Below are 110,675 nucleotides of genomic sequence, written 5' to 3'. Positions count from 1 at the left end.
GCGCCGTCACGCCCTCGACCAATCCCGGCGCCACGCCGGCCAACAAGATCATCAACGCCCTGAAGGGGCGCAACGCCGTGATCGTCGCGCCCTCTCCCAAGGGCTGGTCGACGGCCGAGCGGCTCATCGAATTCATCCACGCGCAGTTCGACCGCATCGGCGCGCCACGCGACCTGGTTCAACTGCTGCCCTCTCCCGTCACCAAGCAGGCCACGAGCGAGCTGATGCGCCTGTGCGACCTGGTGGTGGCCACCGGCTCCCAGGCCAACGTGCGCGCGGCGTACGCAAGCGGCACGCCGGCTTTCGGCGTGGGCGCCGGCAACGTGGCCAGCATCGTCGACGAGACGGCGGACACCGCGCTGGCGGCCGATCGCATCGTGCTGTCGAAGACCTTCGACAACGCGACCAGCTGCTCGTCCGAGAACAGCCTGATCGTCGTCGATGCCGTGCGCGCGCCCATGATTGCGGCCCTCGAGGCGCGCGGTGCGGTGATGCTCGACGCGGCGCAGAAGAACACGCTGCAATCGCTGATGTGGCCGGAGGGCAAGCTCTCGGCCGCAGTGATCGGCAAGTCGGCACGCGAGATCGCCCAGCGCGCCGCAGCGCAGGACGCGGCGGGCCGCGCCGGCTGGCTCGCCATTGCCGAGCGCCAACCGCGCATCCTCATGGTGGCCGAGGACGGCGTGGGCCACGACCATCCGTACTCGGGCGAGAAGCTGAGCCCCGTGCTCGCCGTCTACGCGGCAAAGGACTTCGACGAGGCCGCTGCCATCGTCGAACGCATCTACGCCTACGAGGGCGCGGGCCACTCGGTGGGGCTGCACAGCGCGGAGCCGGAGCGCGCAATGCGCCTGGGCCTGACGCTGAAGGTGTCGCGCGTGATCGTCGACCAGGCGCATTGCATCGCCACCGGCGGCAGCTTCAACAACGGGCTGCCCTTTTCGTTGTCGATGGGCTGCGGCACGTGGGGCAAGAACAACTTCTCCGACAACATGAACTACCGGCATTTCCTCAACATCACGCGCGTGTCGCGGCCCATCCCCGAGCGCGTGCCGAGCCAGGAGGAAATCTTCGGCGAATTCTTCGCCAGGCACGGTGCCGAGTGACAGCCACGACCGTTCGTGCCCTGATCGAGGCGCAGGCGGCGCGCCGGCCCGAGGCCGTCTATGCGTTGTCGACCGAGGGCGGCTCGCCACTGCACTACGCCGAGCTTGCGCGAGGATGCCGCAAGGTCGCGGCGGTGCTGCGCCAGCATGGCGTGAAGCCGGGCGACACCGTCTCGCTCGTCATGCCCAATGGCCTGCAGACTCTGCGCATGTTGCTGGGTGCGATGCATGCGGGGGTGTGCGTGAATCCGGTCAACCTGCTGTCGCAGCCGGAGCAGATGCGCTACGTGCTCGCCCATTCCGACTGTCGGCTGGTGTGCGTGTCGCCCGAGTGGGAAGAACGTGTGCGCGCCATGCTGCAGGACATCGAGCGGCCGGTGTCGCTGATGGTGGTCGAACCCGAGGCCGCGGCCCTGCCGGGCGAGGCCGAAGCCCCTGCCAGCGGCGACGACCCCGCACCGGCGCCCGAGGACCTGGCCCTGCTGATGTACACCTCGGGCACCACCGGCATGCCCAAGGGCGTGATGCTGAGCCAGCGCAACCTCGCGGCCAATGCGCAGGCCATCAGCGCCGAACATGGGCTGGGCCCGGCCGATCGCGTGCTCGCGGTGCTGCCGCTTTATCACATCAACGCCTTTGCCGTGACCATGCTGGCACCGCTCGCGCATGGCGGCAGCCTGGCGATGCCGCCGAAGTTCTCGGCCGGCCGCTTCTGGGAGCAGGCCGCGCAGGCCGGGTGCAGCTGGATCAACGTGGTGCCGACGATGATCTCCTACCTGCTCGAAGGCGCGCAGCCGCCTGCAACGCAGACTGCAGGCATCCGCTTCTGCCGCTCGGCCTCCGCCGCGCTGCCGCCTGAACACCATCGCGCCTTCGAGCAGATGTTCGGCATCGGCATCGTCGAGACCATGGGCCTGACCGAGACTGCAGCACCCTCCTTTTCCAACCCCATGGAGCCTGCGAAGCGCAAGCTGGGCTCGGTCGGCCGCGCCTCCGGGTGCGAGGCGCGGGTCATCGATCAGCAGCTCGCTGAGGTGCCCGACGGCGCCACCGGCGAACTCGCGATCCGGGGCCCCAACGTGATGCTCGGCTACTACAAGAACGACGAGGCCACGCGCGCCAGCTTCACGCCGGACGGATGGCTGCGCACCGGCGACCTCGGGCACCGCGATGCCGACGGCTTCTTCTTCGTCACGGGGCGCATCAAGGAACTGATCATCAAGGGGGGCGAGAACATCGCGCCGCGCGAGATCGACGAGGCGCTGCTCGCCCATCCTGCCGTGCGCGACGCCGCCGCTGTGGGCGTGCCCGACCGCCACTACGGGCAGGAGATCGGCGCCTGCGTGATCCTGCGCGAGGGCAGCACCTGCACCGAGGAGGATCTGCGCGCGTACTGCGTGGGCGCGCTCGGGCGCTACAAGGCGCCGGGGCACTATCGCTTCGTCGAGGAACTGCCGCGCGGGCCTTCGGGCAAGGTGCAGCGGCTCAAGCTGCTGCCGCTCTTCGACTAGAGCGCGCGGGCAGTTGTATTCCAGTGTGTTCGCCGCCTTGGCGATTACACGTCAGTTCAAAAGTCCGATCCGGTCGACACATCGTCGATACACGCGCGCGCTGCAATAGCGGCACCCGCTTCAAGGGCGGGAATGACGATCCACCGACCGATTCGACATCCATCCAAGCCATTTGAAGGAACTGACATGAACACCTCGAAGATCATCGCCGCAGCCGCTCTCTCGCTTTTCGCCGCCGCAGGCGCACAGGCCGAGACCTACCATGGCGTGCATGCGCCGGTCTCGGCCAGCAGCCGCGCCGACGTGCGCGCCCAGGCCGTGATCGCGGCACGCAGCGAGAACCCCTACGCGGAAGCCGTCTCGTCGCGCGTCATGCCCCTCATGACGGCCTCGATGGAGCGCGGCAGCGTGCGCAGCGAGGCCATCGCCGCCGCACACAGCGCCAACCCCTATGCCGAAGGCTATGGCCACGGCGTGGCGCAGCGGTCGGGCCGCAGCGTCGAGCGCGCCATGGTCCGCGCCGAGGCGCGCAGCGCTGCCCGCGGCGAGCGGTTGCCGCTGTAGGGCTGCTCAGCCCGCCGGATGTGCGGCCAGGAAATCCACCAGCGCCCGCACCGCCGGCAGCATGCCGCGCCTCGACGGGAAGACCGCCTGGACCTCGCTCTCGGCGCAGCCCCATTCAGGCAGCACGCGGACGAGCCGCCCGTCGCCCAGCTCTTCGCGGCACAGGATCTCGGGGAGCAGCACCACCCCCAAGCCCTCGAGCGCTGCACGCTTGAGCGCGAACATGTCGCCGCAGACCAGGCGCGGCGCATGCACCAGCTCGGCCGCTTCGGCATCGCGCCGCAGCAGCCACGCATGGCGCTCGCCTTCGGCCGGAAGCGAGAGCGTCGGCCAGGCCTCGAGTCCGGGCACGTCCGACGGCATGCCCCGCTCCCGCAGCAGCGCGGGGCTGGCCAGCAGCACGTCGTGCGTGCGGCCCAGCGGACGCACCACCAGGCTCGAATCGTCGAAGGGCGGGCGGCGCACGCGCAGCACCACATCCATCGGCTCCTCCAGCGGGTCGACGCGGCGGTTGCTCACCGTGAGCAGGAGCCGCACCCGGGGATGCGCCTTCATGAAGGCGGGCAGCAGAGGCGTCAGCCAGAACTGCGCGAGCGTGAGGGGGCAGCTCACGCGCAGCACGCCCTGTGGCTGCGCCACCGCCTCCTGGATCAATTCATGCGCCGACTCGCTCAGAGCCAGGATCGCCTGGCAGCGTTCGTAGAAGCGCTCGCCCACCGAGGTCAGCACCAGCCGACGTGAACTGCGCTGCAGCAGCCGAACGCCCAGCCGCTCTTCGAGCAGCGTGATGCGCCGGCTCAGGCGCGACTTGGGCACCCCCAGCTGCCGGCTCGCAGCCGAGAAGCCCTGGTGCTCGACCACCTTGGCGAAGAACACCAGGTCATTGAGGTCTTCCATGTCTTCGGTGTCTCCTTGTGCCCGCGATGATCGCCGGCCCCGCGTTCTCCCAGTGGAACGTTGCGTTCACTGCGGCCCGATTGTCTGCGGATCGTTCCATCCACATCATCGAAGCATCGGATTCGATGGAGACAATGAATGAAGCTGGCCACCTTTCGCCATCAGGGCGCGCTGAAGTACGGCGCGGTCGAGGGGGACGATGTCGTCGACCTCTCGGCCCTGCCCGGCGCGCCGGCGGACTTGCGCGAACTGCTGGAGCGGAGCGCCCCAGGCCTCGCCTGGGTTCGACAGGCAGCGCGGCTGGGCCGGCGGCTGCCGCTGGCGGAAGTGCAGCTGTGCGCGCCCGTGCCGGCGCCGCGCAAGTTCCTGGGTCTCGGCGGCAACTACGCCTCGCATCTGGAGGAAGCGGCCCGGCTCGGGCTCACGCGTCCTGCGGGCCAGGTCTGGTTCAACAAGCAGGTCTCGTGCGTCGCCGGTCCGTACGACCCGGTGCACAAGCCCCGGGTCTCCGATCAGCTCGACTACGAAGGCGAGTTGGGGGTCGTGATCGGGCAGCGCTGCCGCCATGTGCGCGCCGAAGAAGCCGACGCGGTGATCGCCGGCTACGTGGTGGTCAACGACCTGAGCGTGCGCGACTGGCAGTTGCGCGCACCCACCCACACGCTGGGCAAGTCCTTCGACACCCACGGCCCCTTCGGCCCCTGGCTGGTGACGCGCGACGAGATCGCCGATCCGCATGCGCTTCGCCTGCGTACCTGGGTCAACGGCGAATTGCGGCAGGACGGCAGCACCGGCGAGATGCTCCACCGCATCGGCGAAATGATCGCAGAGCTCACGACCGCCTTCACGCTGGAACCCGGCGACGTCCTGTCCACCGGCAGTCCGGCTGGCTGCGGCGGACTGATGTCTCCGCCGCGGTACCTGCGCATCGGCGACTTGGTGCGCGTGGAGATCGAATCGATCGGCGCGATCGAGAACCGCGTCATTCCCGAACCTGATGGAGACAAGACATGAATGCACCGAGACGACTGCCCGACGCGCAAGCCGCACCCATTCGCCCCGTGAAGCTGGCCCACGTGGTGCTGCGTGTGTCGCAGCTCGAACGCTCGCGGGCCTGGTACCTGAAGGTGCTGGAAGCCACGCCGGCCTTCGAGAACGAGGGGTTGTGCTTCCTCACCTATGACGACGAGCACCATCGCATCGGGCTGATCGCCCGACCCGAGCTCGGGCATGGCGGGGACGCGCACACGGGGCTGGAGCACGTGGCCTTCACGTACGCCTCACTGGGCGAACTGCTCGCCACCTACCGACGGCTGCGCGCGCACGATATCCAGCCCTACTGGACCATCAACCACGGGCCCACGGTCTCGCTCTATTACAAGGACCCCGACGGCCACCGCCTGGAGCTGCAGTACGACGTGTTCGAGCGCGCCGAGGAACTGGAGGCCTTCTTCGCGGGCGGCGCCTACGCACGGAACTTCATGGGGATCGTGTTCGATCCCGAGGAGATGATTGCCCGCTTCGAGGCCGGTGAGCCCCTGTCCGTGATCACGGCACGGCGCCCGCTGCGCGAGGGCGAGACGCCCTGGACCATGTTCATGCCCTGAGCGATCGAGCACGCGCGCGGCTGCCGATCCGCGACAGCCGGCCCCACGAAAGAGCCCGGCGCCGGCCTACATCTTCGAATCGATGATGTTGAGCTGCTCGCCCAGCGACCGGTAGAGCTGGTAGTGCTTGCGCACGAAGTCGCGCGTCTCCTCCGGCGGGCGAACGAAGGGAATCGAGCCGGTCTGCTCGGTCGCGGCGATCCAGGCCGGGTCCGCGGCGATGGTCTTGAGCGCACCGGCGAGCCGGTCGCGCACATCGGCCGGCAGCTTCGGCGGGCCGTAGACCGCGCTCCATCCCACGATGCCCTCCATCTCGGCATAGCCCAGCTCGCGCGCGGTCGGCACCTCGGGCATGGAGGCCATGCGCTCCGGGCTGGTGACCATCAGCGCCCGCAGCGCGCCGCTCTTGATCAGCGCGATGAAGGACCCCAGGCTGCCGCAGGCGAATTCGGTCTGGCCGGCGACCAGCGACATCGAGGCCTCGCCCGTGCCCTTGTACGGGATCTGGGTCGGCGTCTGATCCGTCAGCTTGAGAATCCTGAACAGCTGCCGCGGCCCCATGTCGTTCGTGGTGAGCACGCCGGCCGTGCCGTAGTTCATGCCCTTGCCCTTGGTGCGCATCGCCCCGACCAGGTCGTCGAAGGTCTTGTAGGGCGACTTGGCGTTGACGATGCAGCCGTAGGGATTGAGCTCCAGCGTGCCGATGAAGGTGTAGTCGTCCCACTTGTACTTGGTCGTCGACGGCATGATGGCCGGCAGGATGGCCTGCGAGCCGGTGCGTGCCAGCAGCAGGGTGTAGCCGTCGGGCGGCGCGGCGATGACCTGGGCCGACCCGATCACGCCGCTGGCGCCGGTCTTGTTCATGACGACCACGGCCTGGCCCAGCGCGCGCTGCGCGGCGGCCGCGAAGTTGCGCGCCGCGAGATCGGCATCGCCGCCTGCGCTGTAGGGCGCGATGACGGTGACTGGGCGGTTCGGATAGGGGTCCTGCGCGAGGGCCTGGCTGCCCCCGAGCAGCAGCGCCGCCGCCGCGGCAGCGGTGCCGGCGCCCTGGATGAGTCGTGAAGTGATGCGCATGCCTGAGTCTCCTTGTCGTTAGAAATCCAATGACGGCCGGTGGCGGGTTCAGCCCCCGGCCTCGCTGCCCGTGCGCTGCTCGCGCAGGACCATCACGCAGTCCACGGCCACGGGTCCGTCGGGGCCGACCAGCACCGGGTTGAGGTCGAGCTCGGCCAGCCGCGGCTGCATCGCCGCGGCCCAGCGCGACAGGCCCGCCAGCATCTGCGCGATGGCGCCGCGGTCGACTGCCTTCTGGCCACGCACGCCGTCGAGCAACGCGCCCATGCGCAGCTCGCCCAGCATCTGCTGCGCCTCGCACGCATCGAAGGGTGCACGGCGGAAGGCGACGTCCTTGAGCACTTCAACCAGCACGCCGCCGGTGCCGACCATCACCACCATGCCGAACACGGGATCGCGCTGCACGCCGACCACCAGCTCGACATGGCCCTGCGCCATGCCCTGCACCACCACGCCGTGCAGCCGCGCGGCCGGCTCGGCCGACGCTGCACGCTGCATCAAGGTGGCGAAGCCGTTGCGCACGGCCGCGTCGTCGTCGAGCTTGAGCAGCACGCCGCCGACCTCGGTCTTGTGGGTGATGTCCGGCGATTCGATCTTCAGCGCCACGGGGCCGCCCGCCGCGCGCCACAGCGCTACAGCCTGCTCCTCGTCATGCGCCAGCGCGACCGGTGCCATGGGCACGCCGGCCGCATGCAGCCATTCGGTGGCCTGCACGGTCGGCTGCACGCCGTCGCGCACGTCCGCGGGCAACGCCGGCATCGCAGCCGGCTGAAGGGCCTGCCTTCGGGCGGCGCGCTGCCGGAAGGCGTTCCAGCGCGCGAGCGCAGCGGCCGCCTCGACCGCGCGTTCGCCGGCGGTATAGACCACGATGCCCAGCGCGCGCAACCGCTGCAGCGCCTCCGTGGGCGCCGCCACCCAGCAGACGAAGAAGGGCTTGTCGGTACGGGCCTGGATCTCGCCGAAGATGCGCACCAGCGTGTCGACGTGGGCGGTCATCAGCTGCAGCCAGACGATGCCGACGTGCACGCCCGGGTCGTCCATCAGCGCCACCACCGATTCGCGCAGCAGCGCCGGGCGGGCCACGAACTGGCCGGTCACGTCGACCGGATTGCCCATCGCGCCGAAGGCCGGCATCACCTCGGCCAGCCGCGACCGCGTCGCCGCAGCGAGCTCGGGGACGGCAAGCCCCATTTCCTCGGCGCGGTCCGCCATCATCACGCCGGCGCCGCCCGATTGGGTAGCAATGCCGAGGCCGTTGCCGGCGGCCATGCGCGGCTGGCTCAGCGCCTCGAGCATGTCGAGCATCTGCTCCTCGTTGCGCGCGCGCAGCACGCCGTACTGGCGGATCACGGCGTCGAACACCGCATCTTCCACTGCCAGCGCGCCGGTGTGCGAAGCGGCGGCGCGCGCGCCAGAGGCCATCCTCCCGACCTTGGTCAGCACCAGCGGCTTGCCCAGCTCATGGCAGCGCTGCGCCAGGCGCACGAGCGAGGCGCCATCCTCCAGGCCCTCGAGGTAGCCGGCGGCGACGCGGATGCGCGGGTCCTCGATGACGCTCGCCATCAGCTCGCTGAAGCCGAGGTCGGCCTCGTTGCCGGTGTTGATGAAGTAGCCCAGCCCCAGGCCGCGCTGGCGCACCAGCGCGGCGATGGCGGTGCCGAAGGCGCCCGACTGGGTGACGAAGGCGATCGGCCCCGGGCCGGTCTCGCCGTCGGCGTACTGGCTGAAGGTGGCGTAGACCTTGTCGAAGGCGTTGATGAAGCCCAGGCAGTTGGGCCCGCACAGCACCACGCCGCATTCGCGCGCGCGCTGCGCCAGCGCCTCTTCCATGGCGCGGCCCTCGGCGCCCATCTCGCCGAAGCCGGAGCTGAAGATCACCGCGGCGCGGATGCCGCGGCGCCCCAGCGCCTCGACGGAGGCGAGCACCTCGGCGGCCGGTACGGCGACGATGGCCAGGTCCGCGGCCTCGGGCAGGCTGTCGATGTCCGCGTAGCAGGGCACGCCCCCGATCTCGCGGTACTTGGGGTTGACGGGCAGGATGCGGCCGGCATAGCCCTTCTCGAGCAGGTGCTTGAGCGGGCGGCCATTGATCTTGCCGAAGTCTGCCGAGGCGCCGATCACGGCGATCGATCGCGGGTTGATCAGGCGTTTCACGACCTCGGCGCGGTCCAGGTTCGAAGGAGTCATGGGCTGAAGGATCGGTCGGTTGGGTTCAGTTGGCGAAGGCCGAGATGCCCGTCTGGGCGCGGCCCAGCACCAGCGCGTGGATGTCGTGGGTGCCCTCGAGCGTGTTGACGGTCTCGAGGTTGAGCACGTGGCGGATCACGTGATATTCGTCGGAAATGCCGTTGCCGCCGTGCACGTCGCGCGCGGCGCGCGCGATGTCCAGCGCCTTGCCCGCGCAATTGCGCTTGAGCAGCGACACCATCTCCGGGCTGGCACGGCCCTGGTCGCGCAGCCGGCTCAGGTGCAGGCAGGCGTGCAGGCCGAGCACGATCTCGGTCTGCATGTCGGCCAGCTTCTTCTGCACCAGCTGGTTGGCCGCCAGCGGCCGGCCGAACTGCTTGCGGTCCAGCGCGTACTGCCGGGCCGCATGCCAGCAGAACTCGGCCGCGCCCAGCGCACCCCAGCAGATGCCGAAGCGGGCGTTGTTCAGGCAGGCGAAGGGCGCGCCGATGCCGGTGGCGCCGGGCAGGCGCTGCGACTCGGGCACGAAGACATCGTCCATCATGATCTGGCCCGTGGGCGAAGCGCGCACCGAGAACTTGCCCTCGATCTTGCTCGTGGCGAGGCCCTTCATGCCGCGCTCGAGGATGAAGCCGCCCACGCGCCCGCTGTCGTCCTTGGCCCAGACGACCATCAGGTCCGCGATCGGCGCATGCGTGATCCACGTCTTGGTGCCCGACAGGAGATAGCCGCCGTCGACCTTGCGCGCCCGGCTGTTCATGCTCCCGGGGTCGGAGCCGTGGTCCGGCTCGGTGAGGCCGAAGCAGCCCAGCTTGTCGGCACGGGCCATGGCCGGCAGGTAGCGCTCGCGCTGCTCCTGGCTGCCGAACAGGTAGATGGGTGTCATGCTGAGCGTGGTCTGCACGCCGAGCGCGGAACGGAAGCAGGTGTCGACCCGCTCGAACTCGCGCGCAATCAGCCCGTAGCCCACGTAGCTGATGCCGGCACAGCCGAAGCCCTCGATGGTCGCGCCGAGGAAGCCGAGCTCGGCCATCTCGCGCATCACGCCGACGTCGAAGGTCTCGTGCCGGTGCGCATCGCGGATGCGCGGCATGAGCTGCCCCTGCGCATAGTCGCGGGCGGCGTCGCGGATCATGATCTCCTCGGGCGTCAGCAGGTCGTCGAGGCGCAGCGCATCCTTCCAGTCGAAGGGCACGTCGCGCATCGCGGCCTTGCGCAAGGTCTGCGCGTCGGGAACGTCGTGCGCCATGTTCAGCGCTCCCCCACCGTGCCTTCGGGCAGCGGCCGGAAGCGCGGGATGCCGGCCTCCTCGCCGATGGCCTGGAAATGCGCCTCGACGCGCATGCCGATGCTCACCTCGCCGGGCGCGCAGTCGGTGAGCTGGCCGTACATGCGGGCGCCGTCGTCCAGGTCGATCAGGCACATCACGACCGGCAGCTCGGCTTCCCAGCCGGGATAGTTCATCGCGACCGAGCGCGACACGGTGTGCGAGTACACGGTGCCGAAAGGCCGCGCCTCGGTCCAGTCCAGCTCGCGGCTGCCGCATTCGATGCACCAGGGCTTGGGATGGAAGTTGAAGGTCGCACAGCGGCGGCACTTCTGCAGCATGAGCCGGCCCTCCTTGGCGCCGGCCCAGAACGGCCGCGTGAGGTCGGTGATGGTCGGCTGCGGCTTGTCCGCGTAGAGGTCTGCCATGTTCAGGGCTCCGTTCCGAGAATGAGGGAAATGCAGCTGCGGCCGGGCCGCCCGTAGGGAATGCCGCCGAAGCCGCAGGCGATGCCGATGTGCGCATCGCGCACCTGCCGGTCGCCGGCCTCGCCGCGCAGCTGCGTGACCGCCTCGACCAGCGGCATGAAGCCGCCGATGGCACCGCCGGGCTGGCCGCCCGAGAGCTGCCCGCCATCGGTGGACATCGGGAAGTCGCCGTCGAAGCGCAGGTCGTGCTCCTCGACGAAGCGGCCGCCCTCGCCCTTCCGGCAGAAACCGTGGTCCTCGATGGTCATCATCGAGATGAAGGGATAGTCGTCGTAGGGCTGGAGGAAGTCGATGTCCTTGTGCGTCACGCCTGCACGCTGCATGGCGAGCGGCGCGGCCACCGCATAGCCGGTGGTGGTGATGTCCGGCAGCGTGCGCGAGCCATGGTAGTAGTTGTTCGCCTCGCCCGCGCCCAGCAGATAGACCGGCCGGTCGGTGAGCGTGCGGGCGGTCTCGGCCGAGGTCACGATGTAGGCCAGGCCGCCGTTGACGATGGGCACGCAGTCCAGCAGGCGAATCGGATCGGACAGCACGCGCGACTTCATGTAGTCGTCGAGCGTGAAGGGCTGGCGATAGATGGCGCCGGGATGCAGCGACGCGTGGAAGCGGTTGTTCACCGCGATCTTGCCGAGCTGCTCTGCCTTCAGCGCGTACTGGTGCTGGTAGCGCGTCTGCACCAGCGCGAACTGCGCACTCGCCCCCATCACGCCGAAGGGCCCCTGGAAGTCCCAGTACACGCCGCGCGTGCGCTCCGGCGACAGCGGAAGGCCCGGTGCCAGCGAGGGAATGTTGAGCGGCGTGTCGGCGCCGACCACCATCACCCGGTCGACGATGCCGGCGCGGATCATCGCGGCCGCGCGGATCAGCAGCGACGCCGCCGACGCACCACCCTGGTCCCCGCGCAGCAGCACCTGCGGGCTGATGCCCAGGTTCTCGGCCACCGCAGCCGACCAGTTGACGGTGTGGGCAACCTCGGCATGCGAGACCCCCAGGCCCTGGCCGTCGAAGTCGTTCTTGGACATGCCGGCCTTCTGAAGGGCGAGGTCGGCCGCCCACGCGATGTATTCGTCCACGGTAAGCACCGGCTCGCCCGGCTTGGCGCGGCTATAGGGCGTTCGCCCATAGCCGACGATGGCAACGTCTGCACGCATGAAGTCTTTTCCTTTGTCGGTCAGTGAAAAACGATGGGGAGCCGCGGCTCAGCGCCCGGCGAACCGCGGCGCGCGCCGCTCTGCGAAAGCCTGCATGCCTTCCTTCTGGTCGCTGCTGTCGAACAGCAGCTCGAAGGCGCGGCGCTCCAGCAGCAGGCCGGTCGAGAGCGGCGCGTCCGCGCCGGCCAGGGCGACCTCCTTGAGCAATCGCAGCGCCATCGGCGGACGCGCGGCGATGAGCGCGGCGAGCTCGAGCGCGCGCGCTTCGAGCGCCTCGTCGTCGACGACTTCGCTGACCATGCCCATGGCCAGCGCCTCGTCGGCACCCACGGCTTCGCCGGTGAGCATGAGCTTCATCGCGCGGTACTTGCCGACTGCCTTCATGAGGCGCTGGGTCGCACCGCCGCCGGGCATGATGCCGACCGTCACCTCGGGCTGGCCGAAGCGGGCGCTGCGGGCGGCCACGATCACGTCGGCATGCAGTGCGAGCTCGCAGCCGCCGCCCAGCGCAGGGCCGGCCACGGCGGCGACCAGCGGCTTGGAGAACTCGGCGATGGGCTTCCAATAACGCGGCACTGCGAGGCGCCAGACCTCGCTCGCACCGAGCGCTGCGATTTCCTTGATGTCTGCACCGGCAGCGAAGCACTGGCTGCCGCCGCACAGCAGCACGCAGCGCACGCTCTCGTCCTGGTCCAGCTCTGTGAAGGCCTCGGCCAGCGCCCGGCGCAGCGCCTGGTTCAACGCGTTGCGTGCCTCGGGGCGGTTCAGTCTCAGGCGCGCCACGCCGTCGAGCGGGCGGTCCATCAGCACGGTGGCTGCGGCCTCTGTCATGCGCTTGTCTCCTTCGGTATGAAGTGCATTGTGCGAAGGGTCAGGTCATTCGGCCACTTTCATTGCCGAATGATGAATATTCATATTTCCAATACCATCGAGTGCATGAACCTGCGTTCGCTGGACCTCAATCTGCTGCTGATCTTCGATGCCGTCTACAAGGAGCGCAGCATCTCCAAGGCGGCACACACCCTGCACCTTTCGCAGCCGACGGTGAGCAACGCGCTGGGCCGGCTGCGCGACCGGCTCGGCGATCCGCTGTTCGAGCGCAGTGGCCAGGGCATGGTGCCGACCTCGCGCGCCAAGATGCTGGCCGAGCCGATCCGCCAGGCGCTGGACGCGCTGGAGCGCGGCCTTCGCGGGGAAGGCGACTTCGACTTTGCGCAGTCGGACCGGGAGTTCGTGGTCGCGGTGGAGGACTACGGCGAAACCATCATCCTGCCGCGCTTCGTGGACTGGCTCGCCAAGGTGGCACCGCGCATCCGCATCAGGATCCGCCCCGAGCCCAGTTCACAGCTCAAGGCCGAGTTGCGCGACGGCGCCGTCGACCTGGCCCTCGACTACTTCGTGCCGCGGGAGCCGGCCTTCCGGAACAAGTGCGTGCTGACGGAGACGCTGCTGACCCTGTCGCGTCGAGACCATCCCGAAATCGGCGACAAGCTCGGCCTCGAGACCTTTCTCGGGCTGCGCCACGTCGTTCTCGCGCCGCGCACCAACGCCATGCCCATGATCGACCTGGCCCTTTCCAAGCGCGGCCTTGCGCGGAAGATCGCGGTGACCGTCCCGCACTTCCTGTCGATGCCGGTGATGGTGCAGACCTCCGACATGATCTGCACGCTGCCGCGACGCATGGCGCACCTGTACGCCGATCACTTCCGGCTCAAGTCGCACACGGTGCCGCTGCGCATGCCCAGCTTTCCCGTCTACCTCATCTGGCACGAGGCGGCCGAGCACGATGCAAGCCACCAGTGGTTCCGCAACCACCTGACGGAATTCTGCGAGCGGCTGTGAGGCTCTGCAGTCCCCAGCCTCAGAGCAGACTCGCCATCCTCGCCGCCGCCGCCTTCAGTGCACTGATCCTCTCGATCGCATCCTCCATCGTCATCCGCGCAGTGGGGGCGTGCACGGCAATGGCGGCGCGCTGCTTTCCCGTGGCATCGAACACCGGCACGGCCACGGCGACCAGCCCGGCGATGAACTCCTCGCGGTCGGTCGAATAACCCTGCCTGGCAATTGCGTTGCACTCGGCGCGCAGCGCGCCGGCATCGGTGATGGTGTTGGCCGTCATCCGCGCCAGCGTGATCTGCCCGATGACTGCGTCGCGCTCCTTCTTCTCCATCTGTGCCAGGAACAGCTTGCCGCTCGCGGTGCAATGCAGAGGCACATGCGAGCCGACGTCCAGCGTGAGGCGCAGCGGCCATTGCGCCTCGACGCGGTCGAGGTAGAGCACCTGCGCGCCATCCAGCGTCGTGAAATTGCAGGTCTCGCCCACTTGCCGCACCAGGTCCGAAAGCACCTCGTGCCGCAGCCCGCGCACGACGCCGTGGTTGAGCGTGTCGAAGGCCAGCTGCCGCAGTGCAGGCCCGACGCTGAACATGCGCTCGTCGACATCGCGCGCCAGGAAACCCGTCGCCAGCAGCTGCGTGCAGATGCGATGCGCGGTGCCCTTGGGCAGCGACAGCTGTGCCGCCAGGTCGGCCAGCGACAACGCGCGGCCTTCGTTGGCCAGCAGCGCCAGCAGACGCAGATTGCGCTCGGCCGATGAGCCCGTCGACGGCTCTTCGACGTGGGGCGCGGGCGCAGCCACGCGCGCCGCGGAGCGCTTCTTCGGAACGACAGCAGGTGCAGCAACAACGCTGCGCGCAGAACGCGTCATGCGGGTAAACCTCTAAAGTGGAACATTGCGTTCCGAAAATTCATAGCCTAGCATCGGCAGCCTGAGCGATTGTTCCACTGCCCGGAAGCCCTGCATGCCCGTTGTGCCCGTTGAAGAAGAGTTCGACTACATCGTCGTGGGTGCCGGTTCGGCCGGCTGCGTGCTGGCCGGGCGGCTCAGCGAAGACCCGGCCACCCGCGTGCTGCTGCTGGAGGCGGGGCCGGCCGACAACTCGCTCTGGATCCACCTCCCCATCGGCTACGGCAAGACGATGTGGAGTCCCACCTACAACTGGCGCTTCGAGACCGACCCCGACCCGAACATGAACGGCCGGCGCATCTACTGGCCGCGCGGCAAGACGCTGGGCGGCTCCAGCGCGATCAACGGCCTGATCTACATCCGGGGCCAGCGCGAGGACTACGACCACTGGGCCGCCCTGGGCAATGCGGGCTGGGGCTATGACGACGTGCTGCCCTACTTCATCAAGTCGGAAGGCAACCAGCGCGGGGCGGATGCCTTCCATGGCGCGGACGGCCCGCTCAAGGTCTCGGACATCGGCGCGAAGCACGAGCTGATCGAGGCCTTCATCGAAGGCGCTCAGCAAATCGGCCCGCTCGCCGTGAAGCGGACCGACGACTTCAACGGCGCCGACCAGGCAGGCGCCGGCTACTACCAGCTCACGACTTACCAGGGCTGGCGCTGCAGCACCGCCAAGGCCTATCTCGGTCCGGCGAAAGGCCGCAGCAACCTGCGCATCGCCACCGAGGCCCTGGCCACCGGCCTGGTGTTCGAGGGCCGCCGCGCGGTCGGCGTGCGCTACACGCAAGGCGGTGCGGCGAAGACCGCGCGGTGCCGCGCCGAGGTGCTGCTGTCCGCCGGCGCCATCCAGTCTCCGCAGCTGCTGCAGCTCTCGGGCATCGGCCCGCGCGCGCTGCTCGAGCAGCGCGGCGTCTCGCCGGTGCACGAGCTGCCGGGCGTGGGCGAGAACCTGCAGGACCATCTGCAGATCCGCCTCGGCTACGAGTGCACCAAGCCCATCACCACCAACGACCAGCTCAACTCCTGGATGGGCCAGGCCAGGATGGGCCTGGAATGGCTGATGCACCGCACCGGGCCGCTGGCCGTAGGCATCAACCAGGGCGGCTGCTTCATGCGCGCGCTGGGCGATGCAAACGGGCAGCCGGTGGCCGATACGCCCGACATCCAGTTCCACGTCGCCACGCTGTCGGCCGACATGGCGGGCGGCAAGGTGCATCCGTGGTCGGGCTTCACGATGTCGGTCTGCCAGCTGCGGCCCGAGTCGCGCGGCCACATCCGCATCCGCTCGCGCGACCCGGCCGAGCCGCCGGAGATGCAGCCCAACTATCTCGCCACCGAGCGCGATCGCGCGACCGCGGTGGCCGGCGTGAGGGCGGCGCGCGCCATCGCCGCCTCGCCGGCCATGCGGCCCTACGTCAAGCGCGAGGTCAAGCCGGGGCCGGACGCCACGAGCGATGCCGACCTGCTCGAGTTCTGCCGCGACAACGGCGCCACCATCTTCCATCCGAGCGGCACCTGCCGCATGGGCGCCGACCGGATGGCCGTGGTCGATGCGCGCCTGCGCGTGCACGGCGTGGGCGGCCTGCGGGTGGTCGACTGCTCGGTCATGCCCACGCTCGTCTCGGGCAACACCAACGCGCCCGCCGTGATGATGGCCGAGAAGGCCGTCGACCTGATCCGCGAGGACGCCACCGCCCTCGCCCGCTGAGTTCCCCTCCCAGCCCTCGAAGAAGGGCTCCACAACGACACTTCACTGGAGACAACACATGAGTGCAACCGACGAGAAGGCGATTCGACGCGTAGTGCTATCGGCGCTGGTGGGCGCCAGCATCGAGTGGTACGACTTCTTCCTCTACGGCGTGGTGGCCGGCATCGTGTTCAACAAGCTCTACTTCCCGGGCAGCGATCCGGTGGTGTCGACGCTGCTGGCCTACACCACTTTCGCCGTGGGCTTCGTGACCCGGCCGCTGGGCGGCGTGATCTTCGGGCATTTCGGCGACAAGATCGGCCGCAAGAGCATGCTGATCCTCACGCTGATGATCATGGGCATCGCCACTTTCCTCATCGGACTGGTGCCCACCTATGCGCAGATCGGCATCGCCGCGCCCATCCTGCTGCTCCTGCTGCGCGTGGCGCAGGGCATCGGGCTCGGCGGTGAATGGGGCGGCGCGGTCCTGATGGCCTACGAGTACGCGCCCAAGGAGAAGCGCGGCTTCTACGCCTCGCTGCCGCAGATCGGACTGGCGATCGGGCTGTGCCTGGCCTCGGGCGTGGTGGCGCTGCTGTCCTTCCTGCTGACCGACGAACAGTTCCTGGCGTGGGGCTGGCGCGTCGCCTTCCTGATCTCGGGCGTGATGGTGGCGGTGGGCCTGTACATCCGTCTGCATGTGCAGGAGACGCCGGAGTTCGCTGCGGTGAAGGCGCGCAATGCCGAGCTGCGCATCCCCTTCATGGACATGATCAGGCGCTATCCGGGCAACGTGCTCAAGGGCATGGGCGCGCGTTACATCGACGGCGTGTTCTTCAACGTCTTCGGCGTGTTCTCGATCAACTACCTGACCAGCACGCTCAAGATCAGCCGCACCGAGGCGTTGCTCGGCGTGATGGCGGCGGCGGTGGTGATGATCTTCACCATTCCCTTCTTCGGGCGCATGTCCGACCGGCTGGGCAGGCCCAAGGTCTACATGTGGGGCTCGCTGATCACCGCCGTCGCTGCGTTTCCGGGGTTCTGGCTGATGACGCACAGCGGCGGCAACGTGCTGCTGATCTGGCTCGCGATCATCGTGCCCTTCGGCATTCTTTATGCCTCGGTGTACGGGCCCGAGGCGGCGCTCTTCTGCGATCTCTTCGATGCGAAGGTGCGGTACACGGGGATCTCCTTCGTCTACCAGTTCTCCGGGATTTTTGCTTCGGGCATCACGCCGATCATTGCGACGGCGCTGCTGAAGTCGGGTGGGGGGGAGCCTTGGCAGATCTGCATGTATGTGCTGTTTGCGGGGGTGGTGTCGGCTGGGTGTGCGTGGCTGATCGGGAGGTCGGCGCCGGCGGGTGAGGCGCGTGTTCGACCGCTGCCGGCGGGTGGGGCGGGGCGCTGAGGTCTTGCTCCCTCTCCCTCTCCTCTCACGTTGGGAGAGGGTCGGAGTGAGGGCATCGTTCGTTGATTCGAAGGTTGCACTTGGGCTGAGGCCGGAGCCGGGGCATCGTCCCGGCAGCCGTGTCACTTTCTTTTGCTTCGCCAAAGGAAAGTAACCAAAGAAAAGGCGACCCCACTGGCCGCGACCCTCCGCTTCGCTACGGGCAACCTGCGGTGCTCGCTTTTCGCGGGGTCCGCGCAAACTCGCTGCGCTCAAACACGCGCGGCCCTGATCCGCGAAAAGCTCCGCTCCTCGGCGCGGCCAGAGGGGACTTGGAATTCAACGCGCCATGGCGCGTACTTGTGTGGTGTGCAGATTGAGGTGAGCTCTTAATCTTCGCTTACGCTGACTCTCGCGCACACGCACACGCACACGCACACGCACACGCACACACGCTGCACATGCACATGCACACGCTGCACATGCTCGTGCCGTGCTCGTGCTCGAAGTTGTGGCCGTGGTCGATGTGGTCGATGTGGTCGATGTGGTCGATGTGGTCGATGTGGTCGATGTGGTCGATGTGGTCGATGTGGTTGAGCACAACCGCGAGCACTTGTTCCAGGCCTTGCGCAGCGAGGCCGTTGGTGGCCGAGCGAAGCGATGGCCCGACCGGTTCCCCATCCCCTCTGCGCGTGCCGAGGAGCGGAGCTTTTCGCGGATCAGGGCCGCGCGTGTTTGAGCGTAGCGAGTTTGCGCGGACCCCGCGAAAAGCGAGCACCGCAGGTTGCCCGTAGCGAAGCGGAGGGACGCGCGCAGTGGGGTCGCCTTTTCTTTGGTTACTTTCTTTTGGCGAAGCAAAAGAAAGTGACACGGCTGCCGGGACGACGCCCCGGCTCCAGCCTCGAACAAAGCGCACCTTACAAACAGAAGGCCGTGTGCCCTCACCCCAGCCCTCTCCCGACGGAGCAAGACGCAGAGGACAGCGAGCAAGTCCGAAGCAAGGGGCAGAATCCATCCTCGCTCCTCTCCAAAGAGAACAAGGAACCCCCCAATGACCGACCTCTCCTCCTTCCCCATCACCAGGAAGTGGCCCGCCGCCCACCCCGACCGCCTGCAGCTCTATTCCCTGCCGACGCCCAACGGCGTCAAGGTCTCGATCATGCTCGAGGAGACCGGCCTTCCCTACGAACCCCACCTGGTCAACTTCGAGACGCACGACCAGATGTCGCCCGAATTCCTCTCGATCAGCCCCAACAACAAGATCCCCGCCATCCTCGACCCCGACGGCCCCGCCGGCAAGCCGCTGCCGCTCTTCGAATCCGGCGCGATCCTGATCTACCTCGCGGACAAGACCGGCCAGCTGTTGCCAGCTGACCCGGCCGCGCGCTACGAAACCATCCAGTGGCTGATGTTCCAGATGGGCGGCATCGGCCCGATGTTCGGCCAGGTCGGCTTCTTCCACAAATTCGCCGGCAAGCACTACGACGACAAGCGCCCGCGCGACCGGTACGTGGCGGAAGCCCGGCGGCTGCTCCACGTGCTGGAGATGCGGCTCGCGGGGCGCGACTGGATCATGGGTGACGACTACACCATCGCCGACATCGCCACCTTCCCCTGGGTGCGCAACCTGGTCGGCTTCTACGAGGCGGGCGAACTGGTCGAGTTCCAGGCCTTCCCGCATGTGAAGCGCGTGCTCGAGGCCTTCGTCGCCCGGCCCGCGGTCGCGCGCGGCCTGGGCATTCCCAGCCGCGCCGCGCCCTGAACGCCCGCTACATGCGTCCCTTCCAGGGGACCAGCCGGCGTTCCAGCCAGCGCATCAGCAGGTCGAACAGGTAGGCCACCACGCCGATCACGATGATCCCCATGATCACGATGTCGGTGCGCAGGAAGTTGGACGCGTTGAGCACCATCTGCCCCAGGCCCATGTTGGCCGCCACCATCTCCGCCGCCACCAGCGTGGTCCAGCCGAAGCCGATCGCGATGCGCATGCCCACCAGGATGTCGGGCAGGGCCGAGGGCAGGATCACGTGGCGGATCACCTGCATGTAGCTGGCGCCCATCGAGTAGGCAGCGTTGATCTGCTCCTGCGAGGCGCTGCGCATGCCCGAGCGCGCGGCCAGGGCCAGCGGCGCGAAGCAGGACAGGAAGATCAGCAGCACCTTGGGCAGCTCGTCGATGCCGAACCAGATGATGATCAGCGGCAGGTACGCCAGCGGCGGCAGCGGCCGGTAGAACTCCAGCGGCGGGTCGAAGATGCCGCGCGCCACCCGGCTCATGCCCATGGCAATGCCGATGGGAATGGCGGTGATGCACGCCAGCAGGAAGGCCGAGAACACGCGGAACATGCTGGCCAGGAAGTGCTGCCACAGCGGCTTGTCGTTGGCCTGGCCGGTCGCGTACTCGTAGAACTGCTGCGCCACCGCCTGCGGCGACGGCAGGAACAGCGGCTTGACCCAGCCCATGTTGGTGATGACGAACCACAGCGCCACCAGCACGGTCACGGTGACCACGCTGATGGTGACGCTGGAGCCCGCGCCGGGCACCTTGAAGGCGCTGGTCTTGAGCTTGGTGCCGGACTTGGCCGGCGCGGCCACGACGGCCGGCTGCGCGGGGCTGTTGGCGGGTGGCGTCATGGCCACCGGCGAAGCGATGATGGCGTCAGGCATGGACGGCCTCCCGATGATGGATGATCGACAGGACCTCTTCTCGCATGCGGATGAACTCCGGTTCCGACTTCACCTTGCGCGAGTCGCCATGCGAGAGGTACTGGCGCGAGAACGGCACCTGGTCGTAGACGTGCGAGATGCGGCCCGGGCTCGGGCTCATCACGATCAGCCGGGTGGCGAGGAACAGCGCCTCCTCCACCGAGTGGGTGATGAAGAACACCATCTTGTTCGACTTCGACCAGGCCTTCAGCAGGATCTCCTGCACCTGCTCGCGCGTGAAGGCGTCGAGCGCGCCCATGGGCTCGTCCATCAGCAGCACGGCCGGGTCGCTGGCCAGCGCGCGCGCGATGCCCACGCGCTGCTGCATGCCGCCGGAGAGCTCATAAACGGCACGGCTGGCGTACTGCTGCAGGCCGACCAGGGCCAGCTTGTCCTCGGCGATCCGGTCGCGCTTGGCCTTGCCGACGCCGGCCAGTCGCAGGCCCAGTGCGACGTTGTCGCGCACGTTGAGCCAGGGCATCAGCGCGTGCTTCTGGAACACCACGCCGCGGTCCGCGCCGGGGCCGGCGACCGGCTTGCCGTCCAGCAGGATCTCGCCGGTGGAGGGCGGCAGGAAGCCGGCGATGCAATTGAGCAGCGTGGTCTTGCCGCAGCCGGAGGCGCCGAGTGCGACGACGAAGTCGCCGTCGTGCATCTGCAGGTTGACCGGGGCGAGCGCCTGCAGCGTCCCGTCCTTGACGGCGTAGTTGACCGTGAGGTCGCGGATGTCGAGCGTGGGCATCGATGCCTCTCCTGCTACTTCGCCGCCGCCATGGCCTTCTCGACATAGGCCGTCGTCACGAAGCCGCCGTAGTCGGCCTTGACCTCCTGCACCCGACCCTGCTCCTTGAGGAACAGGGCCGTGTTGGCCATCGCCTTGGCCGCGCCGCCGCCCAGCCAGGTGGGCGAGACCTGCTCGGCCAGGGTCGGGAAGCTGTAGAGCGCCATCGCCGCCCCCACGTCCTTGGGGTCGGCCTTGGTCCACTTGGCCATGGCCTTGGTCTGCGGCGAGTCGGGCGTCCAGCCCTTGCCGGACGCCTTGTACTCCTCGTTCGCGCGGTTGAGCGCCTTCACGAAGGCGACCATGAAGGGCTCGTTGGCGGCGGCCCACTTGGCGTTCACCACGATGCCCTCGAAGGTGGGCGCGCCACGCTTGCCGATGCTGCCGGACGTGGCAATGGTCTTGCCCGAGGAGCGGATCTTCGAGAGCACCGGGTCCCAGATGAAGGTGGCGTCGATGTCGCCACGCTCCCAGGCCGCGGCGATCTCGGGCGGGCGCATGTTCATCACGTTGACGGTCTTCGGGTCGACGCCGTCCATCTTCATGCCGGCCATCAACTGGTAGTGGGCGGTGGACACGAAGGGCGTCGCGACCTTCTTGCCCTTCAGGTCCTTGAGGCTCGTGATGCCGGATGCGTTGCGCGCAACCAGGGCCTCGGCGTCGGCGATGTCGGCGGAGATCCAGAACAGCTTGATGTCCTGGCCCTGGCTGGCAGCGGCGGTCAGCGGGCTGGAGCCCGTCTCGCCCATCTGCACGTCGCCCGAGGCCATGGCGCGGATCACGTCGCCGCCGCCCGAGAACATGCGCCAGTTGATCTTGTAGCCGGTGGCCTTCTCGACCTCGCCCGACTCCATCACCAGCCGCAGCGGCACCAGCATGTCCTGGTGGGCGAAAGTCAGCTCCTTGGTCTGGGCTTGGGCGGCAACGCCGCCGAGGGCCAATGCGGCGGTCAAGGCCGCGGCTGAAAGGGTGAAGCGCCGGGACATGTTCATTCGTTTCTCCTGGTGGTGAATCGAATCGGACTTTGCACCTATCGGCGCCAAGCCGGAAGTGCCAGCCGCGAAAAGGGCATGGAGCCAGGGGATGGGGACTTACCCTTGTTCTGGTGCGGCGCGCACGAGTGCGGTGCGGAAGCTCGCCATCAGTCGGCGTACTCGCCTGCGTCCTTGATGACCTTCGCCCATCGGTTCTTCTCGGCTTCGACAAACTTCCGATGACCCGCGGGGTCCAGCCTGCCATCCGTCACCACGGCAAGCCCCAACGCCTCTTCCCGCTTGATGAGTTCGGGATCCTTCAGAGCGGCGCGCAAGGCGGCATTCAACTTCGCCAGGACTGCAGCTGGCGTGCCGCGAGGCGCATAGAGACCATGCCAGACCTGCACGTTGAACTCGTCCAGGCCTGCTTCGGCGAGGGTGGGTGTGTCCTTCAGGGCAGGCAGCGCCAGGCGCTCCAGGCTGGTGATGCCGTAAACCTTCACCTTCTTGCCTTCGATCTGCGGCACGGCGTTGGTCGCCTGCTCGCACATCAGATCGACCTGGCCGCCGATGAGGTCGGTCATTGCCGGGGCAGTCCCCTTGTAGGGCACCGGCGTCATGTTGGTCTTCAGCGCGCTTTGGAGCATGAGTCCGCAGAGGTGCGAAGCCGAGCCCAGCCCCGCGTTCGCCAGGTTCACCTTGCCGCCGCTGGACGAGATCCACTGGCGCAACTCCTTGAAGTTCGAGGCCGCCAGCGTGGGCTTCCCGATCACGACCGATGGCGCCTCGTTGATCAGGCCCAGCGTCTCGAAGTCCTCGGGCACCTTGTAAGCCAGCTTGCGGTAGAGCGCCGGGGCGGTCGCCATGCCGATATGGTGCACGAGCAAGGTGTAGCCATCAGGCGCGGCTCGCGCCACTTTGGCTGAACCGATGGTGCCGCCGGCACCTACGGCATTCTCGATGACGACGGTTTGCCCCAGCGGCTTGCGCAGCGCCTCGGCCAGGTCGCGGGCGATCTTGTCGCTGGGTCCGCCGGCGGCAAAGGGAACGACCAGGGTCACGGGCTTTTCCGGGTAGTCCGCCCAGGCCAGCGCAGCAACGCCGGCCAACGCGACTGCGGCAACGACTCTCGCGATTTGGCTCATGTTCATGTCTCCTTCTTTGTTGAAATCAGCGGATCACGCCGACAGCGCCTGCATCTCGCGATACAGGTCGGCCTTGCCCTCGAAGCCGATGCCCGGCAGGTCGGGCAGCGTCACGAAGCTGTTCTCGACCTTCACCCCGTCCGGAAAGCCGCCGAAGGGCTGGAACAGGTCCGGGTACGACTCGTTGCCGCCGAGGCCGAGCCCCGCAGCGATGTTGAGCGACATCTGGTGCCCGCCATGAGGGATGCAGCGGCTCGCCGACCAGCCGTGTTCCTTGAGCATGTCGAGCGTTCGCAGGTATTCGACCAGGCCATAACTGAGCGCGCAATCGAACTGCAGCCAGTCCCGATCCGGGCGCATGCCGCCGTAACGGATGAGGTTGCGCGCATCCTGCATCGAGAACAGGTCCTCGCCCGTGGCCATCGGGTTCTTGTAGAAGTTGCGAAGCGCCGCCTGGAGCTCGAAATCCAGCGGATCGCCCGGCTCCTCGTACCAGAACAGGTCGTATTGCGAGAGCGCCTTGGCATAGGCGATCGCCGTCTCGAGATCGAAGCGGCCATTGGCATCGACGCAGAGCTTCTGGCCGTCCTGCAGCACCTCCATGATCGAGTCGATGCGCCGCAGGTCTTCGTCCAGCGAGGCGCCACCGATCTTCTTCTTGACGACCGTGTAGCCGCGGTCGATATAGCTGCGCATCTCGTCCTTGAGCTTCTCGTGGTCCTGCCCGGGGTAGTAGTAACCCCCCGCCGCGTAGACGAAGATCTTGCGGTTCGGCTTCCCGTCGCCGTAGCGGTCGGCCAGCACCTGGAAGAGCGGCTTGCCTTCGATCTTCGCCACGGCGTCCCAGACGGCCATGTCGATCGTGCCGATTGCCACCGAGCGCTCGCCGTGGCCGCCCGGCTTTTCGTTGGTGAACATCGTGTTCCAGATCTTGTGCGGGTCGAGGTTGCCGCCCGTGGCATCGACAAGGGAGGCCGGTGCGGCTTCCAGGATGCGCGGGATGAAGCGCTCGCGCATCAGCGTGCCCTGGCCGTAGCGGCCGTTCGAGTTGAATCCATAGCCGACCACCGGCTTGCCGTCGCGGATCACGTCGGTGACGACGGCCACGAGGCTCAGGGTCATCTTGCTAAAGTCGATGTAGGCGTTGCGGATGGGCGAGCTGATCGGAATGGTTTTTTCCCGGATTTCGACGATCTTCATACTTTGTTCCAGCGGTGTGTAGAGCGTCATCTTGGCGCGCCTCGGCCGCACGGGCCAATGCTGTTTTCCTTGGCTTTGATGTTCTGAAAGCACTGGCATGAACTTTCTCTGGTTCGAAGATTTCCTGGTGCTCGCAGAAACCGGAAACTTCTCGCGCGCCGCCGAGGAGCGCCATGTCACGCAACCGGCATTCAGCAGGCGGATCCGCGCGCTCGAAGACTGGCTGGGAACGACACTGCTCGATCGCACGTCCCAACCTGCAAGGCTCACGGAGGTGGGGGAATGGTTTCGAGGCGAGGCTGAAGAACTGATGGAGCGCGTCTCGCGCATTCCAGGGGAGGCCCGGAGTGTTGCAGAGGCACATTCCACGACCTTGCGGTTGGCCGCCACGCATGCGTTGTCCTTCACCTTCCTGCCGCGCTGGCTCCGTACATTGGAGACACGCACCACACTCGGCCCGGTGCAATTGATGTCGGATGTTCTTCGGCAATGCGAAGCCCTGATGCACCAGAGCAAGGTCCAGTTCGTCCTGAGCCATACGCACCCGATGACCCAGGGCGCTCTCGAAGCCGACGGGCTCTTGTCTGCGATCGTCGGAAGCGACGTGCTGGTGCCTGTCAGCGCGGCCGATCAACGCGGAGATCCGATGTACTCCCTGGATGTCCCGGGTGCACACCCCATTCCTGTCCTTCAGTACAGCACCGACTCCGGGATCGGAAGAATCACGCGGGCAGTGGTGGGCGGCAGGCTGGCCTCGATGAAGACCCACGCTGTGTTCACGGCGCACCTGGCCTCGGTCCTGAGGACCATGGCGCTCGACGGGAGGGGGATCGCCTGGTTGCCGCGGACGCTCATCGAGGAAGACCTCGCCACCAGGCGCCTCGTCGCAGCAACGGTCGACAGCAACTGGAGTGTTCCGGCGCAGATACGCCTGTTTCGATCGCCGGGTGCCATCGGGAAGGCTGCGGAGGACTTCTGGAACGCTGCCGTGAGCGTCGCGGGAGAGTAGCCGCAGGCTGACGGCCGCGCGCTCACGGCGCGTCAGTGGGTGCGAGGCGCACCGCTCAGGCTCTCCCCACGCGCCTGCGCCAGTTCCTGCACCGCCATCCCCAGCGCCCTGATGCCCGCTGCAATCTGCGACGCCGCGATCGACGACAGCCGCAGCCGGAAGAACGGACACGGATAAGGCGGCTTCGCAAAGAACACATCCCCCGCCTCGATCAACACCCCGTGGCTGCGCGCCATCAGCGCCAGCTCGGCCGAATCGACCCACGACGGCGCCTGCACCCAGATGGAGGCGCCCCCCGAGGGCAGCGTGAACTCGAAGTCCGGCAGATGCTCGCGCAGCGCCTGCGCCGCCAGCGCAAGCCGCTCCTGCATCGCATGGTTGACGCGCCGCGCATGCGACTCGTGATGCCCGAGCGAGAGGAACAACGCATAGGCATGCTGCAGGAACGCACTCGGATGCCGCACCATTGCATGCCGGATCACCCGCAGCTCCTTGATCAGCGCGCGCGGCGCCACGATGAAGCCCAGCCGCAGCGCCGGCGACAGGCTCTTGGACACCGAGCCCACGTAGATCACCCGCCCCGTCTTGTCCAGGCTCTTGAGCGCGGGCATCGGCGTGCCCTCGTACAGGTTTTCCGCCTCGTAGTCGTCCTCGATGATCACGAAGTCCTGCAGCTCGGCCTTGCGCAGCAGCCACTGGCGACGCTCCAGGCTCAGCGTGGCGGTGGTGGGGCTCTGGTGCGAGGGCGTGCAGAACAGGTAGTCGGCGGCCGGCAGCGCATCGACGACCAGGCCCTCTTCATCGACATCGATCTCGACCCACTTCGGGTTGCGCATCGCGAAGCTGTTGCGCGCATGCGGATGGCCGGGCTCCTCCAGGCCGACGCGGGTGTGCTCGTCGAACAGCGCCTCGGCCAGCAGGTAGCAGGCGTGCTGGGCGCCGAGGGTGACGAGGATCTCCTCCTTCAGCGCGAACACGCCGCGCCGGGGCAGCAGGCGCGTGCGGATCTGCTCGATCAGGTCGGGCACGTCGTCGGTCTCGAAGTCCGGCGTCCAGTTCGGCAGCTGAGAGCGCGCCAGGCTGCGCGCGCAGCATTCCCGGAAGTCCTCGGTGGGAAAGAGCTGCGGATCGTAGGTGCCGTAGACAAAGGGGTACGGGTAGTCGCGCCAGCGGTCGGGCTTGGAGAGCGTGGGCCGGTCGACCTGCGAGCGCAGCACCCGCGCCGCCCACTCCGGCGGCTGGCCCGACTGGCCATTGCGGCCCACCAGCGGCTCGGCCAGCGCTGCGGTGAGCGGCCGCGCGTTGTGCGCCACGAAGACACCGCTGCGCGGACGCGCTTCGAGGAAGCCCTCGTCCATCAACTGGAGGTAGGCCGAGGTCACGGTGTTGCGGCTCAGGCCCAGCAGGGCCGCCAGCTCGCGCGAGGAGGGCAACGGTGCACCGGGACTCAGCCGGTCCTCGAGGATGGCCTGCACCACGGCCGCGCGAAGGCGGCCCTGCAGCGGAAGGCCGGGTTGCTCGGGCAGCACGAACAGCTGCGCCCACTGGATCGATCGGGGGTTGGACATGGTGCGCAAAGTTTAGGCCGTCCGCGCCCACTGGCTCGGTCGAATCCCCGCATCTGGCCCTATCGCGCGGCGCGCCGGCTCTCTACGCTTGCGCACATCGACAAGACAGGAGTCCCGCGTGACCGCAGCAGCATCGCCCGCCCCCGTGACCATCGCCACCCTGGAGGCCTTCAGCGAGGCCTGGAACCGCCACGACATCGAGGCCCTGATGAGCTTCATGCATGAAGACTGCGTGTTCCAGACTGCCGCCGGCCCCGACGCCTGCGGCACCCGCCACAGCGGCACGGCGGCAGTGCGCAAGGCCTTTGCCGCGGCCTGGGAGGCGGTGCCCGATGCGCAGTGGCGCAACGGCCGGCATTTCGTGGCCGGCGACTTCGGCACCTCGCTGTGGACGTTCACCGGCACCGCGGCCGACGGCAGCCGCATCGAGACCGACGGCATCGATGTCTTCGGCTTCAAGGACGGCAAGATCGCGCTCAAGAACGTGTTCCGCAAGACGCGGCCGAACCTGCCTGCGGCCAAGTAGTTCCTTGTTCCGGGAAACGCCATGACGATCACCGCAGGCACCGCGCACTTCTCCACGGGCGGCCGGGCAGCGCCCGCGCCCAAGCCCTACGACCCGCGCTACGACCCGCTGGTCGCGCCCGACCCCGGGGCAGGCCGCGCCTACGCGCCCACCTGGTGGGTGGCCAGCGCAGGCACGCCGCCCGAGGACGACGGGCCGGTGCTGCGCGACATCGACGTGGACGTGGCCATCATCGGCTCCGGCGCCACCGGCATGTCCACCGCGCTCTACCTGGCACAGGAGCACGGCATCAAGGCCACGGTGCTGGAAGCCAACCAGGCCTCCTGGGGCTGCTCCAGCCGCAGCGGCGGCCAGGGGCAGAACGCGAGCGGCCGGCTCAAGCGCTCGCAGTGGATCCAGCGCTGGGGCCTGGACACGGCGCGGCGCCTCGACGCCGAGATCCGCGCCGGCTTCGAGAACTTCAGGCACCTCACGACGCAGATCGACTGCGATGCCTACGACGGAGGCCATCTCTACCTGGCCCACAGGCCGGAGAAGCTCGCCGGCCTGGAGGCCGAGGCGCGCCTGATGCGCGAGCAGTTCGGCTACGACACGCGCATGATCAGCGCCGAGGAAGTGCGGCGCGACTTCTGCGACGAGCGCGAGGCCGTGGGCGCGCTCTTCGAATCCGAGGGCGTCGGCATCCATCCGCTCAAGTTCACGTTCGGGCTGATGCGCAAGGCGCGCGCGCTGGGCGTGAAGGTCCACACCTCGAGCCCGGTGCAGGGCTGGCAGACCATCGACGGCGTGCACCACCTGCGCACCCCCGGCGGCATCGTGCGCGCGCGGCGCGTGGCGGTGTGCACCGGCGGCTACACCGGGCAGGCGCTCTCGCCGCTGCTGAAGAACAAGATCATGCCGATCCTGTCGAACTCGGTGGTCACCCGTCCGCTGACGGACGCCGAGCTCCAGGCCACCAACTTCAAGTCGCTCACCTTCCTGACCGACACGCGCACGCTGCGCTTCTACTACCGGCTGCTCAAGGGCAACCGGCTGCAACTGGGCAGCCGCAGTTCGGTGAGCGGCGCCGACGCCGAGGACCCGGTGCACCTGAAGCTGCTCACCGACGCGATCGCGCGCAAGTTCCCGCCGCTGGCCGGCATCCAGATCGACTATTCGTGGTGGGGCTGGGTGGACGTGAGCCACGACATGATGCCGCGCATCACGCAGCCGGAGGCCGACAAGAAGGTCTGGTACGCCGTGGGCTACGGCGGCAACGGCGTCTCGTTCTCGACCTGGGCCGGCAAGCGCCTGGCCGAGCGCGTGGCCGGGCAGGACGCGGGTCGCGACGTGTTCGAGCTGCCGATCTACCGCTCGCCCCTGCCTTTTCCCAACGTGCTGGGGCTGGTGGAGTCGCCGGTGTTCGCGCCCTTCAGGCGGATGGGCCAGCGGGTGCTCTACAAGTGGTACTGGCTGCAGGACGAGAAGTAGCGGCGCCTGTTCAGTACTCGTAGCGCCTGTTGCGCCGCCTGAGCGCAAGCCAGCACAGCCCGATCGTGCCGGCAAGGATCAACACCTTGCGTGCCGCGCCCGCGGGGTTGTGCCGCAGCTCGGCGCGCCCGCCCATCTCGGCATAGAGCCGCGGCACGTGGCCGCGCGACAAGTCGTCGACCAGGCCTTCTCCGACATCGACCCGGTCGGCGAAGAGCAGCAGCAGCCAATGGCGCAAGTCGTTCTCGCTGTGCTTGAAGGCCAGCCGGCGCAAATGGCCGCTCAGGCCCTTCGGCGGCAGCGTGGTGCCGAAGACGGACGTGATGCCCGGCCGCTCGGTCGAATGCAGCACCTCGACATGGCGCTGCTGCTGCTCGGGGTGGTCCCAGTGCACGCCTTCCAGCCGGGGCGGCTTGCGCTCGCGCGGGTAGGCGGGGCGGTTGGCGTGGTCCAGGTCGGCGCCCCATCCCTGGATATGCGCGTACTTTTCGGGCGTTGTCATGTGGGCTCCTTTCTTCGCCGGCTCATTGCGGCGCGCCTGGCGGGATCAGCACCGTCTTGATGCAGCCATCGAGCTTGCTGGAGAAGAGGTGATAGGCATCCGCCACCTCCTCCAGCGGCATTCGGTGGGTGATGATCTTGTGCGGCTGGATGCGGCCTGCCTGGATGTGCTCGATGAGCCGCGGCAGGTGGCGCTTGACGCTCGCCTGGTTCATGCGCAGCGTCAGCCCCTTGTTGACCGCATTGCCGATCGGCACGAAGTTGAAGGTGGGGCCGTACACGCCGACGATCGACACGACGCCGCCCTTGCGCACCGAGTTGATGGCCCAGTGCAGCACGGTGGCCGCGCCGGCCTGGAGCTTCAGCTTCACGCCGGTGAGCCGCTGAAGGAAGTTGCCTGCGGCCTCGCAACCCACGCAATCGATGCAGACGTCCGCGCCCAGCCCATCGGTCATTTTCTTGATGTGGATCGCCATGTCGCCCACACTGAGGAAGTTCAAGGTCTCGCACTGGGCAAAGTTCTTGACGAAGTCCAGCCGATAGTCGAGGCAGTCGACCACGATCACCCGGCCCGCCCCCAGAAGCCATGCGGACTTGGCCGCAAAGATGCCGACCGGCCCCGCACCGAACACGACCACCGTGTCGCCCTCCTCGATCTCGCCCATCTCCGCCGCCTGGTAGCCGGTAGGGAAGGCGTCGGTGAGCATGACGGCGTCCTCCAGCAGCATGTCGTCCGGAATGCGCGTCGGGCCCACGTCGGCCATGGGCACGCGCACGTACTCGGCCTGCCCTCCGTCGTAGCCCCCGGTCGTGTGCGAATAGCCGTAGATGCCGCCGACAGCAGTCGCCTCGGGGTTCGTGTCGTGGCAGTTGCTGTAGAGCTCGCGCTGGCAGAAGTAGCAAGTGCCGCAGAAGATGTTGAAGGGCACGAGCACCCGGTCGCCCACCTTCAGGTTGCGCACCGAACTGCCGACGTCGGCGACAGTGCCGATGAATTCATGTCCGAAGGTGGTGCCCACGCGCGTGTCGGGCACGAGCCCGTGGTAGAGGTGCAGGTCCGAACCGCAGATGCAGGAGCGCGTCACCTGCACGATGGCGTCGTTGGGATGCTCGATCACCGGGTCGGGTTTGTGGACGGCCCGGATGCGGTAGGGGCCTCGGTAGTCCATGGCTAGCATTGCTTTTGTCCTTTCGATCCATGATGTGCTGCAAGGTGGATGAGGGGGCCGCCGCGCTCGCGTTCGAGGCCTGCGGATCGACAGGTTGGCCGCGTCCCGCGCCGGGTGCGTAGGTGATCTGCTGGCTTCGCTGGCGCCGAGCGCCTACAGCGACACGCTTCGGCCCCGGTCGGCGTGCCAGCTTGGGGCGCGTGCCTCCCGCTGGTGCAACCCCGGGCAAACCCGCAAATTCTGGCTCTGCATTTCGCAGCGCCGTGGCTCTTCGCTGCGGGGCTTCATTTGCCTATGGTCGACCCTTGGCCAGCAACGGCCGATCGCACCTTCCCGCCGAACACCACGAGGTCACGCATGCCCCCCTTTCCGTTCACTCGCCGCGCCGTCCTGCTGAGCTCTGCCCTGGCCGCCACCAGCGCCCTCGTCGCGCTGCCTGCCATCGCCGACGAAGCCCCCAAGCGTGGCGGTACGCTGGTGCTGGGCAGCACCCAGATCCCCCGGCACCTGAACGGCGCGGTGCAGTCGGGCATCGCGACCGCCATGCCTTCGACCCAGATCTTCGCCAGCCCGCTGCGCTTCGACGACAAATGGAATCCGCAGCCCTACCTGGCCGAGTCGTGGAAGCTGGCCGAGGACGGCAAGTCGCTCACGCTCAACCTGCGCAAGAATGCGGTGTTCCACGACGGCAAGCCCGTGACTTCGGCCGACGTGGCCTTTTCGGTCATGGCGATCAAGGCCAACCACCCCTTCACCACCATGATGGGCCCGGTGGAAAAGGTGGACACCCCCGACCCGCACACCGCCATCATCCGCATGAGCGCGCCGCACCCGGCGATCGTCCTGGCGATGTCGCCTGCCCTGTGCCCCATCCTGCCCAAGCACATCTACGGCGACGGGCAGGACCTCAAGAGCCACCCACGCAACAGCACCGACGTGGTCGGCTCGGGGCCCTTCAAGCTGGCCGAGTTCAAGACGGGCCAGCGCATCGTAATGGAGCGCTTCGACAAGTTCTTCCTGCCGGGCAAGCCTTACCTCGACAAGGTCATCGTCAACATCACGCCCGACATGTCGAGCCTCATGCTGGGCCTGGAGCGCGGCGACATGCAGATGCTGCCCTTCGCGAGCGTGCCCACCGACCTCAAGCGCCTGGCGAACAACCCGCAGGTCACGCTCACGCCCAAGGGCTACGAGGGCATCGGCGCGCTCAACTGGCTGGCCTTCAACCTCACGAGGAAGCCGCTGTCGGACGTGCAGGTGCGCAAGGCCATTGCCAGCGCCATCGACAAGAACTTCATCACCAAGGCCCTGATGGGCGGCTTCGCGACGCCGGCCGACGGCCCGATCGTGGCAAGCAGCCCCTTCGCCGTGCCGGACCTGGTGCGCTACCCGGTCGACCTGAAGAAGGCCGCCGAGATGCTGGACGCCGCAGGCTACAAGGCCGGCGCCAACGGCGAGCGCTTCAAGCTCACCATCGACTACCTGCCCGGGGCCGACGACCAGCAGAAGACGGTGGCCGAGTACATCCGCGGCCAGCTCAAGAAGATCGGCATCGCGGTCGAGGTGCGCGCCTCGGCCGACTTCCCGGCCTGGGCCAAGCGCATGGCGTCGCACGACTTCGACATGTCGATGGACCTCGTCTTCAACTGGGGCGACCCGATCATCGGCGTGCACCGCACCTATCTCTCGACCAACATCAAGCCGGTGGTCTGGACCAACACGCAGTCCTACAGCAACCCGAAGGTGGACGAGCTGCTCGAAACGGCCGGCGGCATCATCGACCCGACCAAGCGCAAGGCCTACTACGCCACCTTCGAGAAGATCGTGACCGACGAGCTGCCCATCGTCTTCATCAACCAGGTGCCGTATCACACGGTGGCGAGCAAGAAGCTGGGGAACGTGCCGGCCACCATCTGGGGCCCGATGTCGCCCTACGACGAGGTTTACTTCAAGTAGGCGGGAGCGACGACCATGCCGCGCTATATCGCATCGCGCCTGCTGCAGGGCCTCGCCCTGGTGCTGGCGGTCGTGATCCTCAACTTCGTGCTGGTGCACGCAGCGCCCGGCGATCCGGTGGAGACCATCGCCGGCGCCAGCGGCGGCATGTCGCCCGAGATGATGGCGCAGCTGCGCACGCAGTACGGGCTCGATCGCCCGCTGCCGGTGCAGCTGGGCGTCTACCTCGGCAAGGTGCTGCAGGGCGACCTCGGCTATTCCTACTTCTTCAACCTCCCCGTCATCGAGCTGATCGCCGAGCGGGTGCCGGCCACGCTGCTGCTGGTGCTCAGCTCGGTGCTGCTGGCCTTCGTGGTCGGCACGGCGCTGGGCGTGCTCTCTTCGCGCAAGCCCAACGGCGTGCTCTCGCAGTTCATCACCGTGCTGTCGATGGTGGGCTTCGCGGCGCCGGTGTTCTGGGTCGGGATCATGCTGGTGATCCTGTTCGCTTCCATCGTGCCCATCCTGCCGGTGGCGGGCATGCGCTCGGCCGACAGCTCGGGCGGCGGGATCGCCGACGTGCTCGACGTGCTGCATCACCTGGTGCTGCCGACGGTCACGCTCGGCCTGGTCTACCTCGCGCAGTACAGCCGGCTCGCACGCTCCTCGATGTTGGACGTGCTGGGCGCGGACTTCATCCGCACCGCGCGCGCCAAGGGCCTGGCCGAGCGCGTGGTGCTCTACAAGCATGCCCTGCGCAACGCGCTGCTCCCGGTGGTGACGGTGCTGGGCCTGCAGTTCGGCAACGTGCTGGCCGGCGCGATCCTGGTCGAGACGGTGTTCAACTGGCCGGGCCTCGGCCGCCTCGCCTTCGACTCGGTGCTGCGCCGCGACTACCCGACCATCCTTGGCGTGCTGCTGTTCTCTTCGATCGTGGTCATCGTGATGAACCAGCTCACCGACCTGTGCTATCGGCTCATCGATCCGCGGATCAAATCCTCATGAACAAGAGCGCTACCCTGCCTTCTGCAACTGCGGCAATGCCGGTTGCCCGCCCTGCGCCCAAGGTCGAGCATCCCGGTGCCGAGGCGCTGCGCATGTTCCTGCGCAACCCCTCGGCCATCGCCGGCATGGCGATGCTGCTGCTGATCCTGCTGGTCGCGATCGCCGGCCCGTGGATCTACCCCGCCGATCCCTTCGAGATCCGCTCCGCCCCGCTCACCCCGCCCTTCAGCGAAGACGCCTGGCTGGGCAGCGACTACCTCGGCCGCGACGTCCTGACCACGCTGGTCTACGGCGGCCGGGCCACCCTGCTGGTGGGCGCGGTGGCGGCGCTGCTGTCGGTCGCCATCGGCATCACGCTGGGCGCCTTCGCGGGCTACTACGGCGGCAAGGTCGATGCCGCGCTGATGCGGGTGACCGAGTTCTTCCAGGTGCTGCCCGCCCTGCTCTTCGCGATGGTGGTGGTGACGCTGTTCTCGCCTTCGCTGGTCACGGTCACGCTGGCCATCGGCATCGTGAGCTGGACCGGCACTGCGCGGCTCACGCGCGCCGAGTTCCTCAAGTTCCGGAGCCTGGAGTTCGTGCGCGCGGAGCGCGCCATCGGCGCCGGCAACGCCCGCATCATCTGGAAGGTGATCCTGCCCAACGCGCTGCCGCCGCTGGTGGTGTCGGCCACGCTCGCGGTGGGCGCGGCCATCCTGTTCGAGGCCGGGCTGTCCTTCCTGGGCCTGGGCGATCCCAACCAGATGAGCTGGGGCCTGATGATCGGATCGAGCCGGCAGTACGTGCTGTCCTGCTGGTGGGCGGTGGCCTTTCCCGGCGCCGCCATCTTCCTCACCGTGCTCGCCGTCAGCCTGATCGGCGACGGCCTCAACGATGCACTCAACCCCAAGCTGAGAGAGCGTTGACCATGCCTGCGCCTTCTTCCAATCAGCCCCTGCTGCGCGTGCAGGACCTGCACGTCGAGTTCCGGACCCGCCGCGGCCAGGCCCAGGTGCTCAACGGCGTGGACTTCGAGATCCGCGGCGGCGAGACGCTTTGCGTGGTCGGCGAGTCCGGCTGCGGCAAGAGCATGACGGCGCTCGCCCTGCTGCGCCTCATCCCCTCCCCGCCCGGCCGCATCAGCGCTGGACGCGTCCTGTTCCAGGACGAGGACCTGCTCAAGGCCGGCGAGGCGCGCATGCGCGAGGTGCGCGGCAACCGCATCTCGATGATCTTCCAGGAGCCCATGACCTCGCTGAACCCGGTGTTCACCGTGGGCGACCAGATCGCCGAGTCGCTGCAGCTGCATGCCGGAATGAACGCCCAGGCGGCGCGGCTGCGCGCCATCGAGATGCTGCGGCAGGTTGGCATTCCTGCGCCCGAGCGGCGCGTCGACGAGTATCCGCACCAGCTTTCAGGCGGCATGCGCCAGCGCGTGATGATCGCGATGGCCCTGGCCTGCCGGCCCGATATCCTGATCGCCGACGAGCCCACCACCGCGCTCGATGTGACGGTGCAGGCGCAGATCTTCGACCTGCTGCGCGAGCTGCAGCGCGAGAAGGGCACGGCCATCCTGCTCATCACCCACGACATGGGCGCGGTGGCCGAGATGGCTGATCGTGTGATGGTGATGTATGCCGGCCGTGTCATCGAGCAAGGCACCGCTGCGCAGGTGCTCGGCGAGCCGGGCCATCCCTACACCCGCGGCTTGATCGAATGCCTGCCCGAGCTCGGCAGCAGCACCATCGGCGAGGACCGCGAGGCGCTTCCCGAGATCGCCGGCATGGTGCCATCGATCTGGGAGCTCGGGAGCGGATGCGCCTTTCGGGAGCGCTGTCCGCATGCGATGGAACGCTGCGCGACCGAGGTGCCGCCGATGTTCGAGCTGCCGAGCGCGTTCGTTCCGCTGCATGCGGCGATGCCGCATGGCGCGGCGTGCTGGCTGCATGCGGCGCCGCAGCCGCACAAGCTGAGGGAGGCGGCTTGAGGCATCTTGTTTCGTTGTTGCTTTGGGCTTGGGTTGAGGCTGGAGCCGGGACGATGCCCCGGCTCCAGCCTCAACACAACAGCAATGTACGAATCGACCGCCCAGTGCCCTCACCCCAGCCCTCTCCCGGAGGGAGAGGGAGAGGGAGCAAAACAAGCACACCAGTCGCAATGACAAGCGCCAGGGAGACTACCCAATGACCTTCATGGACACCGACACCCTGCTGTCAGTCAACGACCTCAAGGTCCACTTCCCGCGCGGCAAGCCCGCCTGGGGCCGCCCCGCCGAAGTCGTCAAGGCCGTGGACGGCGTGTCCTTCCAGGTCCGCCGCGGCAGCACCCTCGCCGTGGTGGGCGAATCCGGCTCCGGCAAGACCACCACCGCGCTCGCGGTCATGCGGCTCGCCCCGATCACCGGCGGCCATGTGCAGCTGGGCGACACCCAGCTCGGCGCACTCGAGGGCGCAGCGTTGCGCAGGGCACGCTCGCGCATGCAGATCATCTTCCAGGACCCCTTCTCCTCCCTGAATCCACGCGAGCGCGCAGGTGCCGCGGTGCGCGCGCCCCTGGACCTGATGAAGATCGGCACGCCAGCCGAGCGCACGCAGCGCGTCGCCGAGCTCTTCGAGGCGGTGGGCCTGAGGCCCGAGCAGCAGCAGCTCTTCCCGCACCAGTTCTCGGGCGGGCAGCGCCAACGCATCAACATCGCGCGCGCCCTGGCCACCAACCCTGAGTTGGTGGTGTGCGACGAACCGGTGTCGGCGCTCGACATCGCCATCCGCGCGCAGATCCTCAACCTGCTGGCCCGGCTGCAGCGCGAGCTGGGCCTGACCTACCTCTTCATCTCGCACGACATGGCCGTGGTGGAGCACATCTGCGACGACATCGCGGTGATGTACCTGGGCCAGATCGTGGAACGCGCGCCGCGCCGCGCCTTCTTCACGCGTCCGCTGCATCCCTACAGCGTGGCGCTGATGTCGGCGGTGCCGACGGTCAGCGGCGGGCGCCGGCGCGCAGCGCAGCGCATCAAGCTCACCGGCGATCCGCCCAGCCCGATCGACCCGCCAGCGGGCTGCCGCTTCGCCGGCCGCTGCCCGGTGGCGGAGCCGGCCTGCACGGCCGAACTGCCGCCGCTGCGCGAAGTCGCGCCGGACCACTGGGTGCGCTGCCGGCGCGTCGAGATCCTGCAGGGCCAGCCGCAGCCACCGCTTCGAATGCAGCCCGCCTGAACACCGGCATGACACGCTTCTCTTCCCATTTCTCGCCAGGTACTTCTTCATGAGCGCCACCACCGTCTACCCCGCCCGCAAGATCATCACGATGAACCCGATGCAGCCCGTCGCCACGCACGTCGCGGTGCGCGACGGCCGGGTGCTCGCGGTCGGCACGCTCGCGGACATGCAGGCGTGGGGCACATTCACGCTGGACGAACGCTTCGCCGACAAGGTGCTGATGCCCGGCCTGGTCGAGGGCCACTGCCACCTGAAGGAAGGCAGCATGTGGGACTGGACGTACCTCGGCTGGTTCGACCGCCGCGACCCGGAAGGCAAGACCTGGAGCGGCCTGCGCTCGATGGACGCCGTGGTCCAGCGGCTCGCCGAGGTCGAGGCGCAGATGAACGCGGCCGGCCGGCCCGCCACCGAACCGCTGATCGCCTGGGGCTTCGACCCCATCTATTTCGGCGGCGAGCGCATGACGGTCGAACACGTGGACCGCGCGAGCAGCACGCGTCCGATCGTCATCGGCCATGCCAATGGCCATCTGATGAACGTCAACACGGCCATGCTGCGGCTGGCCGAGATCACGCGCGACAACGAGGTCGAAGGCGTGGTCAAGTTCGCGGGCGGCGAAATGGCCGGCGAGCCTACCGGAGAGCTGCAGGAACCCGCAGCGATGTTCCTGGTGCTGCGCAAGATCGGCAACGCCGGCCTGCTGGCGCCGATGACGGCGGAGGGCGTTCGCTCCTTCGCGCGGCTGGCCTGCATGCAGGGCGTGACCACCGCCACCGACCTGGTCAACAAGCTGACCGAGGAAGACTGCGGTGTGCTCGAAGCGGTGACGGGAGACGACGGCTTCGGCGTGCGCATCCTGCCCGCCTTCCAGGCCTTTCACGGCACGCACGGCGCGGCCCTGGGCGCCGAACACGTGAAGGGCCTGGTGCCGCGCAACACCGACCGCCTGCGCTACGGCCTCGTGAAGATGATGCTGGACGGCTCCATCCAGGGCTTCTCGGCGCGGCTGCGCTGGCCCGGCCACTTCAACGGCGCGCCGAATGGCATCTGGGTCACGGCGCCGGCGCAGTACGAGGCCGACTTCGAGGCCTACCATCGCGCCGGCCTCACCATCCACACGCACACCAACGGCGACGAGGCCAGCGAGGTGGCCATCGACGCCATCGAGCGCGTGCTCGCCCGTGCGCAGCGGCCCGATCACCGCCACACGCTGCAGCACGGCCAGATGATCGACGCGCCGCTGTTCCGCCGCATGGCCGCGCTCGGCCTGTGCGCCAACCTCTTCACCAACCACATCTGGTACTGGGGCGACCAGCACTACGAGATGACCATGGGCCCGGATCGCGCCAACCGGCTCGACGCCTGCGGCAGCGCGCTCGCCGCCGGCGTGCCGCTGGCCATCCATTCCGACGCACCGGTGACGCCGCTCGGGCCGCTCTTCACCGCCTGGTGCGCCGTCAACCGCGTCACACCCAAGGGCCGCGTGCTCGGCGAAGCCGAGCGTATCGGCGTGCCGCAGGCGCTGCGCGCCATCACCCTCGGCGCTGCCTGGACGCTGAAGCTCGACGACGAGATCGGCAGCATCGAATGCGGCAAGCGCGCGGACTTCTGCGTGCTGGAAGAAGACCCGCTGGCGGTCGATCCCATGAAGCTCAAGGACGTGCGTGTATGGGGCACGGTGCTGTCGGGCCGCGTGTTCGAGGCACGCCGGAGCTAGTGTGAAGCCGCGCCTGCCGCTCACCGTCATCGGTGGCTTTCTTGGCGCCGGCAAGACGACGCTTGTCAACCGCTGGCTGCGCGAGGCCGAGGGCCAGCGCATCGCGGTGCTGGTCAACGACTTCGGCGCGCTCAACATCGACGCCGCGCTGATCGCCGGCGCGCGCGGAGACACCATCGCGCTCACCAACGGCTGCGTGTGCTGCCAGATCGGGGACGATCTCTCGCGTGCGCTGATCGAGGTGCTTGAATCGGGCACGCGCTTCGATGCAGTGGTGATCGAGGCGAGCGGCGTGTCCGACCCCTGGCGCATTGCGCAGCTGGGGATGGCGGCACCGGAACTCGCGCTGGAGGGCGTGATCGTGCTGGTCGATGCGGCCGCCGCGACGGCGCAGGCGCGCGATCCGCTGCTCGCCGATACGCTGGAACGCCAGCTCAAGGCGGCCGACCTGGTGGTGATCAACAAGGTCGACAGCGTGACGGAAGACGAGCTGGCGCGGGTGCGCGAATGGGTGACGTCCGTCGCCGGCCGCACGCCGCAGTACGAGACTTCGCAGTCGAGTCTTCCGAGGGTGTTGCGCGAAGGCTTGTCGCTACCCGCGACGCGCACGTCCGGAGGTTGCGCGGATGCGAGCTGTCTTGACGAGAATCATGCGGACCACGATCACGCAGCGCACGACCACGGGGAACTATTCGACACCTGGTCCTGCCGGCCGGCGCAGATCTTCGATGCGGATGCGCTGCGCGCCTGGCTGCGCGACACGCCGCCCGGGTTGCTGCGCCTCAAGGGCGTGCTGCGCACCGGCGAGGCCGGGTGGTCGGAGATCCAGTTCGCGGGCCGGCACGGCACGCTGCGCAAGGCCGACGCGCCGTCGGATGGCGCGGCCGTGGTGGCGATCGGCTTGCGGGGGCGCTTGCCGGTTGCGGCGCTCGAGGCGGCTTTTGCCGCAGGGTCAAACTGAGGACCGCAGGCAATCCGAGTTGCAGGGATTCTTGAGCGATCGGCGCGCGTAGTAGCCGAAGGCGACCGAGTTCCGCGTCGGCCGCAGGATCCAGTCATGCGCTTCGGCGCCGAGCGCGGGATCGATGGGCTTGATGCTGCCTGCGGCACTGGCCAGCAGTTGCATGCGCGCGGCGCGCTCGAAGGCGATGGCCAGTACGCAGGCCTGCTCCACGGTCTCGCCAGCGATCAGCAGGCCATGGTGAGAGAGCATGAGCGCGCGCTTGCTCCCCAAGGCTGCGGCAATGAACTCGCCCTCCTCGTTGCCCACCGGAACGCCTGGCCACTGCGCGACGAACGCGACATCGTCGTAGAGCACACAGTTGTCCATGTGCGAGACCTGCAACGGCTGCTCCAGCATTCCCAGCGCCGCGGCATGGACGGCGTGCGTGTGGATGATGCAGGCGACGTCCGGCCGCGCCCGATACACCCATGAATGGAATCGATTGGCGGGATTCGGCATGCCGTCGCCCTCGAGGACGTTCAGATCCTCGTCGACCAGCAGCAGGTTGTCCTCGCTGATCTCGTCGAATCCCAGGCCAAGCCGCTGGGTGAGGAACTGGCCCGGCGTGCCGGTGCGGCCGGTGATCTGTCCGGCCAGGCCCGAGTCATGCCCATTGTCGTAAAGGATCCTGCAGGTCAGCGCGAGCTTCTGCCGCAGCGAGTAGCCGCTGTCCTTGAAATGGCTGTCCATGCGGCTGGTGGACTCGGAGACAAGCGTGGCCTTGTCCAGTTCAAAGGTGTTCTGAGCAGGCTTCATGGGGGCGGGGTGATGTCCGTGGTGCGTGTCGGGATGGCTCGGCGGCAAGGTGAAGGCACGGGCAGCAGGCGCTGCCGGTTCATGCGTGTGACTTGATCGGCAGCGGGGGCACGCCCTGCGTCTGGCGTGTCCAGTAGTCGAAGGTCGCCTTGACGATCGATGGCTTGAGCAGGTAATCATGCGCTTCGGCGGCGAGCGCATCGTCCACAGGCGTCAGCGGTCCGAAGGCCTGGGCGCGTATCTGCATGCGCGCGGCGCGTTCGAGATATACCGAGAGGTACGTCGCCTCTTCGCAGCTCGCCCCTGCCGTCAGGTAGCCGTGGTGCGCGAGGATGATGGCGCGCTTGTTCCCGAGGGCCTTCGAGATGATCACGCCTTCCTGGTCGGCAATGGGCACACCGGGCCAATCGCCCAGGAACGCGCAGTCGTTGTGCAGCGGAGTCATGTCCATTTGGGCAATGACCAGGGGCTGGCGCGCCGCGGCGAGCGCAGAGGCCCAGGGCGAGTGCGTGTGGATGATCGAATGGACGTCAGGCCGGGCGTCGTAGACCCAGAGATGGAAGCGCGTGGCGGGGTTGGCCATGCCTTCGCCCGTCAGGGTGTTGAGGTCGCGGTCGACCTCGATGAAGTCCTCCGGCCTGGCCTCGTCGAATCCCAGGCCGAAACGCAGCGTCCAATAGGCACCGGGCCGCTCCGAGCGCGTGCTGATCTGGCCGGCGAGCCCGGCTTCCTGCTCCGTCATGGCGAGGATGCGACAGGCATGGGCCATGGCTTCTTGCCTGCTTCTGGTGACGGTGTGGAGGTGCTTCGCCATGTCTTGCGTCGCACGCTGGTCGAAGTAGGCCTTCTCCCTGAGAGTGGCGTCCGTGCTGTGGCTCTCCGAGGCATTCTGTGCTGTTGCAGTCGACATCGAGGCGCTCCTGATTGGGATCTGAGAACTCGGCTGATCGGATTCGTCAGCCGCTAGGACACTTTGTGTCATTTAGGAATCAATGATAATGGCGATGTGCACGACATGGCAAGTCCTGCGAAGCGGACTTTCGACAGAGAGGTCCCAGTGCGGCCAGCGGGCGTGCAGCTGGTGCGGGTGGGCATGACAGAATCCAGGCCAGCAGCAACTCTTCGGAAGGTCTCCAGCGGCTGATCAATCGCTTGCGGACCTCGTTCAAAGCCTTGGCACTACACCTCAAGTACCTACGCGTCCAGAGCGGAATGACGTTGGAGGACCTTGCCCGAGATTCCGGGCTCACGCGCAGCTACCTGTCGAAGGTCGAGCGTGGCGTCTCCACCCCGTCAATCGAGTCGGCCCTCAACATCGCGAAGGCGCTCGGCGTGACGGTGGACCGTCTCTTCGGCCAGCAGTCCGACGAAGACCCCATCACCATCGTCCGAGGCAATGGGTCGATGGGGGGAGATGCCACGACGCATCTGTCGCTGGTCGCAGGCCTTCGCAAGGACCGGGTGATGCGCGCTTTCGTGGTCCACCCGGGAAAGACGCAGCGTCGCGGGCGCATCATGAGCCATCACGAGGGAGAGGAACTCCTGTTCGTGCTCACGGGCGATATCGAGATGCACATCGGTGCGCGCAGGGAGCGCTTGAAGCCCGGTGATTGCGTGCAGTTCGACTCGACCATTCCGCACAAGCTGATTGCCATGACCGACAAGCCTGCTTCGGCGCTCGTGGTGATCGCCGCAACCGAGTAGTTGCCCGGTCAGAAGCGCGGTCTCGCGCTTTGGCGAAGCACCAGGGTCGCTTCAACTTGGTATCAACACGCCATCTCTGCCGAAGCGACCGAGATGGGGGGAGGCTTTCAGAGGCGCCTGCGTGCGCTGTTGAACGCTGTCCATGGACGTGTCCTCGAAGAGCGCTTGCACGACGAGTCCTTCGGCCGAGATTTCGAGGATGGCGAGGTTGGTGAACACCTTGGCCACCACGCCCACGGCCGTGAGCGGCAGGGTGCAGCGCTCCACCAGGCGTGCCTGCCCATCGCGCGTCGTGTGCTCCATCATCACCCAGATCTCCCGGGCTCCGACCGCCAGGTCAATGGCTCCGCCGATGGCAGGGGGTGCGCCGTTGAGATCGCCGGTGGTCCAGTTGGCCAGGTCACCGCCTTGGGAAACCTGGAAGGCTCCCAGAACGGCAATGTCCAGGTGACCTCCGCGCATCATCGAAAAAGACAGGCTGGAGTCGAAGTAGGAACCTCCGCGCGCCAGCGTGACCGGCATCTTCCCGGCATTGATCAGGTCCCAGTCTTCGTGACCTTCGTCGGGCTTCGGACCGACGTTGAGAATTCCATTCTCGCTGTGGAGCATCACGTTCGAGTCTTCGGGGAGATGGTCGGCGATGCCGGTCGGCGCCCCGATGCCCAGGTTGACGAACCCCTCCTTGGGAAGCTGGTGTGCGACCAGGCGCGCGAGTTCGACTCTTGTCAGCGAGTTCATGCTTTCCTCGAAACGAATACCCGGTCCACGAAGATGCAGGGCGTCACGATCCCTTCCGGATCGAGCTCGCCGGCCTCGCGAATCTCGTCGACCTCGAACGCCACCACCTTTCCGGCCGTCGCCATCACGACCGAATGGTTTCGCGCGGTCTTGTTGTAGTTGATGTTGCCCAGGACGTCGGCCTGCCGCCCCTTGAGCAGGGAGAAGTCGGCGCTCAGGGGTTTCTCCAGGAGGTACTCGCATCCGTCGACGACGATCTTTTGCTTGCCCTTCTCGAAGACGGTGCCGACGCCGGTCGGGGTGAGGAATCCTCCCAGGCCTGCACCGCCGGCGCGAATGCGCTCCACCAGCGTGCCTTGGGGGACGAGCTCGAGCTCGACGGACCCGGCCCGGTACTGCTCGGCAAACACGTCGGCACTGCGCGGATACGAGCAGACGATCCGGCGAACGATGCGCGCGCTGAACCACAGCGTCAGGTCCTCGCCGCCCGAGCCGGCGTTGTTGGAGATGACGGTCAGGTCGCGAACACCCAGATCCAGCACGGCCCGGATCATGTTGCGCGGCACGCCTGCGCCGCCGAAGCCGCCCACCATCACGGTGTGACCGTCACGCAATCCGGCGATCGCGGCATGCGCGTCGTGGACCACTGCGTTTCTCATGCCGGAGCCTTTCCTTGCTGGATTGGCGCCATTCCATATTCCTTGGCAAGCTCCTTTCCGATGCGCTCGAGCAGCATCTCGCTGGTCCCGTCGCCGAACGCTGCCAAGCGGGTTTCAGCGGACTGCATGGCAAGCCGGTGTGCCGCACTGGCGCCGGTCGCCCCCATGGCGCGAAGGCATTGGTCGATGCCCCACAGTGCGACATCGACCGCGAACTTCTTGGCTTGCGCCGCCAGCGTCAGCGCAGGTGCGCCAGCCTGCACGGCCGTCGCCGCGCGCCAGACGAGCGCGTTCGCAGCCTCGAGCCGAAGGGACACTTCCGCCAGCTCCCAGGCCATGCCCTGATGCCGGATCAGTGGCTTGCCGAACGCATGCCGGCTCTGCGCATGGTCGACGGCCTCTCTCAATGCTGCCCGCGTCGATGCGACACACATCGCCGCGACGTGCACCCGCGCGGCATTGACCGACGCCATGGCGGCCTTGAGGGCCTGCCCGGGCTGATTGAAGAGGCTCCACTCGGGCACGAAGTGATCCTGGAAGATCAGGTGCGACAAGCGGAACGATCGCGCGCCTGGCATGTGGATCTCTTCGCGGCGGAAGGTGGCTTTGTCCTCCAGCGGAACGAGGAAGGATGCGATGTCCTGGCCCCCTACCCCGCCGCCGGCGACGCGCGACAGGACGTTGGCACAGCGGATGATCTGGCCATTCGTGATCCATGATTTGGTGCCGCTGATCAGCCAGCCGCCGTCCACGCGCCGCGCAGATGTCGTCAACGCGCCCAGGTCGCTGCCACCGCCGGGCTCGGACATCGCGGGCGCACACAGGATGTCGCCGCTGAGCATCCCCTGAAGAAGCGCGTCGCGTTGGGGATCGGAGCCCGATCGGGCAACCCGGGTCACCGCTCCCTGGAGGTTGTTGATTGCGAAGGCAGCCGCGAAGCCATGCTCCGCCATGGTCTGTGCGACGCGGATCTTGCACAGGAAGGAGGCGTCATGGCCGCCCAACTCCCGAGGTGCCTGCAGACCCAGGAAGCCTGCCAGGGCCCACTTGTGGATCCAGGCCGCATCGTAGGGCTGGCCCTTGTTGTGCGACGCCAGCAAATGGGCGCTGAACTCACCCTCGCAGAAGTCGCCGGCGACGGCGACGAGGTCCTGCTCCTCACGCGAGAGCATGGCATCGTATGAATCGTAGAAGGCCATGGGCAGACTGTGCTCGTCAGGCGTTCAGCGCGCCAGCGGCGTCTTGAGCGTCTTCGCCCAGTCGTTCCAGAAGTCGATCTCGCGCGCCACCTGCCGGGTGTAGGTTTCTGGCGACGAATCCTTGATGGGCACGGCGCCGAGCGTCTCCAGCTGAGCGAGAAATTCCGGGCTTGCGACCACCTTGTCGAGGGCGGCGGCGATCTTGCGGGTCACCGCGCTCGGGGTGCCGGCGGGTGCGGCAATGCCGAACCAGGGCGAGAGGTCCATGGGCTTGCCGCCGGCCTCCTGAACGGTCGGAAGATTCGGGAATGCCGGCGAGCGCTCCGGTGCGGCCACTGCGAGGGCCTTGATCTTGCCGGCCTTGACGTGCTGCGCGATCGTGGCTTCCGTGAAGAAGCCCACCTGCACCACGCCGGCGATCAGGTCGCTGATGGGCTGCGCGCCGCCCTTGTAGTTCACGAAGGTCAGCTCGGTGCCGTTCAACGAATCGAACAGAGTGCCGCCGATGTGCGAGGTGGCGCCGAAGGTGCCTCCCGAATTCAGCTTGCCGGGGTTGGCCTTGGCGTAGGCGATGAGTTCCTGAATGCTGTTGACGGGGACCTGCGGATTCACCACCACCAGGTTGCGCTGTTTGGCAAGGTTGCGGATGTAAGTGAAGTCCTTGGCCTGGTCGTATGGCAGGGTGGGGTTGAGTGCCTGCCCACGGGTCTGTGAAGACTCGACCGCGACAAGCAGCGTGTACCCATCGGGCTTGGCCTTCGCGACCGCATCGGCGCCGATGATCCCGCCGGCTCCGCCCCGGTTGTCGACGATGACCGAGCCCTTGAGCTCCTTGCCCAGCGACTGGGCGATCACGCGGCCAATGATGTCCGTGGGGCCGCCGGGAGGAAAGCCCACCACGAGCTTGATGGGCTGGGCCGGATAGGCTTCATCGGCCAGTGCGGGGGCGTTGGCCATGCAGGCGATGCCGATGGCAGCGAGCCATCTTTTGATCGTGTCGAGTCTCATAAGGCTTCCTTCGTGGAGGTCGGGGCAAGTTCGGCAAGTATGGAATTTGAGGACACTTTGTGTCAAGAAGGAATCTTATGAGGGTTTTCCATGGATTCCGCGGGAAGGCAGTACTCAAGCGCTTTATCTCTATGAAAGTCGAACGATAGAGGTACATAAAAGAGCTTGATGTTTTGTAGTTGATCGGTCTAGACTCGCCGACATGACAAGCAAACAGAAGGTCGCCGCGTCGCGTGGCCGCGGCTCCTCCCCAGCCTATTCGGCTACGCGAGACGTATTGATCCGGTGTGGCATGGAACTGCTCACCGAACAGGGTTTCAGCGCGACCGGGCTCGATGCAGTGCTGAAGCGGGCGACGGTGCCCAAAGGATCCTTCTATTACTACTTCGAGAGCAAGGACGCGTTCGGCGCCGCCGTCATGGATGCCTATGACGACTACTTCAAGCGCAAGCTGGACAAGTGGTTGCTGGACGAAACGCGGGCGCCGCTGGACCGCCTTGCGGATTTCATCGCAGACGCTTCGAGGGGCATGCGCAAGCACAGCTTCACGCGCGGGTGCCTCGTGGGCAATCTGGGCCAGGAACTGGGCGCGCTGCCGTCCGGATTCCGCGAGCGCCTCGACGGCATTCTTCTGGGTTGGCAGGCGCGCGTCGCGCATTGCCTCGAGGCGGCCCAGGCGGAGGGAAGCATCCCGGCCGCGCTGGACACGCAGCAGATGGCCGAGTTCTTCTGGATCGCCTGGGAAGGCGCGGTCCTCCGCGCCAGGCTGGTTCAGAGCGACCGCCCCCTGGCCACTTTCATCTCCGCATTTCTTGCCGGCCTTGGCGCGGAACCCAGGGCGCTCCCCACGCACGGGCCGGACCGTTAGCAACTTCACATGGAACCAGAGAGCATGTTCAAAGGCATCGTTATCGAGAAGGACGCCGAGGGCTATCGCGCGTCGGTGAGCGAGTTGGATGAGGGCCGTCTTCCTGCGGGTGACGTCACGATCCGGGTCGAGTACAGCACCCTCAACTACAAGGATGGCCTGGCCATCACCGGCAAGGGTCCGGTCGTGCGAAGCTTTCCGATGGTGCCGGGCATCGATTTCGCGGGTGTCGTCGAGCAGAGCGAGCATCCCGAATTCAAGTCTGGCGACCGGGTGGTTCTCAATGGCTGGGGCGTGGGCGAGACCCACTGGGGCGGACTGGCCCAGCGCGCACGCGTGAAGGGCGACTGGCTCATCCCGCTGCCGCAACGCTTCAGTTCGAAAGAAGCCATGGCCATCGGGACGGCCGGTTACACCGCCATGCTCTGCGTGATGTCGCTCGAACGGCATGGCCTGAAACCCGGGCAGGGGCCGGTGCTGGTCACCGGGGCCAATGGCGGCGTGGGCAGCTTCGCCGTCGCGCTCCTGGCCGGCCTCGGTCACCACGTCGTGGCCTCGACCGGCCGGTCCCAGGAATCGGACTACCTGCGCCGCCTCGGAGCGGCCGAGGTGATCGACCGCAAGGAGCTGGGCGAGCCCGGCAAGCCATTGCAAAAGGAGCGCTGGCGTGCGGCCGTGGACGCGGTGGGCAGCCACACCTTGGCAAATGTATGCGCGCAGATCCGCTACGGCGGGGCGGTGGCGGCATGCGGCATGGCGCAGGGACTCGATCTTCCGGCTTCGGTCGCGCCCTTCATCCTGCGTGGCGTGAGCCTGCTCGGCGTCGACAGCGTGATGCGTCCAAAGGCCGATCGACTGGCCGCATGGGATCGCCTGGCCCAGGACCTGGGTGGCCCGATCCTCGAAGACATCGCCGACGAGATCTCGTTGGGCCAGGCCATCCATGCTGCAGGGCGGCTGATGCGTGGAGAAGTCCGCGGCCGATTGATCGTCAATCCCAACGCCTAGCCAGGACGACCGCAATGGGGTATCGAGTTGCCGACGCCGTTGTCGATTGCCTGGTGGCGCACGGCGTGGACCGTGGTTTCAGCGTTCCCGGCGAGAGCTTCCTGGCGCTCCTGGACGCGCTGCACGAGCGGCGTGACTTCGATCTGGTCACCTGCCGCCACGAAGGTTCGGCAGCACTGGCTGCGATCGCCGACGCCAAGCTGACCGGCCGACCCGGGATCGTCATGGCGAGCCGTGGCCCAGGTGCGTTCAACGCCGCGATCGGCGTGCATGTGGCGTCCGAAGAAGCGATCCCTCTCATCCTCCTGATCGGGCAGGTGGATCGTCCGAATCTGGGCAGGGGCGCCGTGCAGGAGATCGACACTTCCAAGGCGTTCTCCGGGTTGCTCAAGTGGTCCGCCCGCATCGATCGGGCCGGGTCGGTGGGCGAGATCATGGGCCGGGCCTTTGTCGCTGCCTCGTCGGGCACGCCAGGTCCGGTGGCCGTCGAGATGCCGGAGGACATCCTGACGGAGGTGATGGAGAAACAGCCCGTGCGGGTGCACGGTCTTGCCGTTCCCGCCGCCAGCCTGGAAGAGGCCGGACGCGTTCATGAGCTGCTCGCCAGTGCGCGCCGACCTATCGTCCTGGTGGGGGGCGAATGCCGCACGCCCGAGTTCCGCCGGGACCTGCAGGAGCTGGTCGGTCTCTGGGACGTGCCGGTGGCGCTGACCAACAAGAACCAGGATCAGTTCTCCAACCTGGATCCTCATTGGATCGGCCAGCTGGGCTTCTTCGCGTCACCGGCCCACGCGGCGCTCTTCAGCGAAGCGGACCTGCTGATCGCCATCGGCAGCCGGCTGGGCGACGTGTCGTCTCTCGGCTTCGCCTTTCCCCGGCAGGATCCGCAGCCTCAGCGGCTGGTCCATGTGTATCCCGACGCCGGGATGATCGGCAGGCATTTCCAGACGGAGCTGCCCATCGTCTCTTCTTCGCATGCGTTCGTGCGCGCGGCACTGCGCCATGGCAAGCCGGCCGCGACGTCGGCGACCTGGATGCATCGTGTCGCCGAAGCGGCGAATCGCTCGAGCGGCTGGCAGCCCGACCACCTGGCCGCCGACGATGTAATGGGGCATGCGGTCACGGCGTTGAGCCGCCTGGCCAAGCGTGACGCCATCCTGACGACGGACTCCGGAAACTTCGCTTCCTGGGTCCATCGCATCTTCAAGATGACGCCGGAGAACCGCCTGCTGGGATCCGCTTGCGGCGCGATGGGCACGGGTGTGCCGTCTGCCGTGGCGGCCGGACTTCGCCACCCGGGGCGGGAGGTCATCGCATTTGTCGGCGATGGAGGCTTCCTCATGAACGGCAACGAGCTGATTACCGCGGTCGACCGAAGACTGAATCTTCGGGTGGTGGTTTCCAACAATGGCTCGTACGGCACGATCCGCACACACCAGCAGCGCCACTTTCCGAACCGGGTCAGTGGCACCGACCTGGCGAACCCTGATTTCTGCCGGCTCGCCGACGCATTCGGAGCCCGCGGCTTCAGGATCGAGCACGCCGAGGACGCTTCCAGCGTGGTCGAGCAGGCCATGTCCGTGAGGGGGCCCGCGGTGATCGAAGTCTGTTGCCATCCCGACGTTTCGGTGGACCGTTCCCTCAAGTGAGATCGAGATCGAGCGCGGCGCGCAGGATCTTTCGAGACTGCACGCTCGCTCGCCGAGCGCCTCTTGTCGCTCAGTTGCCAGCGCCGGAGGAGACCGCCCGCCGGATGACGCGCCCAATCGTCAACCCCTGTACCAGGATGGAGAAAACCACGGTGCAGTAGGTGAAGGCCAGGATCGCCTCCCGTTCCTCGCCGGAAGACAGCGAGAGCGCGAGCGCCACCGAGATCCCCCCGCGCAGGCCGCCCCAGGTCAGCACGCGCCAGGAGCCGGGCGGCAGGCGGAAGAAGCCGCACAGCGCCCTGACTGGCACGCCGACCGTGAGCCAGCGCGCCAGGAGCGTCATCACGATCGCCGTCGCACCGCCAAGGAGCAGGGACGCGGTGAATTCGATCCGGAGCACTTCCATCCCGATCAGCACGAACAGCACCGCGTTCAGGATCTCGTCGATCAGCTCCCAGAACATGTCGATGTAGCGCTGCGTGGTGTCTGACATGGCATACGCCCGCCCCTGGTTGCCGATCATCAGGCCTGCGACCACCATGGCCAGCGGCCCCGAGATGTGGAGATGGGTCGCGAGCGCATAGCCGCCGAGCACTGCTGCCAGCGTCAGCAGGACCTCGACCTGGTACTGGTCCACGCTCTTGAGCAGACGGTAGGTGACGAAGCCCAGCCCCAGGCCGAAGACGATCCCGCCGCCGGCCTCGAGCGCCAGCAGTTGGAGCGCAGCCCCCGCCGTGGGCGTGTTGCCGCTGGCCACCATGCCCAGGACGAGCGCGAACAGCACGACGCCGATGCCGTCATTGAAGAGCGACTCGCCCGCCACCACGAGTTCCAGGTTCTTCGGCGCATCGGCCGACTTGAGGATGCCCATCACCGCAATCGGATCGGTGGGTGAGATCAAAGCGCCGAACAAGAGGCAATGCAGCAGCGGCAACGCAACGCCGATCCAGGGCAGCACCAACCACATGCCGAAGCCCACGACCAGCGTCGACGCGAGCGTGCCCACCAGCGCCAGGGCACCGACCTGCCAGCGGTAGGACTTCAGTTCCCTCAGGTCGACATGGAGCGCGCCCGCGAAGAGCAGCAAGGACAGCATGCCCCGCATCAGCACGTCCGAGAAGTCGATCGAGCGCACGAAGGATTCCTCGTACTGCCGAAGGCCATAGTCGAGCCCCAGTACATCGAGCAGGACGATCGCCAGCGACAGGCCCAGTGCGATCACCATCACGCCGATCGTCGTCGGCAGCCGGACGAAGCGATGGTTCAGGTAGGCAAGGAGCGCAGTGGTGACGAGACAGATGGCCGTGATGTCGAGCATTCCGGGAGGTCCGTTGGTCGTTAGTCGATGGTCGATGGTCGATGGTCGATGGCATTTTCGGCGGTGCACGAAAAAGCGTCGCCAGGAGCTGCCAGCGCGGACCGGGAACGAGACGGGAGCGGACCGGCCCCTTCAGAACAGCAGCCCCGGCAGGAACAAGGCCAAGGGCGCAACGTAGGTAACGAGGACCAGGAAGACCAGCAGGATCACGAGCCAAGGCAGGGCCGCGCGAACGACCTGCATCACGGACATGCCGGTGATGCCGGAAGTGACGAACAGGTTGAGCCCGACAGGGGGGGTCACCATGCCTATCTCCAGGTTCACGACCATGATGATGCCGAGATGCACCGGATCGATACCCAGCGTGGTGGCAATCGGAAACAGGATCGGCGCCAGGATCAGGATGATGCCGGTCGGCTCCATGAAGGCGCCGGCAATCAGCAGCAGCACATTGACGACGATCAGGAACTGCCAGGGCGCCAGGCCCATGCCGACGATCTGCCCGGCAATCGTCTGCGGAATTCTCTCGGTGGTCAGCACATGCGCGAACAGCAACGCGTTGGCGACGATGAACATCAACATCACCGTGACCTTTGCCGCATCGACGAGCACGCGCGGCACGTCCTTGAGGCCGATGTCGCCATAGACGAAGACCGCAACGACGAACGAGTACACCGCCGCCGCAGCAGCGGCTTCGGTCGGCGTGAACACGCCGCCATAGATGCCGCCCAGAATGATGACCAGCAGCATGAGCCCCCAAAGCGACTTGCGACCCGCGGCGAGTACCTCGCGCCAGCTGGCGCGCGGCTGACGCGGCAGGTTGATCATCCGGGCGCGGACATAAATGGCCCCCATCAGCATCAGGCCCAGCACGAGGCCGGGAATCACGCCGGCCATGAAGAGTTTTCCAACCGACGTTTCGGTCGCCGCGCCATAGACGACCATGACGATGGAGGGCGGAATGAGGATTCCCAGCGTGCCGGCGTTGCAGATCACGCCGGCAGCGAAGGGTTGCGAGTAGCCGGCCTTGACCATGCCCGCGATCACGATCGAGCCCACCGCGACCACGGTGGCCGGCGACGAACCGGACACAGCGGCGAACAGCATGCAGGCCAAGACCGAGGCCATCGCCAGTCCACCGCGCAGATGGCCGATGCAGGCGTTCGCGAAGACGATCATGCGCTTCGCCACACCTCCGGTCGTCATGAAGGCGCCGGACAGCAGGAAGAAAGGGATCGCCAGCAAGGTGTAGTGCTCGGAAGTCTCGAACAGTTTCAGCGACAAGGACGCAATCGAATCCTGACCGAACAAGAGAATCGTCAGTGCGGATGACAGTCCCAGCGCCACCGCCACCGGCATGCCGAGCGCCATGAACACGAACAGCATGGCGAAGAGGGAGGCGGTGGTCATTCCTGTTCCGAGCGCGTCGGCGCATCCGCTCGCAGCTTCAGCGCATCCTCGGCTTCGTCGCCGATCAGGCGCACATCCCTGCCCCGGATCGCGCGGTACAACGCCTGGCAGAAGCGCAAGGCCAGGAGCGAGAACCCGAAGGGCAACACCAGCCGTGGCACCCACTGAGGAAGTGGGATGTCCTGCATCTCGATGCCGATCGAGTACATCTTCTGCAGGTAGATAGCGCCACCGACGACGAAGATGACCGCATAGAGCAGACAGAGCACGGCGGCGACACAGGCGACCGCTCGCGCGGCGCGCGGGCCGAGCAACTTGACCGCGGCATCGACGCCGATGTGCGCGCCAACGCGGACGCCATAGGACATGCCCAGGAAGATCAGCCAGGCGAACAGCACCGTCGTGAGCTCGAGTGCCCAGACGAAGCTGTAGTTGAAGAGATACCGTGCGACCACCTGCCCAAAGGTGATCGCCGTCATCGACGCCAGGAGCAGGGCGATCAGGCCCTCCTCCAGCTTCTCGAGCCACGCCATCGTTGAAACGGCCTTGAGGGCGGTGGGCGCGGCTACAGGTTGGACTTCTGCGCTGCCTGAATCAGCTCCTTGCCGATCTCGCCCTCGAACTTCTTCCAGACTGGCTCCATTGCCTTGCGCCATGCGGCGATATCGTCCTTGGACAACACGACGACCTTCGCCTTTCCGGCTTCGATGATCCGCTTGCGATCGCGCTCGTTCAGGTCATTGGCCACATCGTTGCCGAACCTGGTCGCCTCGGCCATCGCCTCCGACAGTCCCTTGCGGACATCGGCCGGCAACCCTTCCCACCACTTCGCGTTGGTGACGACCATGTAGTCGATGACGCCGTGGTTGGTTGCCGCGATCGTCTTCTGCACCTCGTGGTACTTCTGCGAGTAGATGTTGGACCAGGTGTTTTCCTGCCCGTCCACCACGCCGGTCTGCAGCGCCTGGTACACCTCGCTGAACGCCATCTTCTGCGGGTTTGCACCCACGGCCCGGAACTGCGCCTCGAGGACGTCGGACGACTGGATCCTGAACTTCAGCCCCTTCACGTCCTCGGGACGCTGCAGCTTGTCCTTGTTGGTCGACAGCTCCTTCATGCCGTTGTGCCAGTAGGCCAGGCCCAGCAGGCCCTTGCCCTTCATGGTCGCGAGCAGCGACTGGCCTTGCGGGCTGGCCTGGAAGCGATCCACCGCCTCGACATCGTCGAACAGGAAGGGGAGGTCGAAAACCTGGATCTTCTTCGTATATCGGTCGAATTTCGAGAGCGACGGAGCGATCAGTTGCACGTCGCCGAGGAGCAGCGCCTCCAACTCCTTCGCATCACCGAAGAGCTGTGAGCTCGGGAACACCTGGACTTGCACCTTGCCCGGCAGCTTCTTCTCGGCAAGTTCCTTGAACTTGAGGGCCGCTTGTCCCTTGGGGGTGTTCTCGGCAACAACGTGGCTGAACTTGATGACGATGGGCTGCTGCGCGTGCGCCGGGACGAAGGCCGATGCGGCAATGACCATCGACGCAAGAAAAGTCTTCAGCATGATGTCTCCTTCGCTTTCTCGAACAGCTGTTCCGCAGGCGGCCGGAACCGGCAGGGTCGACAGCCCGGCTCGGATGCTTGTACAAGAGCTCCGCACGTGCAAGCCTTTGTACATACATCACATCATGATGAATGGGTGAGACCGCGACGGCAATACCCATTGCTGCTCCACACACCCAGGGCTTTCCCTGCCGTGAAGAGGCGCTGAGCAGCGGGATTGCTGAGCTGGCCCCATCTGCCTGCCCCTTCACAACGGCTTACGAGCAACGTACAGCCATTCCTACGGGCGCGTCCGTACCGTTCCCCAGACTGGTCCGCGCCACCTTCTGTGCGCGGCAGCACATCGCACCACGGAAGGCGGCTCCCGCAGTAGTATTTGTTGGGTCACGTCAAACAAAAATGCAAGCACGGGACGATCCCTCCATCGAAGAGTACGCCGCCATTGGCGATGGCCGCACTCTGGCGCTGGTTTCGCGCTTCGGCTCGATCGACTGGTGTTGTCTGCCCGGCTTCGAGGCAGGCACGAACGCCATCGGCAGCGACGTCGGCCATGACGGAAGCCAGGCGGCCGATTCGAGTTTGCTGCTGACCATCACGGCGGCGCTGGCGCTCAGCGCGGCCCGGACCGCGAGCAGCGATTGAAACCATGGCCGAATCCAGGATCGCCGTCTACGGCGCGATCGCCGCCAACGTCGCCATCGCGGCGACCAAGTTCACGGTCGCAGCCTTCACGGGCAGCTCAGCCATGGTGTCCGAAGGCGTCCACTCGCTGGTGGACTCCGGCAATGGCGGCTTGTTGCTGGTCGGCCTGAGCCGCAGCCAACGCGCGGCCACGGCGCAACATCCGTTCGGGTACGGCAAGGAGCTCTACTTCTGGAGCTTGATCGTCGCGGTGCTGATCTTCGGGCTGGGGGGTGGCGTGTCGATGTACGAGGGCATCCTGCACATGCGCGAGCCGACTGCGCTGCAGGACCCTTTCTGGAACTACGTCGTGCTCGGCTGCGCCGCCGTGTTCGAAGGCATCAGCTTCACCATTGCCTGGCGCCAGTTCTCGCGGCAGCGCGGCGACACGCCGTTCTGGAAGGCGCTGCATGCCAGCAAGGACCCGGCCAACTACACGGTGCTCGCGGAAGACTCGGCCGCGCTGGCCGGCCTGGCCATCGCGGCGGCCGGCATCTTCCTCAGTCACCACCTGCAAATGCCGGCGCTGGACGGCGCCGCGTCGGTCCTGATCGGCCTGCTGCTGGCCGGCGTGGCGGTGCTGCTGATCAGCGAGTCCCGCGGGCTCCTGGTCGGCGAAGGCGTCGCGCCGGAGACCGCCGCCGCGATACGCGCAATCGTGCGCGAGGAAGCCGGCGTCCGCGACACGGGGCCGGTGCGCTCGATGTACATCGGCGCCGACGAAGTGCTGATGACGCTGGATGTGGTGTTCGAACCCGAAACGCCGGCGAGCGATACCGCATCGGCGATAGAGCGCATCGAAAAGAGCATCGGGGAACGCTTCCCGAAGATCCGCCGCATCTATATCGAGGGACGCAGCGCATGAGGCCGAAGCAGGTCTTCAGCCGGCGCGGCGAACTGGCCATCCTGCTGGTCATCCTCGCGCTGTTCATGCTGGTCCCGGCGCTGGTGGGTCTCGGGATCTGGCGCGAGAGCGCCTACCAGCAACTGGGCGAACCGGTGGCCCAGCCCATTCCTTTCAGCCACAAGCACCACGTCGGCGACGACGGCATCGACTGCCGCTACTGCCACACCGCTGTGGAGACCGGCCGTCATGCCGGCTTGCCGTCCACGCAGATCTGCCTGACGTGCCATTCGCAGTTGTACACGCAGGCCGCGGTGCTGGAGCCACTGCGTGAAAGCGCGCGCACCGGAACACCGATCGCCTGGCGCCGCGTGCACGACCTGCCGGACTTCGTCTACTTCGATCACAGCGTTCACCTGGCCAAGGGGGTCGGCTGCGTCGAATGCCATGGCCGGGTCGACCAGATGCCGCTGACCTGGCGGGCCCAGCCGTTGCAGATGCAGTGGTGCGTGGCCTGCCATCGCGATCCGGCGCCGCACTTGCGCCCGCGCGAGCAGGTGTTCGACATGAGCGCGCCGCGCCTGGACGGCGAAGACGCGACAACCCTGGCCCGCATGATGCAGCTGGAAGACCGGCGGCGCATGACCGACTGCTCGACCTGCCACCGATGAGCGCAATGACACACGATCACGGCGAACCGCTCACCTTCCATCCGACCGCCCCGGCGCTCGACCGCCGCCGCGTGCTGGCGTTGATGGCTGCTTCGCTGGCGCTCGCCAGCGGTGCCTGCAGCCGGCCGCCGCGCGAACGCATCCACCCCTGGGTGCAGATGCCCGAGGCGCGTGGCGATGGGCAGCCGCTTTACTACGCGAGCGCCATGGTGCGCGACGGTCATGCGCAGGGCGTGCTGATCGGCACCCAGGAAGGGCGGCCGATCAAGATCGAGGGCAATCCGCTGCACCCGTCCAGCGTGGGCGCCACCGACGTGTTCGCGCAGGCCTCGGTGCTGCAGCTGTGGGACCCCGACCGTTCGGCGGCCGTGATGCAACGCCTGGGCGCATCCGCCGCGCAGGATCGCACCGGGCCGCTTGCCGCTTCGAGCTGGAGCGCATTCGAGTCGGCATGGCGCGCCGCCGCCGGGCCGTTGCAGGCGCGGCAGGGCGACGGCTTGCGCATCCTGAGCGGGCCGGTGAGTTCGCCGACCTTGCGCGGGCAGATGGACGCGCTGCTCCAGCGCTTTCCCAAGGCGCGCTGGCACCAGCACATGCCGCCGGCAGACACGGCGGCGCAGGCGGGCGCGCTCGCCGCGTTCGGCCGACCCGTGCAATGCGTGCTGAAGCTGGAGCACGCGCAGTGCGTGGTGTCGCTCGCCGCCGACCCGTTCAGCGACGGCCCCGGCGCGGTACGCCAGGCGGCCGACTGGGCGGCACGGCGCCGGAAGGACGAGCCCTGCGCCACGTTTGCGGCGGAGGTGACGTCGGGCCTGTTCGGCGCGCGGGCCGACCGGCGCATCGCGCTGGCGCCAACCGCGATCGATTCGCTGCTGCTGCGCGTCGCGACGCGGCTCCTCGACCCGGCGGCGGAAGTCCGTGCGAATCCGGCGACGGCCGATTTCGAGTCGCGGCTGCTCGCGGCCGTGCAGGCCGCCGGTCCGGGCGCCCTGATCGTTCCCGGCCCTTCCCTCTCGTCGGCCAGTCATGCGCTGGTGCACGCGCTGCATCAGAAGCTCGGCGCCGTCGGCCGCACCATCGACCTGATCGCGCCACCTGCCGCCGCGCCCGAGGCCGGGACACTGGCTGAACTGGTGCGCGACATGAACACAGGCGCGGTCGACACGCTCCTGGTCCTCGATGCCAATCCGGTCTATGAATCGAGCGGCGCGCTTGGCTTCGCCGCCGCCCTGGGCAAGGTCCGCTTCAGCGTGCACAGCGGGCTGTACAGCGACGAAACGGGGCAGGCCTGCACCTGGCACCTGCCCCTGTCGCACACGTACGAGCAATGGAGCGACGCGCTGGCGCACGACGGCACCGCAACCCTGATCCAGCCGGCAATCGCGCCGCTGTACGACAGCCGCTCCCTGCACGAACTGCTGGCGATGATTTCCGCTGACACCGAACGCGACGGCCATGCGCTGGTGCAGCGGCAATGGCGCGGTCGGGCCGGCGCGGATTTCGACGCGTTCTGGCGCGACAGCCTGCGACGCGGCGTGGTGCCCGGCAGCGCTCCCGCCCCGCTGAAGCTGAGCGCGGCGCCGCCCGACCTGCGAGCACCGCCTTCTCCACCGGCACCGGCACTTGTCGCGGTGTTCGCGCCGGATCCTTCGACCCACGACGGCCGCTTCGCCAACAACGGCTGGCTGCAGGAGCTGCCGCGGCCTTTCACCAAGCTCACCTGGGACAACGCCCTGCTGATCGGCCCCGGCACGGCCCGCTCCATCGGCATCCGCACCGGCGACCTGGTACGCGTGACGGCGGACCAGCGCCATGTCGATGCGCCGGCCTGGGTGCTGGCTGCGCACGCCGAGGACGCGGTGGTCCTGCCGCTCGGCTACGGCCGTGCACAGGCGGGCCGCGTCGGCAACGGCGTCGGCTTCGATGCCTATCGCCTGATGCCGAGCGACGGCACCACGCTGGCCGTGCAGTTGCAGGTGCTGGGCCGGCAGCATTCGTTCGCCGTGACGCAGCACACGCTCGACCCATCGGACCGCGAGCCGGCGCGCACGATCGCCACCGGCGAACGGATCGCGCAGGAAGCGCCGCGGCCCACGCTCTACCCCGAACACCGCAGCCCCGGGCACGCCTGGGCGATGGCCATCGACCTGGACAGCTGCATCGGCTGCAACGCCTGCACCATCGCCTGCCAGGCGGAGAACAACATCCCGGTGGTGGGCAAGGAGGAAGTGGCCAACGGCCGCGAGATGCACTGGATCCGCGTGGACCGCTACGACAGCGCCGAGCTGGAAGGCAGCATTTTCCAGCCCGTTCCCTGCATGCATTGCGAGAACGCGCCATGCGAGCTGGTTTGCCCGGTGGGCGCCACCGTGCACGACAGCGAGGGCCTGAACGTGCAGGTCTACAACCGCTGCATCGGCACGCGCTTTTGCTCCAACAACTGCCCCTACAAGGTACGGCGCTTCAACTTCCGCCAGTACAGCGACGAGGAAACCGAGTCGCTCAAGGGCCAGCGCAACCCGAACGTCACGGTGCGCCAGCGCGGGGTGATGGAGAAATGCACCTACTGCCTGCAGCGCGTGGCGCGGGCCCGCCAGCATTCCGAGCGCACCGGCGTTGCGCTGGCCGACGGCGACGTGGTGACCGCCTGCCAGTCGGTGTGCCCGACCAGTGCGATTCAGTTCGGTGACCTGAATGATCCCGCGAGCGCAGTGGTGCGGCTGCGCGGCTCGCCGCGGCACTACGCGCTGCTGGGCCATCTCAACACCCGGCCGCGCACGACTTACCTGGCGCGGGTGCGGCCGAAGGACGAGCCATGACGCCCCCTGCCCTTCGCACGCAGCCGCCCGTGTCGCGCGACATCGGGGTGCTGGGCGCCGGCTGGGGCTACGCCAGCATCGGCGACAAGATCGCCGACCTGGTGCTGACGCGGCCGGTGCGCTGGCCCTGGCTGCTCGGGTTCTTCGGCACGTTGGCCGGCACGGTCGCCTTCCTGGCGGCCATGGCCTACCTGTTCACCGAAGGCGTGGGCATCTGGGGCGTCAACATCCCGGTGGCCTGGGGCTTCGCCATCGCCAATTGCGTGTGGTGGATCGGCATCGGCCACGCCGGAACCTTCATCTCGGCCGTGCTGCTGCTGTTGCGCCAGCGCTGGCGCACTTCGATCAACCGCTTTGCCGAGGCGATGACGCTGTTCGCCGCGGGCATGGCCGGGCTGTTTCCCATCCTGCACCTCGGCCGGCCGTGGTTCTTCTACTGGATCACCCCCTATCCCGACCGCATGAACCTGTGGCCGCAATGGCGCAGCCCGCTGGTCTGGGACTTCTTCGCGATCGCGACCTACCTGGCGGTGTCCTTCCTGTTCTGGTACCTGGGGTTGATCCCGGACCTGGCCACGCTGCGCGACCGCGCCCACAGCCGCTTCAAGCAGCTCACGTTCGGGCTGCTCGCTCTCGGCTGGCGCGGCGAGGCACGGCACTGGGCGCGGCACCAGACCGCCTACCTGCTGCTGGCCGGCCTGGCGACGCCGCTCGTGGTGTCGGTGCACTCGGTGGTGTCGCTGGATTTCGCCATCGGCAACACGCCCGGCTATCACTCCACCATCTTCCCGCCCTACTTCGTGGCGGGTGCACTGTTCTCCGGCTTCGCCATGGTGCTCACGCTGGCGATCCCGCTGCGCCGCGCCTTCGGCCTGCACGATTTCATCACCGACGTGCATCTGGACCACGCCGCCAAGGTGCTGCTGGCTACCGGGGCGCTCTTGGCATACGGCTATGCCAGCGAAACCTTCATCGCGTTCTACAGCGGCGACGAATACGAGATTGCGATGACCATCGACCGCTGGACCGGTGCCTACGCCCCGGTGTACTGGGCCATGCTCGCCTGCAATGTGCTGGCGCCGCAGATCCTGTGGTGGCGACGGGCGCGGCGGCATGCGCTGTTGCTGTTCGGCCTGAGCCTGGTGATCAATGCAGGCATGTGGATGGAGCGCGTGCTGATCGTCGTGCAAAGCCTGCACCAGGACTTCCTCCCCTCTTCCTGGGGCCTGTTCGTGCCGACGTTCTGGGACTGGGTGTTCCTGCTCGGCTCGATCAGCACCTTCGCCTGGCTGTTCCTGGTGTTCATCCGGCTGCTGCCTGCGATCTCGATTTCCGAGATGCGCCTGCTGGCGCGCGAGAGCGCGAACGAGGCTTCGAAAGGAGCCGGGACGTGAGCGAAGCCGTGCCCTGGGGACTGATGGCCGAATTCGCCACCGCCGACGAGCTGCTCGCCGCCGCCCGGCGCGCGCGCGAAGCGGGCTACCGCCATGCCGAGGCGTATTCGCCGTTTCCGATCGACGGCCTGGCCGAAGCCCTGGGCTTCGAGCGCAGCCGCGTGCCCTTCTTCACCTTCATCGGCGCACTGGCCGGCGCAGCAGCGGGCTATTTCATGCAATGGTATTCGGCAGTGATCGACTACCCGCTGAACATAGGCGGGCGGCCCTTGCACAGTTGGCCCATGTTCGTCCCGGTCGCGTTCGAGCTGGCGGTGCTCGGCGGCGCGCTGGCCGCGGTGCTGGCGATGCTGCTGGGCAGCGGCCTGCCGCGGCTGCGGCATCCGGTGTTCGCCGCACCCGATTTCGACCTGGCCTCGCGCAACCGCTTCTTCCTGTTGCTGCGCAGGGACGAGGCCGTGTTCGACGCGCAGGAGGCGGCCGAGCTGCTCGATTCGCTGAAGCCGCTGCGGCGGGTGGAGGTGCCAGGATGAAGTGCTTCGCGCTGGCACTGGCGGCCGTTCTGCTGGGCGGCGTGGCCGGCTGCGAGCGCCAGATGCGCGGCATGTACCAGCAGCCGCGCTATGACCCTGGCGAAGGCAGTTCGCTCTTTCCGGACGGCAAGGCCGCGCGGCCTCCGGCGCCCGGCAGCGTGCCAGCGGCGGCCGGCCAGCTGGCTGCGACCAGCAGCGGCCGCCGCGGCCGCGAAGTGCCCGCGCAATGGCAGGCCGCCGATGCCGCCGGCTCCCCTGCGCCCATCACCCGCGCGCTGCTGTTGCACGGGCGGGAGCGCTACGAGATCTTCTGCATGCCTTGTCATAGCCCGGTCGGAGACGGCGACGGGCCGGTGGTGCGGCGCGGCTTCCCGCGCCCGCCCACGTACCATCAGCAGCGTCTTCGGGAAGCGCCGGACCGCCATTTCTTCGATGTGATGACGCACGGGCACGGCATCATGTACTCGTATGCGGACCGCATCACTCCCGAGGACCGCTGGGCGATCGTGGCGTATATCCGCGCGCTGCAACTGAGCCAGCATGTGCAGCTCTCCGCGTTGCCGCCCGCCTTGCGCGAGAGCCTGCCGGCCTCGCCGGCGGTCCCCGCTTCGGGTTCGGCAGGAGCAGCGCGATGAGCCGGCTCGAGATGGCCGGCGCGGTCCTGCTGGCGCTGTCGCTGGCCGGCCTCTGGATCGAGCCGCGGATGTTCCTTGCGTCCTGGCTGGCGGCCTGGTGGTGGTGTCTCGGACTGGTGCTGGGCTGTTTCATCAATGCCTGGATGCATGCCTTGACCGGGGGCGCATGGGGCCATCCGATTCGCGCCGCCGCAGTGCTGCTGGCCCGGCGCATGCCTTGGCTGCTGCTGGGGCTGGTGCCGGTGGCCGCCGGCCTGGCCGTGCTCTATCCCTGGGCGGCCGATCCCCGGGGTGCCTGGCTCGATGAAATCTCGAGGCCGGCATTCCTGAAGGCCTGGCTCTCGGCGCCTTTCTTTCTGGCTCGGCTCGTCGTCTACGCGCTGGTGTGGTGGTGTTTGGCGCGTGCGGGCTCGCTGGCGAGCAAGGGTCGTGCGGCCGCCGCCCTGGTGGCCTATGCACTGGTGACTTCGCTCGCAGCGGTGGATCTGCTGATGTCGCTGCAGCCGCGCTGGTACAGCACGGCATTCGGATTGATTGCGTTGACCGCGCAGGCGTTGTCCGGTGCCGCCCTGGCGGTGCTGCTGACGGCACTGGGCGCGCCCGGTCGATGGCCATCGCGTGCCGCGGCCGGCGTCCCGCTCTGGCGCGACCTGGGCAATCTGCTGCTGATGTGGGTCATGACCTGGGCCTATGTGGCCTTCATGCAGTTCCTCATCATCTGGGCCGAGAACCTGCCGCGGGAGATCGCCTGGTATGTGCCGAGACTGCAGACCGGCTGGGTCTGCGTTGCCGTGGCGCTCGTGCTGCTGCAACTGGTGCTGCCGTTCCTGGTGCTGCTGTTCCGTTCCATCAAGGACCGGCCGCGGCGGCTGGCCGGCGTTGCCGCGTTGATGCTCGCCGCTTCGGCGCTCGATGCAGCGTGGACCGTGCTGCCTTCGGTCGATGCCCACAGCCTGCACGGCTGGTGGCTGGCACCCCTCGCGTTCGCGGGCATGAGCCTGCTGCTGTTCGCGGGCATGCCGGAACGCTTGCGCCGCGGCGCTCCCGAAGCCGACTCACCAAGGATGGAGCATGCCGGCCCCTGAAGTCAGCGCCCGCCCGATCGCCTGGACCGGCGCCGCCATCGCGCTGACGGTTCTCGCCGTCGTCGCCGCGGTGTTCCTGCTGCTGCGCCACTGGGACCTGCCGTTCGATGCCGAACGGGCCCGGCTGAGCTATGACGTGTCGATCGGCGGGGCCACGCTGCAGAGCGCGCCGCAACTGGACCTGGCCCGATACCGTGCCGAGAAACGCAAACTGCTGGAAACCAGCGGCTGGGTCGATGCGTCACGCGGCATCGTGCGCATCCCGATCGACAGTGCCATCGACATCCTGGCGGACCCGGCCCCCCAGCCCATGCCCAGCGAAACGCGGGAGCAGCGATGAGGCCGCCGCGACTGCTCTGCGCCGCCCTGATGGCCATGGCGTGGTTCGCCGCCTCGGCGCAACCGCTGGCCATTCCTGCGCCACCGGCCGCGGCCCTGGAGCAGAAGCCCGGTGCCCAGCTGCCGTTGCAGATGGACCTGTGGGACGAGCAGGGCAGGCCGGTGCGGCTGGGCGACTATTTCGAGGACGGCCGCCCGGTGCTGCTGGTGCTGGGCTACTACCGTTGTCCGCAGCTGTGCGGGTTGCTGATGCACCGCCTGCTGGAGGGATTGCGCGACAGCGGCCTTTCACGGCATGGCTGGCGGATCGTGGGCGTCAGCATCGATCCGGAAGACACGCCGGAAACGGCGCGGCAGCGGCGAGAACAGGACATCGCGTATGCCGAGTTCCTGATGGACGCGCCCACGCCGGCCGGCACGCTGGACCTGCACTTGCTCGTGGCGACACCCGCTCGATTGCAGCGCCTGGCGCGCGACATCGGTTTCGGCTACACGCAAACACCGGGCACGGATGCCCGCTTTGCGCATCCTGCGGCGGTGATGGTCGCCACGACGCGGGGCAAGATCTCGCGCTACTTGACGGGCATGCAGTTCGACGCTGCCGAGCTGCGCGTGGCGCTGGCCGAAGCGAAAGGCGAACGCATCGGCATCCTCAGCCAAGGCATCGCCTTGCTGTGCGCCCACTTCGATCCCCGCGTGGGCGCGCACAGCACCGCCGTGATGAATGCGACGCGCGTGCTGGGCCTGCTGATGGTGGCCGCACTGGCCGCCTGGTGCTGGCGCCGGCGCAGAACGGAGACACGGCAATGAACGGCGACACCGACGCACGCCTGGCCTCCAACTTCCGCCTGCTCGCGCAAAGTGCTTCGACCGTTGCCGAGCGCACCGACCTGCTGTTCACGGCGATGCTGATCCTCTGCGGCGTGATCGCTGCGGGCGTGTGCATCGCGATCCTCGTCTTCGCGGTGCGCTATCGGCACGGCGCCGACGTCGTTCGCGGCACGGTGGGGGGACGGCGCGGCCTGGAGCTGGCCTGGACCCTCGTCCCGCTGCTGTTGTTCCTCGCCCTGTTCACCTGGGCCGCGCACGACTTCTCGCGCCTGTATCGCACGCCGGCCGATGCCTTGCCCGTCTACGTGGTCGCCAAGCAATGGATGTGGAAGCTGCAGCACCGCAACGGCCGCCGCGAGATCAACGAGCTGCATGTGCCGCTGGGCCAGCCGGTGCGGCTTCTCATGACCTCGCAGGACGCGATCCACAGCTTCTATGTCCCGGCCTTTCGCCTCAAGCAGGATGTCGTGCCCGGACGCTATACCGGCCTCTGGTTCACGGCAACGCAGCTGGGCGAATTCCACCTGTTCTGCGCCGAGTACTGCGGCTCCGAGCATTCGCAGATGACAGGCCGCATCGTGGTGATGCAGCCGGCCGACTACGCGCAATGGCTGGGCAGCGGGACCGAGGAACCCAGCCTCGCGCAGTATGGCTTCGCGCGTTTTCGCGAACTGGGTTGCAGCGGCTGCCACGCAGCGGGCTCCACCGTGCACGCCCCGTCGCTGCGCGGCCTGCTCGGGCGCACCGTGCACCTGCAGGATGGCCGCAGCCTGACGGCCGACGAGAACTATGTGCGCGATTCCATCCTGCTGCCCAGGAAGGACGTGGTCGCGGGCTTCGCCCCCGTGATGCCCTCGTTCGCCGGCCAGGTGAGCGAAGAAGATATCCAGGCGCTGATCGCGTTCCTGCGGTCGGCAGACGTGCCATGAGCTATCTCGAAGACGGCATGACCCTGCGCTCGTGGCTGGCCACGACCGACCACAAGCGCATCGCGATCCTCTATGCGATCGCCATCACCGCCTTCTTCTTCGTCGGCGGGGCGGCGGCGACGCTGATCCGGCTCGAGCTCGCCACACCCGCCGGCGACCTGGTTTCGCACGACACCTACAACAAGCTGTTCACCGCGCATGGCGTGATCATGGTGTGGCTGTTCCTGATTCCGTCGATCCCGTCGGTGTTCGGCAACTTCCTCGTCCCGCTGATGATCGGCGCGCGCGACCTGGCCTTCCCCCGGCTCAACCTTCTCAGCTGGTACGTCTATATCGCCGGCGGCCTCATCATCCTCGCGTCGCTGTTCCTGGGCGGCGTGGACACCGGCTGGACCTTCTACACGCCCTACTCCACGATGTTCTCCAACACGTGGGTCGCGGTGACGCTGATGGGCGTGTTCGTGACCGGCTTCTCGTCGATCCTGACCGGGTTGAACCTCATCGTCACGGTCCACACCCAGCGCACGCCCGGCATGGGGTGGTTCAAGCTGCCTCTGTTCGTGTGGGCCAATTACGCCACCAGCATCATCCTGGTGCTGGCGACGCCGGTCCTCGCCATCACCGCCTTGCTGGTGGTGGCCGAGCGGATATGGCAGATCGGTGTGTTCGACCCTGCACACGGTGGCGATCCGCTGCTGTTCCAGCACCTGTTCTGGTTCTATTCGCACCCGGCGGTGTACATCATGATCCTGCCGGCCATGGGCGTGGTGAGCGAAATCATCCCGTGCTTCGCGCGCCAGCGGATCTTCGGCTATCGCTTCATGGCCTATGCGATCCTGGGCATTGCGACCATCGGCTTCCTGGTGTGGGGCCACCACATGTTCGTCAGCGGCCAGTCGCTTGCGGCCAGCATGGTGTTCTCGCTGCTCAGCTTCCTGGTGGCGATCCCGTCGGCGATCAAGGTCTTCAACTGGACCGCGACGCTGTACAAGGGCTCGATCAGATTCGACGCGCCCATGCTCTACGCGCTGGGCTTCGTCGGCCTGTTCACCATCGGCGGCCTCACAGGCCTGTTCCTGGCCTCACTGTCGCTGGACGTGCACCTGACCGACACGTACTTCGTGGTTTCCCATTTCCACTACATCATGGTCGGCGGCTCGGTGATGGCCTACTTCGGCGCCCTGCACTTCTGGTGGCCCAAGGCGACGGGGCGCATGTATTCGGATACCTGGGCCCGGATCGCCGCAGTCCTGATCTTCCTGGGCTTCAACTTCACGTTCTTTCCGCAGTACATCCTCGGCGTGCAGGGGATGCCGCGCCGCTATCACGCGTATCCACCCGAGTTCCAGGTGCTGCACCTCTTGTCATCAGCCGGGGCGGTGGTGCTGGCGCTGGGCTACCTGCTGCCGCTGGTCTATCTCGCCTGGTCGTTGCGCGCCGGCCGCCCCGCCGGAAGCAACCCGTTCGATGCCACGGGGCTGGAATGGCAGACATCTTCGCCACCCCCCACGCACAACTTCGAGCATCCGCCGCCGCCGCCGGAGACGGTCTACGGCTATGACCCGAACGCTCCGGTGAGGCCCACATGAGCATCGGTGCCTGGCCCGCACAACACCCGCACGAAGCAGAGCGGGAAGCGGCACCGCCACGCGAGATCGGCGTGCTGGGCATGTGGGTTTTTCTTGCGACCGAACTGCTGTTCTTCGGCGTGCTGTTCGTCGCGTACCTGTACGGCCGCACGCACTGGCCGCAAGGCTTCGGCGCCGCCAGTCGCCACACCGACGTGCTGCTCGGAACCCTCAACACCGGCCTGCTGCTGACCAGCAGCGCGGCAGTCGCGCTGGCCGTCGCCTGCGCCGACAACCAGGCGCACCGGCGCTTGACGGCGCGCCTGCTCTGGGCCACCGCCGGCCTCGGCGCGGCCTTCCTGCTGATCAAGGGCATCGAGTACCGCCACGAAGGGCAGGAGGGGCTGTTTCCCGGTGCGCGCTTCCACCTGCAAGTGGCCGGCGCCCAGCTGTTCTTCATGCTGTATTTCCTCACCACCGGCCTGCATGCGGTTCACCTGGTCATCGGCATCGCGGGCATCGCCGCATTGGCCTGGGGCAGCGCACGAGGTCGGCCGTGGGCCGCAGCCCGCCACGTGGACGCGATGGCGCTGTACTGGCACTTCGTCGACGTGGTGTGGATTTTCTTGTACCCGATTCTCTATCTGGTGGAGCGGCACTCATGAACGACACGCAATTCAGGCGGCATGCACTCAAGCTGCTGCTGGCATGGCTGGCGCTCCTGGCGCTCATGTTCGCCAGTCTCGGCAGTGCATACCTGTCGCTGGGCGTCGGCAACCCCATCGCGGCGCTTGCGATCGCGCTGCTCAAGTCGGCGATCGTGGTGCTGCTGTTCATGGGCCTGGCGAGCGCCGGCGTGACGGTGCGCATCGTCGCAGCCACCGCGCTTTGCACCTTGCTGCTGCTGGCCGCCTTGAGCGGCGTGGACTACGCGACCCGGCCCGACGAGCCGGCCGCCTACCAGGCACCGGGGCAGCTCGAAGCGCCCGCATCCCACAGGTGAGCCCATGAGACGCCGGCACTCTCGCGCGTCCGCTGCATGTCGTGGTGCATCTGGTCGCCGTGGGCCATGCCGATGGGGCTTCGAGCCGGATCGAATGTTCACCTGAATTTGCACAGCGGCCGAACAACTCCGGCGAGGCTGCGATGGAGCGAGAATTGCGAATGGCTACTGCAAGGTCCTTCGAGACCGCCGACTACAAGCTCTTCCCTTCGCCACGCAACGTGCACCGGGTCGTGTTCGAACACCAGGTGTTCGTGCCGCAGCCCTACGCGCTGATCGACCTCCCGAGCTATGACCTGAAGGGCCGCTACAGCCTCTTCGCCGCCTGCCGGCTCTCCGACGGCAAGATGGGCCAACTCGTGACGCTGGAACAGCTGGACGACGTTGCGAAGTTCAAGTCCAGATTCGTTCCGGACTAGCCCTCGCTGCGGCGGCGGAAGGCCGTCAGGACGGGTGTCCGGGCTCTTGAACCGGGATCTCTTCCAACGTCACCGCCCTGAGCGCACGCAAACGCTCATTCGCAGGTTCGGCAGTCAGTCCGAAGCGAGCATTGCGCGCAAAGGGCGCATCTTGTTCCCGTTCTCTCCACTTCGTCAGCCATGCCAGCACGGTCGTGACGACCGCGCCGGCGAACGACGCCAGGGCAACGAACAGCGCGACGACCAGGAGCAGCCGCTGGAATTCCCCGCTCGGAGATGATGAGAAAGGTGCCCCGGGCACGGTTGGAAACATGAGATCCATGCCGAGCAACCCGAGCGCCAGAATCGATGAGATTGCGGCGACCTTGCCTAACAGCCGTGGCTGCCTGGCGCGTCTTCTTGAGTTCATTCGTGCCCTCGTCGTTTCTGCCGGACTGGGTCGGTCCATGGCCCAGCGCATGGTCGGGTTCGGCCCGGACGCGAGGATTCTCCCGCGGTGCACTACTTCGGGTTACATCCAGGCTTCAAGGCGTGTGAAATTTTCCCATACCGAGCACTTTTGCTCTATAGTGCCTGTCTGACACAACCGTAGGACATGGAGCAACAAGCGTGCAGGTGATGATCCCCAGCCAAGTCACAGTCCCGGGCGGCCTTCCGCCGGAGCCCCTCAGAACCCAAGCTCCCGCCGCCTCCTTTCGAGAACGCCTGGTTGAAGCCGTATCCATCGGCGCCGTGGCCCTCGTGATGGCGCTCGTCGTCTCTTCCGTCCGATTCTGAGTCGGAAGCGGACATGGGCGGCTACGTCACACCCGCCGGGGCGCGGCGCGATGCGCTCACGCGCGGGCAATGGATCGATCATCTGCAGCGACTCGCACAAGCCGAACAGCGTGCCTGCCCGGTTCCCGAACTGAAGCTCGAGCCAACCACCCCGGACTACTTGATGGAAGTCCGTCGGGTTGTCAGGCTCCTCTCGGAGTAAGAGTCGAGCTGTGGGCCATGGCGTTGCACGCCAGCGTACTCAGCATTTGCACGCGCCGACAGTCCATGCAAATAGTTAAAAAGTACACATCCATCACGCCTTTTTGCCAAATCAAGTACTACTAATTGATACAATTTGCGACATTGGCAACTTTTCGCAGGTTTGAAGGCATGGCAAACAAGATCAGCAATCACAACCGCTTCGAGGCAGAACTCGACACCAGTCCGTCGCAGCTTCAGGAAGCGCTCTGGGACGCACGTCAACAGGAGCGCGAGAGGATTGCCGCGGGCTGGCGTCGAAACCTGACATTCATCGCCTTGGCCGTTGTCGCCGCCGTTCTGGCCGTGCTGGTGATGAGATGAGATGAGATGAGGATCGCCATCCTCCGCATCGCACAATCTTGAGGCGGCATCGGCGCAGCGCGCCGGGTACGACTGCTGCGCGATGGCCTCTGCGCTAGTATTTACTGCCAACGGCATGCCCTCGGGATCGTCCGAGAGCCTGGTCCGCATATCCCTCGAGAAGGCAGCAAATGAATGCATGGCGCGGTCCGCGCGGACACCGGATTGTGGTTCTATTCAGCGAAGCCAGCCGCGCCGCGTACGCGCGTGAAGCCGCGGAGCGCAACCAAACCTACCGCTTCGACAGCGCCTTTGGCGAGGAGCGCACCTGGCTCAAGGGCGAGTACGCTTACCTCGCTCCCAACGCAGCGGGCCTGTTGCTGGCGCGCTGCAACCTCAAGCACGACCTGGTGGAAGAAGCCTCGCTTGAGGAATCCGTGTTGGCGGATTGCCGGGCACTGCTGATCCCCAATGCGGCGCATCTGGCAGACACCACCATCGCGCGCATCACCCAATGGCTGAGCCGCACGCAGGGCCGCCTGATCGTCTCGGGCAAGACCAACCTGCCGCCGGCGCTGCTTGGGCTTCACTCCATCGAGTCGGTCCAGGCCGAGGGCTACACCGGCTGGCAATGGCTCGAGGGCTCGCCTTTTTCGGGTCCGGCCTGGGAGCCGCTCTACGTGAGCGGCTATGCAGGCCATCGCGTGCAGCGCGTCGCGCCGTCCCCCGGCAGCCGGGTGCTGGCGGACCTGATGGCGTTCGCGGGCGACCTGAGCAATGCGGAGACCGTCGTTTCGCGCCGGATCGGCCCCGGCATCGTGACCACCGACCGGACGGTCTTCATCGCCAACCAGGTGTTCGAACTGATCGGCGGAATGATGCAGGCTCACCTCAACGTCGAGCCGGTTCGGCACTGGGCCAATCCGACGCATTGGGGCGACACGCTGCTCTTCTTCATCCGCCGCTTGCTACGCGACGTCGGGTTGGCCGACCTCTGGTCGACGCGACTGCGCGCCTTCGGGACCTACGACGGCGTGCTCTCGTTCCGGCACGACGTCCACGGCATGCGCGACTACACGATGCTCGACTACCAGCTGCAGAACCTGATCCCGGGCAGCTACGACATCGAGGACCCGGGCTTCTCGACCAACATCACCGAGCCCATGGCGAAGGATTGGGTCGCCCGCACGACCCGCAACAACTTCATCGAGCCGGCGCTGCACAACGACAGCTCGATTGGCGACCCCCCCACGGCCATCCACGGGACCGGTCTCTTCACGCACCTGATCAACGCCGAGAAAAGCCTCGGCTTCACGGTCTGCACCTGCGGGCGCCATGCCGGCGGCCACATGCATCCGGAAACGCTCGACGCGATGGACTACCTGTACGCGAACCACGAGAGCGTGCTGGGCATGTGCACCTTCTGCTACTACCACATGATCGAGTACGGGGTGCGCGACCCCAATGCGATGGTCGAAGGCGCGATCGGCGGCAAGGAGCTGACCTACATCACCGACCTGCGGCGCACCATCGCCACGCCGGGCATCTGGTACCCCTTCCACCCCGTGGTTACCACGGATGCCGAATGGCGACCGCTGCGCGGGTGGGACCGCACGCACGAGTACGACGCCGCGTACGAGCTCGTCGAGACCATCTTCGGCGGCCACAGCGCGCGACAGCGCGGCGTCGAGGACGTGCTGGAGAACGGCGTCTACAGCTTCCAGTACCACCCTGAGCTGGCGCGCGACCCGTCGGTCAACGACGGCAAGGGCTCGCTCGACTACGTGCGCTACTGCATCAACCTGGCCGAGCGCAGCAACTACTGGATCGCCACGCAACGGGACCTCTACCAACGCATGGCCGACTACGAGGACCTCGTCGTGCTCACGAGCGAGGACGGCATGTCGGTGACGGTGCGCAACCCCTCCGCGCGACGCATCGCCGGCATGGTGCTGGAGCAGAAGCGGCCCTTCGCGAGCGTGTGGCAGGACGAGGACGAGCTCGTGCACGTGGCCGCTGGCGGATTCGTCACGCTGCCGCCACTGGCGCCGGGTGCCGAGGTGTCGCTGAAGTTCAGCGACCGGGACCAGGACGAGCCGTTGCTGCGCCAGCCGAGCAACAAGGGCATCGTGGTCCTCGATGCCCGGCGCATCGCGGCCGAGGGCGAGACCCGGATCACCGTCAGCGTGTGCCGTGCGCAACCGCTGTGCGTCGAGGGCGTGGACCCGCTGGGCGCCTACCGGGTGCAGGTCGACGACGAGCCCGCGCGCTACTTCGCGCCACGCATCGTGCGCACCATCCAGGCCCAGCTGAGCAACAGCAAGACCCGCAAGGATGCCGAGAAGGCGACGCTGCGCACCAAGCTCGAGGGCATCACGACCTTCCTCGACCTGATGATCCAGGGCGACGAGAACGACTTTGTCGAGCGCACCATCCGTATCACGCGGCTGCCCGCCGAGCGCGCAGAAAAGGCGCGGGTCGCGATGCTGGCGGCGACACCGAAGAAGACCGGCCGGGTGACGCCGACCATCGAGTCGGTGCCGGCCGAGGACTGAAAAGCGGGGGCAGGCGGCTCAGGCCGCCGAGCCGCCCAGATAGGCCACCTTGATGCGCGGGTCCGAGATCACCTCGGCCGCGCTCTTCATCAGGAAGAGCCGCCCCAGCTCCATGACGATGCCGGTGTCGGAAATCTGCAGCGCGCCATGCGCGTTCTGCTCCACGACCAACACCGTGAGGCCCTTGCTGCGCAGGGTGGCAATGGAATCGAAGATCTGGTCCTGGTTGCCCGGGGACAGGCCGAGCGAGGGCTCGTCCAGCAGCAGCAGACGGGGTTGCGCCTCCAGCACCATCGCGGTTTCGAGCATCTGCTGCTCGCCGCCGCTGAGATTGCCGGCCAGCACCTTGAGCTTGGCACCGAGCATCGGAAACTGTTCGATCACACGCTCCATCGCCTGGGCGACGGCGGCTCCCTTCAGCGTGTAGGCGCCAAGCTCCAGGTTTTCACGCACCGTCATGAGCGGGAAGTTGCAGCGCCCCTGCGGCACGAAGCCGATGCCGCGCCGGAGCCGCTCTTGCGGCGACAGCTGCTCGATGGCTTCGCCTGCGAAGCGCAGGCTTCCGCCGAAGTGGCGGTTGAGCCCGTACACCGCCTTGAGCAAGGTCGACTTGCCGGCACCGTTGGGGCCGATGATGGTCGTGATGCTGCCGGTGTCGATGCGGGCGCTGAAGTCACGCACGATCGGGTTGTCTCCGTATCCGGCGGAGAGCGCATCGAATTCGAGCAGGGGCTCGCGCACCTGCGGCTCAGACATGAGCGGCCTCGACTTCGGCAGCTTGCTTGCCGAGATAGGCGGCGAGTACGCGCGGGTCGCTGCGGATGAGGCCCGGCGCCCCGTCCGCGATCTTGCGGCCGGATTCGAGGACGACGACGCGCTGGCAGAGATTCATGATGAAGTCGACGTTGTGTTCCACGATCACCAGCGTCACGCCCTCGGCGTTGAGTTTTCGCACCACGGTTTCGATATGCCGCACCATGGTCGGGTTGACGCCGGCCACGGGCTCGTCGAGCACCACCAGGCGCGGCCGGGCCATCATGCTGGCGGCGATCGCGAGCAGCTTGCGTTGGCCATACGAGAGGATCGCGGCGGGCGCGTCCGCATAGGCCAGCAGGCCCACGGTGTCCAGCAACTCGCGGCCCCGTCGGGCGGCGGCGGCCTCCTTGTCGCGCACCGCGCGGCTGCGGCGCAGCGAAGCGAGCCACCCGGAGCCATCGCTCTCCTGCGCGGCAACGCGCAGGTTGTCGAGCAGGCTCATGTCGTCGTAGGCCCGGACTGTCTGGAAGGTGCGCGTGAGCCCCGCACGCGCAATCCTGTGCGGCAACAGGCCGGCGAGCGGCTCGCCGTCGAGGAACCACGCGCCTTCGTCGGCACGCTGGAATCCGCTGATGCAGTCGATGCTGGTGCTCTTGCCCGATCCGTTGGGACCGATGAGGCCCACGATGGTGCCGGCCTCGACCTGGTAGTCGAGCTGGTCGACCGCCGTCAGGCCGAGGTAGCGCTTGGTGAGGCCGCGCACTTCCAGCAGCGGTGCATGGGTGCTCATTGCCCCGCCTCCGTGAGGTTCTTGGCCACGCCCGTCCGGTCGGCTGGATCACCGTAGGGCCGGTTGCGCCAGCGTGCGATGCGCCGCCGCTCGAACCAACCGCCGATGCCGCCTGGAAACACCAGCATCGCCACAATGAGGATCAAGCCATAGAGCACCATGCGCAGGTCGGTCGTGAAGCGCAGCAGGTCGGGCAATGCCGACAGCACGGCCGTGGCGAAGAGCACGCCCCAGAAGCTGCCCGGCCCGCCGAGGATGACCATGATCAGCATGGTTTCGGTGTAGTAGAAGTCGAACAGCGACGGGTCGGCGATGGTCAGGTAGAAGACGAAGAAGGCCCCGAGCACACCGGCCAGGAAGGCAGACAGCGTCACCGCCAGCAGCTTGTAGCCGAGCGGATTGATGCCCTGCGATTGCGCCAGCGGTTCGTTGAGCTTGACCGCGCGCAGCGCACGGCCCAGCCGCGAGCTCACGACCAGGTAGATCAGCGCATGGCTCAGCACTGCGAAGCCCATCAGCAGATAGTAGAAATCCGAGGGCTTGTTCAGCCGCCAGTGGATGCCGCCGGGCAGCTCGAGCGAAGGCACGGGAAGCCCGGGAATGCCCATGGCGCCGCGCGTGAGCGAGACCCAGTCGCGAGAGACGATCATGCACAGCAGCGCGAAGCTCAACGTCACGATCGCGAACGCATGGCGCGACAGCCGCAGCGACGAATAGCCGATGCCCAGGCCCACCGCCGCCGCCAGCGCGCCGCCTGCCAGCGCGCCCCACCAGAGCGACCAGCCGAGCTCCGTGACCGTCAGCGCCGCCGTGTAGGCACCGAGGCCGAAGAAGCCCACCTGCGCGAAGGAAAGCAGGCCGGTGTAGCCATACACCAGGTTGAGCCCGCCCGAGAGCACCGAGAAGGCGGCGAAGCTGACGCCGAGCGCCAGCAGGTATTCATTGGCGGTGAAGGAAGGCAGGGCGAAAAGCGCCACCAGCCCGGCCACGACGGCCAGCCATGCAAGCGGCCGCGTCATACGCGCACCCCGCGGCCGAAGAGTCCCTCGGGCTTGATCAGCAGGATGAGGATCATCGCGCCGAAGGCGAAGCCGTCGACCATCACCTGCGGCAGGAAGCCACCGATCAGGCTTTCGAGAACGCCGAGCGAAACGGCCGCGATGGCTGCACCCGAGACGTTCCCGAGTCCACCGATGATGATGATCGCGAACGCCTTGAACACGAATGCGAAGCCCATCAGCGGATGCACCGCGTAGATCGGCGCGAGCGCCGCACCGGCCAGCCCCGACAGCCCGATCCCGATGGCGACGGCCAGCCGCGAGACGGCGCGTGCGTCGATGCCGACCATGGTCGCAGCTTCGCGGTTCTGGGCCACGCCGCGCATCGCCTTGCCGACCTGCGTGCGGTGAAGAATCAGGTAGAGCATCACGAAGGCCGCGAGCCCCAGCCCCAGCGCGAAAAGCCGCAGCACCGGCACCCGGACATCGCCGAGCACGACGTTGGCGTAGGTGTAGCTGCTCTGCAGCATCCTGGGCGTGGTGGTGAAGAGATAGACGGCCCCGTTCTGCAGCACCATCGACAGGCCGAGGGTCAGCAGGATGCTGCGCTCGAAGCTCTGGCCACTGACGGAGCGAAGCAGCGCTTCGTACAGCACGTAACCCACGCAGAAGGCCGCCAGCACCACGGCGATGATGGTGGGCCAGTAGCCGATACCGAGCTGGCCTGCCAGGAAGTAGGCGAGCATCGCTCCCAGCATGTAGAACTCGCCGTGCGCGAAGTTCACGATTTCCAGCACACCGAAGATGAGCGACAGGCCCATGGCGATCAGCGCGTAGATCACGCCGATGACCAAACCGTTGACGAGCAGTTGAATGAGAAAGCTGAGTTCCACGCGTTGCCTGTTCGCCTCGCGGCGCCCCGATCAATCCAGCTTCAGGTCTTGCTGTATCCGAGCACCACGACCTTGCCGCCCTGGATGCCAAGGATCACGGCGTTGTTGTGCACCAGGTTGTTGGCGTCGAACTCGAGCGTCGCGCCAAGGATCGACGGGTACTTGGTCTTCGTCAGCGCCTCGCGCACGGCCGCCGGCTCGGTGCTGCCCGCCCGCTTGATCGCATCGATCAAGATCCGCGTCGTCTCATAGGACTCGAAGCCCACCAGGATGGGCGGCTCGCCATTCTTCTTGCGGTAGGCCTCGACGAAGGCCTTGTTGGCCGGCAGGTCCACGTTCAGGTCGTAGGGCTGCACGGCCACGGTGCCGTCGAGCGCGCCGGTGGCCAGGATTTCCTTCGGCACCTGGTCGACCAGCACGCGGCCCGTGAGCGGGATGCCGGCGCCCATGGCGTACCACTGGCGCATCACGTTCTGGAAGTCCGCATCGATGGCGTACATCGCGACCATGGCCGGCTTCTTCGACTTGATCTTGGCGAGCAGCGTGCTGAAGTCGGCCGTGCCCTTCTGGAAGAAGTCGACGCTCGCCAGCTTGAGGTTGTGCTTCTTCAGCGCACCTTCGAGACCCGACGAGCCGGCGCGGCCGAAGTCGGTGTCCTCGCCCATGAAGGCGATGTTGCCGGCCTTGCCGTCCTTCGCGAGCCAGGCCACCAGTGCATCGAGCATGCTGGCGTCGGTGGGGTTGACCTTGAAGGTCCACTTGTTGCCGCCCACCCCTGACTTCTCCGCGATGGACGTCGCCGACGCGTTGGCCACCACGAACGGGATCTCCGCCCGTTCGACCAGCGGCATGATGGCGAGCGCCACCGAGCTGCACAGCCCGTCGAGGATCGCGACGTACTTCTTGTCGGAGATCATCTTGGTGACGCTCTTGACGGCCTCCGCAGGGTTGCAGCGGTTGTCTTGAAAGTCGATCTCGATCTTGCGGCCGAGCACGCCGCCCGCCGCATTGGCCTCGGCGATGGCGAGCTCGGAGCCCCATCGCGAATGCTGCCCGAAGGTGGAGACCCCACCGGTGAGCGGTATGGAGGAACCGATGACGATGGGTGCGCTGTCGGTCTGGGCTGCGACGCCGAAAGACACGGCTGCGACGAGCGATGCGATGAGGCGATGAAAGGGTCTCAAAGGTTCCACCAATAGTTTGGGCAAGGCAAGTATGCAAGCAAGTTGCGAGCCTGTGCCTGGGGTTGCAAAACGGACGCCGTTCTCGTCACATGATAGTTAAGAACTCACTCCACGCAACGAGGGATAGCGCTCGTGGCCATGCCCCGGTCCCCCGGTTCATTCCGCCTGCACCCCCGCGTTGGAAGACACAGATCCCCAGTGGACTTCCGTCCCACGGCAGCGGAGCAGGACGGATTCATCCGTCGATGACGATCTTTCTCTGCGCGACGAGCTGCTTCCACATGGCCAGTTCGTTGGCGATGGTCCGCCCGACGTCCGCCTGGCCGGTGACCACGGTCTGCCCGAGCTCCTGCATGCGCGTGACCACCGCGGGAGTCGCCAGCACCTCGGCCAGCGCCTTGCGGATCGTCGCGGTCACTGCCGGCGGCAGGCCCGCGGGCCCCATGAGCGCGAACCAGCCCGGCGCATCGAAGTTGGGAACACCGCTCTCCGCAACGGTCGGCACATCCGGCATGGCAGGCAGCCGCTGCAGCGAGCTGACACCGATGGCCCGCAGTCTGCCGCTCGCGATGAAGGACGAGGTGCCCGTGTAGGTCAGGAAGGCGAACTGCACGTCGCCTGCAATCAACGCGGTGATCGCGGGCACGGCGCCCCGGTACGGCACATGCAGGGCGAAGGTGCCCGTGCGCAGCTTGAGCAGCTCGCCGGCAAGGTGGCTGACGCTGCCGGCACCGCCCGACCCATAGCTCAGCTTGCCGGGCTCCTTGCGCATCGCCTCGATCAACTCGCGCGTGCTGCGAATGCCGCCGGCCGCCGGCACGACGAGCACCTGCGGCAACTGGCTCGCCATCGCGAGCGGTGTGAAGCCGGCGACCGGGTCGTAGCCCGGGTTGCGCAGCGACGGCACGATGGTCAGGGGCGCGTTGTCGAGCAACCCGAGCGTGTAGCCGTCGGGCGCAGACCGCGCGACCTCCGACGCGGCGATGGTCCCGCTCGCGCCGGGCTTGTAGTCGACCACCACCGGCTGGCCCAGCAGCTTTGTCAGCGGCACCGAGAGCTCGCGCGCCAGGATGTCGGAAGAACCGCCCGGGGTGTAGCCGAGCAGCAGGCGCACGGGCTTGCTCGGCCAGGCTTGGGCCTGCGCGCGCCCACCCAGCATGGCCAGCGCGAGCGCGGCTGCACCGCCGGCAAGCGCCGAGCGGCGCCTCGGATCGAAGAGCGCTGCGTGCATGGCGGCCACCTACTGGACGTTCTTCAACGCGAACTCGTCGAGGTGCCCGGAAGGCAGCGCATCGACGCCCGGGTCAGCCGGCAGATCGACGTCGAACCAGCGCTTGAGAACGCCCGAGATCAGTTCATAGCAGGCGCCGATGCGGATCACCTCCATGGTCTCGAAGTTGATCAGCGTTCCGGCGCGGCGATAGATGTGATAGCGGCGCAGGCCGTAGTCGACGGTGATGTCGGCGATCTGCTTGAGTTCATCGGGGATGTCCTCGACGCTGAACCGAGTGCCGGTCCCCGACAGGTTGGCCGACGAGCCGAACAGCGGCACCACCTCCTCGCGGCTCAGGCGGCAGAGCTCCGCGTGGAACACGCCCGCGTTGACCAGCGTGCCGATCGTGCCGGCCGCCGTGCTCGCCTTGATGGCGTCGTCGTCCAGCTTGCGGATCAACGGGTGGTCGTGCCGGAAGGTGCCGACCACGCCCAGCGGCAGGTCGTGATCGACGACGAGCGCCTCCACCATCTGCTGCGCGCGGGGCGGCAGCGTATGCAGTTCGCGCTGCGTCTCGAGGTCGGCCGCCATGGCGTTTCGCTTGTGGCTGCCGCGGCGCTTGGTGTCGTAGATCTTCTTCAGCGGGTCCATCGAGGAGCCGCAACAGGCGTAGCCCGTGTCGTTGGGCACGATGGCGATGCCGCCGTCCCTGATCACGTCGATGGTGCGCCGGGCATCGCCGGCAATGTCGAGTCTGCTCATGATTTCTCCTTCGGTGGGTGCGGTGGATTCGATCGGGATTTCATTCGAGGGGAAAGCGCTTCGCCAGTGCGTCGGCACGGTCCCGCTCGCGCTGGACCATTGCCGCGAACTCGGCCGGCGTATTGCCCAGCGGCTCGGCGCCGATGGTCGCGAAGGACTTGCGCACTGCCTCGCTCTTCGCTGTCTCGCGCAACGCGGTCGCGATGCCCTGCTGGATGTCGGACGGCGTTCCCTTCGGCACGAAGATGCCGTACCAGGTGGTCGCATCGAAGCTGGCAAAGCCCTGCTCGATGGCCGTCGGCACGTCCGGCAAGATCGACGAGCGCTTGCTGCCCATGGTCATGATGACCTTGAGCGCGCCGGAGCGTACATGGGGCAGCACCGCCGTGCTCCCGGAAATGGCGAACGAGACGTTGTTGGCGACCAGGTCGGTGATGAGCTGCCCGCCGCCCTTGTAGTTGACGACGATGAGGTTGGGCAGCGCGCTTTCCTCGCCCAGCATGCGCGTCTGCAGCCGCGCCATGTTCTCGGTCGTGCCGAGCGAGCACGGGGGAGCGGCCGTCTTGCAGTACCGCACCATCTCGGTCATGGTAGCGACCGGCAGCGAGGCATTGGCAGCCACCACGCCGGGCAGTGTCGAGAACGCCGACACCGGCACCAGTTGCGACACGGGATCGGTGCCCTTGAAGGCCGGCAGGTGGCGGATCAGCGTGATGGAGGGCAGCTGCACCAGCAGCGTGAGGCCATTGGGCTTGGCGTCGATCACGCGCCGGGTGCCGATCAGGCCGTCCGCGCCTCCGAGGTTCTCGACCACCACGGGCTGGCCCCAGATTTGCGACAGCTCCTTCGCCACGACCCGCGCTTGTGCATCGGTCCCACCGCCGGCTGCGTAGGGCACCACCATCGTCACCGGGTGCTCCGGCTTCCAATCGGCCGCCGCGGCGGCGAGCGGCAGAGCGGCGGCCGCTACGGCGGCTGCGGCCAGCGCCGCGGCGCAAGGGCGCAGGCGCCGCACGGCGCGCTCGAGGAGCCTCCAAGCCTGTTGAAACACACACGTCATCATCTTCATGTCTCCTTCGTTTTGTGATGGCAAGGCGCCGGCGCCCTGCGCGTCGCGGCGGGCTTGCTGCGAAAGGCCTCAATCCCACCTGAATGCCGCGGTCGACCACCGCCCTGCCCCACTTCGTCGGCTCGGCCTTCAGGAAGCGGCCGAACTCGGCGGGGCTCGTGATCTCCAGTTCGCCGCCGCCACCGGGGCCGGTGGCCAGGCCCACGGCCGCTGCACACGGTCGGCCTGCTGCCAGGCGCGGATCAGGGCATCGTCGCGCAGCGTGAGGCCGATGTCGTCCAGGCCATGGAGCAGCGCTTCGCGGCGCAGCGGATCGATGGTGAACGGGGTATGCGCGCCCGAGGGCGCTATCAGGATGCGCTGTTCGAGGTCGACCGTGAGCGGGGCTCCGTCGGCACAGGCCGCGGCCAATGCCTCGACCTTGGTTGCTGGCTGGCGGATCGGCAGCACGCCGTTCTGGAAGCAGTTGCTGTAGAAGATGTCGCCGAAGCTCGGCGCGACGACGCAGCGCACGCCGATGCCCTGCAACGCCCACACAGCGCCCTCGCGCGAGGAGCCGCAGCCGAAGTTGTCGCCGGCCAGCAGGATCGGAGCGCCTCGGAACACTGGCCGGTTCAGGATGAAACCGGGGTCGTCACTGCCGTCGGCGCGGTAACGCAAAGCCTCCATTGCGTAGGGGCCGAGTTGGTCCTTGGGCAGCGAGGTCAGGCGCTCGATGCGGATGATGACGTCGGTGTCGATGTTGGCGCGCGGCAGGTATGGGGCGGCGCCGCTGACGATAGTGAATGGGGGGATGCTCATGCGATGCTCCCGACATCGGCGATGCAGCCGGCAATGGCCGCTGCAGCCGCCATGGCTGGGCTCGCGAGGTGCGTGCGGGCACCCGGCCCCTGCCGGCCCACGAAGTTGCGGTTGGAGGTCGACACCGACCGCTTCCGCGGCGGCACCTGCTCCCCGTTGGCCGCCACGCACATGCTGCAGCCGGGCTCGCGCCAGGCAAAGCCGGCGGCCTCGAACACCTCGCGCAGGCCCTCTGCTTCCGCGGCACGCTTGACGTTCTCGGACCCCGGTACCACCCACGCCGTGACACCCGGCGCCACATGCCTGCCGCGCGCCACGTCGGCGGCAGCGCGCAAATCGGAAATGCGCGAATTGGCGCACGACCCGATGAACACCCAGTCGACCGGCGTGCCGGCGATGGCCTGCCCCGCCGCCAAGCCCATGTAGTCGAGGGCGGCGGCCAGCGTGTCGCGCTGCGCGGCATCGGCGACGGCTTGCGGATCGGGCACGCGGCCGTCGATGGCAATAACGTGCTCGGGACTCGTGCCCCAGGTGATGGTGGGGCGGATGAGCGCGACATCAATGAACTCCTCCCGATCGAAGACCGCATCGGCATCGCTCGCCAACACTCGCCATTGCGCCACCGCCGCGTCGAAGGCCTCGCCCCGCGGCGCGAAGAGACGCCCGCGCAAATAGTCGAAGGTGCGCTCGTCCGGCGCCACCATGCCGCAGCGCGCGCCGAGCTCCACCGTCAGGTTGCACAGCGTGAGCCGGGCCTCGACCTCCATCGACTCGATGGCGCTGCCCGCGTACTCGATCGCATGGCCGACGCCGGCCGCAGCACCGAGCTTGCCGATGATGTGCAGCGCGAGGTCCTTGGCGGTGACGCCCGCCCGCAAGACGCCATCGCAACGAATGCGCATGCGCCGGGGCTTCTGCTGGCGCAGCGTTTGGGTGGCCAGGACATGCGTGCTCTCCGACGAGCCGATGCCGAAGGCCATCGCACCCAATGCGCCGTTGGTGCAGGTGTGGCTGTCGCCGCAAACCACGGTGAGGCCCGGCAGCACGATGCCCAGCTCGGGCCCCATGACATGCACGATGCCCTGCCCCGGCTCGCCCAGGTCGAACAGGCGCACGCCGGCAGCACGGGTGCGGTCGCGCAGCGCCGTCCACAGCTTGCCGCCCGGCGGGTAGGTCAGCCCGTTGCGCCCGGGCTGGCTCGACATCGCGTGGTCGGGCGTGGCGAACACCAGCGCCGGGTCATGCAGCGGCAGGCCGCGCGCCGTGACCTCGGCGAGCGCAGGCGGCCCGGAGAGGTCGTGCAGCAGGTGACGATCGATGTGCAGCAGCGCCCAGCCGTCGCCCAGGTCGCGCACGACGTGGGCGTCCCAGATCTTGTCGAAGAGCGTTCGGCCGGCCATCACTTGGCTTCCATCACGGCGCCGGCATTGAAGCGCTGGCGCAGTGCATCCCATTCGTCGGCGCCGAAGCGGCGGAAGGTCTGCGCCACGTTCTGCGTGACCTCGGGCGCCTTGTGCGTGGCCTTCAGCTGGGCCAGCGCCGCATCGCCGGCCTGGATTGCGGCGGCAAGCATCAGGCCGGGCAAGATCGCCAGCTTGTAGCCCATGGCCTCCGCTTCGCGAAGGTCGAAGATCGGCGTCCGGCCGCCGGCGACCACGTTGAGCAGGCACGGCCCCTTCACTGCCTTGGGCACCGCCGCCACTTCTTCCATCGACTGCGTGGCCTCGACGAAGACCAGGTCGGCACCGGCGTCGAGCGCCGCGTTGCCGCGCCAGATGGCCTCGTCCAGGCTCAGCATGGCGCGCGCATCGGTGCGCGCGATGATCACGAACTCTTTCGTGCGGCGCGCCTCGACCGCGGCGCGAATCTTCGAGACGAACTCGGCGCGCGAGACCACTTCCTTGCCATCCAGGTGGCCGCAGCGCTTGGGCGAGACCTGGTCCTCGATGTGGATCGCGGCGACGCCGCGCGACTCGTACTCGCGCACCGTTCGCGTCACGTTCAGTTCATTGCCGTAACCCGTATCGGCATCCGCGATCAACGGCACGCTGATGGCGCGCGCCATCGTGGCCGCGTTGGCCACCATCTCGCCCATGTCGAGCAGGCCGAAGTCGGGATAGCCGCGCGCCGCCGACGTGCCGGCCCCGGTCATGTACACGGCGCTGAAGCCCGCCTGCTCGATCAGCCGCGCGCCGATGCCGTCATAAGCGCCAGGGGCGATGAGCATGCCGGGCGCGGCGAGCAGCTCGCGAAGGGAGGTGTGGGTGGTCATTGGGCGGCGGTCTTTCAGCGCAGTTGATCGTTGCTTGCCTGTCTCTGTTGTCCTAAGACTATCACAACATAACAACAAGTCAACAAGTTATGCTCCCGCCATGAACCTGTCGACTGGAACCACGCCGATGAACGGCGCACGCGGCACCGCCTTGCACCGGCAGATCTACCTGGTGCTGCGCGACGAGATTTCGCGGGGCTTGTTCCCGGGCGGCGCGTTGCCGAACGAGGAAGCGCTCTGCGAGCGATTCGGCGTCTCGCGCATCACCGTGCGACGCGCCCTGGCCGACCTGGCGGCGCAGGGTCTCGTCGAGCGCCGGCACGGCCGCGGCACCTTCGTGCGCGGCGAGCCCGGGCAGATGCGGCCCATGCCCAGCCTCAGCGTGATCGACAGCCTGCGCAAGACGGCCATCGAGACGATCGTCCGCGTCCTCGAGGTCGAGCAGACCGCGCCCCCGGCCGACGTGGCGAGGCTGCTGCAGATTCCGTCCGGCGAGAAGGCCGTGCACGCGCTGCGCATCCGGTCCAACCGCAACGGCCAGCCGGCGATGCTGACCGACGCGTGGGTGCCCGCCGCCGTTGGCCGGCGCGTGACGGCGGCTGCACTCAAGAAGAAGGCGCTCTACGAGATCCTGATGATGCAGGGCGTGAAGTTCGGCCGCGTCGTGCAGGAGTTCAGCGCGACGGTGAGCGATCCGCAACGGGCCGGCCTGATCCAGACGGAGGTGGGTGCGCCGCTATTGAAGCTGGTGCGGCTGATGCATGACATGAAGGAGCGCCCGGTGCTGCACCTCACCGCCTACATGGCCGCCGACCGTGCGAGCGTGATGATGGAGATCGCCGGAGCGACGGTGAACACGCTGACGGCGGGGCAGATCGTGCTGGATGCGCCGGTCGATGGCGATCCTTTGTCCGGCGAGTGATTGCGAAAGGCCATGGAAGCGTCGCAGGTCATCGGCGGTCTTGCCGCCCATGAATCGAGGGCCGCGTTGCGCACGAAGTGCATCGCCGGTGTCCATTCACTGGACCTTGCCATTGCCGCTGAAGCGCGTAGCATCCCAACCGCTCTCCCAGTGAAGTCATGTTGCCGCCTCCGGGCGAGGTACGCACTTCCTTTGCGGTTTTCACCTCGCCGACGACTCGCAGACCATTTCACTGCCAGTGCGCTCGAATCGGCGTTTGGCGGCTGCGGCGGTTCGAGGCAGATGGCATCGGCCGTCTATGTCGAACCGAGGAGATGACATGATCACCTACGTTGGCTTGATGAGCTTTACCGACAAGGGTTTGCAATCGATCAAGGACACGACCAAGCGCGCAGCAGCCGCGAAAGAAGCGGCGAAGAAGGTCGGGGTCAATATGCGGGAAATTTTATGGACCCAGGGCGAGTACGACCTTGTTTCCATCGTCGAGGGCGAAGATGAGAAGGCCATGGCGGCGTTCACACTCGCCATCGCCATGCAGGGCAATATTCGATTTCAATCGCTTCGCGCCTATTCGAGCGGCGAGATGGACGAGATCCTCGCCAAGCTCCCATAGTTGCGTTCCGGTCCGGATCGCCAGGCTTTGGTGGCGATCCATGCAGGACCACTACGCAGCCCGGGCAGACGACGGGAACTTTCGCGGTTGGGGGGTTACGCACTGGCGCTTCCCTCCTCCCCGAATCCCGATGTACTGCCGCACCCTCAAATACCGCGATGGCCTTGGCGGCTTCTCCATGCTGGTGGAGGAAAGGCCGGACGGCTCCCTCGAGCTTTGGGAGCTGGACGTGCCGGGCAACAGCCTGCGACGGCGGGTCGTGATCGAGAAGATGGCGGACAGCCTGGCGCGGGAGGGCAGGAAACTGCACGTGGTCTGGGGCGCTGCGCGGGTCGAGCGGAAGCGGGCTGATGATTGGCCGCGGTGGTGAGCGGCTGGGGGGAGTGGGCTGGCGAGGCTTCACGTGAGAGCGCGAGCGCAGCGCCAAGCTCGAGGTCAGACGGCTCCAAGGCGGATGCGCGCCCAGGACGATCGGAACTTGAAGGCGAGCCTATCCGATGGTCGGGGTCAGCCAAGGGGGTCAAACTCGGCAAAGGCGCGAAGGTGGTTGCCGTACTGACCACCGCTGACAAGAAGACCATCACACTGCGCTTCGCCCTCAAGTGATGAGCCCAAGCCGCCTGAACCATCTTCCAGCGCTTCGCGGCGGTCTCCTGGCCTTGCTGGCGGCTGTGCTGTTCGGGGTGAGCACCCCTCTCGTGCAGCGCTTCGGTACCGGGCTGGGTGCCTTCACGACGGCCGCCCTCCTGTACGCGGGGGCAGCTGCCGTCGGAGCGCTGTTGCGCCAGCGCGTGGAGCGCGAGGCGCGAATGGTGCGGGGCGACTTGCCTCGTCTCATGTCCATGGCGGCGTTCGGTGCCGTCATCGGACCCGTTGCAATGGCGTGGGGCCTCCAGCACACCAGCGGCACCAGCGCATCGCTGATGCTGACGCTCGAGGCATTGTTCACCGCTCTGTTGGCACGCTACCTCTATCAGGAGACGATGGACCGCCGGGTCTGGGCGGCGATGCTTCTGCTCTTGATTGGCGGGGTGACGCTGGTGCTCGACCAGGGCCGCAGTGGCGGCACCCAGCTATGGGGTTTGCTGGCTGTGCTGCTGGCCACCGCCGCCTGGGGTGCGGACAACACGCTCTCCCGCGGGCTTGCCGAGCGTGATCCCGGCCAGGTGGTCTTGGGGAAGGCGGTGATGGGCGCGGCGGCGACGACTGTGCTCGCGTTTGTCTTCGGCGACCCGCTGCCGACCTTTGGTGCCGCGGTCGCCTTGTTCTTGGTCGGCGCCAGCGGATACGGACTGAGTTTGCGCTTTTATCTGCTTGCGCAGCGCGCGTTCGGCGCTGCGCGGACAGGATCCGTTTTTGCGTTCGCCCCTTTCATCGGCGCGGCGCTTGCAATCGCGCTCGGGGACCGAAGCGGGACATGGGTGATGGCGGCCGGCGGCGTGTTCATGATGCTTGGCGTCGTCATTCACCTGGCCGAATCGCACGGGCACGAACACCATCATGAGCCGCTGGTTCACGAACATGCCCACTCGCACGACGATGGGCACCATACGCATGTCCACGACGTGATGCCCGCGGGACAGCACAGCCATCAGCATACGCACGAACCGGTGAATCACAGCCACGCGCATGTGCCGGATGCGCACCATCGGCACGAGCACTGACCCCGGGCACACCGCGCGCGAGGGTTCAAGGCAATTCTTTGATCCGCAGCCGGGTGAACTGCACACGTGAATTCGGGTTGTGGTTCTGCAAGCCGATGAAGCCTTTCGGCGAGCGGCTCGCGTTCTGCAGTTGGCTCACCTGCTGGCCATTCAGGCGGACCGTGATCGTTGATCCACTCGCCTCGATCTCGAAGCTGTGCCACTGACCGATTGCCGGCGCCGCCGTCGACCCGGCGAGCTGGTAGATGGCGCCTGTGTTGTGCAGTGGATCTCCAAAGGCCGGTGGGGTCGCGTCGGGGTTCATGCCGGCGTTGTCGATCTGGATCTCGTAGCCTTGTGTCACCGGGATCGTCCAGTCGTTTCCGGGGTCGGGAAAGCGGATGAAGACCCCGGAGTTGTCCGCCTGCGCGAAGGCACGCCAGTCGACACGAAGAACGAAATTCTGGAACTGCTTGCCCGTGAACCAAAGCAGGCCCGTCCCGCCTGCAGATTCGATGATGTTGCCGCCCAATTCGACAAACCCGCCCAGGCCCGCCATCTTCCAGCCATCGATGCCGCCCATGCCGAGCGGCGCAAACCCTGGCTCAGTCCGCAGACTTTCCCGCGCGATGGCTTCAGCACAGCGGCGCGCGAGCGCAATTCCCGTGAGCGCAGGGTTGGCTGAGCCGAGCGAAGGGAAGAGCGCGGGACCCGCCACGTAGGCGTTGGCGACGTGATGAAAGCGGCCATCGAGATTCGTCACCGAATCGCTCGCGCTCGCTCCCATCCAGAGAGTCCCTGCCTCATGGTGCGTCGTCCCGAGCCCGTCGCGTGTGTGCGAGACGATTTTTATTTTCGTCGGGTCGTTGTTGGCCAGGGCCTTGGCGAGATCCAGGGCGGCCTTGTCCATGGTGTCCCACAGCGCATCGTCCGCCTGCGTCGTGACCAGATTGACCCATGCCCGGGGCGTGCCGAACGTGTCCGTCTGATCGCTCAGGTCCATCCAGCTGGGCGGCTGGCCGGTCAGTTTGTTGGCGTTGGGGTCGCGGTCGCCCGCGATCTCGCCGATGCCGCGCAAGGTGATGACGATCCAGTCTTCCTTTTGCGCGGCAAGCGTCCGATCGAGCAAGTCGATGTCCGGAATCATGCGCCACATCACGTCCTCCGACCCGCCCGGGCCCGCCGCTGCGGTCACCTGCAGGTGATAGCGGCCAGCTGGCGTCGAGCCACGCACCAGCAGCGCAGCCGCTTCCAAGCGCTGCGGCAAGGCCGGATCGAGTGCCGAGCGGTGGACGCGCACGACCGTGTTCGTGCGCAGGTGGGACGTGAGATTTCGCCCCATGAGCGGGGTGGGAAAGGAGTTGAGTGCCAGCCGCGTGGCCTCGATGGTGCTCGAGGCGAGCACCACCGCGCAGCTAGGCTGGATCGCCAGAACTTTTTGCTCTCCATTCACGCGAGCCTCGATCCCTGTCACCGCGCCGTTACTCGTCTGCAGCCGGGTGACCTGTGCCCTCGGTACGATGAAAAGGCGCCGCTGCCAATCGGGCCGGCCGGCGGCTTCGCGCACCGCGTCGGTCAGTATCGGCATGCTGCTCCACTTGTCGAAGCTGAACAGGCCAGAGGCCGGCGGGGCGGCTTGCACCGCGAGCGGCGCCTCTTCGACGGCATCCACGCTGGGCACAGTACCGACCAGGCTTCCGAACTTCTGAAATAGCTCGTCAAACAGCGGACCGGAGATGTAGTCGGTCGTGTCGAACACCCCGATCTCCTTCTCGACGCGCTCATAGGCATCACCGGCTTGCGTAGGACTCTGAAGCCACGAGGCGATGGGCTGCGGCCACTGGCTCAGATCCGCGTCGGTCAGTCGCGGCGACCACCCGCCCCAATAAAGGGACCGGCCACCCAGGCAATAGGCCAGGCCGGCGATGGGGACCATGCTGCGCATCGGGATGCCCCAGACGCGCTCGCGCGTGCCGGGGTCGTCGGCGTTCAGGATGACGGGGACGTCGAACGTCTTGGTCGGATCCTTCTTCGGACCGGCGGCGTTCAAGCCGATTCGGGAGAGGTTCTGAACGTGCTCCGTCACCAGCAGGCTGCCCGCGTCAAGCACGAGCACACGAAGGTTGGGCCCGGCGCGATAGATCTTCTCCGCGCAATAGCCTCCGAACATGCCCGCCCCGATCACCACCGCGTCAAAGGCGACGCCGCCATTCGCCGTTGCCTCGTCCCAAGTGCTGCAGATGTATCGCCCGAGGACGTCGATCGCGAACGTGGTCTCCTGAACATCTGCAGGCTGAGTCGCTTCCACCAGACGGTTGATCATGATGAGTCCCTCTCAATGGCCGCGACGACCGATGGACGCTGCAAGCGCAGCTTGCCCGCCGTGGTCCGCGCAGGGTTGCGCGAAGAGAGTTTGAGCCTGCTGCTGCCCCCCGCACATCCCCAGGACGGCGTAGTTCGTCCGGAATGCCTTGCAGCGCGTTCCTTCCTCCTGCCGCTCTCTCGTTATAGGGCGCCACTTCCGAAAAGGCCGGCGCTTCTCATGGCGCGGGCCCTGGCAACGCCTCCACCCCGGACGCCACCGCGTCCCAGCAGGCAAGGTCCGTTGGCCATGTCCCCATTCCCTTACTCATGGGCGCGCGGTGCCATATGCAAAATCATCGAAGGCGGTCACGCTGTCGGCCTTGGTCCACACACCCACCGCGCCCGCGCCGCCGATGTGGTTGTCGTCGAATTCGATGTAGCGCTTGCCGTCCAGGGACACGGCGATTCGCGTGCCCGCAAATTCGACCCTGAGCGTGTGCCAGATGCCGGCCTTGAGCGGGGCACTGGTGTACTTCAACGTCTGCCGACTGCCCCGCTCGGTGTAGTACAGCGAGACGTTGTTCTCCAGTGCATTGGCCCGCGCGACATAGTAGTGGTCGCCATCCTTCCATCGCCATACCAATCCACCTGCCTGGTCTTCACGGCCGGAGATGGGCTTGAACTTCACTTCGGCGAAGCCGTCGGCAAGCGCTGTCCCGCTCTTCACGCACCAGGGGAAGGCGCCGCTGCCGCTTTGCATCAGCACGTTCGGCTTGCTGGGCGCGGTGGCATCCGCCGCCACCGCCCAGCGCGGGCTTCCGCTGCCGGTAACGCCACAGCGCCATCCTGCCGGTGTTGTCCCCACCGGGTCGGAGTCGAAGTTGATGGCCTGCGCGCCGGCCAGGGAGGACGCGAGCGAGGCCAAGAGGACCATCGATCTGTGCTTCATCTTGATTGCTCCTTTCGGACGTCACGCATGGGCCAACCACGGATGCACTGCGAGCCCGATCAGCGCCGCGGCGATCACGACGACAGGTTCCGGCAGCTTCTTGAAGCGCCCGATCTCTACATAATTTGGCCATGCTGCCGGATGAACAATGAATACCGACCCTTTGCCTGGCCCGCGTCTCGGTCTATTGCGCCTGCTGCCATCGGGCGTCGATCCCAGCGCGTTGCCCATGCTCGCCGCCCGGGCCCTGCGTGCTTTCGGCGACGGCTACATGGCGGTGTTGCTGCCGGCCTACCTTCTATCGATGGGGCTTGGCACGCTGGAGGTCGGCATCGTGAGCACGGCAACGATGCTGGGATCGGCGCTGGCCACCTTGGCGGTCGGAGCATGGGGTTATCGCTTCGCGAGTGGGCGGCTGCTGCGCGGCGCCGCCTTGCTGATGGCCGCGACGGGCTTGGGCTTCGCGGGCCTGTCGTCGTTCTGGCCTTTGCTGATCGTGGCGCTCGTCGGCACGCTCAATCCCAGCTCGGGCGACGTCAGCGTCTTTCTGCCGCTGGAACACGAGCGCCTTGCCGCCGCCGCTCGGGGCCACGCGCGAACCGCCCTGTTTGCGCGCTACAGCCTGATGGGCGCGCTGTGCGCCGCTCTCGGGGCGCTTGCGGCGGCCGTGCCGGACTGGCTGGTACGCCACACCGCTTTGGCGCACGTCGACGCGCTACGCGGCATGTTCCTGGTGTACGCCGCCATCGGACTGGCGGTGTTCTGGCTCTATCGAAATGTGCAGGCACCAGTCGGCGTTGAAGCGGTAAGCGAGCGTGTCGCGCCGACGCCGCTGGGGCCTTCGCGTAGCGTTGTGGTTCGATTGGCGGCGCTCTTCAGCGTCGACGCCTTCGCCGGCGGGCTGACTGTCAATGCGCTGATGTCGCTGTGGCTGCTCGAGCGCTTCGGTCTCTCGCTGACGCAGGCCGGTGTGTTTTTCTTCTGGACCGGGTTGCTCAGTGCTGCATCCCAGCTTGCAGCACCGCTGGTCGCGCAGCGCATCGGGCTGCTCAACACCATGGTCTTCACGCACCTGCCCGCAAACGTCTGCCTGGTGCTGGCCGCACTGGCACACAACCTCCCAGTCGCGCTGGCTTTGCTCATGGTTCGCAGCGCCTTATCCTCAATGGATGTCCCGACGCGCAACGCCTACGTGATGACCGTCGTCACCCCTGCGGAACGCAGTGCCGCAGCAAGTTTCACGGCCGTGCCACGAAGCTTGGCGGCGGCGCTCAGTCCGACCCTGAGCGGCGCTCTATTCGCTGCGGGATGGATCTCGATGCCGCTCATCGCGTGCGGCTTGCTCAAGATCAGCTACGACTTGGCATTGTGGCGTGCGATGCGAGGTACGCACCACGACGAAAAGGCGCGCAATGCCTCCTGAGCAAAAGGAGGTCACCGTCATTCGAAGCGACGAAACCGTTGCAAACGGGGGAGAGCCGAAGGACTGCTCATGGCCGGATGCCGCCTCAATCTGAGCGCCTCACTCGCCCGGCCGACCGCGCTACTTCCCATTCGAGCCCACCCGCTGCTGGACAGCCTGAAAGACAGGTCCTCGCGCAAGCTTGAGGGCCTGGCCGCGCTGCGCGCTGTCCGGCGACAGGGTGGAAGTCGCCGCGACCACCAGGCCCAGCGGGGCATGGACCCAGATGAGCTGGCCCGAGTAGCCGCTGGCGAAGTAGGTTGAACGGGAAGGAGCCCACCAGAAAAGCCCATAGGGCAAGCCAACGGGCGGCCCACCAGCACTTTGAGGCTTGACCATTTCCGCCGCGAATCCAGGCGGGAGCATCTCCTTGCCTTCCCACCGGCCATCCCGAAGCAGCAGATAGCCCAACTTCGCCATGTCCACCGTTCTCATCGACGCGATGCCTCCGCGAGAGTACGAAGGCTCTCGCATGGCAAGAGGCGTCACGAGTTGGTCGCGCACCAGTTCCGCGATGGGGCGCCCGGTGACTCGTTCAAGAATGGCTTGCACCATCGGGGGTCCGCTGTTGTCGTAGGCGAAGCGCCGCCCCGGTTCCGCTTGAATCGCCCTGGCCCAAGCTGCCGCAGGCGCAAGGGATACGGCAGTTCCAGTGCTGTCGTCTACCTCAAAGCCAGTGGTCATGGCCAGCAGGTGCTTGAGGGTGATGGTCCGCGCACGGGGGTCCAGATTGAGCGTTCGCCATTCAGGCATGAGTTCGACGACCGGCACCTCGAGCGTGGCAAGTTGGCCTTGCTTCAATACAGTACCCACCAGGAGAGCCAGGCCACTCTTGGTGACCGACTGGATGTTTCGCAATGCGTTGACGTCGCCATCGCGGTAGTACTCGTACGCCACTCGACCTTGGAGGACAACGACAACACTTTGGACATCGCCTAGCGCCTGCACAATGCGGTCGACCTCCGTGAAAGCGGCGATGTCGAGCTGCTGCTCCTCAGAGACGGGCCTTCGCCAGGGCGGCGCCTCCTGCGCAAAGGCGGTGGCCGCAACCGTCAAGCAAAGCCAGGCGAAGACTTTCCGCATCCTGAGTTCCCCATCCTATTTGGCTCCCTGTCAGCATCGCCGGAAGCGCCACGGTCAAGTATGCGCCGGATGCCGACAGCCTGAATCGGAGGGCCTGGGCGAATTTCCGCTGACGCATGGCTTGGCCAACAGCCGCAGTCGCAGGCTTCATGACCAACGCGAACAAGATTGCATCAGCGACGTTCACCGCGAGGTACGGTCGCGCGCGGCGCCTCGGTATGCGCTGGTCCAACGGCCGACTGCGGTCGGGCCAAGATCGGACATACCGTGTTTCTTCCAATTCATGAAACATTGGCTGTTTGTCGGGGCCACAGCTCTCGCCATGGCAGTGCCTTGACGGCACAGACGTGGGCGACGGCGACTGCGAAGCCCGCCCGACCAGGACGTCGAAGTCGTGAAGCAGCCAACCATGGTCAAGGTGCTGGCAGCAGGGTTCTTGGCTGAACCGCTTTTCAGCGCGCAGAAACTGATGGGCGTGTAGCCTCTGCTCAGTTCGGCGTTGGGTCGTCAACAGCGACAGCCGGCCAGGAGCGGACGTTCGTCACGGTCGTCCGGTATCCTTGATACCGCAACATTGAACGCCATCCCCGTGCAGCTATATTCGGCCCGAACGCCTACTTGGCTCCTGGCCGAGCCCAATCAATTCGAACAGGAAGCGGTGCGCGTGCTGCCAAAGATAGCAAGGTTCGCAATTGCTACGTCCATCGCGACGGGCATGGCCGGGTGTGACCAGACGAACTGCGAGCCGTGCAGTAATGTGAGCGGAAGGGCCAATCGATAAACGTGTTGCAGGAAACCACCTCCACGCCCCCGCACATTCTTGGCAATTTCCCTCGCGCCGAACTTGTCTTTGAGTGTGTCGCCAAGGCTGCGCCGCTTTTGAACCCTCAATCAGAGGACGTCAGGTTCACGAAGCTGAGCAACTTGAAGAAGCTCCTCGATAGCGGAACACTGACGCAAGCCGAGTTCGGGCAAGAAAAGATAAAGGTGCTGAGCCAGCCGTGATGAGCAAAATACGTACTTTCTTCATTGTCCTTCTGAGCGCTCTAGTTCTGACAGCCGCTTGGTTCACCCCGGCGACCGCACGCGCCAACGGCACCGACAGCTACGGCGCCGTGCTCGGCCAGCGCGTGGTCGACCTGCGCCAGGTCTTCGGAAGCCGCGCCGCCGACCTGAAGGCCTTGTGTGGATGAAGCCGGGCGATATGATCGAGGTCGAAGTCGATGCCATAGGCATCCTGCGCAACGGCATCAGGGCCGAATGAACGCATGACTGCCGCAGCGGCCAGCGCATAAGCGTTCGAGCTGTATTCGTCGAGCTACTTCGCCACGCCAGCCGACCTCGCTTCAATCAATAGCTCTCACAAACATCTCGAAAACCCGCCGCGAGACCCCCAACGGATCCTTGCGAAGCACGTAGCGCGGGGTGTTTTGCGGGTTGATGAGAACGGTCGCGAGTCCCTGGCACACGGTCCAAGCAGCGAGCGTCGCGTCGCGACTGCTCTCCATCGAGCCCTGGCTCTCGAGAAGATAGTCCGCGACTGCGGATTCGAGCAGGCTGTACGAGCGTGTCGCAGCGTCGTTGAGTTCCGGGAACAGCGTCTTGTCAGGGATCTCCGGGCCATGCATCAGTTGATACAGCGCTGGATGCGCCAGTGCGAATTCCACGTAGGCCATCAACACTGCCATCAACCGCTCACCAGGCGAGCGCTTGTCCTTCAGCGCTGCGATGCGGTGATCGAAAAGCATTCGAAAGCCCTGGGCAGCGATTGCTGCCAAGAGCGCTGCCTTGGTCTCGAAATGGTGAAGCGGCGCAGTCTGTGTCACCCCCACGCGTTTCGCGAGCTCGCGCATGGTGAGGCTGCCAAGTCCGTCCCGCTCGACGATCGCCAAGCCCTGAGCCAGCAATTCCTCGCGAAGATTGCCGTGGTGGTATGCACTTTTTTGGGCTTTGGCGGTCATTGTGGCGGTATGTTACCGGCGCGGGCACCACGTACCTCCCTCTGCAATAGTGGGCCGTGACAGTCGATTCGGGAGTGAAGGCAGGCACTTCCGAATAGGCTGTTACGGCCCACCAACCCCCGCGACCTCGAACAAGCCCGCGGCGCCCATGCCGCCGCCGATGCACATCGTGACCACGACGTACTTCACCCCTCTGCGCCGCCCCTCCTGGAGCGCGTGGCCGGTCATGCGCGCGCCCGACATGCCGAAAGGATGCCCGATCGTGATGGCACCGCCGTTGACATTCAAGCGATCCTGTGGAATTCCGAGCCGATCCGCGCAATAGAGCACCTGCACCGCGAAGGCCTCATTGAGTTCCCAGAGGCCGATGTCGTCCACCGTCAGTCCCGCCTGCCGAAGCAGCTTCGGCACAGCGAAGACGGGACCGATGCCCATTTCGTCGGGCGCGCAGCCGGCGACCGCGAAGCCGCGGAACCAGCCCAGCGTCGGCAGGCCGCGCCGGGCGGCCAGGTCCGCGTCCATCACCACGCAGGCGGCCGCGCCGTCCGACAGCTGGCTTGCATTGCCCGCCGTCACCGTCCCACCTTCGAGCACCGACTTCAGTCCCGCCAGCGTCGCGGCGCTCGTGCCGGCACGCGGACCTTCGTCCCTCCCGAGTTCGGCGACTTCATCCCGCGTGCTGCCATCGCGATCCTGGCGGCGCGCGGTCGTCACGACAGGCACGATCTCTTCGTTGAAGTAGCCGTTCGCTTGCGCCTGGGCATAGCGCAGCTGACTCAAGGCGGCGTATTCGTCCTGACGCTCGCGCGAGATTCCATAGCGTCGTTGCACGACTTCTGCCGTGTCGAGCATCGGCATGTAGACCTGCGGCGCATGGGCCGTGAGCCATGGCTCCTCACGCATGAATTTGTTGGTGTGTTCGCGCACGCAACTGACAGATTCGGTCCCGCCGGCCACCGCCAGTTGCAGCCCGCCGGCGCGAACGGCCTGGGCCGCAATTGCGATGCTCTGAAGCCCCGACGAGCAGTAGCGGTTGACGGTCATGCCCGGGACACTTTCCGGCAGCCCGGCCGCGAGCGCAGCGATGCGGCCGATGTTGAAGCCGTTGGCACCCTCCGGAAAGGCGCATCCGAGAATCACATCCTCGATCTCGTCCGGCGCCACGCCGGCGCGCGCGACGGCGTGGCGCACCACGTGCGCGCCGAGTGTTCCACCGTGCGTGAGATTGAGGGTTCCCCGGAAGGCTTTGCCGATGGGGGTACGGGCATAGGAAACAATGGCTGCATCACGCATGGGTCGGCTCCTCCATCGGGTCAACTGAACGTGAGGCTGGAGAGGTGCTCGACGGGGCAGTGGAGAGCGCTCGAGGCACCGAGCCGACACAGTGTGCGGCGAAGCCCCGGAGTGCTTGCATAGCCTGCGCCTCTCCGGTGAAGACGGCAAAGCCGCCCAGCGCGAAGGCTTCGCGCACATGGGCATGCGGGCTGTAGACAATCACCGGCTTGGCGGTGGCTTCCATCGCGGTCCGGCACTCGCGCACGAAGCGTGGCACGTCGTAGCTGGGCCCACCCACCGCCAGCAGGCCCAATGCGGCAGCGTCCACCGCCTCGTCGCGCAGCACGACCTGCATCACGTCACCCAGCAGCGCCGGGCTGGTCAGAAGCATGGCCGTCAGGTCAACGGGATTCCGGTTCAGCGAGAAGTCCGGCAACAACTCATCCAACTGCCGTTCGGATTCGGCCGACAGACGTGCGAGCGGCAGGTCGCTCGCCTCCGCCTCATCGGCTGCGAGCACGCAGGAGGCGCCCGAATTGCTGACAAGTGCCAGCCGAGGTGCACGGCCTGCAGAAGCACGGCAGGGCATCGGTGCAAGATAGAGCGGAACGCTCGCCACCAATTCCACCAAGCCGGGAAATGCGCGGCAGCCATGCGCGTCGAACAGTGCATCGAGCTCAGCGCCGCCCGCCCCGAACGAACCGGTGTGGAGATCTGCAGAGCGGCTTCCGTGATCGGAACGCCCCGAACGCACCGCGAGCATCGCCACGCCACGCTGCCGGGCGGCGTCGAGCGCCGCGGCCATGCGCGCGCGATCCGGCACGTTCTCCAGATAAAGCAGAATCAGGCGCAGCCCCGCCCGCTGCACCAGCGCCTCGATCAGATCCGCCGTGTCGACATCGGCCTCGTTGCCGGTGGCCGCCACGCAGCGCACGCCACAGCCGGCTTCGCGCAGCAAGGCATACGCGGCCACACCGAAAGCCCCGCTTTGGGAGACGATCGCCACCGGACCATCCTGCGGGACGTGGTCGGTGTAGATCGAGGCAAAAGACAGCACCGCGCCGGTGTCGAAACTGGCGACACCGATGCTGTTGGGCCCTACCAAGCGGAGGCCGCCAGCGCGGCAGATCTCGGCCAGACGCTCCTGACGTACCCGGCCCTCGGCGCCGACCTCGGCATACCCCGATGCGAACAGCAGCGCATGGCGCACGCCCAGGCGCACGCATTCATTCAACTGTTGTTCCGCCTGCTCGGCACCGATGCACAGGATCACCGCGTCCGGCACCTGCGGCAGCCGATCGAGCGCCGCATAGGCGGGCAGGCCCTGCACCCTGTCGGCGCGGGGATTGACCGGATAGATCCGACCGGCGAAGCCCTGCTCCTTCAGGTACTTGATCGGTCGGCCGCCAACCTTGTTCGGGTTGTCGGACGCGCCCACGACCGCGACCGAACGGGGTGCCAACAGACCGTCGAGCGATGGTCGCGCTCGCGCCGGCGCTTCGTTGGCCAGTGCTTTCAGCTTCGCTTTCAGAAGCTTGCCGGTACCGGTGGCCGGCAGCTGCGCCATCGTGTGCACCTCGGCCGGCACCTTGTAGGGCGCGAGCCTTTCGCGCAGGAATGCGCGCAGTCGCGCCAGGTCGACGATGTGGCCCTGCTCCGGCTCAACGTAGGCGACGATTTCTTCATCGCCCGGTACGCTGCGCCCGACAACCGCGCACTGCGCCACGTGGGGAAATCCGGCGATCGCCTTCTCGACCTCGGCCGGGTACACATTGAAGCCGCCGCGGATGATCATCTCCTTGCTGCGGCCCACGATGGAGAGATCGCCCTCGGACCCGAAGAGACCCACGTCGCCCGTGTGCAGCCAGCCCTCGGCATCGATCGCGGCGCGCGTCTGCTCGGGATCCCGGAAATAGCCTCGCATCACGTTGGGGCCTCGGATGCAGACTTCGCCGCGCTCGCCATCGGCGACAGGCGTTCCATCCGCGTCCATCAGTACCACCTCGACGCCGGGGATCGGCCAGCCCGCCGTGATGTCCTTCGGTGGCGGGTGGCCGAACGTGCGCGTCGCGGAGGGAGCCGATTCTGTGAGGCCGTAGCCATGGTGCAGGCGCAGTCCGAGCAAGGCCTCAGACTGAGCCTTCCGAGAAGCATCGATCAGGGAACCGCCGATGTAAGCCATCCGCATCCGGTTCGGCGTGAGCGTCCTGCCATTGTGCTGGGCCCACTCGTGCAGCCGTGCGTACATCGCCGGCACGCCCGGGAACACTGTGACGGTGCCGTCGGCAATGGCATTGCCCAACTTCTCGGCCGAAAAGCGATCGACCAGGCGCAACGTAGCGCCCGCGCGCAGGCCGCACAGCAGCACGGTGATCAGGCCGAAGGAGTGCGAGATCGGCAGGGCGTGAAAGACGACGTCGCCGGGCATCAGCACTTCCTGCTGCCTGGCCACGCGCGTCACGAAGTCGAGGTTGGCATGCGTCAGCATGACCCCCTTGGGCATGCCGGTGCTGCCCGAGGTGTAGATCATGAGGGCGACATCGTCCGGATCACCGTCACCGCTGGCCTCGGCTGCCGTGCCCGCACCCTCGAACGTCTGCAGGCGGCCGCCGGGAAGGGCCTCCCGCGTGCCCTGCGCCCCCCGCCGCTCGGCGTGAGCGCGCGCATCGGCCGAGGCCTCCGCCGCGAAGTAGACCAGGCGCGGCTCGCAGTGCGCGCAGATCGCGTCTACTTCCCCGGCCGACATGCGGGCGTTGAGCGGTACCGCCCACGCGCCGGCACGGATCGCTGCCATCAGGGCCACGACCATGTCCTCACTGTTCTCGCCTAGCAGCACCATTCGCTGGCCAGGCGCCAAGCCGGCGCCGGTCAATTCTTGGGCCGCGGCGCCAATGCGCCCCGCCAGCTCGGCATAAGAAAGCGTGCGCCCATCCTCCAGCGCCAGGGCCGCCTCGGCCCCCCGCCCAAGCGCAACCACCTCCTCCACGATGCGATCGATTTTCATGAGTTCCTACTCGATGTGAATGTTCTTGGCCTTGATCAGAGGGGGGCCCCACAGTGCGCGCTCGCGGCCGATGAAGGCATCGAACTCCGCCGGCTTGAGCGGCGGGGCCATCACCAGTCGGTGCCAGAAAAAGGTGCGGCGTCGGGCGCGGCGCGCAGCGACCTGTCGCGCTGGTCCTGGCTGCGGATCGCCTCGCGCATCTCGCGCCAGGCGTTGTCGTCGAGCTCGGCCAACTCGGTGAAGGAGGCACCGTTCTGGCGATGGCCGGCACCGTCGATCGCGATGGTCTCGCCATTGATCCACTCGACGCCATCGGCCATGAGGAAAACTGCCAGGTTCTGCAGCTCGGACATGCGTCCCAGCCGATTCATCGGATTCCGCACGACGCCGTCCTCCCAGGCCGCCTTCGGGCTGAGGCGGCTGTTGGCGCCTTCAGTCGGAAAGATGCCAGGCGCGATGGCATTCAGCCGGATACCGTAGCGGCCCCACTCGATCGCTAGCGATCTCGTCATCACTTCGACGCCGGCCTTGCTCATGGCCGAGGGCACGACGAAAGGCGCGCCCGTACGCACCCAAGTCACGACGATGGAGACAATCGAGCCCCTATGGCCGCCAGCGATCCAGCGCCGCCCCACGTGGTGAGTGACGTAGTAGGTGCCGTGGAGCACGGTATTGGCTACCGCGTCAAAACCACGCGGCGATACGTCCTGCGTGCGACTCACAAAGTTGCCCGCGGCGTTGTTGACCAGGCCGTCAAGCGGGCCGTGTTCGGCCCAGATGCGCTCGATCATCGCGTCGACCGAATCGGCTTCCCGGATGTCGACCGCGTGAGAGCGCACCAGCCCGCCATGGCGCGCCGTCAGTTCCGCGGCGGCCGTATCAATGATCGACTGGCGGCGCCCGCAGATATGGACCTCTGCGCCAAGCTGAAGGTAGCGTTCGGCGATTTCGCGGCCCAGGCCGGAGCCTCCGCCGGTGACAAGGATGCGTTTGCCGCGCAAGAGATTGGCTTCGAACATTCGATGACTTCCAGTGTGGATGGGGAAAGGGCTATTCGAGGACGATGTTCTTGGCTCGGATCAGAGGCGCCCAGCGCTCGCGCTCCTTGCCGATGTATCGAACGAACTCGGCCTGTGTCATGGCCGGAGGCACGACCAGACCAAGCGCCTCGAATTGCTGACGGAAGCTCGGGTCGGCAATTGCACGCGCCGCCGAGACGTTGAGCCGGTTCGCTACATCAGCGGGTGCGTTTCGCGGCAGCATCAGCCCGAACCAGGTCGTGACTTCGACGTTCGGATAGCCGCTTTCAGCCACGGTCGGAACCTCGGGCAAGGCCGGAAGGCGCTCGCGGCTGGTCACTGCCAGGGCACGCAGCCTGCCGCCCTGCACCAGCGCCATCGAACTGCCCGCCGCATCGGCGAAGAACTGCACGTCCCCACCCATCAGCGCCGACTGCGCGGGCGCGCTGCCGTTGAAAGGCACGTGCACGAGGGAAATACCAGTCTCGCTCTGCAGCAGCTCAACTGCCAGGTGCAGCGAGCTGCCGGTGCCCGTGGATGCGTAGTTGAACTTTCCGGGATTGGCCTTGGCATCGACGACAAACTCCCGCAGGGCACGGTACGTCGAGTTGGGGCCCACCACCATGACCATTGGCGTGATCGCTACACGCGCCACGGGGAGCAGTTCCTTATCGGGGTTGTAGGAAAGCTTGGGATAGAGCAGCGGGTTCAGCACAGCGGTAGCGCCGGTCGCGAAGAGCACGGTGTACCCGTCGGGCGCGGCGGAAGCGACGGCGCGCGCACCCAGCGCAGTATTGCCCCCCGGCTTGTTCTCGACGATGACCGGCTGCTGCAAGTCCTGTCGCATCAATTCGGCCAGGCGGCGTGCGAGGCTGTCGGTGATGCCGCCGGGGTTGTACGGGACGATCAGCCTGATCGGCTTGTCCGGGAATGCGGTCGCCCCCACGGAGCCGGAAGCACCCAGCACAAGCGGCAAGGCAATGCCGGCGGCCAGGGCCTTGAACCAGCGCCTTCGAGTGCACGCCGGGCCGAACTTCAAGCGCTTTCTTGCGAACATTCTGTCTCCTGTCAAAGAGGTACCTAAGAGCAAAGCTTCTGACGTTCTAATCTTAACGGCACTTAGTTCGAGAGATCAAATTCAGGTTTTCCCTACGTTTCTATCGATTGAAAACCCGCAGACATCCATGTGACAATCTAAACATCAATTAGATTATCAGGTCGCGCCCCTCTCCACCGACCTCATCCCGAGCGACGTGGCCGAGCACGTCCCCGGAATGCCGCGCTCGTGCTGAGCAGAACCCCCTTCCACTCGATCCAGGACACAGAAATGACAAATGCGACAGGCAGCAACATGGTGCAAGACAAGGTGGTGCTGGTCACCGGAGCCGGTGCCGGCATCGGGCGGGATCTCGCGCTCGGACTGGCACGTGAAGGCGCTCGGGTGATGGTCAACGACACGGGCGACGCGGCGCACGGCGTCGTCGAGGAGATCCGCAACGAAGGGGGAGAGGCGCTGGCAAGCCTCGGCAGCGTGGCCGATCCGGCCGAGGCCCAGCGCATCGTCGACGGCGCGGTCGAGCACTTCGGCCGCCTCGACGGCGTGATCAACAACGCGGGCATCCTGCGGGACCGCTTCTTCCACAAGATGGGTGCCGACGAGTGGGATGCCGTCATCAGGGTGCATCTCTACGGCACCTACTACGTCAGCCGTGCGGCAGCCAACCATTTCAAGGAACAGGGCAGCGGCGCGTTCGTGCACATGACCTCGACCTCCGGCCTGATCGGCAACCTCGGCCAGGCCAACTACAACGCGGCGAAGATGGGGATCACCGCCCTCTCGAAGAGCATTGCGCTCGACATGCAGAAGTTCCACGTGCGTTCCAACTGCATTGCGCCGTTCGCCTGGACGGCCATGACGAGTTCGATCCCCACGGATACCCCCGACCAGGTTGCCCGCGTGGAGAAGTTCAAGCAGATGACTCCCGCCAAGATCGCCCCGTTGACTGTCTATCTGCTCAGCGACGCCGCCGCCGAAGTGAATGCCCAGGTCTTTACCGTTCGCAACAACGAGGTGTTCCTCATGAGCCAGCCGCGCCCGCTACGATCCGTCCACCGCCAGGAAGGCTGGACGGCCAAGACCTTGGCCGAGCACGGTATTCCGGCACTGCGATCGGCGTTCGTGTCGATGGATCGTTCGGCAGACGTCTTCACATGGGATCCGATCTGACCCAAGGCGTCGCGCGACCGGGCGCGGCGCCATCGCTCCCGGCCGCCGCAACGCTAGACCTTGCCCGGTGGATTCGCGCCGGCGACACCCTGATGTGGGGCCAGGCCAGCGCCGAGCCGGCAACTCTGGTGCGGGCCTACGCGGAGCAGCGCCACGACTTTGCGCGCACCCGGGCGTTTCTTGGCATCGGGCTGACGGGCCTGCTCGACGCGCAGCACGCCGATGCGATCGATTTCATCGGCTACTGTGGCAGCGGCACCAACCGGCGTATCGCCGACGCCGGAGTGCTCGAGATCCTGCCCTGCCACTATTCCGACCTGCCGGCGTTCATCCGCAGCGGCGCGCTGCGCATCGACGTCCTCCTGCTGCAGGTGCCGCCCGCCGACGAACAGGGCCGCCACAGCCTCGGCCTGGCGCACGAGTACCTGCTCGCCGCATTGGACATCGCCCGCGTCGTGATCGCCGAAGTCAATGCGCAGATGCCGTGGACCTGCGGCGATCGCCTGCTGCAGCCTGAAGAAATCGATTTGCGGGTCGAGGCGTCGTATCCGCCGTCGCCCGTGCCCGCGACCCAGGTCGGTGACCGGGAACGGGCCATCGCTGCCCACGTCGCGGCGCTGGTGGAGGATGGCGCGACGCTGCAATGCGGACTTGGAGCGATTCCCGAAGCAGTGCTCGGCGCGCTGCGGGGCCGGCGCGATTTGGGCATCCACTCCGGCGCGGTGGGCGACGCCGTCGTCGAATTGATCGAAGCCGGCGCGGTGACCAACGCGCGCAAGGGACGTGACACCGGGACCAGCATCGCCGGCGTTCTGCTGGGCGGCACACGGCTGCATCGATATGCGCACAACAACCCTGCACTGCAGTTGCGCGGCACCGAGTACACGCATCACCCCGAGGTGCTGGCGTCTCTCTCCCGGCTCGCTGCGATCAACTCCGCGGTCGAGGTCGACCTGACGGGTCAGGTCAACTCGGAGGTCGCCGCCGGCTCCTACGTGGGCGCCGTTGGAGGTGCAGTGGATTTCCTGCGGGGCGCGCAGCGCAGTCGCGGGGGCGTACCCGTGGTGGCATTGCCTTCGACCGCCGGTGCTCACAGTCGCATCGTCGCCCGGCTTTCGGGGCCGGTGAGCACGCCTCGCTGCGACGCAGGCGTCTTCGTCACCGAGTACGGCGTTGCCGACCTGCGCGGCGCCCCGCTGGCTGCACGCATGCGACGAATGATCGACATCGCGCACCCCTCGCACCGCGCGCGCCTAGAGCAAGAAGGCCATCAAGCCGCGCGAAGCCTCGGCTGGCGCTGAGCGCGTCCAGCTTTCGCTCTTCTTTGGACAGGACAAGGACCATGAGACAAGCCTTTATCGTCAATCCCTTGCGTACCCCCGTCGGCACCTTCGGCGGCAGCCTGCGCACGGTTCCGGTGGAAGAACTCGCCGCCACCGTGGTGCGCGAGGTGATCGGGCGCAGCGGCGTCGATCCGCAGCGCATCGACGACGCCGTATTCGCCCAGTCCTACGCCAACAGCGAGACCCCCTGCGTCGGGCGTTGGGTGGCGCTGCAAGCCGGTCTTCCGCTCGAGGTGCCCGGCATGCAGCTCGATCGCCGTTGCGGCGGGGGCCTGCAGGCGATCGCCACCGCCGCGATGATGATCCAGAGTGGCGCGGCGGATGTGGTTTTGGCCGGCGGCGTGGAGAGCATGAGCAACATCGAGTACTACACCACCGACATGCGGTGGGGAGCACGCGCGGGCTCGGTGCGCATGCACGACCGGCTCGAGCGTGGCAGGGAACGCTCGCAACCGGCCGAGAGATTCGGTGTGATCCCGGGAATGATCGACACCGCGGAAAATCTCGCTCGCGACTATGACATCACGCGGGAGCGCGCCGATGCCTATGCCGTACAGAGCCATCAGCGTGCAGCAGCTGCTTGGGAAGCGGGCCGTTTCGCCGACGAAATCGTTCCAGTGTCGGTGCCGCAGCGCAAAGGCGATCCCGTCACCTTCGCACGCGACGAGGGCTTTCGGGCCGACACCTCGATGGAAATCCTGGCCAGGCTCAGGCCGCTGATCAAGGGCGGTACGGTCACCGCAGGCAATGCCAGCCAACAGAACGACGCGGCTTGTGCGTGCCTGGTGGTCGGCGAGGATCAGCTCGCCCGCTTGGGGCTCGCGCCGATCGGCCGCCTGGTGGGATGGGCCGCCGCTGGCTGCGAGCCCTCACGCATGGGCATCGGTCCCGTCCCGGCGGTGAATCGGCTGATGGAGCGGCTCGGGATGTCGCTCGATGACATGGACCTGGTCGAACTGAACGAAGCCTTCGCGTGTCAGGTGCTCGCCGTGCTCAAGGGCTGGCACTGGGACGACCAGGCACGGCTCAACGTGAATGGCTCAGGCATCTCGCTCGGCCATCCGATCGGCGCCACCGGCGTTCGCATGATGTGCACGCTGCTGCACGAGTTGCGCCGACGCGGCGGGCGCTACGGCCTTGAAACCATGTGCATCGGCGGCGGTCAGGGGATCGCAGCGGTGTTCGAGCGCGCATGAGCGTAAGTGCCGCAACATCGATGTGCTGGCTTGGGTCAGCGCGAAGTAATCCCGACGTTGGCCCTTGAGGGCTGGTCGTACTTTTTCTTGCGAATCGGTGGGCCAGCACAGGCAGCATCTTCAGTGACATCCTTCATCGCTGCTTGCCCACGAGACGTGGAAGCGGAATGGGAACTGGCCCAGAACCTCACGCGCGATGCCGGCGCCCGCGCTGCCGGCCGCCGTGGAAGATCTTCCCGACGCCGGTCAGGGGCATGGTCGCGACCAGCCTGATCGCCTTCGGCATCGCTGCGCGCTCGGTGATCTGCTCCCTGGCGAAGGACAGAAGTTCGTCCTCCGTCGCGTGAACGCCGGGCCGGAGTTGCACATAGGCGACCGGCAGTTCGACAGCATGCGGCCACAACCGGCCGTTCGTCGCTCCGCCCAATCTTGGGGTGTTGAACTGGATTTCGGACAACATGGGCGTGTGTGCACTAACCAAGGTGCAGCCTCGCGGCGCCGAAGACGCGCACGGCTCACGCCAGCGCAGCTTCGGTGCCAGGCCGGGCTCGCGTGGCTCGAAAAGTTCGGATCGGCAAGATACGCGATTTGAAGAGCGTGCGCAGCACTTTGAAAGCAGCTCAGGCCGAATCCGGCGCGACGACAACGCAGCATCGCTGACCACTACGGACGCCGCAAGGCGCCATCGAAAGGAAGCGGCGGCGCCTGGACATGATCATTTTCAAAGGCAGCTACGCAGCCCCAGCGCGGCCATGGCCAGCACCACCGCTGCGAGGGCGGCCAGGACGGTGCTCATCCCACTACCATGCTCGCCGCCTATACATGCTCGTGGGGCAGAAAACTAGCACCTTAGCGTGGTTGTCCTTCGGCAGGCTCTTGCGATCGACGAACGGTCGGGGGATGGAATCATGTCGTCTTCGCGGGCGCAGAACCGCAGGCGCAGTGCCTAAATGGCAACCTGTGCGCCAAGCTCCACCACCCGATTTGGTGGCAGGCTCAAGAACTCTGCCGCATTGCTCGAGTTGCGATGCAGATTTGCGAAAAGCTTCTCCCGCCAAGGAGCCATTCCCCCGCCGATCGTCGGCACCACGATGTCACGCGACAGGAAGTAGCTGGTGCGGGCTTCCTCGAGTTCGATGCCACGGCTCTTCAACTGCTCAAGTGCCTCCGGTACGTCCGGATCGTTCTTGAACCCAAAATTGATCAGGATTTTCCAGCAATTGCGACCGAGAGGCTCCACTTCCACGCTCTTTTCGACTGGGACCCATGGCACCTCATGATGCTGGACCGTCACAAAAAGATTCTGCTCGTGCAGCACCATGTTGTGCTTGAGGTTGTGCAAGAGCGCGGTGGGTGTCACGTTCGGTTCGGCTGTCAGGAACACGGCAGTTCCGGGCACTCGGCTGGGCGGGCTCACGAACACGCTATCGAGAAAACTGTGCAAGTCGATGCTGGTCTTGCGAAGCTGCTCCGACAACAGGTTGCGCCCCTGCTTCCAGGTCAGCATCAGCGTGAAGACTGCGCCAGCGATGAGCAGCGTGAACCAGCCGCCGGACAGCACCTTGACCGCGTTGGACGCGAAGAACACCAGCTCAATGATGAGAAAGAATCCGGTTGCAGCGAGGGCGAGCGCGAGCGGATAGCGCCAGCCGAAGCGCAGGACGACAAAAGTCATCAGTGTCGTCAGCACCATCGTGGCCGTGACTGCAATCCCGTAGGCCGTCGCCAGCGCGCTCGAAGATCCGAACATCGTCACCGCCAGAACGACGGCGCCGTACTGGATCCAGTTGACCGAGGGGATATAGATCTGGCCCGTCTCGCGCACCGAGGTATGCAGGATGCGCAGCCGCGGCAAGTACCCGAGCTGGATGGCTTGCTTCGTGACCGAGAACGTCCCGGAGATCGTCGCCTGCGACGCGATCACCGTGGCCGCGGTCGCAAGTGCCACCATGGGGTAAAGCAGCGCATCGGACACCATCATGAAGAACGGGTTCTGGATCGCCTTCGGATCGAGAAGGATCAGCGCGCCTTGCCCGAAGTAGTTGATCGACAGCGCTGGCCACACGAGGCTGAACCAGGCAATCCGGATGGGCGACTTGCCGAAGTGTCCCATGTCCGCATAAAGTGCCTCGGCGCCGGTGACGGCGAGGAACACGGCGCCGAGGACCGCCAGAGCGATCCAGCCTTCGACCAGCAGGAAGCGCAGCGCGTAAAAGGGGTTCAAGGCCAGCAAAACCTCGGGGTTGCGCGCGATCCACCACACCCCAGTGGCCGCGATGCTTGCGAACCACAGAAGAGTGATGGGGCCGAACCACTTACCCATGGTCCCCGTGCCATGGCGCTGCACCAGATACAAAGCCGTCAGAACCGCCAGCGTGATTGGCACGACGTACGGCTTGAATGCCGGCGTCGCGACCTCGAGGCCCTCAACCGCTGACAGCACGGAGATCGACGGCGTGATGATGCCGTCGCCATAGAAGAGCGCGGCGCCCAGGATGCCCATGATGATCAGCGCGCGGTGTACCCGCGGCTTGTCGTGCGTCGACGTGCTGGCCAGCGCCATCAGCGCCATCGTGCCGCCTTCGCCATTGTTGTTGGCCCGCAGCACCAGCGCGACGTATTTGAGCGATACAACGATCGCCAGGCTCCAAAAAATGAGCGACAGGACACCCAACACGTTGTCGCGCGTCGGATCGACGTGGCCGGCGTGGAATACCTCCCGCACAGCGTAGAGAGGGCTGGTGCCGATATCACCGTAGACGACGCCAAGGGCGCCGAGGGTGAGTCCTGCAAGGACTGCAGGGCTGCGGGTCGGGTTGGTCATATTCTTGGACTTGGGCAGGACTCGCGCAGGCGGCCCTAAGCTGCCTGTGCTCAGCAAGGGAGAGGGTGTAACACGCCGCGTATAAAGAAAGCATAAAGATCCTGCTGCCCGTGCAGAGGAAGGAGCGGCGAGGCGCGGCTCGATTCGGGGGCCGGAGTGGCCATTCTTTACGCCATATTGATACCTAATCGGGTGCAATGACGCTCTGCTGCCTCAAACTTTGGAATTCCTCCACGCGCTCCACCTCGACGGCATCGTCCGCAAGGCGGGCACCGCCATCCTCGTGTGGCCCTTCGGCGAGGTCGACGCGAATGCCTTCATTCGCTTCCTGCTTCTTGTCCGGGGGCTACCGGAACAAGTCCTGCTCGTCAGATCACATGTGGAGTACGTGCCACACCTTCCTCTCTCAAAACAAGCGGAAGTGACGGCGTTGGGCAACGGCATGCACCTGGTCGACATCCGCTATGGATTCGCCGACGATCCCGACATCCCTCAGGCGCTGCGCTGCATCGATCGCCTCGATCTGGACCCATCGAAGCTCCGCTACTACGTCATCGACGACCGCGCCGCGGCACGATCGGTCAGGGGCATGCCAATGTGGCAACGATGGCTCTTCGCGATGTTGTCGGCCATGTGCGTTTCGCTGGCGGAATACTTCCGTCTCCCTGAAGAATGCACGACCGAAATTCAGGTCAATGCACGCGATGAGAGGTCCTATGGCACGAAGCGATAGCCGATTCCCGTCTCGGTCACCAAATGACGCGGTTGAGCGGGGTCGTGTTCGATCTTCTTGCGCAGTTGCCCCATATAGACGCGCAAGTAGTGCGTGTCTTGCGAGTGACTCGGCCCCCAGACCGCTTGCAGCAACTGCCGATGGCTGAGGACGCATTGCGGGTGAGCCGCCAGATGAATCAGCAGCCGATACTCGACCATCGCGAGCGCGTCGGCCATCCCCACCATCGCCGACAGTGGCGTGCGCAGGTCATGCGAGATAGCCGCCAGCACCGTGCGCTATCTCGGGATTGAAGTTGAAGACGCTCTGGAAATAGCCGAACAGACGGAAGCCTGACCTGCCCTGGCGCCTCAAATTGGCGGGCGCCAGAGAAGGGCAAAATGCGGCCAGCACCCGCCATTCGCCGGCGTCGCTCAATTCGCCCGACAGCCGACCTTCGCGGCGCGCGCCCAACAACCTTTGCGGGTTAAAGAGTTGCCCTTCGACGCCATGCCGTGAAACGGCGGGCTCCGGTCGCTGCCCAACAGGAGCTTTGGATGTGCGGTATTCTGCGGGCGGCACCATCGTTCGGAATAATGATGTCAAGCGAATGGAAGCGCCGCGTCAGGTTGTTTGTCCAGCGCTTCTGGCAGCCGACGAGCGCGTGCATGACTTGTATGCCGGGTAGCTGGGGTAATCTGCTGAGCCTTGTCCACTGGACGGTTGCACTACAGACAGGTCTGGCTACTGGGATTTTGGCCGTGCTCTTGACATTCACGCCGGCGGCCAAGCTCTACACGAATCGATACGGCAATTCGCTGGTCGTGGGTTGCCTGACAATGTTGGGCGACGCCTATTCGCACCCGAATCACTACGACTTCCCCTTTGCCGAGGCCATCGTGACGGGTGTGATTTCCGGTCTACTGACGCTGGCTGGCTCATACCTCTTCGAAGACCGCGCCCGACGCCTTCGGGCGATTTGGGCAAGGATTTCCGGATAGCCAATGGCGGCGTCCGGCCACAACCAGTCGTTCCAGCCGCAGGACAATTGCGGCATGATGCCGCGTCATCGTCAACTTCAACTTCAACGGAGAATTGAAATGGCCGATTCCTCACCCATCAAGGTTGGTCAGCTGTCCGTTCGCTATCTTGTGGACGGGTCTCAGACAGGCAGCGTCGGTATGTTCGAACTCAAGGTTCCGCCGAGCTCCAACGTGCCGCCCCCGCATAGTCATACGAAGAACGACGAATGCGTCTACGTTCTGGAAGGAACCCTGCGGTATTCCGTCAACGCTGAAGTTCGAGACCTCACTGCTGGAGAGAGCATGTTGAGTCCCCGGGGGAGCGTCCACCAGTTCTCGAACCCGTTCGACGCAGAAGTCCGAGCCCTCATCGTTCAATCGCCGGATATTGGTGCCCAATACTTTCGAGACGTGGGCGCGGTCGTGAACGCTGGCGGAGGACCTCCGGACAAAGCGGCTTTGATATCCGTCATGACGCGCTATGGCCTGGTCCCGGCCACTCCAGCCGGAGCCTAGGGGCTCGGAACCGCCGCCTTCGGCCAGGACCAGACATTCAGCACGGACGTCCAACGAGGCACATGAAGACCTTCGCGATAGCTGCCATTCACGGATACCAGCGGTTCATCTCACCCTATAAGGGCTTCAGCTGCGCACATCGAGTGCGGACGGGCGGAGCTTCATGTTCGTGGTTCGCAAAGCGAGCGATTGCTCGCCTGGGCATGGTGGCCGGCGTCTTGGTTACCATCCGCCGCTTTGAAGCATGCGCCGCCTCGGCACGGGTCCTCTCCACCGCGGAAGGCCAAGCCGCCGGGGCGCCGCCCGAAGCTCCCGCTGAGGCTTGCCCGCTTTGGTCGCGCTGGGACGCGAGGAGACTGTCAGCCAAGCTGTTTGGCTCTTCGTCATCCTCTGCATTGGCTCCCTTGCCGGGGCGGGCTACACCCTCATTCCTTGACCCAGCGGCCCCGACCGGGCAACCCTGGCGTTCACCTGCGCCGTCCACTTGGCGCCGAGGGGCGCTGAGCTTGCGAAGGTCCCGGGCTATCCAGAGCCGGCGGCTCAATCGCGGTCAACGAACACACCTGCGCAGAGTGCCACGCCCACGACGTACAGCAACCAGGTCTGCGGAATCGCGTAGGGATAGAGCATCAGGGCGACGCCGAGCCACTTGCTTCGCGGACGACCGGCGCGCTTGCCGTAGCGGTAGACCGCGATTCCGATGAGGCCGAATAGAACGGCGCCAATGATGTAGGCCGGGCTCGGGAGCGAAATCCCGAGCGACTGCAGTGTCTGCAAGCTGTCCATGGAAGGTTGGCCAAGAATAGAGGGGTGCTCCTTTGAACGCGAGCAGCCTATAGGAGTTCAAAATCGGGAGCTGGTGCTTGCTCGGACCGTCGCAGCATATGGCCGCCGGCGGCTACAGTCGGCCAGGACCGGGCCTACAGGACCGCAGCAGAATTTGACCGCAGCAATGCGAGCTAGGTTGGAACGATATGCTCACGGCGACCGCCATGGCAGGTACGACCAACGACGAGCTGTGCGCGAAGGAGACGAATGTGGATGTTGAGATTTCCCTTGGCGACACCATCGACGAAGAAGAGGTCCTCGAGCTCTATCGAGCAAACGAGTGGTCATCCGCTGAAAAGCCTGCTCAGCTTCTGGCGGCGCTGAGGGGTTCGCACGCCCTTGTCACGGCGCGTGTCGCAGGCGAGCTAGTTGATCTCGGCAATGCAATTTCCGATGGCCACCTCGTTGCCTACTTTCCCCACATGTTGGTCCTTCCTCGTCTTCACGGACATGGCATCGGCAGAAGGATGATGCAGGCCTTCCTTGGGAAGTACGCGAGCTTCCATCAGCTGATGCTGACCGCCGACGGGCGTGCTGTTGAGTTCCACAAGGAACTCGGCTTCGAGCGAGCGGGCCACACTGAGCCGATGTGGATATATGCAGGCAAGGAGCACTGAAGGTCAGCGAGAGCTGACGACCAGATGCAGACCTTCCACGCGTTCGCGGACCGGTACGCTCCGAATCCACTTCGTCCCTCCAGAAAACACGAGCACGAGCCCTCTGGCCTCCGCAAACATGGGTGCCAGAGTGCAAGAGCTATGCGCACTGTTTTCGCATGTCCGTCGCACCGAGCGCAACTTCCTATCGGTTCGTGGCGTCTCCTGGCTCTACAACCGCGATGCGTACAGGCGGCTGTTCCCGCGCTCCTATGCGATGTCGATTCGACCCGTAGCGGCCCCGCTGCATCTGAACGGCAGCTCCACCTGGGGACAGGTGTTGAACTGGCGTCAGGAGGTAAAGCCGGACATGCGTGACGCGCTCGTGGACCGCCTGGATACGATGAAGGCGGAAGCACCTTGGGAAACCTTTCCGCTCCAAGCGCTGACTGCAACAGGTGATATCGGCAAGTTCTTTGAGGTCTTCACCTGACGCGGACCGGATGGCTGACGCGGTAGCACGTGGGGCAGAATTCGGCCAGAACGGGACATTGGAGCCACAAGTGACACTCGAATGGAAACACTCCGCAGAAGGAATCGACTGGGAAGAACTTTCTGCCCTGTATCGGGCGGCCCCGCTTGGCGAGAAGAGGCCGCTTCATCTGCAGAGAGTCTTCTCAAACAGCATGTTTAAGTGCTTCGTCTACGAGAACACGAAGCTCGTGGCGGCCGGGCGTGCGCTCGCTGATGGTGGGGAATGCTCGTACATCTGCGACATTGCGGTCTTGCCGAGCCATCAAGGCACAGGCCTTGGCAAACAGGTTGTCAGCGACTTGGTGGAGATGTCACGCGGTCACAAGAAAATCATCTTGTATGCTGTCCCGGGCAAAGAGCCTTTCTACAGAAAGTTCGGCTTCATGCGAATGAAGACTGCTATGGCCATCTTTGAGAATCAGCAGCAGCAAGTGGAGAGGGGCTACCTCAGTGAAACCTGACCCCTTCAATCGAGAGAACAAACAGCGGCAAACCCGTGACCGCCTCAAGCCGTTCGCTTCCCCGGAAGCCGAATGGCTGCAACGGGCCTGAAGCGCCTGGTAGCCGACGGGCTACAGCTGGCCAACAGCGAACCTTCATGCCAGCCTTCCAACTTGCCAAGAACTGACCGACGGGCGTGCCCCATACCCGCCGTTTGGAGCCGCGCCCAACGAAACCTTTTGGAGGGCGCTCGTAGAATTCGCCGCTTTGCCGAGACAAACATGACCACTGCCAAGAAGCAAACGGCGTTCACGCGCCCCCTGACACCCAGCGTCGAGCTCGCTGCTGTCATAGGTTCCGCACCCCAGCCTCGAACCGAGGTCACCAAA

109 protein-coding genes and 2 pseudogenes (2 of these 111 only partly in view) are annotated in these 110,675 nt (G+C 66.5%); 60 read left to right on the top strand and 51 right to left on the bottom strand.

Translation table 11 applies throughout. The features are described 5' to 3' along the window. The 3 genes from sauS to G3W89_RS08535 all read left to right on the top strand — a co-directional run. Window positions 1–1,106 carry the 3' portion of an acylating sulfoacetaldehyde dehydrogenase gene (sauS, locus tag G3W89_RS08545; protein WP_162573673.1) on the top strand. 340 nt of this gene lie to the left of the window's left edge, so the window shows 1,106 of its 1,446 coding nt (coding positions 341–1,446); the start codon falls outside the window, past its left edge; its stop codon occupies window positions 1,104–1,106. Continuing rightward, complete coding sequence (locus G3W89_RS08540; RefSeq protein ID WP_162573672.1) at window positions 1,103–2,617, top strand: AMP-binding protein; 1,515 nt, start codon at window positions 1,103–1,105, stop codon at window positions 2,615–2,617. The genes sauS and G3W89_RS08540 overlap by 4 nt, the downstream gene beginning before the upstream one ends. A gap of 186 nt (window positions 2,618–2,803) precedes the next feature. Then, window positions 2,804–3,181: a helicase SNF2 gene (locus G3W89_RS08535; protein WP_162573671.1), complete on the top strand. Its 378-nt coding sequence runs from the start codon at window positions 2,804–2,806 to the stop codon at window positions 3,179–3,181. Between the two features lie 6 nt (window positions 3,182–3,187). Here the strand turns inward: G3W89_RS08535 and G3W89_RS08530 are convergent, their stop codons facing one another. Then, window positions 3,188–4,078: a LysR substrate-binding domain-containing protein gene (locus tag G3W89_RS08530; RefSeq protein WP_162573670.1), complete on the bottom strand. Its 891-nt coding sequence runs from the start codon at window positions 4,076–4,078 to the stop codon at window positions 3,188–3,190. 138 nt (window positions 4,079–4,216) lie between these two features. Here G3W89_RS08530 and G3W89_RS08525 point away from each other — a divergent pair, with 138 nt between their 5' ends. Next, a complete protein-coding gene (locus G3W89_RS08525) occupies window positions 4,217–5,092 on the top strand; it encodes a fumarylacetoacetate hydrolase family protein (RefSeq protein WP_162573669.1) in 876 nt (291 codons plus the stop codon). Then, a complete protein-coding gene (locus G3W89_RS08520) occupies window positions 5,089–5,685 on the top strand; it encodes a VOC family protein (protein ID WP_162573668.1) in 597 nt (198 codons plus the stop codon). The genes G3W89_RS08525 and G3W89_RS08520 overlap by 4 nt, the downstream gene beginning before the upstream one ends. Before the next feature lie 66 nt (window positions 5,686–5,751). On the opposite strand, the gene G3W89_RS08515 is transcribed toward G3W89_RS08520, so the two are convergent. Genes G3W89_RS08515 through G3W89_RS08490 form a run of 6 tightly spaced genes read right to left on the bottom strand, consistent with a single transcriptional unit; the run spans window position 5,752 to window position 12,686 of the window. Then, window positions 5,752–6,762 (bottom strand): Bug family tripartite tricarboxylate transporter substrate binding protein, encoded by a 1,011-nt coding sequence (locus G3W89_RS08515; RefSeq protein WP_162573667.1) that lies wholly within the window; start codon window positions 6,760–6,762, stop codon window positions 5,752–5,754. 48 nt (window positions 6,763–6,810) lie between these two features. After that, window positions 6,811–8,949: an acetate--CoA ligase family protein gene (locus G3W89_RS08510; protein WP_162573666.1), complete on the bottom strand. Its 2,139-nt coding sequence runs from the start codon at window positions 8,947–8,949 to the stop codon at window positions 6,811–6,813. A gap of 25 nt (window positions 8,950–8,974) precedes the next feature. Then, entirely contained in the window at window positions 8,975–10,153 is a 1,179-nt protein-coding gene (locus G3W89_RS08505) for an acyl-CoA dehydrogenase (RefSeq protein ID WP_162577394.1), read from the bottom strand. Window positions 10,154–10,200: 47 nt separating this feature from the next. Continuing rightward, the gene (locus G3W89_RS08500) at window positions 10,201–10,644 is read right to left on the bottom strand and encodes a Zn-ribbon domain-containing OB-fold protein (protein ID WP_162573665.1); all 444 of its coding nucleotides are present in this window, start codon (window positions 10,642–10,644) and stop codon (window positions 10,201–10,203) included. A gap of 2 nt (window positions 10,645–10,646) precedes the next feature. Beyond that, the gene (locus G3W89_RS08495) at window positions 10,647–11,855 is read right to left on the bottom strand and encodes a thiolase family protein (RefSeq protein ID WP_162573664.1); all 1,209 of its coding nucleotides are present in this window, start codon (window positions 11,853–11,855) and stop codon (window positions 10,647–10,649) included. Window positions 11,856–11,903: 48 nt separating this feature from the next. After that, window positions 11,904–12,686, bottom strand: a complete 783-nt coding sequence (locus tag G3W89_RS08490; protein WP_162573663.1) for an enoyl-CoA hydratase-related protein — start codon at window positions 12,684–12,686, stop codon at window positions 11,904–11,906. A 105-nt stretch (window positions 12,687–12,791) separates the two neighbouring features. Between G3W89_RS08490 and G3W89_RS08485 the strand changes: the two genes are divergently transcribed. Then, window positions 12,792–13,697, top strand: coding sequence for a LysR family transcriptional regulator (locus G3W89_RS08485; protein WP_162573662.1), 906 nt, complete (start codon window positions 12,792–12,794; stop codon window positions 13,695–13,697). Window positions 13,698–13,716: 19 nt separating this feature from the next. Here G3W89_RS08485 and G3W89_RS08480 read toward each other — a convergent pair whose 3' ends face one another. Then, entirely contained in the window at window positions 13,717–14,562 is an 846-nt protein-coding gene (locus G3W89_RS08480) for an IclR family transcriptional regulator (RefSeq protein WP_162573661.1), read from the bottom strand. A gap of 94 nt (window positions 14,563–14,656) precedes the next feature. On the opposite strand from G3W89_RS08480, the gene G3W89_RS08475 reads away from it, so the two are divergent. From G3W89_RS08475 to G3W89_RS08460, 4 genes are all read left to right on the top strand, one after another. Further along, window positions 14,657–16,309, top strand: a complete 1,653-nt coding sequence (locus G3W89_RS08475; protein ID WP_162573660.1) for a GMC family oxidoreductase — start codon at window positions 14,657–14,659, stop codon at window positions 16,307–16,309. A 58-nt stretch (window positions 16,310–16,367) separates the two neighbouring features. Then, window positions 16,368–17,696 (top strand): MFS transporter, encoded by a 1,329-nt coding sequence (locus tag G3W89_RS08470; RefSeq protein WP_162573659.1) that lies wholly within the window; start codon window positions 16,368–16,370, stop codon window positions 17,694–17,696. A gap of 472 nt (window positions 17,697–18,168) precedes the next feature. Beyond that, on the top strand, window positions 18,169–18,414 hold the full coding sequence (locus G3W89_RS08465) for a hypothetical protein (RefSeq protein ID WP_162573658.1): 246 nt from the start codon (window positions 18,169–18,171) through the stop codon (window positions 18,412–18,414). A gap of 312 nt (window positions 18,415–18,726) precedes the next feature. Beyond that, complete coding sequence (locus G3W89_RS08460; RefSeq protein ID WP_162573657.1) at window positions 18,727–19,437, top strand: glutathione binding-like protein; 711 nt, start codon at window positions 18,727–18,729, stop codon at window positions 19,435–19,437. Between the two features lie 7 nt (window positions 19,438–19,444). On the opposite strand, the gene G3W89_RS08455 is transcribed toward G3W89_RS08460, so the two are convergent. From G3W89_RS08455 to G3W89_RS08435, 5 genes are all read right to left on the bottom strand, one after another. Beyond that, a complete protein-coding gene (locus G3W89_RS08455; protein WP_162573656.1) occupies window positions 19,445–20,341 on the bottom strand; it encodes an ABC transporter permease subunit in 897 nt (298 codons plus the stop codon). Beyond that, window positions 20,334–21,122, bottom strand: coding sequence for a taurine ABC transporter ATP-binding protein (locus G3W89_RS08450; RefSeq protein ID WP_162573655.1), 789 nt, complete (start codon window positions 21,120–21,122; stop codon window positions 20,334–20,336). Before G3W89_RS08450 ends, G3W89_RS08455 begins: the two co-directional genes overlap by 8 nt. 14 nt (window positions 21,123–21,136) lie before the next feature. Continuing rightward, the gene (gene tauA / locus G3W89_RS08445) at window positions 21,137–22,153 is read right to left on the bottom strand and encodes a taurine ABC transporter substrate-binding protein (RefSeq protein WP_162573654.1); all 1,017 of its coding nucleotides are present in this window, start codon (window positions 22,151–22,153) and stop codon (window positions 21,137–21,139) included. A gap of 149 nt (window positions 22,154–22,302) precedes the next feature. Continuing rightward, a complete protein-coding gene (locus G3W89_RS08440) occupies window positions 22,303–23,280 on the bottom strand; it encodes a tripartite tricarboxylate transporter substrate-binding protein (protein WP_162577393.1) in 978 nt (325 codons plus the stop codon). A 33-nt stretch (window positions 23,281–23,313) separates the two neighbouring features. Beyond that, complete coding sequence (locus tag G3W89_RS08435) at window positions 23,314–24,480, bottom strand: mandelate racemase/muconate lactonizing enzyme family protein (RefSeq protein ID WP_162573653.1); 1,167 nt, start codon at window positions 24,478–24,480, stop codon at window positions 23,314–23,316. Window positions 24,481–24,577: 97 nt separating this feature from the next. On the opposite strand from G3W89_RS08435, the gene G3W89_RS08430 reads away from it, so the two are divergent. Then, window positions 24,578–25,489, top strand: a complete 912-nt coding sequence (locus tag G3W89_RS08430; protein WP_162573652.1) for a LysR family transcriptional regulator — start codon at window positions 24,578–24,580, stop codon at window positions 25,487–25,489. A gap of 32 nt (window positions 25,490–25,521) precedes the next feature. Here the strand turns inward: G3W89_RS08430 and pdxR are convergent, their stop codons facing one another. Then, on the bottom strand, window positions 25,522–27,057 hold the full coding sequence (gene pdxR, locus G3W89_RS08425; RefSeq protein WP_162573651.1) for a MocR-like pyridoxine biosynthesis transcription factor PdxR: 1,536 nt from the start codon (window positions 27,055–27,057) through the stop codon (window positions 25,522–25,524). A gap of 118 nt (window positions 27,058–27,175) precedes the next feature. Here pdxR and G3W89_RS08420 point away from each other — a divergent pair, with 118 nt between their 5' ends. Both G3W89_RS08420 and G3W89_RS08415 read left to right on the top strand, forming a co-directional pair. Next, window positions 27,176–27,583 carry a nuclear transport factor 2 family protein gene (locus G3W89_RS08420; protein ID WP_162573650.1) on the top strand — a complete coding sequence of 136 codons (408 nt, stop codon included), beginning with the start codon at window positions 27,176–27,178 and terminating at the stop codon, window positions 27,581–27,583. Between the two features lie 21 nt (window positions 27,584–27,604). After that, complete coding sequence (locus G3W89_RS08415) at window positions 27,605–29,053, top strand: NAD(P)/FAD-dependent oxidoreductase (RefSeq protein ID WP_162573649.1); 1,449 nt, start codon at window positions 27,605–27,607, stop codon at window positions 29,051–29,053. A 10-nt stretch (window positions 29,054–29,063) separates the two neighbouring features. Here G3W89_RS08415 and G3W89_RS08410 read toward each other — a convergent pair whose 3' ends face one another. Together G3W89_RS08410 and G3W89_RS08405 are read right to left on the bottom strand one after the other, a co-directional pair. Next, on the bottom strand, window positions 29,064–29,555 hold the full coding sequence (locus G3W89_RS08410; RefSeq protein ID WP_162573648.1) for a hypothetical protein: 492 nt from the start codon (window positions 29,553–29,555) through the stop codon (window positions 29,064–29,066). 22 nt (window positions 29,556–29,577) lie between these two features. Then, entirely contained in the window at window positions 29,578–30,732 is a 1,155-nt protein-coding gene (locus G3W89_RS08405) for a zinc-dependent alcohol dehydrogenase (RefSeq protein WP_162573647.1), read from the bottom strand. Between the two features lie 348 nt (window positions 30,733–31,080). On the opposite strand from G3W89_RS08405, the gene G3W89_RS08400 reads away from it, so the two are divergent. The 7 genes from G3W89_RS08400 (at window position 31,081) to G3W89_RS08370 (ending at window position 39,538) form a co-directional block, all read left to right on the top strand. Then, a complete protein-coding gene (locus tag G3W89_RS08400; RefSeq protein WP_162573646.1) occupies window positions 31,081–32,679 on the top strand; it encodes an ABC transporter substrate-binding protein in 1,599 nt (532 codons plus the stop codon). Window positions 32,680–32,694: 15 nt separating this feature from the next. Further along, complete coding sequence (locus tag G3W89_RS08395; protein WP_162573645.1) at window positions 32,695–33,663, top strand: ABC transporter permease; 969 nt, start codon at window positions 32,695–32,697, stop codon at window positions 33,661–33,663. A 35-nt stretch (window positions 33,664–33,698) separates the two neighbouring features. After that, a complete protein-coding gene (locus tag G3W89_RS08390; RefSeq protein ID WP_232076798.1) occupies window positions 33,699–34,568 on the top strand; it encodes an ABC transporter permease in 870 nt (289 codons plus the stop codon). A 2-nt stretch (window positions 34,569–34,570) separates the two neighbouring features. Continuing rightward, window positions 34,571–35,629: an ABC transporter ATP-binding protein gene (locus tag G3W89_RS08385; RefSeq protein WP_162573643.1), complete on the top strand. Its 1,059-nt coding sequence runs from the start codon at window positions 34,571–34,573 to the stop codon at window positions 35,627–35,629. A 196-nt stretch (window positions 35,630–35,825) separates the two neighbouring features. Next, window positions 35,826–36,857 carry an ABC transporter ATP-binding protein gene (locus G3W89_RS08380; RefSeq protein ID WP_162573642.1) on the top strand — a complete coding sequence of 344 codons (1,032 nt, stop codon included), beginning with the start codon at window positions 35,826–35,828 and terminating at the stop codon, window positions 36,855–36,857. 49 nt (window positions 36,858–36,906) lie between these two features. Next, entirely contained in the window at window positions 36,907–38,577 is a 1,671-nt protein-coding gene (locus G3W89_RS08375) for an amidohydrolase (protein ID WP_162573641.1), read from the top strand. Between the two features lies 1 nt (window position 38,578). Next, on the top strand, window positions 38,579–39,538 hold the full coding sequence (locus tag G3W89_RS08370; protein ID WP_162573640.1) for a CobW family GTP-binding protein: 960 nt from the start codon (window positions 38,579–38,581) through the stop codon (window positions 39,536–39,538). On the opposite strand, the gene G3W89_RS08365 is transcribed toward G3W89_RS08370, so the two are convergent. Continuing rightward, window positions 39,530–40,336 carry an aldolase gene (locus G3W89_RS08365; RefSeq protein WP_162573639.1) on the bottom strand — a complete coding sequence of 269 codons (807 nt, stop codon included), beginning with the start codon at window positions 40,334–40,336 and terminating at the stop codon, window positions 39,530–39,532. The genes G3W89_RS08370 and G3W89_RS08365 overlap by 9 nt on opposite strands. A 79-nt stretch (window positions 40,337–40,415) precedes the next feature. After that, window positions 40,416–41,246, bottom strand: a complete 831-nt coding sequence (locus G3W89_RS08360) for an aldolase (RefSeq protein ID WP_162573638.1) — start codon at window positions 41,244–41,246, stop codon at window positions 40,416–40,418. Between the two features lie 242 nt (window positions 41,247–41,488). Here G3W89_RS08360 and G3W89_RS08355 point away from each other — a divergent pair, with 242 nt between their 5' ends. Further along, the gene (locus G3W89_RS08355) at window positions 41,489–42,040 is read left to right on the top strand and encodes a helix-turn-helix domain-containing protein (RefSeq protein ID WP_332107435.1); all 552 of its coding nucleotides are present in this window, start codon (window positions 41,489–41,491) and stop codon (window positions 42,038–42,040) included. A gap of 51 nt (window positions 42,041–42,091) precedes the next feature. Here the strand turns inward: G3W89_RS08355 and G3W89_RS08350 are convergent, their stop codons facing one another. Genes G3W89_RS08350 through G3W89_RS08335 form a run of 4 tightly spaced genes read right to left on the bottom strand, consistent with a single transcriptional unit; the run spans window position 42,092 to window position 45,644 of the window. After that, on the bottom strand, window positions 42,092–42,778 hold the full coding sequence (locus G3W89_RS08350; protein ID WP_162573636.1) for a 3-oxoacid CoA-transferase subunit B: 687 nt from the start codon (window positions 42,776–42,778) through the stop codon (window positions 42,092–42,094). Then, window positions 42,775–43,437, bottom strand: coding sequence for a 3-oxoacid CoA-transferase subunit A (locus G3W89_RS08345; RefSeq protein ID WP_162573635.1), 663 nt, complete (start codon window positions 43,435–43,437; stop codon window positions 42,775–42,777). The genes G3W89_RS08350 and G3W89_RS08345 overlap by 4 nt, the downstream gene beginning before the upstream one ends. Further along, window positions 43,434–44,636: an acyl-CoA dehydrogenase family protein gene (locus G3W89_RS08340; protein ID WP_162573634.1), complete on the bottom strand. Its 1,203-nt coding sequence runs from the start codon at window positions 44,634–44,636 to the stop codon at window positions 43,434–43,436. The genes G3W89_RS08345 and G3W89_RS08340 overlap by 4 nt, the downstream gene beginning before the upstream one ends. 24 nt (window positions 44,637–44,660) lie before the next feature. Next, window positions 44,661–45,644, bottom strand: coding sequence for a Bug family tripartite tricarboxylate transporter substrate binding protein (locus G3W89_RS08335; protein WP_162573633.1), 984 nt, complete (start codon window positions 45,642–45,644; stop codon window positions 44,661–44,663). A 202-nt stretch (window positions 45,645–45,846) separates the two neighbouring features. On the opposite strand from G3W89_RS08335, the gene acuR reads away from it, so the two are divergent. The 3 genes from acuR to G3W89_RS08320 are packed head-to-tail and all read left to right on the top strand — an operon-like array spanning window position 45,847 to window position 49,169. Then, on the top strand, window positions 45,847–46,512 hold the full coding sequence (gene acuR / locus G3W89_RS08330) for an acrylate utilization transcriptional regulator AcuR (protein ID WP_162573632.1): 666 nt from the start codon (window positions 45,847–45,849) through the stop codon (window positions 46,510–46,512). Between the two features lie 24 nt (window positions 46,513–46,536). Then, window positions 46,537–47,520: an acrylyl-CoA reductase (NADPH) gene (gene acuI / locus G3W89_RS08325; RefSeq protein WP_162573631.1), complete on the top strand. Its 984-nt coding sequence runs from the start codon at window positions 46,537–46,539 to the stop codon at window positions 47,518–47,520. Window positions 47,521–47,534: 14 nt separating this feature from the next. Further along, entirely contained in the window at window positions 47,535–49,169 is a 1,635-nt protein-coding gene (locus tag G3W89_RS08320; protein ID WP_162573630.1) for a thiamine pyrophosphate-dependent enzyme, read from the top strand. Window positions 49,170–49,239: 70 nt separating this feature from the next. On the opposite strand, the gene G3W89_RS08315 is transcribed toward G3W89_RS08320, so the two are convergent. The 4 genes from G3W89_RS08315 to G3W89_RS08300 all read right to left on the bottom strand — a co-directional run bounded on the left by G3W89_RS08315 (window position 49,240) and on the right by G3W89_RS08300 (window position 53,449). Further along, a complete protein-coding gene (locus G3W89_RS08315) occupies window positions 49,240–50,487 on the bottom strand; it encodes a cation:proton antiporter (protein WP_162573629.1) in 1,248 nt (415 codons plus the stop codon). A gap of 132 nt (window positions 50,488–50,619) precedes the next feature. Further along, window positions 50,620–51,897 carry a TRAP transporter large permease gene (locus G3W89_RS08310; RefSeq protein ID WP_162573628.1) on the bottom strand — a complete coding sequence of 426 codons (1,278 nt, stop codon included), beginning with the start codon at window positions 51,895–51,897 and terminating at the stop codon, window positions 50,620–50,622. Further along, the gene (locus G3W89_RS08305) at window positions 51,894–52,430 is read right to left on the bottom strand and encodes a TRAP transporter small permease (RefSeq protein WP_162573627.1); all 537 of its coding nucleotides are present in this window, start codon (window positions 52,428–52,430) and stop codon (window positions 51,894–51,896) included. The genes G3W89_RS08310 and G3W89_RS08305 overlap by 4 nt, the downstream gene beginning before the upstream one ends. A gap of 32 nt (window positions 52,431–52,462) precedes the next feature. Beyond that, window positions 52,463–53,449 (bottom strand): TRAP transporter substrate-binding protein, encoded by a 987-nt coding sequence (locus G3W89_RS08300; protein WP_162573626.1) that lies wholly within the window; start codon window positions 53,447–53,449, stop codon window positions 52,463–52,465. Between the two features lie 398 nt (window positions 53,450–53,847). Here G3W89_RS08300 and G3W89_RS08295 point away from each other — a divergent pair, with 398 nt between their 5' ends. The 15 genes from G3W89_RS08295 (at window position 53,848) to G3W89_RS08225 (ending at window position 67,199) form a co-directional block, all read left to right on the top strand. Further along, window positions 53,848–54,090, top strand: coding sequence for a hypothetical protein (locus tag G3W89_RS08295; RefSeq protein ID WP_162572175.1), 243 nt, complete (start codon window positions 53,848–53,850; stop codon window positions 54,088–54,090). 4 nt (window positions 54,091–54,094) lie between these two features. Beyond that, window positions 54,095–54,994 carry a cation diffusion facilitator family transporter gene (locus tag G3W89_RS08290; RefSeq protein WP_162573625.1) on the top strand — a complete coding sequence of 300 codons (900 nt, stop codon included), beginning with the start codon at window positions 54,095–54,097 and terminating at the stop codon, window positions 54,992–54,994. Continuing rightward, complete coding sequence (locus tag G3W89_RS08285; RefSeq protein ID WP_162573624.1) at window positions 54,991–55,644, top strand: cytochrome c3 family protein; 654 nt, start codon at window positions 54,991–54,993, stop codon at window positions 55,642–55,644. Before G3W89_RS08290 ends, G3W89_RS08285 begins: the two co-directional genes overlap by 4 nt. Before the next feature lie 5 nt (window positions 55,645–55,649). Then, on the top strand, window positions 55,650–58,463 hold the full coding sequence (locus G3W89_RS08280; RefSeq protein WP_232076415.1) for a 4Fe-4S dicluster domain-containing protein: 2,814 nt from the start codon (window positions 55,650–55,652) through the stop codon (window positions 58,461–58,463). Further along, window positions 58,460–59,857 (top strand): NrfD/PsrC family molybdoenzyme membrane anchor subunit, encoded by a 1,398-nt coding sequence (gene nrfD, locus G3W89_RS08275; RefSeq protein WP_162573622.1) that lies wholly within the window; start codon window positions 58,460–58,462, stop codon window positions 59,855–59,857. The genes G3W89_RS08280 and nrfD overlap by 4 nt, the downstream gene beginning before the upstream one ends. Continuing rightward, window positions 59,854–60,390, top strand: coding sequence for a DUF3341 domain-containing protein (locus G3W89_RS08270; RefSeq protein WP_232076413.1), 537 nt, complete (start codon window positions 59,854–59,856; stop codon window positions 60,388–60,390). Before nrfD ends, G3W89_RS08270 begins: the two co-directional genes overlap by 4 nt. Beyond that, entirely contained in the window at window positions 60,387–61,025 is a 639-nt protein-coding gene (locus G3W89_RS08265; protein WP_162573621.1) for a c-type cytochrome, read from the top strand. The genes G3W89_RS08270 and G3W89_RS08265 overlap by 4 nt, the downstream gene beginning before the upstream one ends. Continuing rightward, a complete protein-coding gene (locus G3W89_RS08260; protein WP_197893538.1) occupies window positions 61,022–62,110 on the top strand; it encodes a hypothetical protein in 1,089 nt (362 codons plus the stop codon). Before G3W89_RS08265 ends, G3W89_RS08260 begins: the two co-directional genes overlap by 4 nt. Further along, window positions 62,097–62,450, top strand: coding sequence for a hypothetical protein (locus tag G3W89_RS08255; RefSeq protein ID WP_162573620.1), 354 nt, complete (start codon window positions 62,097–62,099; stop codon window positions 62,448–62,450). The genes G3W89_RS08260 and G3W89_RS08255 overlap by 14 nt, the downstream gene beginning before the upstream one ends. After that, on the top strand, window positions 62,447–63,259 hold the full coding sequence (locus tag G3W89_RS08250) for an SCO family protein (RefSeq protein WP_162573619.1): 813 nt from the start codon (window positions 62,447–62,449) through the stop codon (window positions 63,257–63,259). The genes G3W89_RS08255 and G3W89_RS08250 overlap by 4 nt, the downstream gene beginning before the upstream one ends. Continuing rightward, the gene (gene coxB, locus G3W89_RS08245) at window positions 63,256–64,209 is read left to right on the top strand and encodes a cytochrome c oxidase subunit II (protein WP_174258244.1); all 954 of its coding nucleotides are present in this window, start codon (window positions 63,256–63,258) and stop codon (window positions 64,207–64,209) included. The genes G3W89_RS08250 and coxB overlap by 4 nt, the downstream gene beginning before the upstream one ends. Further along, a complete protein-coding gene (gene ctaD / locus G3W89_RS08240) occupies window positions 64,206–65,798 on the top strand; it encodes a cytochrome c oxidase subunit I (protein ID WP_162573618.1) in 1,593 nt (530 codons plus the stop codon). Before coxB ends, ctaD begins: the two co-directional genes overlap by 4 nt. Next, window positions 65,795–66,442 (top strand): cytochrome c oxidase subunit 3, encoded by a 648-nt coding sequence (locus tag G3W89_RS08235; RefSeq protein WP_162573617.1) that lies wholly within the window; start codon window positions 65,795–65,797, stop codon window positions 66,440–66,442. Before ctaD ends, G3W89_RS08235 begins: the two co-directional genes overlap by 4 nt. Next, window positions 66,439–66,780 carry an oxidase gene (locus G3W89_RS08230; protein WP_162573616.1) on the top strand — a complete coding sequence of 114 codons (342 nt, stop codon included), beginning with the start codon at window positions 66,439–66,441 and terminating at the stop codon, window positions 66,778–66,780. The genes G3W89_RS08235 and G3W89_RS08230 overlap by 4 nt, the downstream gene beginning before the upstream one ends. Before the next feature lie 161 nt (window positions 66,781–66,941). Next, a complete protein-coding gene (locus G3W89_RS08225; RefSeq protein ID WP_162573615.1) occupies window positions 66,942–67,199 on the top strand; it encodes a hypothetical protein in 258 nt (85 codons plus the stop codon). A 25-nt stretch (window positions 67,200–67,224) separates the two neighbouring features. Here G3W89_RS08225 and G3W89_RS08220 read toward each other — a convergent pair whose 3' ends face one another. Next, window positions 67,225–67,608 carry a hypothetical protein gene (locus G3W89_RS08220; RefSeq protein WP_162573614.1) on the bottom strand — a complete coding sequence of 128 codons (384 nt, stop codon included), beginning with the start codon at window positions 67,606–67,608 and terminating at the stop codon, window positions 67,225–67,227. 381 nt (window positions 67,609–67,989) lie between these two features. Here G3W89_RS08220 and G3W89_RS08215 point away from each other — a divergent pair, with 381 nt between their 5' ends. The 3 genes from G3W89_RS08215 to G3W89_RS08205 all read left to right on the top strand — a co-directional run bounded on the left by G3W89_RS08215 (window position 67,990) and on the right by G3W89_RS08205 (window position 71,074). Then, window positions 67,990–68,178: a hypothetical protein gene (locus G3W89_RS08215; protein WP_162573613.1), complete on the top strand. Its 189-nt coding sequence runs from the start codon at window positions 67,990–67,992 to the stop codon at window positions 68,176–68,178. Window positions 68,179–68,348: 170 nt separating this feature from the next. Then, window positions 68,349–68,540 carry a hypothetical protein gene (locus G3W89_RS08210; protein ID WP_162573612.1) on the top strand — a complete coding sequence of 64 codons (192 nt, stop codon included), beginning with the start codon at window positions 68,349–68,351 and terminating at the stop codon, window positions 68,538–68,540. A 170-nt stretch (window positions 68,541–68,710) separates the two neighbouring features. Continuing rightward, the gene (locus tag G3W89_RS08205) at window positions 68,711–71,074 is read left to right on the top strand and encodes a hypothetical protein (protein ID WP_162573611.1); all 2,364 of its coding nucleotides are present in this window, start codon (window positions 68,711–68,713) and stop codon (window positions 71,072–71,074) included. Window positions 71,075–71,092: 18 nt separating this feature from the next. Here G3W89_RS08205 and G3W89_RS08200 read toward each other — a convergent pair whose 3' ends face one another. From G3W89_RS08200 to G3W89_RS08150, 11 genes are all read right to left on the bottom strand, one after another. Beyond that, entirely contained in the window at window positions 71,093–71,830 is a 738-nt protein-coding gene (locus tag G3W89_RS08200) for an ABC transporter ATP-binding protein (RefSeq protein WP_162573610.1), read from the bottom strand. Next, complete coding sequence (locus G3W89_RS08195; protein ID WP_162573609.1) at window positions 71,823–72,620, bottom strand: ABC transporter ATP-binding protein; 798 nt, start codon at window positions 72,618–72,620, stop codon at window positions 71,823–71,825. Before G3W89_RS08195 ends, G3W89_RS08200 begins: the two co-directional genes overlap by 8 nt. After that, window positions 72,617–73,639: a branched-chain amino acid ABC transporter permease gene (locus tag G3W89_RS08190; protein ID WP_162573608.1), complete on the bottom strand. Its 1,023-nt coding sequence runs from the start codon at window positions 73,637–73,639 to the stop codon at window positions 72,617–72,619. Before G3W89_RS08190 ends, G3W89_RS08195 begins: the two co-directional genes overlap by 4 nt. After that, a complete protein-coding gene (locus G3W89_RS08185) occupies window positions 73,636–74,511 on the bottom strand; it encodes a branched-chain amino acid ABC transporter permease (protein ID WP_232076411.1) in 876 nt (291 codons plus the stop codon). The genes G3W89_RS08190 and G3W89_RS08185 overlap by 4 nt, the downstream gene beginning before the upstream one ends. A gap of 41 nt (window positions 74,512–74,552) precedes the next feature. After that, complete coding sequence (locus tag G3W89_RS08180; protein ID WP_162573607.1) at window positions 74,553–75,695, bottom strand: ABC transporter substrate-binding protein; 1,143 nt, start codon at window positions 75,693–75,695, stop codon at window positions 74,553–74,555. 235 nt (window positions 75,696–75,930) lie between these two features. Next, window positions 75,931–76,926 carry a Bug family tripartite tricarboxylate transporter substrate binding protein gene (locus G3W89_RS08175; protein ID WP_162573606.1) on the bottom strand — a complete coding sequence of 332 codons (996 nt, stop codon included), beginning with the start codon at window positions 76,924–76,926 and terminating at the stop codon, window positions 75,931–75,933. A gap of 9 nt (window positions 76,927–76,935) precedes the next feature. Continuing rightward, on the bottom strand, window positions 76,936–77,670 hold the full coding sequence (locus G3W89_RS08170; RefSeq protein ID WP_162573605.1) for a Sua5/YciO/YrdC/YwlC family protein: 735 nt from the start codon (window positions 77,668–77,670) through the stop codon (window positions 76,936–76,938). A gap of 40 nt (window positions 77,671–77,710) precedes the next feature. Then, a complete protein-coding gene (locus G3W89_RS08165; RefSeq protein WP_232076409.1) occupies window positions 77,711–78,739 on the bottom strand; it encodes a tripartite tricarboxylate transporter substrate binding protein in 1,029 nt (342 codons plus the stop codon). A 129-nt stretch (window positions 78,740–78,868) separates the two neighbouring features. Further along, window positions 78,869–79,534: a 3-isopropylmalate dehydratase small subunit gene (gene leuD, locus G3W89_RS08160; protein ID WP_162577388.1), complete on the bottom strand. Its 666-nt coding sequence runs from the start codon at window positions 79,532–79,534 to the stop codon at window positions 78,869–78,871. 2 nt (window positions 79,535–79,536) lie between these two features. Further along, a complete protein-coding gene (gene leuC / locus G3W89_RS08155) occupies window positions 79,537–80,940 on the bottom strand; it encodes a 3-isopropylmalate dehydratase large subunit (RefSeq protein WP_162573604.1) in 1,404 nt (467 codons plus the stop codon). After that, on the bottom strand, window positions 80,940–81,812 hold the full coding sequence (locus G3W89_RS08150; protein ID WP_162573603.1) for an isocitrate lyase/PEP mutase family protein: 873 nt from the start codon (window positions 81,810–81,812) through the stop codon (window positions 80,940–80,942). The genes leuC and G3W89_RS08150 overlap by 1 nt, the downstream gene beginning before the upstream one ends. A gap of 100 nt (window positions 81,813–81,912) precedes the next feature. Between G3W89_RS08150 and G3W89_RS08145 the strand changes: the two genes are divergently transcribed. The 4 genes from G3W89_RS08145 (at window position 81,913) to G3W89_RS08130 (ending at window position 85,011) form a co-directional block, all read left to right on the top strand. Then, window positions 81,913–82,734: a GntR family transcriptional regulator gene (locus tag G3W89_RS08145; RefSeq protein WP_174258242.1), complete on the top strand. Its 822-nt coding sequence runs from the start codon at window positions 81,913–81,915 to the stop codon at window positions 82,732–82,734. A gap of 319 nt (window positions 82,735–83,053) precedes the next feature. Beyond that, entirely contained in the window at window positions 83,054–83,347 is a 294-nt protein-coding gene (locus G3W89_RS08140) for a GYD domain-containing protein (RefSeq protein ID WP_162573602.1), read from the top strand. A gap of 130 nt (window positions 83,348–83,477) precedes the next feature. After that, window positions 83,478–83,717, top strand: coding sequence for a hypothetical protein (locus G3W89_RS08135; protein ID WP_162573601.1), 240 nt, complete (start codon window positions 83,478–83,480; stop codon window positions 83,715–83,717). A gap of 235 nt (window positions 83,718–83,952) precedes the next feature. Beyond that, window positions 83,953–85,011, top strand: a complete 1,059-nt coding sequence (locus G3W89_RS08130) for a DMT family transporter (RefSeq protein ID WP_162573600.1) — start codon at window positions 83,953–83,955, stop codon at window positions 85,009–85,011. A 25-nt stretch (window positions 85,012–85,036) separates the two neighbouring features. Here the strand turns inward: G3W89_RS08130 and G3W89_RS08125 are convergent, their stop codons facing one another. Further along, window positions 85,037–87,313 carry a family 16 glycoside hydrolase gene (locus G3W89_RS08125; protein ID WP_162573599.1) on the bottom strand — a complete coding sequence of 759 codons (2,277 nt, stop codon included), beginning with the start codon at window positions 87,311–87,313 and terminating at the stop codon, window positions 85,037–85,039. 306 nt (window positions 87,314–87,619) lie between these two features. Then, complete coding sequence (locus tag G3W89_RS08120) at window positions 87,620–88,243, bottom strand: hypothetical protein (RefSeq protein WP_162573598.1); 624 nt, start codon at window positions 88,241–88,243, stop codon at window positions 87,620–87,622. A 148-nt stretch (window positions 88,244–88,391) separates the two neighbouring features. Between G3W89_RS08120 and G3W89_RS08115 the strand changes: the two genes are divergently transcribed. Beyond that, complete coding sequence (locus tag G3W89_RS08115; RefSeq protein ID WP_162573597.1) at window positions 88,392–89,666, top strand: MFS transporter; 1,275 nt, start codon at window positions 88,392–88,394, stop codon at window positions 89,664–89,666. Between the two features lie 120 nt (window positions 89,667–89,786). On the opposite strand, the gene G3W89_RS08110 is transcribed toward G3W89_RS08115, so the two are convergent. Then, on the bottom strand, window positions 89,787–90,788 hold the full coding sequence (locus tag G3W89_RS08110; RefSeq protein WP_162573596.1) for a serine hydrolase domain-containing protein: 1,002 nt from the start codon (window positions 90,786–90,788) through the stop codon (window positions 89,787–89,789). Between the two features lie 786 nt (window positions 90,789–91,574). Here G3W89_RS08110 and G3W89_RS08105 point away from each other — a divergent pair. Continuing rightward, a complete protein-coding gene (locus G3W89_RS08105) occupies window positions 91,575–91,793 on the top strand; it encodes an SHOCT domain-containing protein (RefSeq protein WP_162573595.1) in 219 nt (72 codons plus the stop codon). After that, the gene (locus tag G3W89_RS08100) at window positions 91,793–91,981 is read left to right on the top strand and encodes a hypothetical protein (RefSeq protein ID WP_162573594.1); all 189 of its coding nucleotides are present in this window, start codon (window positions 91,793–91,795) and stop codon (window positions 91,979–91,981) included. The genes G3W89_RS08105 and G3W89_RS08100 overlap by 1 nt, the downstream gene beginning before the upstream one ends. Window positions 91,982–92,134: 153 nt before the next feature. On the opposite strand, the gene G3W89_RS08095 is transcribed toward G3W89_RS08100, so the two are convergent. The 5 genes from G3W89_RS08095 to G3W89_RS08075 form a co-directional block, all read right to left on the bottom strand. Further along, window positions 92,135–92,749 carry a TetR/AcrR family transcriptional regulator gene (locus tag G3W89_RS08095; RefSeq protein WP_162573593.1) on the bottom strand — a complete coding sequence of 205 codons (615 nt, stop codon included), beginning with the start codon at window positions 92,747–92,749 and terminating at the stop codon, window positions 92,135–92,137. Window positions 92,750–92,851: 102 nt separating this feature from the next. Next, window positions 92,852–94,042 carry an acetyl-CoA C-acyltransferase gene (locus tag G3W89_RS08090; protein ID WP_162573592.1) on the bottom strand — a complete coding sequence of 397 codons (1,191 nt, stop codon included), beginning with the start codon at window positions 94,040–94,042 and terminating at the stop codon, window positions 92,852–92,854. Beyond that, a complete protein-coding gene (locus tag G3W89_RS08085; protein WP_162573591.1) occupies window positions 94,035–97,028 on the bottom strand; it encodes an AMP-binding protein in 2,994 nt (997 codons plus the stop codon). The genes G3W89_RS08090 and G3W89_RS08085 overlap by 8 nt, the downstream gene beginning before the upstream one ends. Window positions 97,029–97,138: 110 nt before the next feature. After that, window positions 97,139–98,047, bottom strand: a complete 909-nt coding sequence (locus G3W89_RS08080) for an SDR family oxidoreductase (RefSeq protein WP_162573590.1) — start codon at window positions 98,045–98,047, stop codon at window positions 97,139–97,141. Between the two features lie 31 nt (window positions 98,048–98,078). Then, window positions 98,079–99,104 carry a Bug family tripartite tricarboxylate transporter substrate binding protein gene (locus G3W89_RS08075; RefSeq protein WP_162573589.1) on the bottom strand — a complete coding sequence of 342 codons (1,026 nt, stop codon included), beginning with the start codon at window positions 99,102–99,104 and terminating at the stop codon, window positions 98,079–98,081. A gap of 294 nt (window positions 99,105–99,398) precedes the next feature. Between G3W89_RS08075 and G3W89_RS08070 the strand changes: the two genes are divergently transcribed. From G3W89_RS08070 to G3W89_RS08060, 3 genes are read left to right on the top strand one after another with little or no spacing between them, the layout of a single operon-like run. Continuing rightward, window positions 99,399–100,274, top strand: coding sequence for an SDR family NAD(P)-dependent oxidoreductase (locus G3W89_RS08070; RefSeq protein WP_162577386.1), 876 nt, complete (start codon window positions 99,399–99,401; stop codon window positions 100,272–100,274). Then, entirely contained in the window at window positions 100,259–101,575 is a 1,317-nt protein-coding gene (locus G3W89_RS08065; RefSeq protein WP_162573588.1) for an acetyl-CoA hydrolase/transferase family protein, read from the top strand. The genes G3W89_RS08070 and G3W89_RS08065 overlap by 16 nt, the downstream gene beginning before the upstream one ends. 41 nt (window positions 101,576–101,616) lie before the next feature. Then, window positions 101,617–102,813, top strand: a complete 1,197-nt coding sequence (locus G3W89_RS08060; protein ID WP_162573587.1) for an acetyl-CoA C-acetyltransferase — start codon at window positions 101,617–101,619, stop codon at window positions 102,811–102,813. A 226-nt stretch (window positions 102,814–103,039) separates the two neighbouring features. Here the strand turns inward: G3W89_RS08060 and G3W89_RS33560 are convergent. Both G3W89_RS33560 and G3W89_RS08050 read right to left on the bottom strand, forming a co-directional pair. After that, a pseudogene (locus G3W89_RS33560) lies at window positions 103,040–103,231 on the bottom strand (AMP-binding enzyme); the annotation flags it as partial. Between the two features lie 528 nt (window positions 103,232–103,759). Beyond that, a complete protein-coding gene (locus tag G3W89_RS08050) occupies window positions 103,760–105,637 on the bottom strand; it encodes a potassium transporter Kup (protein ID WP_162573585.1) in 1,878 nt (625 codons plus the stop codon). Window positions 105,638–105,857: 220 nt separating this feature from the next. On the opposite strand from G3W89_RS08050, the gene G3W89_RS08045 reads away from it, so the two are divergent. Then, window positions 105,858–106,370 (top strand): KUP/HAK/KT family potassium transporter, encoded by a 513-nt coding sequence (locus G3W89_RS08045; protein ID WP_162573584.1) that lies wholly within the window; start codon window positions 105,858–105,860, stop codon window positions 106,368–106,370. Here the strand turns inward: G3W89_RS08045 and G3W89_RS33235 are convergent. Together G3W89_RS33235 and G3W89_RS08035 are read right to left on the bottom strand one after the other, a co-directional pair. Continuing rightward, window positions 106,352–106,642, bottom strand: a complete 291-nt coding sequence (locus G3W89_RS33235; protein ID WP_197893537.1) for a winged helix-turn-helix domain-containing protein — start codon at window positions 106,640–106,642, stop codon at window positions 106,352–106,354. The genes G3W89_RS08045 and G3W89_RS33235 overlap by 19 nt on opposite strands. After that, window positions 106,620–106,823 carry a hypothetical protein gene (locus G3W89_RS08035; protein ID WP_162572174.1) on the bottom strand — a complete coding sequence of 68 codons (204 nt, stop codon included), beginning with the start codon at window positions 106,821–106,823 and terminating at the stop codon, window positions 106,620–106,622. Before G3W89_RS08035 ends, G3W89_RS33235 begins: the two co-directional genes overlap by 23 nt. 125 nt (window positions 106,824–106,948) lie before the next feature. On the opposite strand from G3W89_RS08035, the gene G3W89_RS08030 reads away from it, so the two are divergent. The 3 genes and pseudogenes from G3W89_RS08030 to yidD form a co-directional block, all read left to right on the top strand. Beyond that, the gene (locus G3W89_RS08030) at window positions 106,949–107,350 is read left to right on the top strand and encodes a hypothetical protein (RefSeq protein ID WP_162577385.1); all 402 of its coding nucleotides are present in this window, start codon (window positions 106,949–106,951) and stop codon (window positions 107,348–107,350) included. Between the two features lie 3 nt (window positions 107,351–107,353). Further along, window positions 107,354–107,887 (top strand): cupin domain-containing protein, encoded by a 534-nt coding sequence (locus tag G3W89_RS08025; protein ID WP_232076407.1) that lies wholly within the window; start codon window positions 107,354–107,356, stop codon window positions 107,885–107,887. A gap of 62 nt (window positions 107,888–107,949) precedes the next feature. Beyond that, window positions 107,950–108,135: pseudogene (gene yidD / locus G3W89_RS33645) on the top strand (membrane protein insertion efficiency factor YidD); the annotation flags it as partial. A 292-nt stretch (window positions 108,136–108,427) separates the two neighbouring features. On the opposite strand, the gene G3W89_RS08015 reads toward yidD, so the two are convergent. Beyond that, window positions 108,428–108,673, bottom strand: coding sequence for a hypothetical protein (locus G3W89_RS08015; protein ID WP_162573582.1), 246 nt, complete (start codon window positions 108,671–108,673; stop codon window positions 108,428–108,430). Between the two features lie 206 nt (window positions 108,674–108,879). Here G3W89_RS08015 and G3W89_RS08010 point away from each other — a divergent pair, with 206 nt between their 5' ends. From G3W89_RS08010 to G3W89_RS07995, 4 genes are all read left to right on the top strand, one after another. Then, window positions 108,880–109,332 carry a GNAT family N-acetyltransferase gene (locus G3W89_RS08010; RefSeq protein ID WP_197893536.1) on the top strand — a complete coding sequence of 151 codons (453 nt, stop codon included), beginning with the start codon at window positions 108,880–108,882 and terminating at the stop codon, window positions 109,330–109,332. Window positions 109,333–109,450: 118 nt separating this feature from the next. Further along, window positions 109,451–109,804 (top strand): hypothetical protein, encoded by a 354-nt coding sequence (locus G3W89_RS08005; protein WP_162573581.1) that lies wholly within the window; start codon window positions 109,451–109,453, stop codon window positions 109,802–109,804. A 70-nt stretch (window positions 109,805–109,874) separates the two neighbouring features. After that, window positions 109,875–110,306, top strand: coding sequence for a GNAT family N-acetyltransferase (locus G3W89_RS08000; protein WP_162573580.1), 432 nt, complete (start codon window positions 109,875–109,877; stop codon window positions 110,304–110,306). Between the two features lie 261 nt (window positions 110,307–110,567). Next, a protein-coding gene (locus tag G3W89_RS07995) for an SWIB/MDM2 domain-containing protein (protein ID WP_162573579.1) crosses the window boundary here: on the top strand, window positions 110,568–110,675 show its beginning. 150 nt of this gene lie beyond the right edge of the window; only the first 108 of its 258 coding nucleotides appear in the window; it begins with the start codon at window positions 110,568–110,570; its stop codon lies beyond the right edge, outside the window.

The sequence above is a fragment of the Variovorax sp. PBL-H6 genome (genome assembly GCF_901827155.1).
Taxonomy (GTDB): domain Bacteria; phylum Pseudomonadota; class Gammaproteobacteria; order Burkholderiales; family Burkholderiaceae_C; genus Variovorax.
The sequence above is the reverse complement of the archived record's forward strand: the minus strand, read 5'-3'. Positions and strand labels throughout refer to the sequence as shown.

Excerpts from the sequence above, each read along its gene's own strand:
- G3W89_RS08285 (WP_162573624.1), top strand. The coding sequence starts at position 54,991 with ATGAGGCCGAAGCAGGTCTTCAGCCGGCGCGGCGAACTGGCCATCCTG.
- G3W89_RS08515 (WP_162573667.1), bottom strand. The coding sequence starts at position 6,762 with ATGCGCATCACTTCACGACTCATCCAGGGCGCCGGCACCGCTGCCGCG.
- G3W89_RS08215 (WP_162573613.1), top strand. The coding sequence starts at position 67,990 with ATGGGCGGCTACGTCACACCCGCCGGGGCGCGGCGCGATGCGCTCACG.
- G3W89_RS08400 (WP_162573646.1), top strand. The coding sequence starts at position 31,081 with ATGCCCCCCTTTCCGTTCACTCGCCGCGCCGTCCTGCTGAGCTCTGCC.
- G3W89_RS08120 (WP_162573598.1), bottom strand. The coding sequence starts at position 88,243 with ATGAAGCACAGATCGATGGTCCTCTTGGCCTCGCTCGCGTCCTCCCTG.
- G3W89_RS08235 (WP_162573617.1), top strand. The coding sequence starts at position 65,795 with ATGAGCATCGGTGCCTGGCCCGCACAACACCCGCACGAAGCAGAGCGG.
- nrfD (WP_162573622.1), top strand. The coding sequence starts at position 58,460 with ATGACGCCCCCTGCCCTTCGCACGCAGCCGCCCGTGTCGCGCGACATC.
- G3W89_RS08340 (WP_162573634.1), bottom strand. The coding sequence starts at position 44,636 with ATGGCCTTCTACGATTCATACGATGCCATGCTCTCGCGTGAGGAGCAG.
- G3W89_RS08415 (WP_162573649.1), top strand. The coding sequence starts at position 27,605 with ATGACGATCACCGCAGGCACCGCGCACTTCTCCACGGGCGGCCGGGCA.
- G3W89_RS08300 (WP_162573626.1), bottom strand. The coding sequence starts at position 53,449 with ATGCTGAAGACTTTTCTTGCGTCGATGGTCATTGCCGCATCGGCCTTC.
- G3W89_RS08010 (WP_197893536.1), top strand. The coding sequence starts at position 108,880 with ATGGCAGGTACGACCAACGACGAGCTGTGCGCGAAGGAGACGAATGTG.
- G3W89_RS08095 (WP_162573593.1), bottom strand. The coding sequence starts at position 92,749 with ATGACCGCCAAAGCCCAAAAAAGTGCATACCACCACGGCAATCTTCGC.
- G3W89_RS08265 (WP_162573621.1), top strand. The coding sequence starts at position 60,387 with ATGAAGTGCTTCGCGCTGGCACTGGCGGCCGTTCTGCTGGGCGGCGTG.
- G3W89_RS08500 (WP_162573665.1), bottom strand. The coding sequence starts at position 10,644 with ATGGCAGACCTCTACGCGGACAAGCCGCAGCCGACCATCACCGACCTC.
- G3W89_RS08535 (WP_162573671.1), top strand. The coding sequence starts at position 2,804 with ATGAACACCTCGAAGATCATCGCCGCAGCCGCTCTCTCGCTTTTCGCC.
- G3W89_RS08145 (WP_174258242.1), top strand. The coding sequence starts at position 81,913 with ATGAACCTGTCGACTGGAACCACGCCGATGAACGGCGCACGCGGCACC.
- G3W89_RS08380 (WP_162573642.1), top strand. The coding sequence starts at position 35,826 with ATGACCTTCATGGACACCGACACCCTGCTGTCAGTCAACGACCTCAAG.
- G3W89_RS08520 (WP_162573668.1), top strand. The coding sequence starts at position 5,089 with ATGAATGCACCGAGACGACTGCCCGACGCGCAAGCCGCACCCATTCGC.
- G3W89_RS08220 (WP_162573614.1), bottom strand. The coding sequence starts at position 67,608 with ATGAACTCAAGAAGACGCGCCAGGCAGCCACGGCTGTTAGGCAAGGTC.
- G3W89_RS08490 (WP_162573663.1), bottom strand. The coding sequence starts at position 12,686 with ATGACAGAGGCCGCAGCCACCGTGCTGATGGACCGCCCGCTCGACGGC.
- G3W89_RS08170 (WP_162573605.1), bottom strand. The coding sequence starts at position 77,670 with ATGAGCAGACTCGACATTGCCGGCGATGCCCGGCGCACCATCGACGTG.
- acuI (WP_162573631.1), top strand. The coding sequence starts at position 46,537 with ATGTTCAAAGGCATCGTTATCGAGAAGGACGCCGAGGGCTATCGCGCG.
- G3W89_RS08350 (WP_162573636.1), bottom strand. The coding sequence starts at position 42,778 with ATGAACTCGCTGACAAGAGTCGAACTCGCGCGCCTGGTCGCACACCAG.
- G3W89_RS08015 (WP_162573582.1), bottom strand. The coding sequence starts at position 108,673 with ATGGACAGCTTGCAGACACTGCAGTCGCTCGGGATTTCGCTCCCGAGC.
- G3W89_RS08005 (WP_162573581.1), top strand. The coding sequence starts at position 109,451 with ATGGGTGCCAGAGTGCAAGAGCTATGCGCACTGTTTTCGCATGTCCGT.
- G3W89_RS08125 (WP_162573599.1), bottom strand. The coding sequence starts at position 87,313 with ATGATCAACCGTCTGGTGGAAGCGACTCAGCCTGCAGATGTTCAGGAG.
- G3W89_RS08305 (WP_162573627.1), bottom strand. The coding sequence starts at position 52,430 with ATGGCGTGGCTCGAGAAGCTGGAGGAGGGCCTGATCGCCCTGCTCCTG.
- G3W89_RS08485 (WP_162573662.1), top strand. The coding sequence starts at position 12,792 with ATGAACCTGCGTTCGCTGGACCTCAATCTGCTGCTGATCTTCGATGCC.
- G3W89_RS08100 (WP_162573594.1), top strand. The coding sequence starts at position 91,793 with ATGAGCAAAATACGTACTTTCTTCATTGTCCTTCTGAGCGCTCTAGTT.
- G3W89_RS08190 (WP_162573608.1), bottom strand. The coding sequence starts at position 73,639 with ATGACGCGGCCGCTTGCATGGCTGGCCGTCGTGGCCGGGCTGGTGGCG.
- G3W89_RS08250 (WP_162573619.1), top strand. The coding sequence starts at position 62,447 with ATGAGGCCGCCGCGACTGCTCTGCGCCGCCCTGATGGCCATGGCGTGG.
- G3W89_RS08260 (WP_197893538.1), top strand. The coding sequence starts at position 61,022 with ATGAGCCGGCTCGAGATGGCCGGCGCGGTCCTGCTGGCGCTGTCGCTG.
- G3W89_RS08255 (WP_162573620.1), top strand. The coding sequence starts at position 62,097 with ATGCCGGCCCCTGAAGTCAGCGCCCGCCCGATCGCCTGGACCGGCGCC.
- G3W89_RS08070 (WP_162577386.1), top strand. The coding sequence starts at position 99,399 with ATGGTGCAAGACAAGGTGGTGCTGGTCACCGGAGCCGGTGCCGGCATC.
- G3W89_RS08195 (WP_162573609.1), bottom strand. The coding sequence starts at position 72,620 with ATGAGCACCCATGCACCGCTGCTGGAAGTGCGCGGCCTCACCAAGCGC.
- G3W89_RS08495 (WP_162573664.1), bottom strand. The coding sequence starts at position 11,855 with ATGCGTGCAGACGTTGCCATCGTCGGCTATGGGCGAACGCCCTATAGC.
- G3W89_RS08430 (WP_162573652.1), top strand. The coding sequence starts at position 24,578 with ATGAACTTTCTCTGGTTCGAAGATTTCCTGGTGCTCGCAGAAACCGGA.
- G3W89_RS08335 (WP_162573633.1), bottom strand. The coding sequence starts at position 45,644 with ATGAGACTCGACACGATCAAAAGATGGCTCGCTGCCATCGGCATCGCC.
- G3W89_RS08440 (WP_162577393.1), bottom strand. The coding sequence starts at position 23,280 with ATGAGCCAAATCGCGAGAGTCGTTGCCGCAGTCGCGTTGGCCGGCGTT.
- G3W89_RS08310 (WP_162573628.1), bottom strand. The coding sequence starts at position 51,897 with ATGACCACCGCCTCCCTCTTCGCCATGCTGTTCGTGTTCATGGCGCTC.
- G3W89_RS08030 (WP_162577385.1), top strand. The coding sequence starts at position 106,949 with ATGTCAAGCGAATGGAAGCGCCGCGTCAGGTTGTTTGTCCAGCGCTTC.
- G3W89_RS08080 (WP_162573590.1), bottom strand. The coding sequence starts at position 98,047 with ATGTTCGAAGCCAATCTCTTGCGCGGCAAACGCATCCTTGTCACCGGC.
- G3W89_RS08065 (WP_162573588.1), top strand. The coding sequence starts at position 100,259 with ATGGGATCCGATCTGACCCAAGGCGTCGCGCGACCGGGCGCGGCGCCA.
- G3W89_RS08050 (WP_162573585.1), bottom strand. The coding sequence starts at position 105,637 with ATGACCAACCCGACCCGCAGCCCTGCAGTCCTTGCAGGACTCACCCTC.
- G3W89_RS08230 (WP_162573616.1), top strand. The coding sequence starts at position 66,439 with ATGAACGACACGCAATTCAGGCGGCATGCACTCAAGCTGCTGCTGGCA.
- G3W89_RS08210 (WP_162573612.1), top strand. The coding sequence starts at position 68,349 with ATGGCAAACAAGATCAGCAATCACAACCGCTTCGAGGCAGAACTCGAC.
- G3W89_RS08205 (WP_162573611.1), top strand. The coding sequence starts at position 68,711 with ATGAATGCATGGCGCGGTCCGCGCGGACACCGGATTGTGGTTCTATTC.
- G3W89_RS08280 (WP_232076415.1), top strand. The coding sequence starts at position 55,650 with ATGACACACGATCACGGCGAACCGCTCACCTTCCATCCGACCGCCCCG.
- G3W89_RS08450 (WP_162573655.1), bottom strand. The coding sequence starts at position 21,122 with ATGCCCACGCTCGACATCCGCGACCTCACGGTCAACTACGCCGTCAAG.
- pdxR (WP_162573651.1), bottom strand. The coding sequence starts at position 27,057 with ATGTCCAACCCCCGATCGATCCAGTGGGCGCAGCTGTTCGTGCTGCCC.
- G3W89_RS08360 (WP_162573638.1), bottom strand. The coding sequence starts at position 41,246 with ATGTCGACTGCAACAGCACAGAATGCCTCGGAGAGCCACAGCACGGAC.
- G3W89_RS08510 (WP_162573666.1), bottom strand. The coding sequence starts at position 8,949 with ATGACTCCTTCGAACCTGGACCGCGCCGAGGTCGTGAAACGCCTGATC.
- G3W89_RS08455 (WP_162573656.1), bottom strand. The coding sequence starts at position 20,341 with ATGCCTGACGCCATCATCGCTTCGCCGGTGGCCATGACGCCACCCGCC.
- G3W89_RS08085 (WP_162573591.1), bottom strand. The coding sequence starts at position 97,028 with ATGAAAATCGATCGCATCGTGGAGGAGGTGGTTGCGCTTGGGCGGGGG.
- G3W89_RS08530 (WP_162573670.1), bottom strand. The coding sequence starts at position 4,078 with ATGGAAGACCTCAATGACCTGGTGTTCTTCGCCAAGGTGGTCGAGCAC.
- G3W89_RS08470 (WP_162573659.1), top strand. The coding sequence starts at position 16,368 with ATGAGTGCAACCGACGAGAAGGCGATTCGACGCGTAGTGCTATCGGCG.
- G3W89_RS08395 (WP_162573645.1), top strand. The coding sequence starts at position 32,695 with ATGCCGCGCTATATCGCATCGCGCCTGCTGCAGGGCCTCGCCCTGGTG.
- leuC (WP_162573604.1), bottom strand. The coding sequence starts at position 80,940 with ATGGCCGGCCGAACGCTCTTCGACAAGATCTGGGACGCCCACGTCGTG.
- G3W89_RS08405 (WP_162573647.1), bottom strand. The coding sequence starts at position 30,732 with ATGCTAGCCATGGACTACCGAGGCCCCTACCGCATCCGGGCCGTCCAC.
- G3W89_RS08480 (WP_162573661.1), bottom strand. The coding sequence starts at position 14,562 with ATGACGCGTTCTGCGCGCAGCGTTGTTGCTGCACCTGCTGTCGTTCCG.
- G3W89_RS08140 (WP_162573602.1), top strand. The coding sequence starts at position 83,054 with ATGATCACCTACGTTGGCTTGATGAGCTTTACCGACAAGGGTTTGCAA.
- G3W89_RS08130 (WP_162573600.1), top strand. The coding sequence starts at position 83,953 with ATGAGCCCAAGCCGCCTGAACCATCTTCCAGCGCTTCGCGGCGGTCTC.
- G3W89_RS08345 (WP_162573635.1), bottom strand. The coding sequence starts at position 43,437 with ATGAGAAACGCAGTGGTCCACGACGCGCATGCCGCGATCGCCGGATTG.
- tauA (WP_162573654.1), bottom strand. The coding sequence starts at position 22,153 with ATGAACATGTCCCGGCGCTTCACCCTTTCAGCCGCGGCCTTGACCGCC.
- G3W89_RS08175 (WP_162573606.1), bottom strand. The coding sequence starts at position 76,926 with ATGCACGCAGCGCTCTTCGATCCGAGGCGCCGCTCGGCGCTTGCCGGC.
- G3W89_RS08225 (WP_162573615.1), top strand. The coding sequence starts at position 66,942 with ATGGCTACTGCAAGGTCCTTCGAGACCGCCGACTACAAGCTCTTCCCT.
- coxB (WP_174258244.1), top strand. The coding sequence starts at position 63,256 with ATGAACGGCGACACCGACGCACGCCTGGCCTCCAACTTCCGCCTGCTC.
- G3W89_RS08090 (WP_162573592.1), bottom strand. The coding sequence starts at position 94,042 with ATGCGTGATGCAGCCATTGTTTCCTATGCCCGTACCCCCATCGGCAAA.
- G3W89_RS08165 (WP_232076409.1), bottom strand. The coding sequence starts at position 78,739 with ATGAAGATGATGACGTGTGTGTTTCAACAGGCTTGGAGGCTCCTCGAG.
- G3W89_RS08135 (WP_162573601.1), top strand. The coding sequence starts at position 83,478 with ATGTACTGCCGCACCCTCAAATACCGCGATGGCCTTGGCGGCTTCTCC.
- G3W89_RS08505 (WP_162577394.1), bottom strand. The coding sequence starts at position 10,153 with ATGCGCGACGTGCCCTTCGACTGGAAGGATGCGCTGCGCCTCGACGAC.
- G3W89_RS08025 (WP_232076407.1), top strand. The coding sequence starts at position 107,354 with ATGGCGGCGTCCGGCCACAACCAGTCGTTCCAGCCGCAGGACAATTGC.
- acuR (WP_162573632.1), top strand. The coding sequence starts at position 45,847 with ATGACAAGCAAACAGAAGGTCGCCGCGTCGCGTGGCCGCGGCTCCTCC.
- G3W89_RS08115 (WP_162573597.1), top strand. The coding sequence starts at position 88,392 with ATGAATACCGACCCTTTGCCTGGCCCGCGTCTCGGTCTATTGCGCCTG.
- G3W89_RS08475 (WP_162573660.1), top strand. The coding sequence starts at position 14,657 with ATGCCCGTTGTGCCCGTTGAAGAAGAGTTCGACTACATCGTCGTGGGT.
- G3W89_RS08200 (WP_162573610.1), bottom strand. The coding sequence starts at position 71,830 with ATGTCTGAGCCGCAGGTGCGCGAGCCCCTGCTCGAATTCGATGCGCTC.
- G3W89_RS08525 (WP_162573669.1), top strand. The coding sequence starts at position 4,217 with ATGAAGCTGGCCACCTTTCGCCATCAGGGCGCGCTGAAGTACGGCGCG.
- G3W89_RS08315 (WP_162573629.1), bottom strand. The coding sequence starts at position 50,487 with ATGCTCGACATCACGGCCATCTGTCTCGTCACCACTGCGCTCCTTGCC.
- G3W89_RS08375 (WP_162573641.1), top strand. The coding sequence starts at position 36,907 with ATGAGCGCCACCACCGTCTACCCCGCCCGCAAGATCATCACGATGAAC.
- G3W89_RS08320 (WP_162573630.1), top strand. The coding sequence starts at position 47,535 with ATGGGGTATCGAGTTGCCGACGCCGTTGTCGATTGCCTGGTGGCGCAC.
- G3W89_RS08290 (WP_162573625.1), top strand. The coding sequence starts at position 54,095 with ATGGCCGAATCCAGGATCGCCGTCTACGGCGCGATCGCCGCCAACGTC.
- G3W89_RS08075 (WP_162573589.1), bottom strand. The coding sequence starts at position 99,104 with ATGTTCGCAAGAAAGCGCTTGAAGTTCGGCCCGGCGTGCACTCGAAGG.
- G3W89_RS08390 (WP_232076798.1), top strand. The coding sequence starts at position 33,699 with ATGCCGGTTGCCCGCCCTGCGCCCAAGGTCGAGCATCCCGGTGCCGAG.
- G3W89_RS08460 (WP_162573657.1), top strand. The coding sequence starts at position 18,727 with ATGACCGACCTCTCCTCCTTCCCCATCACCAGGAAGTGGCCCGCCGCC.
- G3W89_RS08385 (WP_162573643.1), top strand. The coding sequence starts at position 34,571 with ATGCCTGCGCCTTCTTCCAATCAGCCCCTGCTGCGCGTGCAGGACCTG.
- G3W89_RS08150 (WP_162573603.1), bottom strand. The coding sequence starts at position 81,812 with ATGACCACCCACACCTCCCTTCGCGAGCTGCTCGCCGCGCCCGGCATG.
- G3W89_RS08365 (WP_162573639.1), bottom strand. The coding sequence starts at position 40,336 with ATGAAGCCTGCTCAGAACACCTTTGAACTGGACAAGGCCACGCTTGTC.
- ctaD (WP_162573618.1), top strand. The coding sequence starts at position 64,206 with ATGAGCTATCTCGAAGACGGCATGACCCTGCGCTCGTGGCTGGCCACG.
- G3W89_RS08060 (WP_162573587.1), top strand. The coding sequence starts at position 101,617 with ATGAGACAAGCCTTTATCGTCAATCCCTTGCGTACCCCCGTCGGCACC.
- G3W89_RS08110 (WP_162573596.1), bottom strand. The coding sequence starts at position 90,788 with ATGCGGAAAGTCTTCGCCTGGCTTTGCTTGACGGTTGCGGCCACCGCC.
- G3W89_RS08410 (WP_162573648.1), bottom strand. The coding sequence starts at position 29,555 with ATGACAACGCCCGAAAAGTACGCGCATATCCAGGGATGGGGCGCCGAC.
- G3W89_RS08295 (WP_162572175.1), top strand. The coding sequence starts at position 53,848 with ATGCAAGCACGGGACGATCCCTCCATCGAAGAGTACGCCGCCATTGGC.
- G3W89_RS08435 (WP_162573653.1), bottom strand. The coding sequence starts at position 24,480 with ATGAAGATCGTCGAAATCCGGGAAAAAACCATTCCGATCAGCTCGCCC.